This is a genomic window from Guopingia tenuis (assembly GCF_014384805.1).
GTDB classification, from domain to species: domain Bacteria; phylum Bacillota; class Clostridia; order Christensenellales; family Christensenellaceae; genus Guopingia; species Guopingia tenuis.
In genome coordinates, this window is the sequence record NZ_JACRSS010000002.1 from 115,344 (window position 1) to 230,686 (window position 115,343).

Annotated in this window: 94 protein-coding genes, 2 tRNA genes, 2 pseudogenes and 2 riboswitches; of the genes and pseudogenes, 62 read left to right on the top strand and 36 right to left on the bottom strand. The window is 53.8% G+C overall.

Annotation, left to right across the window (positions count from 1 at the left end; translation table 11 throughout):
- Positions 1 to 567: 567 nt before the first annotated feature.
- Positions 568 to 2,139: a TrpB-like pyridoxal phosphate-dependent enzyme gene (locus H8693_RS05700; protein WP_249280189.1), complete on the top strand. Its 1,572-nt coding sequence runs from the start codon at positions 568 to 570 to the stop codon at positions 2,137 to 2,139.
- Positions 2,140 to 2,195: 56 nt separating this feature from the next.
- Here H8693_RS05700 and H8693_RS05705 read toward each other — a convergent pair whose 3' ends face one another.
- Positions 2,196 to 3,590 carry an NAD(P)/FAD-dependent oxidoreductase gene (locus H8693_RS05705; protein ID WP_249280190.1) on the bottom strand — a complete coding sequence of 465 codons (1,395 nt, stop codon included), beginning with the start codon at positions 3,588 to 3,590 and terminating at the stop codon, positions 2,196 to 2,198.
- 41 nt (positions 3,591 to 3,631) lie between these two features.
- Positions 3,632 to 3,729, bottom strand: a riboswitch (purine riboswitch).
- 675 nt (positions 3,730 to 4,404) lie between these two features.
- Here H8693_RS05705 and H8693_RS05710 point away from each other — a divergent pair.
- Positions 4,405 to 4,764: an arsenate reductase family protein gene (locus H8693_RS05710; protein WP_249280191.1), complete on the top strand. Its 360-nt coding sequence runs from the start codon at positions 4,405 to 4,407 to the stop codon at positions 4,762 to 4,764.
- Between the two features lie 345 nt (positions 4,765 to 5,109).
- Here H8693_RS05710 and rsmG read toward each other — a convergent pair whose 3' ends face one another.
- From rsmG to rpmH, 9 genes are all read right to left on the bottom strand, one after another.
- The gene (gene rsmG, locus H8693_RS05715; protein ID WP_249280192.1) at positions 5,110 to 5,820 is read right to left on the bottom strand and encodes a 16S rRNA (guanine(527)-N(7))-methyltransferase RsmG; all 711 of its coding nucleotides are present in this window, start codon (positions 5,818 to 5,820) and stop codon (positions 5,110 to 5,112) included.
- Positions 5,813 to 7,690 (bottom strand): tRNA uridine-5-carboxymethylaminomethyl(34) synthesis enzyme MnmG, encoded by a 1,878-nt coding sequence (mnmG, locus tag H8693_RS05720; RefSeq protein WP_249280193.1) that lies wholly within the window; start codon positions 7,688 to 7,690, stop codon positions 5,813 to 5,815. The genes rsmG and mnmG overlap by 8 nt, the downstream gene beginning before the upstream one ends.
- Before the next feature lie 201 nt (positions 7,691 to 7,891).
- A complete protein-coding gene (locus H8693_RS05725) occupies positions 7,892 to 8,098 on the bottom strand; it encodes a hypothetical protein (RefSeq protein WP_249280194.1) in 207 nt (68 codons plus the stop codon).
- 105 nt (positions 8,099 to 8,203) lie between these two features.
- Complete coding sequence (gene mnmE / locus H8693_RS05730) at positions 8,204 to 9,565, bottom strand: tRNA uridine-5-carboxymethylaminomethyl(34) synthesis GTPase MnmE (RefSeq protein ID WP_249280195.1); 1,362 nt, start codon at positions 9,563 to 9,565, stop codon at positions 8,204 to 8,206.
- A gap of 72 nt (positions 9,566 to 9,637) precedes the next feature.
- Positions 9,638 to 10,267, bottom strand: coding sequence for an RNA-binding cell elongation regulator Jag/EloR (jag, locus tag H8693_RS05735; RefSeq protein WP_178620611.1), 630 nt, complete (start codon positions 10,265 to 10,267; stop codon positions 9,638 to 9,640).
- Between the two features lie 18 nt (positions 10,268 to 10,285).
- A complete protein-coding gene (locus H8693_RS05740) occupies positions 10,286 to 11,236 on the bottom strand; it encodes a YidC/Oxa1 family membrane protein insertase (protein WP_249280196.1) in 951 nt (316 codons plus the stop codon).
- 17 nt (positions 11,237 to 11,253) lie between these two features.
- Complete coding sequence (yidD, locus tag H8693_RS05745) at positions 11,254 to 11,463, bottom strand: membrane protein insertion efficiency factor YidD (protein ID WP_178620616.1); 210 nt, start codon at positions 11,461 to 11,463, stop codon at positions 11,254 to 11,256.
- Entirely contained in the window at positions 11,463 to 11,891 is a 429-nt protein-coding gene (gene rnpA / locus H8693_RS05750) for a ribonuclease P protein component (protein ID WP_178620605.1), read from the bottom strand. Before rnpA ends, yidD begins: the two co-directional genes overlap by 1 nt.
- Before the next feature lie 174 nt (positions 11,892 to 12,065).
- A complete protein-coding gene (gene rpmH / locus H8693_RS05755) occupies positions 12,066 to 12,200 on the bottom strand; it encodes a 50S ribosomal protein L34 (protein ID WP_178620602.1) in 135 nt (44 codons plus the stop codon).
- Between the two features lie 1,382 nt (positions 12,201 to 13,582).
- Here rpmH and dnaA point away from each other — a divergent pair.
- The 9 genes from dnaA (at position 13,583) to H8693_RS05800 (ending at position 24,435) form a co-directional block, all read left to right on the top strand.
- On the top strand, positions 13,583 to 14,965 hold the full coding sequence (dnaA, locus tag H8693_RS05760; protein WP_249280197.1) for a chromosomal replication initiator protein DnaA: 1,383 nt from the start codon (positions 13,583 to 13,585) through the stop codon (positions 14,963 to 14,965).
- Positions 14,966 to 15,258: 293 nt separating this feature from the next.
- The gene (gene dnaN, locus H8693_RS05765) at positions 15,259 to 16,353 is read left to right on the top strand and encodes a DNA polymerase III subunit beta (RefSeq protein ID WP_249280198.1); all 1,095 of its coding nucleotides are present in this window, start codon (positions 15,259 to 15,261) and stop codon (positions 16,351 to 16,353) included.
- Positions 16,354 to 16,383: 30 nt separating this feature from the next.
- Complete coding sequence (gene recF / locus H8693_RS05770) at positions 16,384 to 17,463, top strand: DNA replication/repair protein RecF (protein ID WP_249280199.1); 1,080 nt, start codon at positions 16,384 to 16,386, stop codon at positions 17,461 to 17,463.
- A gap of 89 nt (positions 17,464 to 17,552) precedes the next feature.
- Positions 17,553 to 17,813, top strand: coding sequence for an extracellular matrix regulator RemB (remB, locus tag H8693_RS05775; protein ID WP_249280200.1), 261 nt, complete (start codon positions 17,553 to 17,555; stop codon positions 17,811 to 17,813).
- A gap of 22 nt (positions 17,814 to 17,835) precedes the next feature.
- Complete coding sequence (gene gyrB / locus H8693_RS05780) at positions 17,836 to 19,737, top strand: DNA topoisomerase (ATP-hydrolyzing) subunit B (RefSeq protein ID WP_249280201.1); 1,902 nt, start codon at positions 17,836 to 17,838, stop codon at positions 19,735 to 19,737.
- A gap of 27 nt (positions 19,738 to 19,764) precedes the next feature.
- Positions 19,765 to 22,218 carry a DNA gyrase subunit A gene (gene gyrA / locus H8693_RS05785; RefSeq protein WP_249280202.1) on the top strand — a complete coding sequence of 818 codons (2,454 nt, stop codon included), beginning with the start codon at positions 19,765 to 19,767 and terminating at the stop codon, positions 22,216 to 22,218.
- Positions 22,219 to 22,474: 256 nt separating this feature from the next.
- Positions 22,475 to 23,059: a hypothetical protein gene (locus H8693_RS05790; RefSeq protein ID WP_249280203.1), complete on the top strand. Its 585-nt coding sequence runs from the start codon at positions 22,475 to 22,477 to the stop codon at positions 23,057 to 23,059.
- 27 nt (positions 23,060 to 23,086) lie between these two features.
- On the top strand, positions 23,087 to 24,202 hold the full coding sequence (locus tag H8693_RS05795; protein ID WP_249280204.1) for a hypothetical protein: 1,116 nt from the start codon (positions 23,087 to 23,089) through the stop codon (positions 24,200 to 24,202).
- A gap of 139 nt (positions 24,203 to 24,341) precedes the next feature.
- A tRNA-Ser gene (locus H8693_RS05800) sits at positions 24,342 to 24,435 on the top strand.
- Positions 24,436 to 25,160: 725 nt separating this feature from the next.
- Here H8693_RS05800 and H8693_RS05805 read toward each other — a convergent pair.
- A complete protein-coding gene (locus tag H8693_RS05805; RefSeq protein ID WP_249280205.1) occupies positions 25,161 to 25,646 on the bottom strand; it encodes an amidase domain-containing protein in 486 nt (161 codons plus the stop codon).
- 82 nt (positions 25,647 to 25,728) lie between these two features.
- Between H8693_RS05805 and H8693_RS05810 the strand changes: the two genes are divergently transcribed.
- The 21 genes and pseudogenes from H8693_RS05810 (at position 25,729) to H8693_RS05915 (ending at position 58,295) form a co-directional block, all read left to right on the top strand.
- On the top strand, positions 25,729 to 25,881 hold the full coding sequence (locus H8693_RS05810) for a hypothetical protein (protein ID WP_249280206.1): 153 nt from the start codon (positions 25,729 to 25,731) through the stop codon (positions 25,879 to 25,881).
- Between the two features lie 75 nt (positions 25,882 to 25,956).
- Positions 25,957 to 26,045: transfer RNA gene (locus H8693_RS05815), tRNA-Ser, on the top strand.
- Positions 26,046 to 26,665: 620 nt separating this feature from the next.
- Positions 26,666 to 35,800 carry a DNRLRE domain-containing protein gene (locus H8693_RS05820; protein WP_249280207.1) on the top strand — a complete coding sequence of 3,045 codons (9,135 nt, stop codon included), beginning with the start codon at positions 26,666 to 26,668 and terminating at the stop codon, positions 35,798 to 35,800.
- Between the two features lie 22 nt (positions 35,801 to 35,822).
- A complete protein-coding gene (locus tag H8693_RS05825; RefSeq protein WP_249280208.1) occupies positions 35,823 to 37,154 on the top strand; it encodes a hypothetical protein in 1,332 nt (443 codons plus the stop codon).
- Positions 37,155 to 37,243: 89 nt separating this feature from the next.
- Positions 37,244 to 37,900 (top strand): annotated as a pseudogene (locus tag H8693_RS05835) (RHS repeat-associated core domain-containing protein); the annotation flags it as partial.
- Between the two features lie 15 nt (positions 37,901 to 37,915).
- Entirely contained in the window at positions 37,916 to 38,164 is a 249-nt protein-coding gene (locus H8693_RS05840; protein ID WP_249280210.1) for a hypothetical protein, read from the top strand.
- Between the two features lie 81 nt (positions 38,165 to 38,245).
- A pseudogene (locus H8693_RS10730) lies at positions 38,246 to 38,362 on the top strand (RHS repeat-associated core domain-containing protein); the annotation flags it as partial.
- Positions 38,354 to 39,013 carry an AHH domain-containing protein gene (locus H8693_RS05850; RefSeq protein ID WP_249280211.1) on the top strand — a complete coding sequence of 220 codons (660 nt, stop codon included), beginning with the start codon at positions 38,354 to 38,356 and terminating at the stop codon, positions 39,011 to 39,013. The pseudogene H8693_RS10730 and the gene H8693_RS05850, both read left to right, overlap by 9 nt.
- A gap of 12 nt (positions 39,014 to 39,025) precedes the next feature.
- Positions 39,026 to 40,129, top strand: a complete 1,104-nt coding sequence (locus H8693_RS05855; protein WP_249280212.1) for a YncE family protein — start codon at positions 39,026 to 39,028, stop codon at positions 40,127 to 40,129.
- 33 nt (positions 40,130 to 40,162) lie between these two features.
- Entirely contained in the window at positions 40,163 to 41,965 is a 1,803-nt protein-coding gene (locus tag H8693_RS05860; protein ID WP_249280213.1) for an RHS repeat-associated core domain-containing protein, read from the top strand.
- 20 nt (positions 41,966 to 41,985) lie between these two features.
- On the top strand, positions 41,986 to 43,440 hold the full coding sequence (locus H8693_RS05865) for a hypothetical protein (RefSeq protein WP_249280214.1): 1,455 nt from the start codon (positions 41,986 to 41,988) through the stop codon (positions 43,438 to 43,440).
- 205 nt (positions 43,441 to 43,645) lie between these two features.
- Entirely contained in the window at positions 43,646 to 44,356 is a 711-nt protein-coding gene (locus H8693_RS05870) for a hypothetical protein (RefSeq protein ID WP_249280215.1), read from the top strand.
- Positions 44,353 to 44,838, top strand: a complete 486-nt coding sequence (locus H8693_RS05875) for a hypothetical protein (protein ID WP_249280216.1) — start codon at positions 44,353 to 44,355, stop codon at positions 44,836 to 44,838. The genes H8693_RS05870 and H8693_RS05875 overlap by 4 nt, the downstream gene beginning before the upstream one ends.
- A 27-nt stretch (positions 44,839 to 44,865) precedes the next feature.
- A complete protein-coding gene (locus H8693_RS05880; RefSeq protein WP_249280217.1) occupies positions 44,866 to 45,537 on the top strand; it encodes a hypothetical protein in 672 nt (223 codons plus the stop codon).
- Positions 45,538 to 45,892: 355 nt separating this feature from the next.
- Positions 45,893 to 46,117, top strand: a riboswitch (cobalamin riboswitch).
- A 146-nt stretch (positions 46,118 to 46,263) separates the two neighbouring features.
- The gene (locus tag H8693_RS05885; protein ID WP_249280218.1) at positions 46,264 to 47,592 is read left to right on the top strand and encodes a DUF4430 domain-containing protein; all 1,329 of its coding nucleotides are present in this window, start codon (positions 46,264 to 46,266) and stop codon (positions 47,590 to 47,592) included.
- A gap of 48 nt (positions 47,593 to 47,640) precedes the next feature.
- On the top strand, positions 47,641 to 51,213 hold the full coding sequence (locus H8693_RS05890; RefSeq protein WP_249280219.1) for a prenyltransferase/squalene oxidase repeat-containing protein: 3,573 nt from the start codon (positions 47,641 to 47,643) through the stop codon (positions 51,211 to 51,213).
- A gap of 77 nt (positions 51,214 to 51,290) precedes the next feature.
- Positions 51,291 to 52,169: an energy-coupling factor transporter transmembrane component T gene (locus H8693_RS05895; RefSeq protein WP_249280220.1), complete on the top strand. Its 879-nt coding sequence runs from the start codon at positions 51,291 to 51,293 to the stop codon at positions 52,167 to 52,169.
- A complete protein-coding gene (locus H8693_RS05900; protein ID WP_249280221.1) occupies positions 52,142 to 53,848 on the top strand; it encodes an ABC transporter ATP-binding protein in 1,707 nt (568 codons plus the stop codon). The genes H8693_RS05895 and H8693_RS05900 overlap by 28 nt, the downstream gene beginning before the upstream one ends.
- On the top strand, positions 53,845 to 54,582 hold the full coding sequence (locus tag H8693_RS05905) for an ECF transporter S component (RefSeq protein ID WP_249280222.1): 738 nt from the start codon (positions 53,845 to 53,847) through the stop codon (positions 54,580 to 54,582). The genes H8693_RS05900 and H8693_RS05905 overlap by 4 nt, the downstream gene beginning before the upstream one ends.
- Positions 54,572 to 55,471 carry an energy-coupling factor transporter transmembrane component T gene (locus tag H8693_RS05910; RefSeq protein WP_249280223.1) on the top strand — a complete coding sequence of 300 codons (900 nt, stop codon included), beginning with the start codon at positions 54,572 to 54,574 and terminating at the stop codon, positions 55,469 to 55,471. The genes H8693_RS05905 and H8693_RS05910 overlap by 11 nt, the downstream gene beginning before the upstream one ends.
- Before the next feature lie 760 nt (positions 55,472 to 56,231).
- Entirely contained in the window at positions 56,232 to 58,295 is a 2,064-nt protein-coding gene (locus H8693_RS05915) for a M13-type metalloendopeptidase (protein WP_249280224.1), read from the top strand.
- Positions 58,296 to 58,841: 546 nt separating this feature from the next.
- Here H8693_RS05915 and H8693_RS05920 read toward each other — a convergent pair.
- On the bottom strand, positions 58,842 to 59,729 hold the full coding sequence (locus H8693_RS05920; protein ID WP_249280225.1) for a MurR/RpiR family transcriptional regulator: 888 nt from the start codon (positions 59,727 to 59,729) through the stop codon (positions 58,842 to 58,844).
- Between the two features lie 199 nt (positions 59,730 to 59,928).
- On the opposite strand from H8693_RS05920, the gene H8693_RS05925 reads away from it, so the two are divergent.
- The gene (locus H8693_RS05925) at positions 59,929 to 60,639 is read left to right on the top strand and encodes a transaldolase family protein (protein ID WP_249280226.1); all 711 of its coding nucleotides are present in this window, start codon (positions 59,929 to 59,931) and stop codon (positions 60,637 to 60,639) included.
- 699 nt (positions 60,640 to 61,338) lie between these two features.
- On the opposite strand, the gene H8693_RS05930 is transcribed toward H8693_RS05925, so the two are convergent.
- From H8693_RS05930 to H8693_RS05940, 3 genes are all read right to left on the bottom strand, one after another.
- Complete coding sequence (locus tag H8693_RS05930; protein ID WP_249280227.1) at positions 61,339 to 62,052, bottom strand: DNA alkylation repair protein; 714 nt, start codon at positions 62,050 to 62,052, stop codon at positions 61,339 to 61,341.
- Between the two features lie 87 nt (positions 62,053 to 62,139).
- The gene (locus tag H8693_RS05935; RefSeq protein WP_249280228.1) at positions 62,140 to 62,703 is read right to left on the bottom strand and encodes a hypothetical protein; all 564 of its coding nucleotides are present in this window, start codon (positions 62,701 to 62,703) and stop codon (positions 62,140 to 62,142) included.
- Between the two features lie 12 nt (positions 62,704 to 62,715).
- Complete coding sequence (locus H8693_RS05940) at positions 62,716 to 63,762, bottom strand: inorganic phosphate transporter (protein WP_249280229.1); 1,047 nt, start codon at positions 63,760 to 63,762, stop codon at positions 62,716 to 62,718.
- 552 nt (positions 63,763 to 64,314) lie between these two features.
- Between H8693_RS05940 and H8693_RS05945 the strand changes: the two genes are divergently transcribed.
- Positions 64,315 to 64,902, top strand: coding sequence for a xanthine phosphoribosyltransferase (locus tag H8693_RS05945; protein WP_178620402.1), 588 nt, complete (start codon positions 64,315 to 64,317; stop codon positions 64,900 to 64,902).
- 192 nt (positions 64,903 to 65,094) lie between these two features.
- On the opposite strand, the gene H8693_RS05950 is transcribed toward H8693_RS05945, so the two are convergent.
- Positions 65,095 to 65,634 carry an ECF transporter S component gene (locus H8693_RS05950; protein ID WP_178620405.1) on the bottom strand — a complete coding sequence of 180 codons (540 nt, stop codon included), beginning with the start codon at positions 65,632 to 65,634 and terminating at the stop codon, positions 65,095 to 65,097.
- A gap of 28 nt (positions 65,635 to 65,662) precedes the next feature.
- On the bottom strand, positions 65,663 to 66,514 hold the full coding sequence (locus H8693_RS05955; protein WP_249280230.1) for a pyridoxamine kinase: 852 nt from the start codon (positions 66,512 to 66,514) through the stop codon (positions 65,663 to 65,665).
- A gap of 109 nt (positions 66,515 to 66,623) precedes the next feature.
- On the opposite strand from H8693_RS05955, the gene pdxR reads away from it, so the two are divergent.
- Positions 66,624 to 68,021, top strand: a complete 1,398-nt coding sequence (gene pdxR, locus H8693_RS05960; protein WP_249280231.1) for a MocR-like pyridoxine biosynthesis transcription factor PdxR — start codon at positions 66,624 to 66,626, stop codon at positions 68,019 to 68,021.
- 316 nt (positions 68,022 to 68,337) lie between these two features.
- Here the strand turns inward: pdxR and H8693_RS05965 are convergent, their stop codons facing one another.
- Positions 68,338 to 69,213: a LysR family transcriptional regulator gene (locus H8693_RS05965; RefSeq protein ID WP_178620414.1), complete on the bottom strand. Its 876-nt coding sequence runs from the start codon at positions 69,211 to 69,213 to the stop codon at positions 68,338 to 68,340.
- Between the two features lie 29 nt (positions 69,214 to 69,242).
- Positions 69,243 to 69,551, bottom strand: a complete 309-nt coding sequence (locus H8693_RS05970) for a GIY-YIG nuclease family protein (protein ID WP_249280232.1) — start codon at positions 69,549 to 69,551, stop codon at positions 69,243 to 69,245.
- Positions 69,552 to 69,664: 113 nt separating this feature from the next.
- Between H8693_RS05970 and H8693_RS05975 the strand changes: the two genes are divergently transcribed.
- On the top strand, positions 69,665 to 70,300 hold the full coding sequence (locus H8693_RS05975) for a flavin reductase (RefSeq protein WP_178620451.1): 636 nt from the start codon (positions 69,665 to 69,667) through the stop codon (positions 70,298 to 70,300).
- A 284-nt stretch (positions 70,301 to 70,584) separates the two neighbouring features.
- Here H8693_RS05975 and H8693_RS05980 read toward each other — a convergent pair whose 3' ends face one another.
- From H8693_RS05980 to H8693_RS05995, 4 genes are all read right to left on the bottom strand, one after another.
- The gene (locus H8693_RS05980; protein ID WP_249280233.1) at positions 70,585 to 71,064 is read right to left on the bottom strand and encodes a hypothetical protein; all 480 of its coding nucleotides are present in this window, start codon (positions 71,062 to 71,064) and stop codon (positions 70,585 to 70,587) included.
- A 22-nt stretch (positions 71,065 to 71,086) separates the two neighbouring features.
- A complete protein-coding gene (locus H8693_RS05985) occupies positions 71,087 to 71,797 on the bottom strand; it encodes a tRNA threonylcarbamoyladenosine dehydratase (RefSeq protein ID WP_249280234.1) in 711 nt (236 codons plus the stop codon).
- Positions 71,787 to 72,188, bottom strand: a complete 402-nt coding sequence (locus tag H8693_RS05990) for an arsenate-mycothiol transferase ArsC (RefSeq protein WP_249280235.1) — start codon at positions 72,186 to 72,188, stop codon at positions 71,787 to 71,789. Before H8693_RS05990 ends, H8693_RS05985 begins: the two co-directional genes overlap by 11 nt.
- Before the next feature lie 749 nt (positions 72,189 to 72,937).
- Positions 72,938 to 73,207, bottom strand: coding sequence for a hypothetical protein (locus H8693_RS05995; RefSeq protein WP_178620427.1), 270 nt, complete (start codon positions 73,205 to 73,207; stop codon positions 72,938 to 72,940).
- Positions 73,208 to 73,331: 124 nt separating this feature from the next.
- On the opposite strand from H8693_RS05995, the gene H8693_RS06000 reads away from it, so the two are divergent.
- From H8693_RS06000 to H8693_RS06015, 4 genes are all read left to right on the top strand, one after another.
- Entirely contained in the window at positions 73,332 to 74,159 is an 828-nt protein-coding gene (locus H8693_RS06000; protein WP_249280236.1) for a tRNA 2-thiocytidine biosynthesis TtcA family protein, read from the top strand.
- A 297-nt stretch (positions 74,160 to 74,456) separates the two neighbouring features.
- Positions 74,457 to 76,067, top strand: a complete 1,611-nt coding sequence (locus H8693_RS06005) for a gamma-glutamyltransferase family protein (protein ID WP_249280237.1) — start codon at positions 74,457 to 74,459, stop codon at positions 76,065 to 76,067.
- Between the two features lie 514 nt (positions 76,068 to 76,581).
- A complete protein-coding gene (locus H8693_RS06010; RefSeq protein WP_178620432.1) occupies positions 76,582 to 77,151 on the top strand; it encodes a chromate transporter in 570 nt (189 codons plus the stop codon).
- A complete protein-coding gene (locus H8693_RS06015; RefSeq protein WP_249280238.1) occupies positions 77,148 to 77,738 on the top strand; it encodes a chromate transporter in 591 nt (196 codons plus the stop codon). The genes H8693_RS06010 and H8693_RS06015 overlap by 4 nt, the downstream gene beginning before the upstream one ends.
- A 179-nt stretch (positions 77,739 to 77,917) precedes the next feature.
- Here the strand turns inward: H8693_RS06015 and nifU are convergent, their stop codons facing one another.
- Genes nifU through H8693_RS06030 form a run of 3 tightly spaced genes read right to left on the bottom strand, consistent with a single transcriptional unit; the run spans position 77,918 to position 80,036 of the window.
- Positions 77,918 to 78,358 (bottom strand): Fe-S cluster assembly scaffold protein NifU, encoded by a 441-nt coding sequence (gene nifU, locus H8693_RS06020; RefSeq protein WP_249280239.1) that lies wholly within the window; start codon positions 78,356 to 78,358, stop codon positions 77,918 to 77,920.
- 12 nt (positions 78,359 to 78,370) lie between these two features.
- Positions 78,371 to 79,552 (bottom strand): cysteine desulfurase NifS, encoded by a 1,182-nt coding sequence (gene nifS, locus H8693_RS06025; protein ID WP_249280240.1) that lies wholly within the window; start codon positions 79,550 to 79,552, stop codon positions 78,371 to 78,373.
- Positions 79,553 to 79,583: 31 nt separating this feature from the next.
- On the bottom strand, positions 79,584 to 80,036 hold the full coding sequence (locus H8693_RS06030) for an RrF2 family transcriptional regulator (RefSeq protein ID WP_249280241.1): 453 nt from the start codon (positions 80,034 to 80,036) through the stop codon (positions 79,584 to 79,586).
- A 249-nt stretch (positions 80,037 to 80,285) separates the two neighbouring features.
- Here H8693_RS06030 and H8693_RS06035 point away from each other — a divergent pair, with 249 nt between their 5' ends.
- Positions 80,286 to 81,596, top strand: a complete 1,311-nt coding sequence (locus tag H8693_RS06035; RefSeq protein WP_249280242.1) for an amidohydrolase — start codon at positions 80,286 to 80,288, stop codon at positions 81,594 to 81,596.
- A 277-nt stretch (positions 81,597 to 81,873) separates the two neighbouring features.
- Here H8693_RS06035 and H8693_RS06040 read toward each other — a convergent pair whose 3' ends face one another.
- Both H8693_RS06040 and H8693_RS06045 read right to left on the bottom strand, forming a co-directional pair.
- Entirely contained in the window at positions 81,874 to 82,245 is a 372-nt protein-coding gene (locus tag H8693_RS06040) for an HIRAN domain-containing protein (protein ID WP_249280243.1), read from the bottom strand.
- A gap of 212 nt (positions 82,246 to 82,457) precedes the next feature.
- Entirely contained in the window at positions 82,458 to 83,159 is a 702-nt protein-coding gene (locus tag H8693_RS06045; RefSeq protein ID WP_249280244.1) for an ATP-binding protein, read from the bottom strand.
- A gap of 103 nt (positions 83,160 to 83,262) precedes the next feature.
- On the opposite strand from H8693_RS06045, the gene H8693_RS06050 reads away from it, so the two are divergent.
- A complete protein-coding gene (locus H8693_RS06050) occupies positions 83,263 to 83,973 on the top strand; it encodes a Crp/Fnr family transcriptional regulator (protein ID WP_249280245.1) in 711 nt (236 codons plus the stop codon).
- A 348-nt stretch (positions 83,974 to 84,321) separates the two neighbouring features.
- On the opposite strand, the gene H8693_RS06055 is transcribed toward H8693_RS06050, so the two are convergent.
- Together H8693_RS06055 and H8693_RS06060 are read right to left on the bottom strand one after the other, a co-directional pair.
- Positions 84,322 to 84,876 (bottom strand): chromate transporter, encoded by a 555-nt coding sequence (locus H8693_RS06055; protein ID WP_249280246.1) that lies wholly within the window; start codon positions 84,874 to 84,876, stop codon positions 84,322 to 84,324.
- Entirely contained in the window at positions 84,873 to 85,466 is a 594-nt protein-coding gene (locus H8693_RS06060) for a chromate transporter (RefSeq protein WP_249280247.1), read from the bottom strand. Before H8693_RS06060 ends, H8693_RS06055 begins: the two co-directional genes overlap by 4 nt.
- Positions 85,467 to 85,609: 143 nt before the next feature.
- Here H8693_RS06060 and H8693_RS06065 point away from each other — a divergent pair, with 143 nt between their 5' ends.
- Complete coding sequence (locus H8693_RS06065; RefSeq protein ID WP_249280248.1) at positions 85,610 to 86,575, top strand: LysR family transcriptional regulator; 966 nt, start codon at positions 85,610 to 85,612, stop codon at positions 86,573 to 86,575.
- A gap of 485 nt (positions 86,576 to 87,060) precedes the next feature.
- Here the strand turns inward: H8693_RS06065 and H8693_RS06070 are convergent, their stop codons facing one another.
- Positions 87,061 to 87,855, bottom strand: coding sequence for a DUF134 domain-containing protein (locus H8693_RS06070; RefSeq protein WP_249280249.1), 795 nt, complete (start codon positions 87,853 to 87,855; stop codon positions 87,061 to 87,063).
- Positions 87,856 to 88,579: 724 nt separating this feature from the next.
- On the opposite strand from H8693_RS06070, the gene H8693_RS06075 reads away from it, so the two are divergent.
- The 3 genes from H8693_RS06075 to galE are packed head-to-tail and all read left to right on the top strand — an operon-like array spanning position 88,580 to position 90,683.
- Complete coding sequence (locus H8693_RS06075; protein WP_249280250.1) at positions 88,580 to 89,305, top strand: glycosyltransferase family 2 protein; 726 nt, start codon at positions 88,580 to 88,582, stop codon at positions 89,303 to 89,305.
- Positions 89,306 to 89,308: 3 nt separating this feature from the next.
- A complete protein-coding gene (locus tag H8693_RS06080; protein ID WP_249280251.1) occupies positions 89,309 to 89,680 on the top strand; it encodes a DUF2304 domain-containing protein in 372 nt (123 codons plus the stop codon).
- Complete coding sequence (gene galE / locus H8693_RS06085) at positions 89,667 to 90,683, top strand: UDP-glucose 4-epimerase GalE (protein WP_249280252.1); 1,017 nt, start codon at positions 89,667 to 89,669, stop codon at positions 90,681 to 90,683. The genes H8693_RS06080 and galE overlap by 14 nt, the downstream gene beginning before the upstream one ends.
- Before the next feature lie 651 nt (positions 90,684 to 91,334).
- Here galE and H8693_RS06090 read toward each other — a convergent pair.
- A complete protein-coding gene (locus tag H8693_RS06090; RefSeq protein WP_249280253.1) occupies positions 91,335 to 92,597 on the bottom strand; it encodes an MORN repeat-containing protein in 1,263 nt (420 codons plus the stop codon).
- A gap of 177 nt (positions 92,598 to 92,774) precedes the next feature.
- Between H8693_RS06090 and H8693_RS06095 the strand changes: the two genes are divergently transcribed.
- The 15 genes from H8693_RS06095 (at position 92,775) to H8693_RS06165 (ending at position 108,424) form a co-directional block, all read left to right on the top strand.
- A complete protein-coding gene (locus tag H8693_RS06095) occupies positions 92,775 to 93,578 on the top strand; it encodes a glycosyltransferase family 2 protein (protein WP_249280254.1) in 804 nt (267 codons plus the stop codon).
- A gap of 28 nt (positions 93,579 to 93,606) precedes the next feature.
- Positions 93,607 to 93,810 carry a hypothetical protein gene (locus tag H8693_RS06100; RefSeq protein WP_178619578.1) on the top strand — a complete coding sequence of 68 codons (204 nt, stop codon included), beginning with the start codon at positions 93,607 to 93,609 and terminating at the stop codon, positions 93,808 to 93,810.
- 376 nt (positions 93,811 to 94,186) lie between these two features.
- Positions 94,187 to 95,071 (top strand): glucose-1-phosphate thymidylyltransferase RfbA, encoded by an 885-nt coding sequence (gene rfbA, locus H8693_RS06105; protein ID WP_178619581.1) that lies wholly within the window; start codon positions 94,187 to 94,189, stop codon positions 95,069 to 95,071.
- Positions 95,072 to 95,084: 13 nt separating this feature from the next.
- On the top strand, positions 95,085 to 96,104 hold the full coding sequence (rfbB, locus tag H8693_RS06110; protein ID WP_249280255.1) for a dTDP-glucose 4,6-dehydratase: 1,020 nt from the start codon (positions 95,085 to 95,087) through the stop codon (positions 96,102 to 96,104).
- Entirely contained in the window at positions 96,105 to 96,944 is an 840-nt protein-coding gene (gene rfbD, locus H8693_RS06115) for a dTDP-4-dehydrorhamnose reductase (RefSeq protein WP_249280256.1), read from the top strand. It begins immediately after the preceding gene.
- A complete protein-coding gene (locus tag H8693_RS06120; protein WP_178619591.1) occupies positions 96,944 to 97,978 on the top strand; it encodes a glycosyltransferase family 2 protein in 1,035 nt (344 codons plus the stop codon). The genes rfbD and H8693_RS06120 overlap by 1 nt, the downstream gene beginning before the upstream one ends.
- A gap of 9 nt (positions 97,979 to 97,987) precedes the next feature.
- Positions 97,988 to 98,881 (top strand): glycosyltransferase, encoded by an 894-nt coding sequence (locus H8693_RS06125; RefSeq protein ID WP_249280257.1) that lies wholly within the window; start codon positions 97,988 to 97,990, stop codon positions 98,879 to 98,881.
- Positions 98,881 to 100,011 (top strand): glycosyltransferase family 4 protein, encoded by a 1,131-nt coding sequence (locus H8693_RS06130; protein WP_249280258.1) that lies wholly within the window; start codon positions 98,881 to 98,883, stop codon positions 100,009 to 100,011. Before H8693_RS06125 ends, H8693_RS06130 begins: the two co-directional genes overlap by 1 nt.
- A 46-nt stretch (positions 100,012 to 100,057) precedes the next feature.
- On the top strand, positions 100,058 to 101,374 hold the full coding sequence (locus H8693_RS06135; protein WP_249280259.1) for a nucleotide sugar dehydrogenase: 1,317 nt from the start codon (positions 100,058 to 100,060) through the stop codon (positions 101,372 to 101,374).
- Positions 101,375 to 101,388: 14 nt separating this feature from the next.
- On the top strand, positions 101,389 to 102,486 hold the full coding sequence (wecB, locus tag H8693_RS06140; RefSeq protein WP_249280260.1) for a non-hydrolyzing UDP-N-acetylglucosamine 2-epimerase: 1,098 nt from the start codon (positions 101,389 to 101,391) through the stop codon (positions 102,484 to 102,486).
- Positions 102,483 to 103,562 carry a Gfo/Idh/MocA family protein gene (locus tag H8693_RS06145; protein ID WP_249280261.1) on the top strand — a complete coding sequence of 360 codons (1,080 nt, stop codon included), beginning with the start codon at positions 102,483 to 102,485 and terminating at the stop codon, positions 103,560 to 103,562. Before wecB ends, H8693_RS06145 begins: the two co-directional genes overlap by 4 nt.
- Positions 103,559 to 104,125: an acyltransferase gene (locus tag H8693_RS06150; protein WP_249280262.1), complete on the top strand. Its 567-nt coding sequence runs from the start codon at positions 103,559 to 103,561 to the stop codon at positions 104,123 to 104,125. The genes H8693_RS06145 and H8693_RS06150 overlap by 4 nt, the downstream gene beginning before the upstream one ends.
- Positions 104,126 to 104,141: 16 nt before the next feature.
- Positions 104,142 to 105,266: a DegT/DnrJ/EryC1/StrS family aminotransferase gene (locus H8693_RS06155; protein WP_249280263.1), complete on the top strand. Its 1,125-nt coding sequence runs from the start codon at positions 104,142 to 104,144 to the stop codon at positions 105,264 to 105,266.
- Positions 105,267 to 105,281: 15 nt separating this feature from the next.
- The gene (locus H8693_RS06160) at positions 105,282 to 107,249 is read left to right on the top strand and encodes a hypothetical protein (protein ID WP_249280264.1); all 1,968 of its coding nucleotides are present in this window, start codon (positions 105,282 to 105,284) and stop codon (positions 107,247 to 107,249) included.
- Complete coding sequence (locus tag H8693_RS06165; protein ID WP_249280265.1) at positions 107,246 to 108,424, top strand: glycosyltransferase; 1,179 nt, start codon at positions 107,246 to 107,248, stop codon at positions 108,422 to 108,424. The genes H8693_RS06160 and H8693_RS06165 overlap by 4 nt, the downstream gene beginning before the upstream one ends.
- 89 nt (positions 108,425 to 108,513) lie before the next feature.
- On the opposite strand, the gene H8693_RS06170 is transcribed toward H8693_RS06165, so the two are convergent.
- From H8693_RS06170 to H8693_RS06185, 4 genes are read right to left on the bottom strand one after another with little or no spacing between them, the layout of a single operon-like run.
- Positions 108,514 to 110,043, bottom strand: a complete 1,530-nt coding sequence (locus H8693_RS06170; RefSeq protein ID WP_178620997.1) for a lipopolysaccharide biosynthesis protein — start codon at positions 110,041 to 110,043, stop codon at positions 108,514 to 108,516.
- On the bottom strand, positions 110,040 to 111,059 hold the full coding sequence (locus tag H8693_RS06175) for a glycosyltransferase family 2 protein (protein ID WP_178620995.1): 1,020 nt from the start codon (positions 111,057 to 111,059) through the stop codon (positions 110,040 to 110,042). The genes H8693_RS06170 and H8693_RS06175 overlap by 4 nt, the downstream gene beginning before the upstream one ends.
- Positions 111,060 to 111,075: 16 nt before the next feature.
- Complete coding sequence (gene rfbC / locus H8693_RS06180) at positions 111,076 to 111,621, bottom strand: dTDP-4-dehydrorhamnose 3,5-epimerase (RefSeq protein ID WP_249280266.1); 546 nt, start codon at positions 111,619 to 111,621, stop codon at positions 111,076 to 111,078.
- Between the two features lie 24 nt (positions 111,622 to 111,645).
- Positions 111,646 to 113,592: a hypothetical protein gene (locus H8693_RS06185; RefSeq protein ID WP_249280267.1), complete on the bottom strand. Its 1,947-nt coding sequence runs from the start codon at positions 113,590 to 113,592 to the stop codon at positions 111,646 to 111,648.
- Positions 113,593 to 114,153: 561 nt separating this feature from the next.
- Between H8693_RS06185 and H8693_RS06190 the strand changes: the two genes are divergently transcribed.
- A complete protein-coding gene (locus tag H8693_RS06190; RefSeq protein WP_249280268.1) occupies positions 114,154 to 115,092 on the top strand; it encodes an L-lactate dehydrogenase in 939 nt (312 codons plus the stop codon).
- Positions 115,093 to 115,343 lie beyond the last annotated feature (251 nt).

The following is a 115,343-nucleotide window of genomic DNA, read 5'->3' on the forward strand; positions in this document are numbered from 1 at the left end:
CCCCCCTTGTTCTCTTATAAACCCGGGCATGCGCCCGCCGGAGGAATTGCTTTTTATCTAATTCCATGGCAAATCCCATTGCTTTTAATTCGGGATAATCAATTTTCTGTAAGTGCGGCGGCGGAAGCGGCCAGAGGGCGGAAAGCGTTATAAAATTTTCTTGCGTTATGTTTTAAAAATACAGAAAATTTTTTCTTGACATGGTTCCCCATGCCTGCTATACTACATAACAATAAAAGAAAGCGCAAACCGACGAATCAGAGGAGTATCCAGGATACCCGCTTCAAGAGAGCCGCGGATGGTGGAAATGCGGCAGCAAGGGGTTTTGGTGAATGGACTGATGAGGGCAGGACGAACAGCAGAATTGCCCAGTAATGCCTGACGGGAGCTTCACCTGTTACAAAGGAAGCTCGGTTCAGAAGGGACCGTGACGACAAGAGGACGCATTGGCGTCAACTTGGGTGGTACCGCAGAAGCAAAGCTTTTGTCCCAAAGGAAGGGGCAAAGGCTTTTTTGTTTCCCCTCGAAAGATTTGCAGACAACACAAAACGAAAGGAGTGCAGTAAAATGACAAAGATTCCCCATCGACTCTATTTATCCGAAGACGAGATTCCCCGCCAGTGGTATAACCTGCGGGCCGATATGAAAGAACAGCCCGATCCCATGATCAACCCGGCCACGATGCAGCCAGCCACAGTGGAAGACCTCTATCCCGTCTTCTGCACCGAGCTGGCGCAGCAGGAAATGGATTCCACCACCCGGTATTTCGATATTCCGGAGGAAATCCTGGAGGTCTATAAGATGTATCGCCCTTCGCCCCTCATCCGGGCCTATAACCTGGAAAAGGCACTGGATACACCGGCAAAAATCTATTATAAATTTGAGGGAAACAACACCTCCGGCAGCCACAAGCTGAACTCCGCCGTCGCTCAGGCCTATTATGCAAAAAAGCAGGGGCTCAAAGGGCTTACCACCGAAACCGGCGCGGGCCAGTGGGGCACGGCACTCAGCGAGGCCTGCTCGTATTTCGGCCTTCCCCTCACGGTCTATATGGTGAAGGTGTCCTATGAGCAAAAGCCTTTCCGCAAGGCCGTCATGCAGGTCTTTGACGGTGAGGTAATCCCATCCCCCAGCAACACCACCAACGCCGGGCGCGAAATCCTGGAGGAACATCCCGGAACCACCGGCAGCCTGGGCTGCGCTATTTCCGAGGCTGTGGAAAAAGCCGTAACCACAGAAGGGTATCGATATGTTCTGGGAAGCGTTTTGAACCAGGTGTTGCTGCACCAGTCGGTCATCGGCCTGGAAAGCAAGCTGGCTATGGAGAAGCTGGACGAATATCCGGATATTATCGTGGGCTGCGCCGGCGGCGGCTCCAACCTGGGGGGCCTCATCGCACCCTTCATGCAGGATAAGCTTACGGGCAAGGCCAATCCCCGGATCATCGCCGTGGAACCGGCCTCCTGCCCTTCGCTCACCCGGGGCAGATACGCCTATGACTTCTGTGATACCGGGCGCATCACCCCCATGGCGCGGATGTATACACTGGGCTGCGGCTTCATTCCTTCCGCCAACCATGCGGGCGGCCTGCGGTACCACGGCATGTCCCCCATCCTTTCCAAGCTGTATCACGATGGCTACATGGAAGCGGTCAGCGTGGAGCAAAGCAAGGTGTTTGAGGCGGCCGTTCTGTTTGCCAAGAAGGAAACCATCCTGCCCGCCCCCGAGTCCGCCCATGCTATCCGCGCGGCAATCGACGAGGCCCTAAAATGCAAGGAATCCGGCGAGCAGAAGACCATCCTCTTCGGCCTCACAGGAACCGGATATTTTGATATGACGGCGTATTCCTCCTATCTCTCGGGCGCTATGACCGATGTGATCCCCTCGGATGAACAGCTGGAAAAGGGCTTCGCCTCCCTGCCCAAGGTTCCGGGATTCAGGAATAAACAACCTTTTCGCAAAAAGACCAAGATTATTGTTTCACATGAAACAATGCGGCAAACAAAAAGACCGGAATTATCCCGGTCTTTTTTTACTCCTTCGGCCCGGCGCGTGCGGCATAGACTTCCTTCCATCTGCACCGGACAAAATGTTTCATGTGAAACATTTTCTGTTCCGCACGTCCAAAATAATATATAACAGCTGAAAATCCCGGATGGAATCACAGCCGGAGTTGGCGCTCCCAGGAAACCCGCCTATGCCAAGCGCCGCCCCATGAGCACGCCCATAACCGAAGCCATCATCAGGCCGCGGGTCCATCCGCTGGAATCACCCAGGCAATACAGGCCGGCAATATTGGTTGTAAACTCCCTGTCCATGGCAATCCGGTTGGAATAAAATTTGATCTCCGGCGCGTAAAGCAGCGTTTCCTGGCTGGCAAACCCCGGAACCACCTGATCCGCCGCCTGAATAAAGTTCAGAATATTCACCATCGTCCGATATGGCAGGGCGCTGGAAATATCCCCCGCCACTGCATCCGGCAGGGTGGGCTGCACATTGCTCCGGGATAACTCCTCCGGCCAGGTGCGTTTTCCATCCAGGATATCGCCATACCGCTGCACCAGTATATGGCCGCCGCCCAGCATGTTCGCCAGTTCCCCCACCCGCCGGGCATAGTCGATGGGCTGGTCAAACGGAGCCGCAAAGTGATGCGAACATAGAATCGCCAGGTTTGTGTTGGCGCTCTTTTTATTCTTATAGGAATGGCCGTTGACGATAGCCAGCCCGTTATCATAATTCTCCTGGCTCACAAATCCTCCGGGATTTTGGCAAAACGTCCGCACTTTATTGCGGAACGGCTCGGGATAGCCGATGAGCTTGGATTCATAGAGAACATTGTTCACATCCTCCATCACCTCGTTGCGCACCTCAACCCGCACGCCAATATCCACCGTCCCGGGCATATGGGCGATCCCATGCTTTTGGCACATCTGCTCCAGCCAAGCCGCGCCCCGCCGGCCGCCCGCCGCCACAATGCTCTCTGCAGAAACCCGGCTTTTTTCTCCCGTCCGGGCATCTTCCAGCAAAGCGCCTTTGCAGACGCCGTTTTCAATGATAAGATCCGTGCAGTTCTGCCCAAAAAGAATCTCCACGCCGTTTTCCAGAAGATATGCCTGAATTTTTCCATAAATCTTCTGGGCCATTTCCGTTCCCAAGTGCCGGATGGGGCAGTCCACCAGCTTCAGCCCCGCCCGGATGGCGTTTTTGCGGATCTGCTTCACTGCCTCGGAATTGTCAATCCCCTCGATGCGCTGGTCTGCGCCAAATTCTAGATAAATGCCGTCCGTATAGGCGATGGTTTCCTGGGCTGCCTCGGCTCCAATCAGTTCCGGCAGATCGCCGCCCACTTCATGGCTCAGAGAAAGCTTTCCATCCGAAAACGCGCCGGCCCCGGAAAACCCCGTGGTAATATGGCAATAGGGCCTGCAGTTCACGCACTCCTTCGTCGTCTCCTTGGGGCAGCGCCGCTTCTCAATCGCCGCGCCCTTTTCCGCCATGACAATCTTCTTATGGCTCCCCCTCCGGAGCATCTCCATTGCTGTAAAAATCCCCGCCGGCCCCGCGCCGATAATCAAAACATCCGCCTGCATTTTTCCTTCCTTTCTCTGCCGCATGGTATAAAAAAACCACCGTACAGCAAAACCCCGCTTAAAGTCAACTATTATACGGTAGTTGGTAGAAACACCCATCCCATTATGGGTTTATATAAGCAACCAATCCAAATCTCTTCTCTTTTAGCCAGATTATAGTATACCGGGATTCCGAAAGATTGTCAAGACGTGCACAGGGGTTTACAAATTATGGATAACCCTGTATCATGGAATCGTCCCCTACTTTCTTTAAAAAGAAAGTAGGCAAAAAAATTTTATGATGGGTTTTTGCGGAATATCCTTTGTCCTCTGATATCGACAAAACTATTAGTCCCCATTATTTTCGGAGGCTCGCTTTCTTTAAAAAGCAAACAGGCAAAGATATTTTATGACGGATCTCTGCGGAATATGCTTTCTCTCCCGATCCCGGCAAAACTACTGGCGGCCATTATTTCCCAGATATTCGTTATCTATAAAAAGGCAACCGCACTTTGACGCTCTCAGGCCAGCGGTTTTCTGTTTTTTACATGGAAAGCACCCCTATTTTCCATAATTTTGAAAGCCCGTTTCCAAGGCCCCACATACGGCGGTTCTCTCTGCATCGGTTTCATCTGCGGTTTCTATCATCTTGGAAAACGCCACTTATCTAAAAAGAATCGTTGCCGCGCAAGGTATTGATATTTTGGCTCTGCCTTGTGTTTATTTGACAGACTGCCCGCGGTGACGTATCCACCGCAAAAGTTTTGGTTCTATAAAGGCAGTCCATGGCTGGCTTCAAAGAAAGATAAGTAAAATTTTACTGGAGGTAACACAAATGGTTCAATTTATTGAATATCCCCCCTGCTCCACCTGCCAAAAGGCAAAAAAGTGGCTCACCGAACATGAAATTTCCTTTACATCCCGGCATATCAAGGAACAGAATCCCTCTGCGCAGGAACTGGCTGCCTGGCAGAAAAAAAGCGGCCTGCCGCTGAAGCGTTTTTTTAACACCAGCGGCATTCTCTATCGCCAGCTGAATCTCAAGGATAAGCTCGCCTCTATGTCCGAGGAGGAGCAGCTCGCCCTCCTGGCCACCGACGGCATGCTGGTAAAGCGGCCGTTGGTCATCGGGGATACTTTCGTTCTCGTGGGATTTCGGGAAAAGGAATGGCTTTCTCTGCTTTCTTCAAAATAAAGCGGCAAGATCCATATTGGGCTTTTTCGTGGTTTTACCGATCCGTGTGGGCCCAAAACAGCAGCAAATATTTTGGTTTTCAAAACAAATCCTGAAAAAAGGAAAGGCGTTGCCTTTCCTTTTTTCATCCAAAACATATTTTGCTTTTTCCTATAAGGATATAGGATATATATAATTTTATCCCCATCCTTTTCCCGCCGCGTATATCGGCCGCATCCGGCCACAGCTTCCGGGTTTTCAAAGCCATAGCGCCGTTTTACTATACCCAAAAAAATATTTTTTCCAGAGTTATCCCCAAGTTATCCACATTCTTTCCCCAGCCTCCTGCGCTGCCCTTTTTTCGGCTCACTTTTTTCGCAGACCAATCGGGGCTGCTTTGATTTTCGCAAAAGCCCGGGGGTATTTTGCCGGAGCCTCTTTTATCTTTTCATAGGCGACAATCCAATGCGACTGCCCGGCAACCGCGGCATCGTAAATCCCCAGAAGCCGCATGCCAAGGGCTTTTGCAGCCTCTTTGGCCTCCTCGGTTTCTGCCTGCGTCTCAGCGCCTTTGTAAGCGAGGAATTTTCCGCCCAGCCGGCAAAACCCCGTGCACAGCTCCAATAAAACGCTTAGAGAGGCGACTGCACGCGACGCCACAATATCAAATTTTCCGTGAAAATCTTGGGTTCGGGAAAGCTCCTCCGCCCGTCCCTGCAAGGCCCGAACGTTAGTTATCCCCAATCTATCCACACACATCGTGATGAAATCCACTTTCTTCCGCTGGGCATCCAAAAGCGTCCATTCCAGCTCCGGCCGGAGAATGGCCAGCGGAATGCCCGGAAATCCTGCTCCCGAACCCACATCCAAAACAGCGCCTCTCTCCGGCAGCAGCCCCAGCCGGGCCGGAGCCAGACTGTCGAGAAAATGCTTATGCGCCATTTCCGCCGGTTCCGTGATCCGCGTCAGGTTCATCGTCTTGTTGGTTTCCAAAATGATTTTGGCATATTCTTCCATTTTTTGGACGGCTTCTGCCTCCACGTCCTCGGCCAGCAAAATCTCCCGCAGCTTATCCATGGCGTTTCTCCTTTTCAAAATAGACGAGCAAAACCGAAATATCCGATGGGGATACGCCGGAGATTCGGGCCGCCTGCCCAATATTCTCGGGTTTGCGCTCGTTAAGCTTCGCCCGGGCCTCCAGACGGATGCCGGAGATCTGGGAATAATCCAGATCCGCCGGCAGCTTCTTGTTTTCCAGACTGCGGAAATGCTCCACCTGCCGCTCCTGCTTTTCGATATACCCGGCGTATTTCACATCCGTTTCAATGCGCCGGCGGATATCGTCATCCAGATCGGGAAGCTCGGTTACCGCCGCCAGGTCATCATAGCGTATGGCAGGCCGCTTGAGCAAATCAGCCAGCCGGGCCGGGCCGCCAATCGCAGGCTCTCCCTTTTCAAGAAACAGCGGACGGACGGCCTCCGGGGATACCGAAGTGCTGTTCAGCCGGGCAATCTCCCTTTCCACCGCCTCTTTTTTGAACATATAACGGTCATAGCGTTCATCCGAAACCAGCCCCAGCCGGCGCCCGATCCCGGTCAGCCGCGCATCCGCATTATCCTGGCGCAGCAGCAGCCGATATTCCGCCCGGGATGTCATCATGCGATAAGGCTCCCGCGTCCCCTTGGTCACCAGATCGTCCACCAGCACGCCGGCGTATGCCTGATCCCGGCCCAGCACCAGCGGTTCTTCCTCCCGGAGATACTGCACGGCATTGATTCCCGCCAAAATCCCCTGGGCCGCCGCCTCCTCATATCCCGAAGAGCCGTTGATCTGTCCGGCGCAGAACAGGCCGGGGATACTCTTCAGCTCCAGGTTCAGCTTGAGCTGGGTAGGGTCGATGCAGTCATATTCAATGGCATAGGCTGTTCGGGTAAACTCCACATGCTCCAAGCCCGGAATTGTCCGGTAGAGCGCAATCTGCACTTCTTCGGGCAGGCTGGAGGACATCCCCTGAACATACATCTCATTGGTGTTCAGGCCTTCCGGCTCCAGAAACAGCTGATGCCGTTCCTTATCCGGAAATTTCACCACCTTATCCTCAATAGAAGGGCAGTAGCGCGGCCCGGTTCCCTGAATCTGCCCGCTGAACAGAGGGCTGCGGTGCAGATTCTCCCGGATGATGGCGTGGGTTTTCTCATTGGTATAGGTGAGGTAACAGGGAACCTGCTCCCGCTCGATCTTTCCGCTCAGGAAGGAAAAGGGGATGATTTCGGGATCCCCATATTGGGGCGTCATTTTGGAAAAATCGATGGAACGGCGATCCACCCGGGCCGGCGTCCCTGTCTTGAACCGCTGCAATGTGAGGCCCAGTTCATCCCGCAGCATAGGGCTCAGGCTGTTGGCCCCCTGCAGTCCCGAAGGGCCGGATTCCTGGAAAAATTCTCCGATAATGACGCGGCTTTTCAGATAAACGCCGGTCGCCAACACCAGCGCCCGGCAGGAAAGCTCCGCGCCGCAGGCTGTGCGGACACCGCAGACCCGCCCCTGCTCCGTAAGCACCGCCGTGATCTCCCCCTGGCGCACCAGCAGGTTTTCGGTGTTTTCCAGCGTCCATTTCATATGCGCCTGATATGCCTTCTTATCCGCCTGCGCCCGCAGGGAATGCACCGCCGGGCCTTTTCCGGTGTTGAGCATTTTAATTTGTATAAACGTATCGTCGATGGTGCGCCCCATCTGTCCGCCCAAGGCGTCCACCTCCCGGACCAGATGTCCTTTGGCCGTTCCGCCGATGGCTGGATTGCATGCCATCAGGGCAATGCCGTCCAGATTGAGGGTCATGAGCAGCGTCTTTCTGCCCATCCGCGCGCAGGCCAATGCCGCTTCGCATCCCGCATGTCCCGCACCTGCCACGATCACGTCATATGTTCCGCCATGATAATACTGCAATGTTTCTCCCTTCCCCCTACTTTCTTTAAAAAGAAAGTAGGCAAAGAAATTTTATGACTGGGTTATCTTTCTTTTCCTGTTTTCGTGCTTCACGTCGGTTCCTTCATTCCTGCACTTTTCGCAAGTCTCACGCTTTCTTTAAAAGAAAGCAGACAAAGAAATTTTATGACTGGGTTATCTTTCTTTTCCTGTTTCCGTGCTTCAAGCAGGCCAATTCTTTTCCGCACTTTTTTCAAGCCCCATGCTTTCTCTAAAAACAAAGCCGGCAATAAAATTTTTACCTCTGGTTTCTACTGCTTCGCCATCCCTCTCCGCTATGACATGTCTAAATTCTTCTGCCGGGAAATTCTCTTTTCTCCATTTTCCGGCAAGGCAGATTCCCCTTCGGAAGTTTCGCGGCGAATACATCAGGCTTTCCTGAAATATCTCTTTTCCGCCTCTTCACAGATGCGCCGGCATCCGTCTGAAAGATTTTGGGGTGTAGGGTCTTTTTTCACTCCATACTTTCCTCGCTCATTTTCCCAAACAGAATTTCGTGAATATCCGGTCGATGATTTCTTCGCCCAGCGTTTCTCCCGTGATTTCGCCCAGCTTATCCCAGCAGGCTTTCAGGTCGATGGAAGCGCAGTCCAAATCCATCCCCGCCTCCAGAGCACGAATCGCATCCCCAAGAGCATCTGATGCTGCCGCAAGCGCCGCCTGATGCCGCTTCTCCGTGATTACCACGCCTTCCAGCATCTCTTCATCCCGAATTGCCGCCCGGTATACTTCCTCCAAAAGCGCATCGATCCCTTCCCCCGTGGCCGCGGATATCTCCATCGGCGCTTTTCCAAACGCCTCAACTACATCCGCCGCCGTCGTTTTCCGATTCAGGTCAGTTTTATTCAAAACCAGAAGCACAGGCTTTTCCTGCCGGCTGATTTCCCGGAAAATATCGCTGTCCTCCGGGGTGAGAGTCTCCGCTCCATCCAGCAGGAACAGGATCAGCGAGCAATCCGCAAGCGCCGCCCGGGACCGCTCCACTCCGATTTTTTCCACGGCATCCTGAGTTTCCCGGATCCCTGCCGTATCCAGAAAAACCACGGGAACCGAATGGATTGTCCGATATTCCTTCACAACATCCCGGGTCGTCCCGGGAATGTCCGTAACAATCGCCTTTTCCTCCCCGAAAATCGCATTCAGCAGCGAGCTTTTCCCCACGTTGGGCCGGCCCGCAATGGCCACCTGGATTCCCTCCCGGAGCATCCGTCCCTCCCGGTAACTGGAAAGCAGCTTGTGAAGCTCCTTTTCTATTTTTTTCAGCCCCGGCATCTGTGCCTGCAAAATCGCCTCCTCCAAATCCTCTTCCGGATATTCAATGCCCGCTTCCAGAGCGGCGATGCAATCGGTAAGCCGATCCTGAAGCTCCCGGATCTTTTTCATCAGATCCCCCCGGAGCTGCCTGGCGGAAACCGCAGCCCCCTTTTTTGAGAGAGAACCGATCAGCTCGCCCACAGCCTCCGCCTGGGAAAGATCCATTTTTCCATGCAGAAAGGCCCGCTTGGTAAATTCCCCGGGCTGCGCCGGAACCGCTCCCTTTTCCATGAGCAGATCCAAAATCATCTGGGCCGCCATCATGCCGCCGTGGCAGTGGATTTCCACCACATCTTCCCCCGTATAGGAAGCCGGCGCGGCAAAATACACCAGAAGAACCTGGTCAATGGGCGTCTTTCCATCCCGGATATATCCCAAAACCATCTGCCGGGGCAAAATCTCTCCCCGACCGTCAAATATTTGCTTTGCAATAGGCAGGCTATCCTCACCGCTCATGCGGAGAATGGCAATGCCGCCGTTGCCCGCGGGCGTTGCCAGCGCGCAAATCGTCTGTTCTTTCATAGTTTTCCTTCAAAAAAGGAGCTGCAACATGGGGCAACCCCCAGTTCACAGCTCCATGCCTTTTCCTCGCTTTTATCTCTTTTTCTTAACAATTACCCGGCGATAGGGTTCCTCACCCTCGGAAACCGTCTCCACCTTGGGATTGCCCTGCAGCGCCGAATGGAGAATGCGCCGTTCATAGGGATTCATGGGTTCCATAACCACCTTCCGCCCAGTCTTGGCCACTTTTGCCGCAATGCGGTTGGCCAGGCGAATGAGCGTCTCTTCCCGCTTTTTCCGATAGTTCTCAGTATCCAGGGATACCCGGGTGTATTCCTCGCGGTCGCGGTTGACCACAAGGCTGGTCAGATACTGCAGCGCATCCAACGTCTCGCCCCGGCGGCCGATGAGGATTCCGGTAGAATCCCCTTCAATATTGATTTTGATGGCCTCTTCGCCTTCCGTGGCATTGGCTGTTGCGCCCACATGCATCTTTTCAAACAGCGTGTTCAGGAAATTTTCCGCGTCCTTTGCCGGAGAATCCTTTTCTGTCAGCCGCACCTGCGCGCTTTTGCCCAGGCCGAAAATGCCTTTGCTTCCCTCATGCAGAATTTCCACATTTACCTGATCGATGGAAAGCCCTAACTGATCCAATCCGTTGAAAATCGCCTCATCGACGGTTTTCCCCTTCACTTCGATGCTTCTTGCTTCGTGTATACTCATGATAACCGGTCCTTTCCGTTATTCGGTCTGCTTTCGTTCCACAATCCGCGATCTCTCCTCTGCCTTGCGCTCCCTGGCCTTATAAAACGCATCCAGGATCCAGTTTAAGATGATGGCATAGACGTTGGAAACAACCCAGTAAATGGAGAATGCCGTATTGCTGGTCGCGCAGATCCAAACCGAGAAGAGGGGGAAGATATAGAGCATCATCTTTCCCTGCTGCTGCATGGTCGGGTTTTGCTTCATGGACTGCCATTGCTGGAAGAACAGCGTAACACCCGCCAAAACCGGAAGGCCAAACCACCCGTTGTTGAGGCCCGTCAGGCCATTGGCCGCGATCAGGTTGGTCGTCAGGGTATTATAGGCTTCTGTCGCCACCTGCAGTGTTCCGCCCGAATAGGTGATCAGTCCATGATTTTGCAGCATAATCATCGTCTGGGGTGTGATGCTTCCGGCATTGGTCTGCAGGAAGGTCAAAAATTCTGCCGCCGAGGGCATGCAGCCCGCCAGCCCGGAATCCGGCTGCCAGAGGTTATGCACCCAAAGCCATTGGGGAAGCTGCACATTTTCCACGCCGTCGTGCGCCGCCCGCAGCACCAGCGAAACTGTCTGCTCGCTGACGATGTTGCGCAGAGCGCCGAAGAATGCAAAAAGCAGAAACAGCTGAAGAATCATGGGAAGGCAGCCCGCCATGGGTTTGACGTTGCGTTCCCGGTAAAGCTCCTGCATCTTGCGGTTCATCTGGTCGGGATTGTTGGCATAGCGTTTTTTCAGGCTTTCCATCTCCGGGCCCAGATTGGCCATCATCCGCGTATTCTTGCGCTGCTTGATATCCAGCGGCAAAACGACGATTCGGATGGCCAGCGTGATCAGCAGGATGACGATGGAATAGTCATGGATAAATTCAAACATCCACTTTATAACCACAAAAATTCCGTCGGCTATAAAGTTGTCACTCAGAAACCCCAAATTACTTTCCTCCTAATTTACGGCACCGGATCATATCCGCCCTTGTGAAACGGATTGCACCGCAAAATTCTCTTGAATGCCATCCATCCGCCTTTTGCCGCGCCGTATTTGGAAATGGCCTCCATGGCATATTCCGAACAGGTGGGCGTATACCGGCAGGCATCCGGCAGATATGGCGAGATTGCTTTTTTATAGAACTGAATCAATGCAATACAAATTTTCTTCATCATGGCTGGCTCTCCACACGATCCGCCCGCGCTTTTTTTCCGCCGGCCTTTTCCTTTGGGAGAAACCCCGCTTTTTTCAGCAGATACCGCATATCTCTGGAAATTTCCTGAAAACTGGCCGCCCCAATGGGAGCCCGGGCAATGAAAATCAGCTGAACGCTTCCCTCAATTTCCGGCAACAGCGCGCGGAAGCTCTCTTTCAGCCTCCGGCGGACGCGGTTTCGCTGCACACTGCACCCGATTTTTTTACTGACGGAAAACCCGGCACGCACGCCGCCGAATTTCCGGCGGACATAGACAAGGGCGATAAGCCGCGTGGCGCAGGACTTTCCACGGGAATAAACAAACGAAAATTCCCTGTTTTTTTTCAGTGTGACAAGTTGCACAGACGATGCTTCCTTTGCTTCCTGGGGACCTCTCTTTTTCATAAAAAAGCCCCCTCTCCCTTCCTTTTGGAAAAACTTCCTTTCCCATCAAAATTCCGATTTTGCTAAGAACTTCATAATGCAGAGAAAAGGCGTCTTTTCCATGGCGGGAAAGGCCCTGTGAAGAAAGGGCTGCAAGGAAAAGCCCTACAGCCCCTTATTTTGCTGTTTTGCTTTTTACGCGGTCAGCTTCTTTCTGCCCTTCGCCCGGCGGCGTTTCAAGACGTTGCGTCCGTTCTTGGTGGACATGCGCTTGCGGAATCCATGCACTTTGTTTCTCTGCCGCTTCTTTGGTTGATATGTTCTTTTCATTACTGCACCTCATTTAACTAATTATTCAAAAGCAAAAGCTCTTTTTGCCGATAAAAAGACGTTTATATTATATTGAAATTTCCCTGGCGTGTCAACAGCAAAAACGGGAGAGCCGCCGGAAAAAACCCATATTCTTCCCCTTTCATCCCCAATTCTTGTGATGCCTCCTCCCCTTCTCCACAGGATATGGGACAACCGGTACACAATTTTTTTATATTCTTTATCCCAAAAAAAGAAATCCATTGCTTTGGTTTATACAAACAGAAAATTTCTCATTTTGATGAAATAATTATAACTATCATTTCTATCTTAAACAGTGATTCAAAATTGAAATTGATTTTTTTATCCCGGCGGAAATGACGAAATAGTTTCTGTCCCGCACCTGCTATGTTTCCTGTTCCCCAGAAAAAGCATCACTTTTTTGTGAAAAAGACAAATTTATTTTTCTTTTCTGTTTGAAAGATATAGTATCATTTTCTGACAAAACAGCCGCGGTATTTTTTCATATTCTTTATAAAAAAACTCTTTTGTAAATTCTCAAATTATCCGGTTCTTTTGTATCTCGTCCCCTTTCTTCCAATATATTTATAATATATAATTAGGAAAGGAATATTTTTATATTATTTCACATAGTTATCCACATATAGGGGAAAAGTTATCCACATTTGTGGATAAAATCGTTTAGAAATGTGGACAAGTCGCTTCAGCCGCAGTAAAATAGAGAAGATGACAGAGGAAATATATCCACATTTCCTCAACTTTCGCTGATTTTTTCCACCAAAATTTTGGAAACGGCAAAAACCCAAAATTATTGCAACAGATTTTCCTGTTTTATGATATAATGAATGCGCGGCCCTCGCCGGGCAGGCGTAACCGTCCATAATAATCTGCGGAAACTGCCACTGGGCTGCCGCTTCTGCCTTTTCAGTGCAAAGTTGATTTTTTCCTTTGCCCTCGCCGGGCAGGCGTAACCGTCCACAATAATCTGTGGAAATTGCCGCCAGGCTGCCGCTTCTGCCTTTTCAGTGCAAAGTTGATTTTTTTCTTTGCCCTCGCCGGGCAGACACAACTGCCGGGGATAATCTATGGAAGCGTCAGCCTGGGTTTACTGCTTTTCCTTTCCATTGCAAGAGAATTATTTTTTCTTGCCGGATAAGCGCCGTCTGTCAGGAGATTTTCTTTGAGGCAGAACGGACGGAAAAACCGTATATTTTTGATGATCCGACGGACAGGCATTATTATACGGCATAAAAATCATTGAACTTTTTAACTGTTTCCTCTGCCCGGAAAGGCAGAGCACGATAAAAACCAAACGGAAATAAGAGGATTTGCGAGTTTTTTTGTCTCTTTTCGGAAATCCTCATATCTTTTGGGGAGGCATTATGAATTCTTTTACCATCCTTTGGGAATCCGTTTTGAAAAAGCTGGAGGCTTTTTATTCCCAAAATAACAACAGTTTCGGCTTTACCACCTATGTCCGGGTATTGTCTCCGGAATATGAGGAAAACGGAATTTTCTTTTTTAAGGTGCCCAACGAATACTATAAGGAGCAGATTCAGGAGCGGTTTCTCTGGAAGATTGCGGAAACGCTGAAAGAATCCGTCTTTGCGGAAACCGGGAAAAACCGTCCCATCGATGTGCGCGTGCTGACGCCAAAGGAGCTGGACGAACAGCTGATGCTTTCCAAAAGCACCTATACGCCTCTGGGCAGCAACACGATGATTTCGCTGAATCCCAACTATACCTTTGATACTTTCGTGGTGGGCAGTTCCAACAACCTGGCCCATGCGGCCTCTCTGGCCGTGGCCAACGCGCCGGGCTTTGCCTATAACCCGCTATTTATTTATGGCGGCGTCGGTCTTGGGAAAACCCACCTGATGCATGCCATCGGCAACCGCATTCTGGAGGGAAATCCCGGCGCAAAGATCATCTATATCACTTCGGAATCCTTCACCAATGAATTTATCGAATCCATCCAGCGCAACAGCCAGGAGGCCTTCCGCGCCAAGTTCCGCACGGCAGATGTGCTCATGATCGACGATATCCAGTTTATCGCCAAAGCCCAGCGCACCCAGGAGGAGTTATTCCATACCTTCAACACCCTCTATGAGAGCGACAAGCAGATCATCTTTTCTTCGGATAAGCCTCCTTCGGAGATTCCCAAGCTGGAGGAACGCCTGCTTTCCCGCTTTAATTCCGGCCTGCTGACGGATATCCGGCTGCCCGACTATGAAACCCGGGTGGCGATTTTGAAAAACAAAGTTCCCATGATTAAGGAAAAGATCCGCTGCAGCCTGGATATTGAAGAGGAAGTCCTTCACTATATCGCCTCAAAGGAAGACAGCAACATCCGGGATCTGGAAGGCGCCTTGAAAAAGGTAATCGCCAGCGCCCAGCTGGAAAATTCCCTTTCCTCCATCAATATGGAAATCGCCCGGCGGGCTCTCAAAGACTTTTTTGTGGAACCGGTGGTCAAAACCATCACGCCCAAACTGGTGATTCGCTGCGTCTGCGAATATTATGATATCTCCGAAGACGATATCTACAGCAAAAAGAAAAACCGGGAAATCGCCTTTCCCCGGCAGGTGGTCATGTATCTCTTAAAGCACCTGACGGACTTCACCAATAAAAAAATCTGCGAATGTGTCGGCCTGAAGGATCATTCTACGGCGATCTATGCCTATGACAAGGTCGCTTCCCTCATCAAAACAGATGCGGAAGTGCAAAGCGCCGTGAACGATATCATCAGCAAAATTAAGGAATAAATACAAAAGTTATCCACATCATGTGGATACTTTGGTGGATAGCCTATGGGAATCCCGGAGGACAACCCGGGGAAACCGCGTGGATCTTTCCGGCGGCGGGAGATTTTTTCCCGGCGGAAAGCCGTCATTTCTCCACAGTTTCCCTGTCTCTCTCCCCGCTTTCTCCCAAATCTATCCACAGGGGAAAATGCCGATTTTTGCCTTTGTGAAGGGCATATGGAAAGTATCCACGGTATCCACACCCCCTACTACTACGACAAATCTATATATTTTATATAATTGTGGAGGTACACATGAAGTTTGTATGCAATAAACAGGAACTTTTAAAGGGCATCAACACGGTCATCAAAGCCACCTATACCAAATTCCAGAAATCCATCCTGGAGTGCATCCATATTGTGGCCGGCAGCACTTTGACCCTGGACGCCTTCGATACAGTCACCGCCATTCGCACAAATATTTACGGCGACATTGAAGAACCCGGCCAGACCTGCATTCCCGCCCGGATTTTGCAGGAGATCGTCAGCAAATTCCCGGACAGCGAGGTGACCTTTGAAAGCCAGGAGCCTTCGGGCGTCCGCCTTTCCTGCCGTTCCAGCGCTGTGGTGCTTCAGGAGATGGATGCCAGCGAATTTCCCGCTTTCCCGGAAATGGAAGGGGATTCCTTTACGCTGAAACAGGGAGATTTCAAGCGGATGATCGATAAGACAGCCTTTTCCGCCTATATGGGCGAGGATAAGCCGGTTTTCACGGGCATCCTCTTTGAATCCGGGGAAGACACTTTGAGCACGGTTGCCATCGACGGCATCCGTCTGGCCAAGAACACCATTCATATGGAGGTTCCCGGCGCTATTCGGGCCATCGTTCCCGCAAAATCCCTGAAAGAAGTGGCGCGGCTCATGGGCGACGAGGAAGAAAGCGTGCAGGTCTCCTTTGGAGAAACCGCCTGCTATATCCGCATGGAAAACACGGATATCTATACCCGTCTGCTGGACGGCGAATTTATGAAATACGAGAGCATCATTCACAAGACCTATAAAACCCGGGTTAAGGTGGAGACGAAGCTCATCGAAAAGAGCCTGGAGATGGTTTCGGTTCTGGCCAAGGAGGATTCTTCCAACCTGGTGCGCCTGGAAATCGGGCAGAACAGCATTGAGCTTTGCTCCAATTCCGAATACGGCGCCGCGAAGGATGTAATTCCGGTGCTGGTAGAGGGGGAGGTTTTGAAAATCGCCTTCAACGCCAAATACCTGCTGGATGTGTTTAAGGTAGTGGAGGAAGAGAGCGTTTTCCTGGAATTTAACGACAGCCTGAAGCCCTGCGTCATCCGCCCGGCGGAAGGGGACGCTTATCTTTATATTGTGGTTCCGGTGAACGTGCGCAGCTAAACCGGCGGGCAGAGGAAAAGGCGGAACGGCATGATTATTGAAAAGCTGGTTTTGAAGGATTTTCGGAATTTTTCCAGCCTGGTGTTTGATGATTTGAGCCCGGCCGTCAATCTGCTGGTGGGGGAAAATGCCCAGGGGAAAACCAACCTCATTGAAGCGGTGAATTATCTGTCCTGCCTGAAATCCTTCCGGGGAGCGGGAGAAGCCCAGCTCATCCGGGAGGGAAAAAAAAGCGCCTATCTGGCGGTTTCCTATCGCATGGCCTCCCATGGGGGGAAGGTGGAAGCCGCCCTTTTTTCCGGGGAAAAGCGCAGTGTGAAGGTGGGCGGCGTTCCCATCCGCCGGGTGGGAGAACTGATGGGTGTCATCAACACGGTGGTTTTCGCTCCGGAGGATTTGAAAACCGTGAAGGAATCGCCCAGCCTGCGGCGGCGGCTTTTGGATATGGAAATTTCCAAAATCCGGCCGCTTTATTATGCCGATTTGCAGCGGTATGCCATTTGCATCAAGCAAAAAAACAGGCTTTTGAAGGAACAGAGGGTGGATGACGCCCTGCTGGATACATTTAATGAGACGGCGGCGGAGGCTGGAGCAAAGATCATCCGGCGGCGGGCTAAATTTGTGGAAATGCTGGCAAAGGAGGCCGCGGCCATCCATGCCCAGCTGACAGACGGCGGGGAACGGCTGGAAATTTCCTATAAAGCCTGCGTGGAAGGAGAAAATTTGCAGGAGGCTCTTATTCATAAGCTGGCGGAGAACCGGGAAAGGGAAAAGGAGCTGCGGGTTTCTCTCATAGGCCCGCATCGGGAGGATTTGTCGATTCAGGTGAACGGACGGGACAGCAAGCTTTATTCCTCGCAGGGGCAGCAGAGAACCGCCATGCTCTCCATCAAATTGGCCTGCGCCCAGATCGCCTGGCATTCCACGGGCGAGCGGCCGGTGATCCTCCTGGACGATGTGTTTTCAGAGCTGGATATTTCCCGGCGGGAACGGCTGTTGTCTATCATTAAGAAAAATCAGGTTTTTATCACTTCAACGGATATTTCGGGCATTAAAGACGTGAGAGGGGCAAAAATTTTCAAGGTGTCCGGCGGACAAATATTTTTATAGGAATTTGGCAAAAAAGCTTTTAACTTTCGGAAAAATATTATATAATATATAAGAAGAAAGTTGAGCTTTTTTTAGAAAGAGGGAAACAAATGATCTTGCATTTGGGCGGGGGAGAATGCGTCCCCTCCAGCAGTGTTTTGATGATCCTTGCATATAAAGAAGCGTCGGCGAATCCAACCACCGGCGCTTTTTTAAAGAAATTTGAAAAGGGAGCCCGCAAACGGGTGATTTTGGATAAGGAAATTAAATCCATCATCCTGACTGAGAAAAACGGGCTTCGGGAGATCTTCTATTCCCCCATTTCCAGCACGACGCTGGCAAAGCGCGCGGGGCGGATGGAACTGGAATAGAAAAGGAGGGAAGGCGGAACATATGGCACAAAGCAGCAATTCCTATGACGCGAATCAAATCCAGGTTCTGGAGGGCCTGGACCCGGTGCGCAAGCGTCCGGGCATGTATATCGGCTCCACGGATGCCCGGGGGCTGCACCATCTGGTATATGAGGTGGTGGATAACTGCATCGACGAGGCGATGGCAGGATACTGTGACAAGGTGGAAGTCGTGATTCAGGCGGACGGCGGCATCCGGGTGAAGGACAACGGCCGGGGCATCCCCACGGGAATTCAGGAAAAAACCGGGAAATCCGCCCTGGAGGTGGCGCTCACCATGCTTCATGCCGGCGGCAAGTTCGGCGGAAACGGATATAAGGTGTCCGGCGGGCTGCACGGCGTGGGCGTCAGCGTGGTCAACGCTCTTTCGACACATCTGACGGCTACGGTTGCCCGGGATGGACAGCGGGTGCGCCAGAGCTATGAGCGGGGCATTCCGACGACCGGCGTAGAGTTTGTGGAAAAGACAGACGAAACCGGAACCGAGATCCAGTTCTATCCGGACCCGGAAATTTTTGAAACGGTAAAATTTGATTATGATACCCTGCGGGTGCGTTTCCGGGAAATGGCCTTTTTGAATAAGGGCATTCATATCACCCTTGCCGACGAGCGGGGCGAAAAGGCCGTGAAGCATGAATACTGCTATGAGGGCGGCATTAAATCCTTTGTGGAATATTTGAACCGCAACAAGACCCCCCTCATTGAACAGACCATCTATATGGCCGCCGAAAAGGATTTCTATAAGGTCGAAGTGGCCATGCAGTATAACGAGAGCTATAACGAGAATATCCATTCCTTTGCCAACAACATCGGAACTCACGAGGGCGGCACGCATGAAACCGGCTTCCGCGCGGCGCTCACCAAGGTGGTGAACGACTATGCCCGGCGGATGAACATGCTGAAGGAAAAGGAAGAAAAGCTGGCGGGCGAGGATATCCGGGAAGGCCTGGTGGCCATCATCAGCGTCAAGCTCCCCAATCCCCAGTTCGAGGGACAGACAAAGACAAAGCTCGGGAACAGCAATATGCGCATGCTGGTGGAAAACTGCGTGACCAAGGGGCTTTCGGAATATCTGGAGGAAAATCCCCGGGAGGCCAAGCGCATTGTGGATAAATGCCTGATGGCCCGCAACGCCCGGGAGGCCGCCCGGAAGGCCCGGGATGTTTCCCGCAAAAAGGCTGGCCTGTTTTCCATGCCCCAAAAGCTGGCGGACTGCACCAGCAAGGACGTTTCCGAGCGGGAAATTTTCATTGTGGAGGGCGACAGCGCCGGCGGCAGCGCAAAAAAGGGCCGGGACCGCAGAACCCAGGCGATTCTTCCCCTGCGGGGCAAGATATTGAATGTGGAAAAAACCCGCTATGACCGGGCGCTGAGCAATGCGGAGATCCGCGCCATGATTACGGCCTTCGGCACGGGCATCGGCGAGGAATTTGATATCACCAAGCTCCGCTATGACAAAATTATCATCATGACGGATGCGGATGTGGACGGAAGCCATATCCGAACCCTGCTTCTCACGTTTATTTACCGCTATCTGCGGCCGATTCTGGAGGAGGGGCATGTCTATATCGCCCAGCCGCCGCTCTTTAAAATAACAAAGAATAAGAACGTGAAATATGTATATACCGACGAGCAGCTCCAGGAATATCTGGCAGAGATCGGGGATGGCTATGAGATCCAGCGGTATAAGGGCTTGGGCGAAATGAACGCCGACCAGCTGAAGGATACCACCATGGACGCCGAAAAGCGCACGCTCCTTCAGGTGGATTTGCAGAACGCCATCGAGGCGGATGAGCTGTTTACCATCCTCATGGGTGAAAATGTGGAGCCGCGGCGGGAGTTTATTGAGCAGAACTCCAAGCTGGTGGCAGATTTGGATATTTAAGGAACGGACAGGAAGCGAGGGAACCCTTTGGAAGAAAAGAATACGCAGAGAATCATTCCCGTAGACCTGGGCGGGGAGATGAAAAAATCCTTTATCTCCTATGCCATGGCGGTTATCATCAACCGGGCGCTGCCCGATGTGCGGGACGGCCTGAAGCCGGTGCATCGGCGGATCATCTATTCCATGATCGAGCTGGGCATTACGCCGGACAAGGCCCATAAGAAATGCGCCCGCATCGTGGGCGACGTTCTTGGTAAATACCATCCCCATGGAGACACGGCCATTTATGACAGCCTGGTGCGCATGGCTCAGGATTTTTCCATGCGCTATATGCTGGTGGACGGCCACGGAAACTTTGGTTCGGTGGACGGCGACTCGGCGGCGGCGATGCGGTATACCGAAGCGCGGCTGAGCAAAATTGCCATGGAGCTGGTGCGGGATATTGACAAGGATACCATCGACTATTATCCCAACTTCGACGATACGCTTCAGCAGCCCGTGACCCTGCCTTCCCGGTTCCCCCAGCTTTTGGTGAACGGGACCGGCGGCATTGCCGTGGGCATGGCGACCAACATTCCTCCCCATAACCTGGGGGAAGTGGTGGATTGCTGCGTGGCCCTCATCGAAAATCCGGAGTTGACCATTGAGGAAATGATGGACTATATTCCCGCGCCGGATTTCCCCACGGGCGGGGAGATCGTGGGCGTTTCGGGCATCCGGCAGGCCTATCGCACGGGGCGCGGCAAGCTGCGCATCCGGGCCCGGGCGGAGATCGAAACCGAAAAGGAACACGAGCGGATTGTCGTCACGGAAATCCCCTATCAGGTCAACAAGGAGCAGATGGTGGGAAATATCCGGGATTTGATGCACGAGAAGAAAATCGAGGGCATTTCCGAGGTCAACGATGAATCCGACCATGCGGGCATGCGGGTGGTCATCGACCTGAAAAAAGGAGCCAGCGCCCATGTGGTGCTGAATCAGCTCTATAAGCATACCCAGATGCAGACCACCTTCGGCGTTATTATGATCGCCCTGGTGGATAACGAGCCGCGGGTTCTGAATCTCAAGCAGATTCTCGTGGAATATTTGAAATACCAGCGGGAGATCATCGTCCGCCGGACGCGCTTTGACCTGGAAAAGGCGGAGAAGCGGGCGCATATTGTGGAAGGCCTTTTGAAAGCGCTGGATTCCATCGACGAGATCGTGGCCCTGATCCGGGGCAGCCAGGATGCGGCTTCCGCCCGGGCGGGGCTGATCCAGGAATTTGGGTTCACGGAAGTGCAGGCTCAGGCCATTCTGGATATGCGGCTGCAGCGCCTGACCGGCCTGGAGCGGGATAAGCTCACCGAGGAATTTAAAGCCCTGACGGAAAAAATCGCTTATTTAAAGAGCGTGCTCGGCGACCCCAAGCTGGTGGACGATATCATCCGGGAGGATCTTTTGGAGATCAAACGGAAATATGGCGATCCCCGCCGAACCACCATCACCTTTGACGAGGATGAGATCGATATGGACGAGCTCATCCAGGAGGAGGAGATGGTGGTCACGCTGACGCACCACGGCTATATCAAGCGCACCAGCAGCGATAACTACCGGGCCCAGAAGCGGGGAGGCAAGGGCGTCACCGGCCTGGCCACCAAGGAGGAGGATTTTGTGCAGGATGTGTTCGTCACGTCCACGCATAACTATCTGCTGTTCTTCACCACCAAGGGCAAGGTCTATATGAAGAAGTGCTATCAGCTCCCCGAAGCCGGGCGGGCTGCCAAGGGAACGGCGATTGTGAACCTCCTGCAGCTGGAAGGGGACGAGAAAGTTTCCGCTGTATTCCCGATTTCGGAATTTGAGGAGGAGGCCAATCTGCTCATGGTGACGCGGCAGGGCGTGGTGAAGAAAAGCTCGCTTTCCCTGTTCACCAACATCCGCCAGAACGGCCTGATCGCCATTGCTATCCGGGAGGGCGACGAACTCATAAGCGTCATCCGCACGCATGGGGACGACAGCATCATCATCGGCACCCGGGACGGCATGGCCATCAGCTTCCATGAAAAGGACGTCCGCCCCATGGGCCGTGTGGCCGTGGGTGTGCGGGGCATTAAGCTCCGGGAGGGCGACAGCGTTGTGGACGCCTGCAAGCTTAACAAGGATGAATATGTGCTGGTTATTTCTGAAAACGGCTATGGCAAGCGCACTCCCGAGAGCGAATACCGGGAACAGACCCGGGGCGGCATCGGCGCCCGGACGCTGCGCATCACCGAAAAGACGGGGGCCATGTGCGGCATGAAGGTGGTGAACGACCACGAGGATATCATCCTGGTGAACAGCGCCAATGTGCTGATCCGCATGAATACGGCTGAGATTTCCACTTTTGGCCGCTCGGCCCAGGGCGTCCGCCTCATGCGCATTGACGATGACACCAAGGTGGTCTGCGTCGCCAAACTGCCCCAGGATATTTCCGGGGAAGAGGAAGGCGCGGAAGAATAAGAGAATCTTTCTTTCAACAAATTGAGAAAAACGCCGCTTCCGGCTTTTGGGAGGCGGCGTTTTTTATTGAAGTCCAAAAAAAGTGCAGGGAAAGGAAAGAACGGAAACGAAAAAACCGCAGAGCTGGGAAAGCAGCAAAAAAAACCGGAAAAATGTCGCTTTTTGTGTTTGCTTTTCGGCTGTTTTCTGGTATGCTGATGGTATCCAATATATGAAAGTAAATAGGGGCTCGCCGGACTTTTGGGAGGAAAGGGAAATGAAGCAGCCGCGGCCGGACTGTCAGAGGAAAGCGAAGCGAAACACAGGGACAAACTGGCTCATCGCCGGCATTATTGCCATCGGTATTTTTGGATGTTCCCTGGGGTTCTTTTTTCCTTTCTGGGTAAATTTGGCATGGGAAATGCGGGGCGGACAGGAGAGGATGCAGAGCCGCGCCCAGTCCCTGCTGGACGCCTTTTCAGAAAAGTCGTATCATATGGACGATGAATCCCTGGAACAGCTCAGCGAAGCCAATGAAATTGCCCGCAGACTCGTAAAAAGAGGGGAAACAGGCGACCGGGAGATGGCGGAGAAAGTCTGGGAAACGACGTATGAAGCGGCGGAGGAGCTGGTGCAACAGGGCTGCCGGGATGCGAAAAACAGCTCATATTATTATGAACAGGCGCTGGAATTTTTCCGTCTGATAAAGGGGCTTGGCTACCGGGACACGGGGAAGTATATAAATATTTTGGAAATGGTGACGTCCAATGCGTCCCGGGAGGAGAAACGGGCGTTTTTGGAGCTGTATTCGGATTTTCCGCCCAGCCGGGATATTTTATATTCGGATGCGATGTGGTATTGAGGGAAAAACGGGAAAGGGGAAGGCAACATGAAAAGGGAAAAGGGAGAAAAGAAAAAACAGATTTCCGTGAAAAAGGCCGTGTGGCTGGGAATTGTACTTCCCTGTGTTCTGCTGCTGGGCCTGGGAACCTTCGGGCTGTGGACAGCGGTGGAAGGGCGCTATACGTTTATGCAGGAGGCGGCGGAAGCCGGGGATTTTCAGGCGGCAGAGCGTGCGGCTTCGGTTATGCCGGATTTTTACCGGGATACTGCGACTCTCCGGAAATATATTCAAGCGGGGCGTTTCTTTGAAAACGGCGACTATGAGAGAGCAGACGCGGGCTTTTCCGAGCTGGGCGACGACTATTTGGATGCAAAAGAGAGGCGTATAGAAAGCAAATTTGCCTGGGGCGATCAACAGCTTAAAGAAAAGGAATTTGAGAAAGCGGAGGAAATCTTTCGGGAACTGATAATAGAGGGCGCAGCGGGAGCAGAAGAAAAAATCGGGGAGGTATACTATAGCCAGGCAAAATATCTTTTGGAGATCTATGATATGAGCAGCGGGGATTGCGATCCCGAAATGGTTTCCTATTTGGAAGATGCCTATGACTGCGCCATGAAAGCGGAAATCAACGGCCATCCGGAGGGCGCAGCTCTGGAGAGTGCGCTGGAAGAGCGTTTTTATGCCGAAGGGATAAAATATTTTGAAGAGGCTCTTCAATGGGATGGGGAGGATATGGCGCTATGGGAAGCCGCCTGTTCCTGTTTTGTCCATGTTCCGGAGGAAAGGGAAAACGCAGGCGATTACTTTATGCTGACCTGCATCATCGTGGAGAATTCCGATGATGAAAAAATTGTGGAAGAGCTGATGGAGCGGATGGATTTTGAACCAGTGCGGCGAACCATGGCCTGCTGGCGGTTTCTCCCCATATATATGGAGGGAGATTGGGAGAGCGGCCGCCATGTCTTTACCTATGACTGGGAGGATGGCATTGCTACTTCTTTAGAGATTGGAAATGCACAGACTTATTACATTCAAAACGGCGTGTGCTATGGACAGGCGGGAAGCAGTGAGTTCCGGCTATATGAATTCCGGCCGGTATCCGCCGATACCATGGAGATCTATAGCTTTTTGGAAGAAAAGAGCTATACACTGAAACGATAACCATTCGGAAAAATCCCCATCTTGTAAAAATATTGGGTTTACCTGTTGCAAATCTTAGGAAAATGGGGTATAATAATTCACGCTGACAACTGTTCACAGAAATATGCCGGCGATAAAAAGGAAAAAGAAAACTTCAGCTGGAGAAGTACCCAAGTATGGCTGAAGGGGCTCCCCTGCTAAGGGAGTAGAGCGTGCGAAGCGCTGCGAGGGTTCGAATCCCTCCTTCTCCGCCACGCCGCCGCAAGCGATATGTAGCTTGCGGCGGCTTTTTTACTAAAATCACCGGCGCACTCATTTCGCAGCATCTCCTTTCCCAAAAAAGGGCACACTGCTCGCTTGTAGACGCGTTTGTGACGCTTCGGCTTTCTGCCAACCTTTTTCAGGAACAAATTCTCCCTCCGAAAACGCAGAAATATCTTTTTTATGTGCTTTTCATATATTAACTTCTCTTTCCATAAAAAAGGCACACCTGCATCGCCGCTAGTATAAACGCGCCCGCAACGGCTCCGCTGCGCTGCCGCTTTTTTGCGTGCGGGGAAATTCAAATTTGGCAGGGTATTCCAAAGGAAAAAGACCGGAAACACCATGGTTTCGGGCTTTTTTATATGTTTATTTTTTCAAATGCGGATGCCGTTTGATTTGCCGCGGTATTCCTATCTCCGCTCATGAGATGCTCATGGACGCCCCGCTTCATTTTTCAAGTGGAATTTTGCTCTGCCGCCATTTTTGCCGCAGATTTATCGGGTGAAAATCACATTCCGGCAGTTTCTGCCATGCCAAAGCACGCGAATATCATATTTTTACGGGGAACATTTGCCGGCCTGCCGAGAAAACATCTGCGCTTTTTCGGGCAAAAGCAAAATCCGGCGGCAGCCGAACTGGCATATTGCCATATATAAAAATCTTTTTCTATCTGCTTTATCCGGCATTGCTGCATGCACTAAACTAGAGACCGCTCTCACCAGTCACGGACGCCAAGAATATGGATGAAACGCACCTGGTCGTATACATAACTGGAAAGTGGGCGCATATAGGCGTCAAAGGTATGGGCCGCAACGAAGATTTCTCCATCCTCCACGGCGACCACCACGGGACTGTGATAAAATTGCCCGTTGGCATGCCCCAGCTGCACGAGATCCCCCACCTCCATGGCTGCGGCGTCTGCGTCTGCGCCATAGGGGCCGACGCCCTTGTTGCCGGTAAGAAAGTTATAGAGATAGGGCACCCCTGTCCAGGAGGCGGTGCGGTTGGAGGAGGAATAGTAATACCAGCCATAAATCTTTTTGGGATTCATGATCCGGCTCCCGGCATAGAGGCATTGCGATGCAAAATTGGTGCAGTCGCCGCCCAGGTTGTCAAAATTCAGATAGGCCGGGTTACGCTTCATAGCCCATTCCCTGGCATAAGCTCCAGCAGCATCCCGGTCATAGCCGCGTTCCCGCATACAAATCCTCCTTAAAAATGGCTTTTTATCAGCATATGCGGAAAAGGGAAAAGCGGTTCACGATTGGCGGGGGACGGGAGGAATGCGGACAGAGCTGCAGGCTGCAGAGCTGGACGCGGCCCAGGAAATTCAAACGACCATTACCCATGGGAAATATCCGGAAAGTCTGTATGAAATTCTGCGGAGCGGCGATGTTGGGATGCGGTTTTCCGGCAGAAGGACAGGGCAGGTTTGATGAACCATCCCCTCTCACGGGAATATAGACCGGCGGCTTGAATTTGCGCCTGTTTTATGCTATACTGAGCCCGTTGGAGGGGTGTCCGAGTGGTTTAAGGAGCTGGTCTTGAAAACCAGTGATACCGCAAGGTACCGTGGGTTCGAATCCCACCTCCTCCGCCACGTCGCGGCAAACAATGCTGCATACAAACGCCCTCGGCATATTGCCGAGGGCGTTTACGTTCGCTTGGTGGCTGTCCCTTCTCCGCAAAAAGTCACGGCTGCGCTCCCAAAGAAAAAATTCGCTCGTCCCTCATTCAGTTTAATGCTTCGTCTGCCGACTGCTTTCTTGCGGATGGATCGCCTCTGCCGCGTCCAGGGAAAATTCAAATTTAATAAGTTACCCCACGTCGGAACGAGTTGCGCTCGCTCCAATTATTTATTCTATAAAAAATCAGTTACCCGCTCCATGGTTCTTAATCGCTGCCGCAGGCATTTTGCGGGATCGAATATTACCAAAAGTGTTATTGGGTTAAAAATTATGGAAACATCGGCGTTTTTTGTTTATATGGTAAATAAGCAGGAAAGGCTATGCCGCGGTGATTTCCATAGGAGGCGGGAGCATGGAAGGGGGAATATTGAAAAAATAAAGGAAAAAATCTTACAAAAATAGTTGTAACAATTTTGCAAACAGACTATAAATTTCCAAATATATCCTATATACTATAAAATATCCAAGAATTAACAAATCAATATAGGAATATGTTCTGTCTCATGACTCAAAACTTCCAGGAGGAACGGCCATGCTGCAACATCGCTCATTCAAGGCTCTTTGTTTTTTGATCGTGTTCTTTTTTGTATTTGCGTTTTTTGGAGGAGAATATGGACGGGCGAAATATATAAGCGGCGTGCATATTGCCTATGCGGCGGGGACAGAGGAGGAAGACGTCTCCGAAAATAAGGATGAAGAGGAAGCCGTGCCCTCTGCATCTCCCAGCCCCAGTCCGGCGCAGAGCGACGGAGAAACGCAGACGCCGCCCGCTTCTGCGGCGCCGGAAGAAACGGCGGAACCGCCGGCGGAAGAAAAGCCCGCGGCACCGGAGAATACCGAAGAGACAGAGGACCCGCTGGAAGCGGAAGAGGCGGCCCGGCGGGTGGAGGAAAGCCTTTCGGGCTTCCGGGAATTGGAGGCAGGCGCTCCTTTGCCCCAAATGCCGCTGGAGAATTTTGGGGATGTAATGGATGCCCAGCCGGAGCCGGAGAAGGAAGATCCGCAGGCATATACCGAAATTACGGACAACCCGGATGGGAGCCACACGGCAGAGATTTACTTTGCGCCCATCAAATATAAGGATGATGCGGGCAATTGGCAGGAGATCAACCCGGCCCTGGAAAAACAGGTGCGGCAGGGAAAGACGATATTTGAAACCGTCTCTTCTCCGGTGGAAATCGCATTTGCGGCAAACGCGGCGGACAAGCTGGCAACCATTTCCAAGGATGGATATCACATCTCCTTCCTGCCGTCGGCGGGATCGGCGGATATGGTAAAACGGGCGGCAGCGGCCAACGCCCTGGCGGAACAGGCGCCGGAACAGATCGTGAAGAAGGATGCGGCTGTCAAGCTGGAACCTGTGGAAAATCCGGCAGAGAAGGTGACGGCGGCGCAGGCCGAGGCGGGCATGGAATACCAGGCAGTCACCTTTGAAAAGATCCTCAACAACAAGCAGGATATCGTCCTGGAGGCCACGGCAAACGGGGTAAAAGAGGACATCGTCCTGGCGGCGCTGCCAGAAGAACGGAATTTTACCTTCACTTTTCACTTCACCAATCTCTATCCCGTGCTGCTGGAGGATGGAAACGTATGGCTTCTGGATCGGGAGACGGATGAGATTATCGCGGCGATTCCCGCGCCCAATATGATCGACTCTTCTCCGGAGGAGCGGGAGAGCTATGACATCGCAGTATCGATGGAAAAGGTGAGCGAAACCGAATACCGCTATACCCTGACGCCCAGCCGGGAATGGCTGGAGGATGAAAGCCGGGTATATCCCGTGCGCATCGACCCTACGGTGACGTATACCTATTTAACGATGTTCGATACTTTCGTTACGAGTGCGTACTATAATAACAATTATGGCAATGATGCGAATGTGAAAATCGGAAATTCCGGCGACCTGGGAATTTCCCGCGGATATTACCGTCTGACCAGCTTCCCTTCGGCAATCGGGACGAATAAGAGCATCACGAGCGCAACTCTTACCCTGTATCAAAATTATTCTGGTGCATCTACTGTGGATATCGGGGTATATCCGCTGACATCCACTTCCTATGACAACGCCACGATTACATGGAATAAGCAGCCAAACTTCGGGGCTCTTTCGTCTAAAACTTCAGTGAGCGCCGTAAAGAGTTATAACTGGGACGTGACGGCAATGGTGAAGGGATGGTATACGAACAACACATTGCCCGGCTTCTGCCTGAAAAACGTGGACGAAGGACCCAACAAATACAAGCGGTTTTCCTCGGCGCAGCATGGAACGGCCAGCCAGCGGCCCAAGCTGACGGTGAACTATGTGGACCCGCCGGTGGTGGAATATGTCACGATTTCCAACGACCCCAACACCTGGACATCCGATTATATTATCACCAGCATGAAGGTGACGCAGCCGGCGGGCGCGTTGCTGTCGGAAATTCAGTGGGCCACCAGCACAGACGCCAACCAGCCCGCAGACAGCGCCTTTACAGCGCTTTGGAATGGAGTTCCAACACCCACGCAATCTACTACAAAGACAAATACTGAACTGGGGCTGCCCGATGGGCAGCGGTATCTATGGGTGCGGGGCAAAAATACCGTGGGCGGCATTGGCGCGGCTGTGCGCTCCAATGTGATGTATAAACGGGATCTCTCTGCCCCGACAGTTCCCAATACTCTCACGGCAACGCCCTCCTTCACGCCTTCGGCCACTGGCAAGGGGAGTATCACCATAAACTGGAGCGCCGCCACCGATGCGGGCAGCGGCATCGACCGATATATAGTGGGTTTGCGGAAAGATCCGGCGCAGACCTGGATTTATGCCCAGCCTGGGACGGCGCTTTCCTATACCTTTACAGATCTTGCGGACTCCTCTTCTTATCAATTTGCAGTAATGGCCTATGATAAGCTGAACCATGCTTCCGCATGGAAATATTCCAGTCTGGTCACGGTTGGCGATTATACTGCGCCGACGTCTCCCACCAGCGTGAGCGTCTCCCCGGAGAGCTGGACCAACAACACCTCCCCGACGGTTTCCTGGGAGGGAATTACGGACGCAAATCTGGCAAAGGCAAAATACTGCATCGACTGGACATCTTCGGCAACACCCTGGTTTGACATTCCCACATCCAGCGGCGTTGCCTCAGGCAGCCATACCATCGACTGCTCGGGTCTGGCGGACGGCGTGCACAAAATCGGCATCCGGGGAGTGGATGCCATGGGATATCAGAGCGCCGGTGTGGACGGAATGTATTACAAGGATACGACGCCGCCGGTTGCCAGCATCGCCATCCCGGATACGACGCCCGTGGCCGGAAAGCTCCGGGTCAACGCCACGATTACAAACGAAGAAAATCGGGCATTATTTGACCGCTGGGAGCTGAGATATGGCCTGGGAACGGCTCCGGCCGCCGCCAATCTCGTCACAGCCAATACGGGACGGAATACCTTAAACAATTCATATCTATGCAGCTTCGATACGTCAGCTCTGGAGGACAACCAGGTGTATTCCCTCTATCTCTATTGCTGGGACCAGGCGGGGAATCTGGGCATATCCAACCGCATCGAACTTTTAAAATCGCCGGGAAGCGAAAATCTTCCTGCACAGCTCACTATTACTTCGCCTCCGGCAGACGCCGTCATTTCTGAAGCCGGGGAAGAGATCCAGTTTAATTATGCCGATGCGGATGCGCAGAACACCGCAGTGTCCAATGCACGGCTCATTGTGAACGGCATCCAGACGGCGCTGGCCGAGAATAACGCCAAAACCATTGCCTTTGACGCGGCAAAATGGGATGAGGAGAAAAACGACTGGGCCTATCCCGAGGGACAAAACGTGTTCCTCTATGTGCAGGGCAAAAATCCGCAGGGAGAGGATGTATACAGCCATGCCTCGTATCGCTCCCTGACCTTCCATGAAGAATTTGCGGCTATGGACGGCCTGGCGGAAGCCAGCGCAGTTGCCGTGAGCGAGGGGCGGGCAGTTCTTCAAAAGAGCGGCAGTGCCTATGCGGCTTCGGGCAGCTTTATCCTGGAAGGGGAGGCGGTCGCCGGGCAAGTGAATTCACTGGCCCTGATTGTAGACGAGAACAATCCCGCCGGGACGAGCATTTCCTATGAGGCGTCTACGGACGGCGGGACCACATGGACGAGCGTGATCCCCGTCTCCCGAGACGGCGGAAAGACCCTGGAGATGGCCAACCGGCGCTATTTCCTCACGGGCAATGCCGGCAGCAGCATTCAGCTGCGGGTGACGCTTCAGACGACGGATTCCTCCAAGACGCCGGCCCTGGAAAGCATAAGCGGCGAGACGCGCTTTACCCTCTATTCCACGGCTGTCCTGGTAGACAACGATTTTTCCGCAGGCGCCCGGGGTTTCACGGGGCTGTATCAGACGGAACATGACGCGGCGGGCGGCCGCATTGTTCTGGAAAGCGGAAAAACTGAGGGAACCGTATATTCCACGCCGCGGCAGATTTCAGGAGAAGTGACGGAAGTGGCGCTTAAGGTGGAAGAAGAACTTCCGGCAGGGACCTCCATCCAATATGCGGTTTCGGCGGACGGCGGCGCGAACTATACGAACATCACGCCCGGCGATCCCAACACGGCGGCCGCCTGGAAGGCGCTGACGGCGCCGGGCAGCGAAGTGATCGTGAAGGCGGTTTTGAACGCGCCGGACGGCGCAGCCCTGCCTGCGCTCAAGAGCTGGCAGCTCTCCGTTAAAACCCTGTCCTCCGGCCAGCCCTATGTGGTCAAGCTGGTGGATGAACCCGAAAACCTGTCCACGCTTCCCGGCGCGAACTACCAGACGCTGCTGCGCTGGCAGGCATCGGAAACCCAGGGAGTGACGTATAATATCTACCGCAGCGAAACGCCATACTTCATTGCATCCGAAGATACGCTTATTGCCTCGGGCATCGAGGAGACGAGCTGGAGCGACTATAACTTAAATTATGGAAAGACTTTCCATTACCAGGTGACGGCCTGCAAGACGCTTGGCGGCCATGTTCGGGAAAGCCTGCCATCGGGCCAGGCGTGGGCCACGGTTGTGGACGAGGATGAACTGCAAAAGCGCCTGGGTCTGCAGGACTATTGGAGCTATGTGGGCTTCAAAACCGGCGGCGGAGACGGCTATGTGAACGTAAGCAACGGCAACCTGGCATATATCTCCACGGATATGATGGTTTCCGACCCCTTCTTCGCCATGGTGATGCGGCGGACATATAACAGCCTGGCCACCACCAAGACGCCTCTGGGATATGGCTGGGACTTCTCCTTCAACACCTGCCTTCTCAGGGAATTTGACGCCAGCGGCGGAAACGAAGTGGGCATGGTTCTGAAGGACGGCGACGGCTCCTTCCATCGGTTCCCGCGAAACGCCGACGGAACCTATGCGTCCGCCAAGGGAACCTTTATGAAGCTCGCCTATGACGAGGCGGCGGGAGAATACACCATCACCCGCAAGGACAACATCGTCTATCACTTTGACGCCCAGAGCATGAAGCTTTTGTCCTTCACCAACCCCAACGGCAACGCACTGGCGTTTGCCTATGACAGCCGGGGCAATTTGCAAAGCATTGAAAATACCGTGGGCGAAAAGATCGAGATCACCTATCACGTTTCGGGCGCAAACCCCGGGGACGCGGATTACACTTACGTCAACGAGCATGTGGATATGGTGGAAACCGTATCCTGGACCCAGGCAGGCGCTTCTTCGCCGGAGAGCATCGTTTACCACTATGTCTACGGCGACGACGACAAGCTGGACCAGGCCTATACGCTGATTGAGGGAAACAATACCTATGGCGAGAGCTTCTCTTATGGGGCGGATGGAAAGCTCGCGGCGATCACCAATCCGGAGGGAAATGATTATACCCTTTCCTTTGGAAGCGGCGGGAAGCTGACGGGGATTGAGGACCCCATCGGCGAGACCTTTGCCTTCACCTATGGCAGCGGCACGACGACCGTAGCCGATAAATACGGGGTTACCAACAGCTATACCTTCGACAGCGAAGGCCGGGTGACGAAGAAGACGGATGCCCTGGGGCATGCGGTAAACTACACCTTCAACAGCAATTTCCAGGTCACGGGGATGAACTATCAGGGCACCGTGGAGGGGAGCAGCGCCGCCATATCCTATACCTACGGCTATGACGCGGATGGGAACCTTCTGAGCGTTTCCGGGCCGAACGGCAGCCAGACTCTTTATGAGGCGTATAATGAATGGAACAAGCCGGCGCGGATGAAGGTGAAGCAAAACGGCTCCACCTGGCTCACTACCAGCTATACTTATGACGGCGCGGGCAATCTTCTGACAGAAACCGATCCGTCGGGCAAGGTGATTACCAACGTATATGCGGCCCGCAACGGGGAAAACGGCTATCTCATCTCCAATACCGACCGGCTGGGCAAAAAGACGGTCTACACATATAATGATAAGGGGCAGGTCACCGAGATTAACGAGCAAAAGGCAGACGGCACACAGCTCCGCCGGGCGGCTAAATACACCTATGACGCCCTGGGGCGGACGAAAACCAGCGTCGACGGCCTGAACCAGACGACGACATATGATTACAACAAGCTGGGCTTCCCCATCAAAACGACCTATGCCGACGGTACGTCCGTGCAAAGCACCTATTCGCTGATCGCCAATCTGGAAACGCAGACGGATGCCCGGGGGAATACGACGACGCATACCTACGATATCGTGGGGCGGCCGATCAAAACCACCTATGCCGACGGCACGGAGACGACGGTTTTCTATGGGCGGTGGGACAGCGACGGCAACGGCACAAACGAGGCCAACAAGGTCACAACCGAGGACGGCCTGGGCAGGCAGACCATCCAGTATTACGATAAGCAGGGCCGGCTCGTAAAGGAGACAGGCGGCGGCGTCACGGTGCAGTATGAATACGACCAGATCGGCAACATGACCAAGGTGACAGACGGTGCGGGCCGGGTCACGACGGCGCAGTATAACGCACTTTCCCAGCAGACGAAGGTGACCCGGGACCCGGGCGGGAAGAACATAGTGCAGAGCTTCACATATGACCTGTTGGGGAACCAGCTGAGCGCAACGGACGGGAACGGGGCCGTGACGAGCTATACCTACGACACGCTGAACCGGCTAAAGAGCGTAACCCAGGGCGGGAACACGACGACTTATGCCTATGACATCGTGAGCGGGGATACCATCAAAAACACCGTGACGGACGCCCGGGGCAACGTGAGCGAAACCGTGTTTGACCTGGCAGGGCGCAAGACGGCAGACCGCGCGGGCGTATCCGGCGCAGGCGCGGCAATGACCACCAGCTATCAGTATAACGCCAACAACCAGGTGACGCTGGTAACGCGAAACGACGGCAGCAAGGAAAAGGTTACTTACGACAGCGTGGGGCAGACGACGCGGATCGATTACTATGCCGCGGGGGCGGATACCTCGGCCGCATCGGGATATTATCTGACCTATGCCTATGACGACAATGGCAATGTGACGCGGGAGACGGTGACGAAGGATGGAGCGACGGAGATCACGGCCTATGCCTACGATGCGCTGAACCGGGTATCCCAGCAGACCCAGGGGGCGGAAAAGGTGGGAGCGCTTCCCATCGACTACGCCTACAACGCAGCAGGGCAGCTGTCCGGGGTGAGCTATCCCAGGGAAAACAGCCAGACGGGCGTGGCGGCGACGGGAACCGGGAAGCAGACGCTGAGCTTCACCTATGACAGCTATGGGAGACAGAGCGAGGTGCGGCTGAACGGGCAGCTTGTGGAGAGCTATTCGTATACGGCGGGGGGCGACCTGGAGGCAACGCAGGTATACGGGAAGTTCGACGCGGGGAATACGGCGGACTATCTGCGGACGGCGTATACCTACAACAGCCTGGGGCTGGTGACAAAGACGGAAACTCAGGGCTATGGGAGCGTCACGGGGAAAAAGGAACAGATCGACCTGACGTATGACAACGTGGGGAACATCCTGACGGAGCAGACGTATACCAACTACGGAACGGCCAAAACGGTCAACAAAGCGTATGAATACGACACGGTGGGGCGGCTGACAAAATCCACCATCGACGGAAAGGCGACGAGCTACACCTACGACGCAGTGGGGAACCGGCTGACGCAGACGAGCGAAGGGAAAACGCTCTCCTACAGCTACAATAACTTAAACCAGCTCACGAGCATCAAGGAAGGGAACACGACGGTCGCCAGCTATACCTACGACGCCAATGGGAACCAGAAAAAGGAAACGCGGCAGCATGTGAGCGTGACGGTGGGCGGGAACACGCAGGTATACAACAAGGAGACGGACTATACCTACGACCTGCGGGGGCTGCTCACGGGAGTGAGCGTAAAGACGCCCAGCGCCAACGAGATCACGGGAGAAGTGACATATGACACGCAGACGACCACAAACACCTACAACGCGGCAGGAAAACGGCTGAAGCGCGTCGAAGAAGACAAGACCACGAGATTTTACTACATGGGCGAAGCGCTGCTGTTCACAACCAACCAGGATCTGGTGATGACCAGCGAAAACGTACTGAACACGGGGGGGCAGATCATCGCCAGCAAGCGGTTTGCAGTGCCGGGGGTAGAGGTGACGGACCCGTTTGCGGGGCAGTACTACTTCTATCGATACGACGTGCGCGGGAGCGTGACGGACATCCTGGACAAAAACGCGGGGTTAGTGAAGGGCTACGACTACGACGAGTTCGGGAACACGGAGGAGAAGGGGAACGAGAGCTTCTTAAACGACGTGACGTTCACGGGGAGCGTGAGCGACGCAAGCAGTGGACTGCAGTACATGAACGCGCGGTTCTATCAGCCCAGCACGGGGCGGTTCCTCTCGCAAGACAGCTACAGTGGGAACCCGTATGACCCGTGGACGCAGCACCTGTACAGCTATTGCGGGAACAACCCCGTTAATATGGTGGACCCGACGGGGTTCGCGGCCTCCCGATTCGCTGGGTTTGGGAACGATCCCACGACAACATCTGGACTACGGACGGGAAAAATAGATGGCCGTGGAAATGAAGCATTTATATCACATAGTTATACTTCAAAGCAAGAAAAAGTAAGTACAGGTAAAAGCGGACAAGAGATAGGTACTTATGCAACGGGAGCAACAGGGTCGTATAATGGAGGCTCTCTCATGAAACACAACGCAGTTGTGGCCGCTTTAGCAGCAAAAACGGGTGGTTATCCCGAAGTGTATGTTTTAGGTGGTGCCGCAAGTGGAAGAGTCGACACATATGGACGTATTGATGTGGCTACTAAGGTGGATGCAAATTATTGCGTAGCTGATGGGGCGATCATCTATGAGGTTAAACCTGCGTCGAGCTACGGGTTTCGTACTGGACGAAAACAACTTGTTCGATACCAGAAGGCTGCAGCTAAAAATGGTATTATGGTTGAAATTGCTGATACAGATCCAGCTTTAGGTATAGTGGCTGCTCCCGATGGTTCGCTATTATATACAACTTTTAGTGGAGGGGTAATATATTATTGCGATATTTCATATGATCCACAACCAATTCTTGCTTCTGAACCAAAAGCTGTAACAGAAGAAGATTATGCACCGGTTCCAGTAAAAGATGTGGTTGCCGGAGTTGTTACGGCCACTGCTTTAATCGTCATTGCCTATTTTACTGGTGGTTTAGGGGCAATGGCAGTTGCATGATTTTTTTATGAGGAGAGAAAGTATGACAGAAAAGGAAAGAAAAGATAGAGAGATGGTAGTGCAATTTTCTATTATTACAAAAACGGATTGGTATGAAAATGCAGAAAAAGCAATCGAAATAATGGAAAAAAGTCAACGGACATTTCCCCTAACACAAAATCATGAGTTTGTGTACCAAATAGGAGTTAGTTATAAGAACGGAAAAGAAAAAATTCTTACGATTACACCAAAGAAATGGGAGAATGTCAAAGAAGAAATACGGCAAGGGAACATACAATCTATTTCATTGTTTATTTGGCCAAAAAATGGTTTTACTCTTCATCCTCCCATGTGTATACAGTTTATAAAACCATCGCAATTTTTTGAGGGTATATCTAAGGAGATGAATGATATACAACATTTTGTGATCCCGTGGAAAAAAGATGATGCCTGTACAAATAGAATGGTAGCATTATTTAAAGAATTGTTTGTCTCTTTTGATGGAATATATGGATATTTAGATTATATATATGGAGTATCCATAGCTGCAATCATAAATCCTACAGAATATGAGGTTGTAAACAAAATAAACTATGCTAATCAGAATTCTCAGAAATACGACCATCTGGCCCGAGGGTACTATTGGGGCAACATTCTGACGGAAAAACATATCGAGGCGCTGGGTGGGGAGGAGGCCTTTGCTGCCAATGTTCCACATCATATTCTGGAAAAACTTCCCATGAAAGATGGGCGGCTGGCGTATTATATCCAGCTGACGCCGAATGTATTTTTCTTTGAACCGGAGAAATATCTGGCTTTGAAAGACTATTTGAAACCCATTTTACCGCCGGAAAATATAGGGTATACCTTATTTGTTGATCCAGATGGGGAACGTCGGAAACGCAATCGGCTGGTATACCATCCCGGGGAATTGGAAGCAGCGCAACCGGAAGCGGACAAACTCTTTGCTGCGGAGGAAGAACGCCGCCGCAAATGGAAGGAGGCCGGAGGAATGGCACAATTTGCAAAGCCGCCGTATGTCCGCTTCAAGCGTCAACGGGAGGCAGATCCGTCCTATTTGGAAATTACGGTAAAATTTGAAACGTTGAGCGAGGAGCAGGGCGAACAGCTGAAAAAACTGATAGATGACTGGTATGCGATTGGCTCCTTCAATGGATTTGACGGGCCCTTTCATATGCAGTTCTCACTATGGCAGGATGGAACCAGCATAGGGACAGCCATAGATGCTGCTTCGGTGAATGGACTTAACCAAGCATTAAAGGTTTTGGAACGGGTAATTAACGATTTCGCTAACAGTGAGGGTCTGCGGATTAAAAAGGCAGAGGTAGGCTCTTTTGAGGACAAAGAAACATGAATAACGAGAAAACAGTCAGGCACGCATTTGCGTGCCTACTCATTTTCTGGACAACCAATAAAATATAATGAAAATCAAACGCGCGGTTCTATCAGCCCAACACGGGGCGGTTCCTCTCGCAGGACAGCTACAGCGGGAACCCGTATGACCCGTGGACGCAGCACCTGTACAGCTATTGCGGGAACAACCCCGTTAATATGGTGGACCCGACGGGGCATAGTGCGGGGGCGATAGGTGCTTTAAAGGGGATATGGGGAGCAGCCCTGGCGGAGCCTACTCCATATGGAGAAATTATTGCGGCTATAGCGACTATCTTTCTTGGTGGTGTCATAATTGGTGAGGCTATTTCTAATTCTAATAGTGTGAGGGATGACTCTGAAACTAAAGAAAAAATAAAGGATGTTCCTAAGCCGCAGCCAAGTCCAATACCTAAAAAGAATAATAAAAAGAACAAAAATGATAACGATAGGACTCCACCACCGCCTCGGCCGGAAAATAGGGAAAAAGAGAAACCCAAAATTGAGTTTCCGGGATATGATGCATCAAAGCCTCCAGGAAAAGATTTTGAGTGGAGGGGTTCCGGAGAGCCAGGAAGCCCAAGAGGCTCTTGGTATAATCCTAAAACAGGAGAATCATTACATCCGGATTTAAATCATCCTCATGGTATTGAGTTGCATTGGGATTATAAAAGCCCCGAAGGAATAAATTATCGCATATTTGCCGATGGAAGTGTAGTACCTAAATAAGGAGGTAAATGGAGAATGAAGATAGATTGGAGAAGAATGGGGCAAGAAAAGTTTTTGCTAAATAAAAAACTAAAATATAAAAAATATGATGGTGATATTTCTAAAGGTGCCCACGAACATTGTTCTTTTTGCTATGAACTAATATCATCAAAAGGCCCAATAACAGAAGCATATTGTACTTTAGATGAGGAAAATTGGATATGCAAAAAATGCTATGATGATTTTAAAGATGAATTCCATTGGATAATTATAAAGGAAGAGTAACAAAGAGTCAGGCACGCATTTGCGTGCCTACTCATTTTTGGGACAAACAATAAAAAATAATGAAAATCAAACGCACGGTTCTATCAGCCCAGCACGGGGCGGTTCCTGAGCCAGGACAGCTACAGTGGGAACCCGTATGACCCGTGGACGCAGCACCTGTACAGCTATTGCGGGAACAACCCCGTCAATATGGTGGACCCGACGGGGCATGGCGCTATAGAGGTGATAAATGGGGCCTTATTTGGTATTACTATAGGAATATTTGCTGTAGCTACAGGTATTGCTATATCCGCAAACGGAGGGAGTTTTGCGGAGGGTGTTCAAAAAGGTTGGGAAACAGGCACCCGAAACTTAAAAAAAGGGATAGAAAATGTCGCAAAATTGATAACAACGGGTGTTATTTCCGGAGCTATTACTAGAGCGTTGGATAAAGTAAAGGAAGGCGAGAGACATCCTGAGAAAGATAAGGAAAGACACCATATTGTACCTAAAGCACAGAAAGGTTTTGAGCCAGCGCGTGACATTTTGGAGGAAGCGGGGATAGGATTGGACAGTAAAATAAATATAGAGCCTATAAATTATGATTTACATAGGCACCTACATACAACAAAAGACGGTATGTTAGAAAGCTATAAAACAATGATAAACACTAAAATGGCATTGGCTAAGAAAAAAGCTGATGTTGCGTTTGAAGAGGCTAAGGCACATATGGAAAGCGCAGGATATACTAAAGATCAAATGGATGCAACTTATAAAGCATTTTTGGCTTCGAGTGTGACGTTAACTCTGGGTTCAATTAAAGCGGAACTTAAAAGAGCAAGTGACATTGCCGATAAGTTAACATATTAAGGGGGGATAAAAGTGAAACTCACTAATTTTATAAAAAAAGAGTGTTATCAGATGATAACTTCAATGAAGAACACTTATCTAGCGATTGGATTAGACGGAGGAATAGCGATATATAAATTTTTAACAGCAGAAGAAATTGTCAATATAAAGTTACCCTACGGGCCACAAAATATATGTTTTTCTTCAAATGAAGAATACGTTGCTTTTGTATGGAATGGTGGGAAAATTTGTGTTTGTGATTGCGCAACGGGAAAAGAAGTTTCGAGAGGAAATGTAACAAAAGAAAAATCTAAATATTTATTCTTCTCTGAGGATGGGAAATATATTTATAACATGGACAGTGGGGGGGTCTTTTCAAGATTTGATTGGAATGTTTGTAAAAATTATATATTATTAGATTTAAAAAAAATTGCACCATGGAATAAGCAACATTTGGCAGAACAAGATTTTGAACGTTTTTGGAGTGTATTACCAGAAACAGTAAAGAAAGGTGATAAAAATCCACTTGGTTTAGATAAGAATATAGCAAGGAAAAACTATTTAAAACCTGAATGCAGGATTAGATTTGCATATAAAACGCATAACCAGGAATATGTTTTTGATGCTGTAAAAAAAATATTGAGATGGAAATACCCTTTTAATTTAAATGATTATATAATTCAAGACCCTAACTGGCCAACAGTGGGGGATATAATGGTATTGTTTTGTGAAAGCAAAGGATATTATGCAATTTTAATTGATTATATTACTTCAAAGATTGAAATTTATGATCAAGGTGAAAATCTTTTGTATACTCTGCCAGAACTTTCTGGAACACCAATAAAGAAGACTAATCTTCATTATGGAATGCTTGTCCAATATGATAAATATGCGATAGCATGGGCACCAAATGGTGAATATTTAGCTGTAACAATTGTGGAAAGCGATTTGAAAATGGATAAGGAAAAACGAACCTTAAAAATTTATCAAAGCAAAGATTGGACGATTGTAAAAGAATATATTTTGCCAGGAATCCATTTTGTCGGATTTAGTGGAGACAGTAAGTATTTATTGTTGGGGACCTCATTAGGAGGATATTGCATCGAAATTGCAGATTTTCTATCTTTATTTTGCTAATCAAGAATTGAAATAGAGAACAGCCTGGGGCTGGTGACAAAGACGGAAACCCAGGGCTATGGAGGCGTGAGCGGGAAAAAGGAACAGATCGACCTGACGTATGACAACGTGGGGAACATCCTGACGGAGCAGACGTATACCAACTACGGAACGGCCAAAACGGTCAACAAAGCGTATGAATACGACACGGTGGGGCGGCTGACAAAATCCACCATCGACGGAAAGGCGACGAGCTACACCTACGACGCAGTGGGGAACCGGCTGACGCAGACGAGCGAAGGGAAAACGCTCTCCTACAGCTACAATAACTTAAACCAGCTCACGAGCATCAAGGAAGGGAACACGACGGTCGCCAGCTATACCTACGACGCCAATGGGAACCAGAAAAAGGAAACGCGGCAGCATGTGAGCGTGACGGTGGGCGGGAACACGCAGGTATACAACAAGGAGACGGACTATACCTACGACCTGCGGGGGCTGCTCACGGGAGTGAGCGTAAAGACGCCCAGCGCCAACGAGATCACGGGAGAAGTGACATATGACACGCAGACGACCACAAACACCTACAACGCGGCAGGAAAACGGCTGAAGCGCGTCGAAGAAGACAAGACCACGAGATTTTACTACATGGGCGAAGCGCTGCTGTTCACAACCAACCAGGATCTGGTGATGACCAGCGAAAACGTACTGAACACGGGGGGGCAGATCATCGCCAGCAAGCGGTTTGCAGTGCCGGGGGTAGAGGTGACGGACCCGTTTGCGGGGCAGTACTACTTCTATCGATACGACGTGCGCGGGAGCGTGACGGACATCCTGGACAAAAACGCGGGGTTAGTGAAGGGCTACGACTACGACGAGTTCGGGAACACGGAGGAGAAGGGGAACGAGAACTTCTTAAACGACGTGACGTTCACGGGGAGCGTGAGCGACGCAAGCAGTGGACTGCAGTACATGAACGCGCGGTTCTATCAGCCCAGCACGGGGCGGTTCCTCTCGCAAGACAGCTACAGTGGGAACCCGTATGACCCGTGGACGCAGCACCTGTACAGCTATTGCGGGAACAACCCCGTTAATATGGTGGACCCGACGGGGCATAGTATGAAAGAACTGGAATTAAAATTACGCCTGCTAAAGTCCCAGAGAAATAATGCATATAGTCAAATAGATAGACTACGCCCACTAGTTACAACGAGTTATAACGAGAAAAACTATACTATGTATAACCTTTATGCAGATTCGTTATATTACTATAAAAAATTGGTAAAGTCTACAGAAGTTGCGATCTCTTTATTCGAGATGACTTATTACAATCAATACAAAGCACTTCAAAATGATGTTACAAATGGTGGGACAAATTTACATCAGCGTAAAAATGCATATAAAAACTTGCGTTTTAATAATTCCACTGTAGGGGCCGATGGATGTGGATTTATTGCAGCAGTTAAAGTGGACAGCCTTTTGGGTGGAGAGGCAGATGTTCATGATGCTTTAGCATATTTCAATGAACCGGGAAGAAACTTTCCACTCACAAATGCAGCGAGTGAAGGTGCAGTAAGGGGATATTTGACGGAAAAAGGATATAAACAGCATTCGGCAGCAGGTGCGGAATCCTTGCCAAACACTATTCATATTATTTCCTATAGATGGTCGTTTACTGAAGAAGAACGAGGCGAGGCTAGTTGGGGAAGACATTTCGCCTGCTATGTTGTCAATCCAAACGGATCAATAACGGTATATAATGGAAGTGCGTTAGAAAAAGAGTTTAATGATTATGATTCTTTTTATGAAGACTCCGGGATTGATAGAGTTTATTACAACAATTATTATACCCGTTAAACGTAGGGGAGGAAAAGACAGTGAAGAAGAAACTATATATAACCATTATTCTGTGTATAGTTGCGGTGTTGGGTATAGGAGTGGGACTGAGTTTTATATTGCCATTTCAGTCTTCTAAAATTGCCCGGGGTCCTCTGCGTATTCGTTTTAAGGCTGATACTTTTTCAAACATGGGATACGCGTCTGCTGTTGGAGACGACCGAATATACTATATCTCCAATGAAGACGGAACAACAGGTATATATAGTATGGAAATGGACGGCCAAGATATTCAGTTGGAGGTAGCGAATCCTAGTGTAAGCCGTTTACAATGGAGGGAGGGACAGTTATATTTTACGGGCCTTGATCGAATAGAAGATAATCGATCGACAGTACCCTGGACGGATCATATCTATGCGGCACTATTTATTGATGATGAGCATGCGCAGCCCACAAAATTGCCTTGTACAAAAGATAAATATTCCACTAATGTCCGTGGGTTCCATATTATTTCCGATAAGTATACGGCAGTGGAATATGGACCGCAGGGAGACTATATTTGCCTATATCAGCCGTATCGATGGAATAAAGTTCTTTATACAACTCCTGAACTTGAAAAGGTGGGTTCCGTAGTCTTTAATGCTTTGGTGACGGAACAGGAACCTATTGAAAACAATAGATCTCCCCGAAAGGAAATTTCTATCTACTCGCTGGGGGATACCTATATTACTATTACTTTGGTAAATGAATGGAGTGATATCGGGGATGAATTGTCGGCTGAGCCCCAGATTATTGATCCAAAAACTGGAGAAGTAGTATTGTCGCAAGATATAATGTATAAACCGTTTAATGACTTTCAAGTTCTTTACTTGGACGACAATTATCTTTATAGCTTCTATAAAGATCCATATTTTTCCCAAACCGGGCAAATGGTGATTGTGAACCGGGAAAACTGGGAAGTAGAGAAAATGTTTCCCCTAGGCGATATAGCCGAAACTCACCGGGTTTCCTATGCCATGAAGCGGGACGGGAAGATATATATGCTGGCAGAGCAGTGGTCGTCGGATGATGCACCGATTTTACCCCTGAAAAATCAGAAGCTGCTGGTGATGGATCCCGAAACCTTCGAGTGGGAAGTCGTCCGGGATATGAAGGAGGGCGAGCGCATTGTTGGGCTGGATGAACGGGGGATTGTGTATCTGGCCGATGGTGGGATATGGAAAGCCGAATGGGAAGGAGAAGCCCTTGGCGGGGAAACGCGGCTCTGCGATGCCCCCAAAGATATCGATAAAGAGAAATATACCATCGATTATGCGGGGGACTGGATGTTTGTGTATAAAGTCTATGGAGGGTTCACGACGGGGAATATTGATGATGATCCCGGGCAGCAGTTGGTGTATAAGATCAACCTGAAGACGGGCGAGGTCGTTGAAAATACCGTTCCGTTGGATTTCTCCCAGGTGGACCCCTATCGCCGGGATTCGAAAACAAAATAATGGTGTGAATGGAGCAAACACCCCTAAGAGGGGTGTTTTTTTGAAAAAGAATGGAAGGAAAAGAGAGGAAGCGTGCCGAAATTTAATACATCAGTTTTACAATAAGATAAAACGACTCGCACGATCATACAGATAATCTCTTATGGCATCTATATAGCAAACATACAAATGGCGGGCATAAGCAGAAGTATGGGGAATCTTTGCCATGAATATGAAAATGATGACAAAAATAATTGAAATACTGGGAACTGTAGTGATCATAGTGGGATGGATCTTAATAGCGAAGCTTCTGCGAAAGGCTCCCCAAAAACGGAAATATTTATGGATTATTGTTTGTGTTGTTCTGGTTGCCGGAATTGTATATTTTGCATATAACAGCATTTTACAGATAGGCAACTTATATGCTCAGGATCAACGATATGCAACAGTAGAAGAAATGGCTTTAGAGAGTTTCCCTGAATGTGAAATTCAAGATATTTTGCATATAGATGATAATCATGCGGTTGTCTATATTCATGATGGGAAGAACGGAGTATGGCGCAGGGGATATGTAATAAAAGATAAAAAAGGGTGGAAAAAATCCAGCTTTAACTGGAGAATGGTAATATCTGCTTTTGGAGGCTTTGACCGGGATATAGCTATATATTATGCGGATGATGGGTCGGACTTAGAATGTGTAACATATGAAAAAAACAGCGATGCGATTAACGAACCAGAAATCATTCATGATTCTAAAGGAACAGTTTTCCATCGAGAGGAGTTGCCTGGCGGAAAGATTGTGGAATATGCCTTTGTAGATATAGATCAAAATGGGTATACGTTAATGGCAGGAGAGGAAAAGATCGTTTTAAATGAACAAATGCTGCAAAGCGATGGGGAAATTATCATTTATCCTCTATTAAAAAGAAAACAATGAAAATTGGAAAAGATGTACGAAAATTTAGTGTGGAACATTGCAACATATCCCGGGAAGATTATGAAAAGTTTCTCTTTCCCCAGAAAATGCAGAAGGTGATTCGCATACAAAAGGTGAATGGGGAGGAAGCATTGGATTATACGGATAAATATTTCGCAGATCAATACAAAGGATATACGGCAGTCGCAACGGCAAAGCCGGAAGATCGGATCTATATTGAATTTGTTTCGGGAGAATATCCGAATATAAAGTGCTTGCTGCGTATCGAGGATATTGAAACATATTATTGTACAATTTATGATGCGAATGATCATAAAAATAAAGATGATATGCAAATGGAAACAACATTAGATGGGTTTCGTCTTAGAATATTGAAAGATATAGAAAATAATTATCCATTCTATTTTGTAAATGCGAATACCGATTTTCTTGGAATATTTGCGAACAAAGTAGTAATTGAAAGCCTGGATTATGTAGAATGAAAAAGATAAGGACAGATAGGCACGCTTATGAAACGAAAAAAGTTTTTTCTGATAATTCTTTTTCTAATGTTCATAATGGGATTAGCAGGAACAATCATATTAGGAGAAACTTTTGGGGGGTATCACGGCAAAGTAGAAGGGACTAACTTTGTGTTAGAAGAATGGGTAGGCGCTGGCTCAAAACGTTATGATGCCGATGATGAGGGAAACCTGTATTTCCTAGTTCAAGGGGGAATGTTTGAGAAACAATCGTATGCAGTCGTAATATATGGGCCAACAGGACAATATAAATATACCCTTTATCCTGAGGTTTCCGTGGGGACAGCAATAAGAATTAGATCGGGTGATAATCATATTCTTGTATATGACAGTAAAGCAGAGGAACTAATAGAGTTTGATGATAAAGGGTTCTTAGTTACTAAGAAAGCAATAACAGAAAACGATATTAAAAATTATGATCTTACAAATTTTGGGAGTGACTATACTGAAACTATTCGAAACCGAGGGGAATTTGTATATAAAAATGATTTTGGAACCATTCGAAGAAGTATAAATGGAAAAGAAATAGTAGTTTTTACAGTTCCAACTTGGCAAGTTTTGTATAAGATTTTTGATATAATAAAATACATTTCACTAGCAGGGTTATTTGTATTTGGATTTGTCATACCGGTAATTAGAAAAACCAATGGATATAAATAATAATTAGACAGGCACGCATTTGCGTGCCTACCAATTTTTTGGATAAGCAAGAAAGTATGATAAATCTGTGGACGCAGCACCTGTACAGCTATTGCGGGAATAATCCCTATAAAAAAGATAAGAGGAGGTTGTTTATCAGGATCTATATAATAATCATATATTGAAATAGAATCGTGATAAGCAAATAAAACAAGAGAAGGGGAAGAGATGCATCTACTTCCTTTTTCTCTTTGAGAAAATAAGGAAAAAGACAATCTGGCTGGGACTGAAAAGAAAAAACGGGAAAAACAGGAGAAATTTCTCTGTACAACGCCGAAAATTATGATAAGATAGACGTGGGCGGCTTATCCGCCCAGACAATCAGAGCTTTTTGTGGCCCTGGGGCGCATGCCAAGTCCTCAGGGATGAACAAGAGAACCGGGTGAAAATCCCGGACGGAATCCGCCGCTGTAAGCGCAGAGTCCATGGTCCGTCGATGAAAATCGGTCACTGGGAAACTGGGAAGGCAGGGCCTTGGGCGCAGAAACCGATTTGTTTTATATGCGTAAGTCAGAAGAACTACAAAGAGCGCAAACACGAACCTTGCCCGGAGCTTTCGGCAGGCGCGGACGGCACAGGAAAACGGCTGTGGCATGTATTTGCCATAGCTTTTTTTATTGGAATCCGGCTTTTTTGGCGGCGGTTTCACCGGCTGCGGGGAGAAGGACGAAAAGGAGAGAACGAAGGATGAAAACGAAAACACCTTCTAAAAAAAGGGCGCTGTATAATGGCCTGATGGCGGCTGCTATTGTGGTGATTCTGTCGGCCGCGGTTCTGGCCGTGGGAAGCATACAGGGATGGTTTGCCGGGCCGCCGTCTGCGGGCGGTCCCGGGGCGGCTCAAACCGCAGAGGCCGCGCTTACTGCCCAAAACAAGGTGGGCGGCGCCAATATCGAGCGGGCCGGAATCGCCTATTCCCTTTCGGAAGGGACACAGCTTCGGGATGGGGATACCGTGGAGACGCTGAACGGATCATCCATCGAACTGAAATCCGGAGAGGATTGGATTTTCGTCAGCGAAAATTCCGAGCTTACCCTGCATATGGAGGGAGATGGCATGGCGCTGTCCCTCTCCCGGGGCGAGATTTTTGCTGTGGTCGGAGATTCCCTGGAAATCCGGGCGATGGATGCCAGGGGACGGCTGGAGGCCGGGGCGGCATCGGTGAGCGCGCCCTCCGGCAGCGCGAATTTCTGCTGTTTTGCCGGAGAGATCGCCTTAGCGGACAGTAGGATTGCGGCGGGAGAAATGGCAAGTGTCCTGGCGGACGGCGTGCATTCCGGGCAGCTTTCCCTGAATACCCTGAACGATTTTCAAATGGAGAGCGTGCGCCGGGCGGGAGAGAAAACCCAGCTTTGCTTTACGGCAGCGCAGATAGACGAGATGCAGGCTGAGCGGGAGGAGGAACTCCGCGCGGCCGAGGAGGCGCAGCGCCAGGAGGAGGAAAAGGCTGCCCAGATCGAAAAAGAGCAGCAGGAAAATAAGGAAAACCCGGGAAACGCCGGCGGAGGAAACAGTACGGCGGGGGATTCGCCCGCGGCCGCAAAGCCTGCTTCCTCCGGCGGGAGCGGCGCGGCGGGAACCGGCGGCGCCGGACAGACGGCGGAGAAAAAGCAGAAATGCACCATCGAGATCCGCTGCGACGCTATTTTGGAGAATATGGGGGATCTGGAAGAGGGCAAGAACAAATATGTTCCATCCAACGGGAAGATTCTGGCCCGCTCCACCCTGGAATTTGAAGAGGGCGAGACAGCCTTTGATGTTCTCAAGCGGGCCTGCTCCCGGGCGGGGATCCAGCTGGAATATTCCTGGACGCCGGTCTACAACAGCTACTATGTCGAGGGGATCAACCATCTCTATGAATTTGACTGCGGGAACCAGTCGGGATGGATGTATCAGGTGAACGGCTGGTATCCCAACTATGGATGCTCGGCCTACACTCTGAAGGACGGCGACGCCATCGTCTGGCGCTATACCTGCAAGGGATATGGGGCGGATCTGGGCGCTCCCATGGCATAAACAGAGAAACAGCAAAAGAAAAATATATAAGGAGGAAGAAAGCAGAACATGAAACAGGGGATGAGAAAGCATCGGTTTTGGACAAAGCTGGCGGCATTTATCCTGGCGGCGGCCATGGTTTTGGGCGCGCTGCCCATGGGCGCGCTGGCGGAAGCGGCGCCGGAACCGGCAGAGACCGTCCAAATAGAGGAGACGGCAGCGCCGGAGGCCGAGCCGTCTGCCGCGCCGGAGCAAAGCCCGGAGGCGGAACCGGCAGAGGAAGGCGAAGCAAGCGGTCCCGTGCAGACGCCGCCGGCAGAGGAGCCTGCGGAAGCGACGCCGGCGGAGGCTCCCGCAGCCTCTCCCAGCCCCAGCCCGTCGGCAGCCGCTGCGCCCCAAACGGCCCGAAAGGCGGCGGCACGGACGGGCAGCGGCCAGGGAAGCGTGCGGGTGATCGTCCGCAACGACACCCTGAAAAGCGGAGCATGGACGGGTACGATTCTGGATACGACAGTGCCCGTAACCGACGACCTGACCATGATGACCGCCGTGCTGCGCGCCCTTGCGGCGGATGGATTCTCCTGGGCGGGCTATGGCACAAGCCCGGGAAACGACATGTCCATCACCTATATTGAGAGCATTGCACGGGACGGGAAGCTCCTGGGCCCATCGGATGACGTGCCCTATGGCGGATGGATGTGCTCGCTGAACGACTGGTTTACCTCCGAGGGTGCGGACCAGTATACCATCGCCAACGGAAGGCTGGCGGCGGGGGATGTGATCCGCATGGAATACAGCTGCAACATGGGCGCGGATATCGGCAGCGTCTGGGGAGACAGCGATACTTCCCTGGCGTCGCTCAAAATCGCGGGAGTGGAGCTTTCCCCGGCCTTTTCCGGCGCGGAAACAGCCTATACGCTGGTTTTGGAGCCGGGAGAGACGGCAGTGACCATCACCTATCGGGCGACTAACCGGAATTTCCAGGCCCGGGCCTATAAAAACAGTTATGCGCCAACGGCGGAAAGCTGGATCAAGAGCGGCCAGACGGTTTCCCTATCTTCGGGAGATGTGCTCTATGTGGGCGTAGGCAACAGCGCATGGCCCTCTATGAACACCGGGGCGAGCGAAACGCGCTATACTCTTGCGGTCAAGAGCAGCGCCGAGAGCCTGAACGAGCGGATTTTGGCGCTTCCCGCGCCGGAAGCGGCGACGCTGAAGGACAAGGATGAGATCCAGACCTGCCAGGCGCTTTATGAGAGCCTGTCTGCGCAAGAGCAGGCCCAGATTGTCCAATATGACAAGGTGGAGGCGCTCCTGGAGCGGCTGGCCGAGCTCGAGCGGATCGAGGCCGTGCGGGCGCAGATTGAGGCGCTTCCCGCGCCGGAGGATCTCACGGCGGCGGACGAAGCCCAGGTGACGGCGGCAAAGCAGGCATTTGACGCCCTGGGAACCCTGCAGGGAGAAATATCCGGGGCGCTTCAGGAAAAGCTGGAAGAAGCTGTCCAGCGGATGGCCGGACTTATAGGGCCGGAGTTTACAGAGATCTATCAGGCCACGGGGGCCTATCTCTATCGCACGGTGACAAATCCGGTGATTGCATCGGCAGGCGGCGAGTGGGCGGTGATCGGCCTGGCCCGGAGCGGCTATCCCGTGAGCGAGGAGTATTTCGCCCGCTATATCGCCAACGTCTGCCAGGAGGTGGCGGAGAAGGAGGGCGTTCTGGATTCCCGCAAATACACGGAATATTCCCGGGTGGTGCTGGGCCTGACCGCCGTGGGCTATGACGTGACGGATGTGGCGGGCTATAACCTGCTGGAGCCTCTTGCGGACTATGACCAGGTGATCTGGCAGGGCATCAACGGGCCGGTATATGCGCTTCTCGCCCTGGATTCCCGGGAATATGAAATTCCCGCCGCCCCGGAGGGCAAGACGCAGACGACGCGGGAAAAGCTCATCGATTATATTTTGGAGAAAGAAATTGCCTCCGGCGGCTGGGCGCTCTTTGGCTCCAGCGCCGACCCGGATATCACGGCCATGGCCATTCAGGCGCTGGCGGCGTATTATGGGACGGACAGCCGGGTGACGGCGGCTGTGGACCGGGCCGTTGCCCGCCTTTCCGCCATGCAGAAGGAGGACGGCGGCTTTGCCAGCTGGGGATCGGTCAACAGCGAATCCTGCGCTCAGGTCGTGGTGGCGCTGACGGCCCTGGGGATTGACCCGGCGGCAGACGCGCGGTTCATCAAAAACGGAAACAGCGTGATGGATGCCCTGCTGAGCTTTGCCGTGGCGGGCGGCGGCTTCCGGCATGTGGAGGGCGGCGGCGTCAACGGCATGGCGACCGAGCAGGGATATTGCGCCCTCGCGGCCTATGACCGGCTGCGCAGCGGCAGGACATTCCTCTATGACATGACGGATGTAATTCCCTTAAACGCCTATGAAAGCGTGGAACAGCTCATCGCGGGAATCGGCGAAGTGGGCGTTGGAAGCGGGAGCGGAATCGCTGCGGCGCGGGCCGCCTTTGACGCGCTGCCGGCAGCTCAGCAGGCCAAGGTGAAAAACGCAGATGTCCTGGCGGCGGCGGAAGCGCGGCTGGCCGGGCTTTTGCAGGAAATAAGCGAGACGATCCAAAAAATTGGAGCTATCGGCCAGGTCACGCTGGAGAGCGGATCTGCGATCCGGGCGGCGCGGGCGGCCTATGACGCCCTTACGGCGGAGCAGCAGGCGCTGGTGGAAAACTATGGAACGCTGACGGCGGCGGAAGCGGCGTTTGCCGCCTTGAATGAGAAAAACGAGACATCCGGGCTGGGAGACGCGGAAACCGATGAAACGGAAACAAATGTGAGCGCCGGCGGAGAGACCAAAACGCTGGGTGACGGAGAGACGGAAATTACCATCGGCGACGTGACCTATCGGGTGAGCGAGGATACGGCGGCGGCCATGCGGCGCATTGACGGCTTGCGGGCAGACGGCAGTGACGCGCTGGAGGACGTGCTGGCGGCCTATCGCCTCTATGCGGCTCTGAGCGATGCAGAGAAGGCGCAGGTGGTCAATTATTCCCGGCTGGACGGCATTTTGGAGGGGATCGGCGCAGAGAATCACAAAGACGGGAAAACCGGCCTTTCAGCTGAGGGCCTGCCCTGGTATATTCAGATGACGGTGCGCCGCGCGGCGGCAGGAGAGGACGCATATGACGCGCTTTTGGAGAGCATGGGCAGCAACACGCTGCTTATGGCGCTGGAGGTGGCGTTTACGGATATCCGGACCGGGGAACCGGCGGAGCTGACCGGGACGGCGACGCTGCGGCTTCCCGCCCCGGATGCGGAGGGATATGCGGGCCTATGGATTGCGCGGATGCTGGCGGATGGACGGATGGAGTCCATGGAATGCCGCGAGGAGAACGGGGAGCTTGTCTTTGCCGTTTCGGCGGCGGCGGTCTACGGCATCGTAGGCGGCGCGGCGGAAGCGGAGGCAGTGCTGGAGGAAAACGGCGCAGTTCCGGCGGATGGAGCGATGCAGGCGACAGGCGCGCCGGCGCCGGCAGCCTCCCTTCTCTGGCTCTGGATCCTGCTCGGCTGTCTGGGCGTGGGCGTGCTGGTGCTGGTGATCCTGGCGAAAAACGGCAAGTTGAAAAAGCGGGACTGATATGAGAGAATAAGAAAAGCGAGAAGGGCCGGAGAGGGCAGATCTCCGGCCCTTTGCAAATCAGGAGGGCAGTTTTCATGGCGCGGGGCTTGGCCGGGGTGCATCCGGCGGTTGGTTTTTTGTTTTTTTTCGGGGCGGCGGCGCTCACCATGTTTTTTGCGCACCCTGCCTATCTCCTCGCTTCGCTGGCGCTGGCCTGCTGCTATTATTTCCTCCTGAAAGGAAGAGCCGGCCTGCGGTTTTTTTTCGGCATGCTGGCCTTCTGCCTTTTGGTTGGCCTTATAAATCCCCTGTTTAGTCCCCGGGGAGAGCGGGTGCTGTTCACCTGGCTGGGCGGGCGGCCCTATACCGGGGAGGCGCTTTTCTACGGCATGACCCTTGGGGGGATGTTTCTGGCGGTGAGCCTCTGGTTTGCCTGCTATAATCAGGTGATGTCCGGGGATAAATTTACCTATCTGTTTGGGAGCCGCGCTCCCGCCCTCTCTCTCGTGCTCTGCATGGCGCTGCGGCTTGTTCCCCATTTCAGGGGAAAGGCCCGGCGGATCCGGGAGGGAAGGCGGTGCATCGGGAAGGACCCGGCGGGCCGCCGGAGGGGAGAGCGAATGCAGGCCGCCATGGAGATCCTCTCGGCGCTTATGTCTTGTGCCCTGGAGGACGCGGCGCTCACGGCGGACTCCATGAACAGCCGGGGATATGGAAGCGGCCCGCGGACACGGTTTCCCCGGTATGCGGCAAAGGCCCGGGACGGCTTTCTTGGCGGGTGGCTGCTCGTCTGCCTGGCGGGCGCGGCAGTCTGCGGCGCGATAGGCGGCGCGGGAACCTTTGGGGCAGAGCTGCCGCCGTTTGGTGCGGCGGCGGCTCTGGGGCTGGTTTTCGAGGGAGGCTTTTTGGCAGTCCCCGTGATTTTGCATGGCAAGGAGGCCTGGACATGGCGCATTTTACAATCGAGAATCTGACATTTGCATATCCGGAGGCCGGGAAAAATGCCTTGCAGGACGTGAGCCTTCAAATCCAGGAGGGAGAATATCTGGTGCTCATCGGGAAAAGCGGGAGCGGGAAATCCACGCTTCTGCGCCACCTGAAAACCGCACTCACGCCCCACGGAGTGCGCAGCGGACGGGTGCTTTTTTCCGGAAAACCGCTGGAGGAAGCCGGGCTTCGGGAGCAGAGCGCCAAGATCGGCTATGTGATGCAGGACCCGGATAGCCAGATCGTCACGGACAAGGTCTGGCATGAGCTGGCCTTTGGCCTGGAGAGCCTGGGCTGCGACCAGCGGACCATGCGCCTGCGTGTGGCGGAGATGGCCAGCTATTTTGGCATTCAGGACTGGTTTCACCGGGATGTTGCCGAGTTGTCCGGCGGGCAGAAGCAGCTTCTCAACCTGGCTTCCATCATGGCCATGCAGCCGGAGGTTTTGATTCTAGACGAGCCCACCAGCCAGCTGGACCCCATTGCGGCGGCAGATTTTTTGAACACCGTGCGCAAGATCAACCTCGAGCTGGGGACGACGGTCATCCTCTCCGAGCACCGGCTGGAGGAGGTATTTCCGGCGGCCGACCGGGTGGCGGTTCTGGAAGAAGGCCGGCTCATGGCCCTGGATACCCCCCGGGGCATTGGGCGCAGGCTCCGCGCAGAGGGGAGCGATATGGTGGCGGCCCTGCCCGCTCCCATGCGGATTTTTTACGGCGCGGAGGGCGGCGGAGAATGCCCCCTCACTGTGCGGGAGGGGCGGAGCTGGCTTTCCCGGGAGATGGAGGGCCGCCCGGTTTGCCGGGAAACGCCGCCCGCGCCGTTGGAGGAGATCCCGGCAGCGGATGCCGCAGTGGTGTTAAAAGAGGTGTGGTTCCGCTATGAAAAGGACGCGCCGGACGTGCTTCGCGGGGTGAACCTGCAGGTGCCCCGGGGCAGCCTGTTTGCCGTGGTGGGCGGAAACGGCGCGGGGAAGTCCACGATGCTCAAAGCCATCTGCCATATCTGCCGTCCCTATCGGGGCAAGGTGCTTTTGGAGGGGCGGAAGGTGGAAAAATACCGCCCGGACGAGCTGTTTCAGGGCATGCTGGCCATGCTGCCCCAGGACCCCAAAACGCTGTTTGTCAAAAAGACCGTCCGGGAGGAGCTTTTGGAGATGCTTCCCGGCCGCGGCGGGGAAGAGCGGGAGGAACGGGTTTTGAAGATCGCCGCCGAGCTGCAGGTGGCGGATCTTCTCGCTCAGCATCCCTATGACCTGTCGGGCGGGGAGCAGCAGCGGGCGGCGCTGGCGAAGGTGCTGCTGCTGGAGCCAAAGATTCTTTTGCTGGACGAGCCCACCAAGGGCATCGACAGCTTTTATAAAAAAACGCTGGCGGAGATCCTGGCCGGGCTGAAACGAAAGGGCGTCACCATCCTGCTGGTGTCCCATGATATCGAGTTCTGCGCCCAATATGCCGATGCCGTCGCTATGTTTTTTGACGGCGGGGTGGTCACTGCCAACACGCCGGGCCGCTTTTTTGCGGAAAACAGCTTTTATACCACGGCAGCCAACCGGATGAGCCGCCATCTCTTCCCCTATGCTGTGACGGCGGACGACGTGATCCGCCGGGTCTGCGAAAGCCGGGGAGAGGGAAAGGAAAGGATCAGGAGGGGAGAACGGCAATGAACATTGGCGGGGAAAAACACGGAAAGAAAGCCCGGCGGCGGGTTCTATCCTATCTGATTTTGCTGGTGCTGGCTCCGGCGACCGTCTGGCTCGCCTGGAGGTTTGGCGACCGCAAATTCTATATCACCAGCGTCCTTCTCATCGTCTATGCCATGCTCCCTTTCTTTTTTGTGTTTGAGCACAAGCGGCCCCAGGCCCGGGAGCTGGTGGTGCTGGCGGTGCTTTGCGCAATCGCTGTGGCGTCGCGGGGCGCCTTTGTTTGGGCGGCGAATTTCAAGCCCATGGCCGCCATTATTATGATTGCCGGAATGGCCTTTGGCGCGGAAGCTGGCTTTTTGGTGGGCGCAGTGAGCGCCTTTGTCTCCAATTTCTTTTTCGGCCAGGGGATCTGGACACCCTGGCAGATGTTTGCTTTCGCCATGGCCGGGTTTTTGGCGGGGGCGCTGTTCCGCCGCAGCGCATGGCAGGAGAACCGAGTGCTGCTGGCGGTGTTTGGGGGCGCGGCCATCCTGCTGGTGGTGGGGCCGCTTTTGGATACCTGCACGCTGTTTACCATGACAACCGAGATCACCCCGGCTTCGGCGGCGGCCATCTATCTCTCCGGCCTGCCGGTGAACGCCGTGCATGCCCTGGCCACCGTGCTCACGCTGCTGCTGGCTGCCCATCCCATGCTGGAGAAGCTCCGCCGGATCCAGACAAAATATGGCCTGCTGGAGGAGCGCCATGAGGTTTGATTCCTATCATCCCGCCATCAACCTTTTCTTTTTTGCTGCGGTCATCGCCGGGACGGTCCTGTTTAACCATCCAGTGTTTTTGGGGCTGAGCTTTCTTTGCTCCTTTGCCTATGCGGCCAAGCTCCGGGGGAGGCGGGCGGCCGGGTTTGGCCTGGCGCTGGCACCCTGCATTCTGCTCTTTGCGCTGTTCTATGCGGGATATACCCACTTTGGCGTGACCGTGCTGGCAAAGAATTTCATCGGGAATAATCTGACGCTGGAATCCTTTGTTTATGGGATGGTTCTGGGAACTATGGCGGCCAGCGTGCTCTTATGGCTAAGCTGCATGAACGCGATTTTCACCGGCGACAAGGTGGTCTATCTCTTTGGCCGGGTTTCGCCGCGTCTTTCGCTTTTTCTCTCCCTTTGCCTGCGGATGGTTCCCCGGCTGGGAGAACGGGCACGGGAAACCGGCGCCGCCCAGCGGGGTATTGGGCGGGGGCTGAACCAGGGCGGACTTTTCCGGCGGATCGGCAATTTTTTCCGTATGGCTTCCATCCTCGTCACCTGGACAATAGAAAACCGCATGGAGGCCGCCGCGTCCATGCGCTGCCGGGGCGTTACACTGCGGGGGCGCAGCGCCCTGTCCATCTATCGCTTTGACTACCGCGACCGGAGCCTGGTGATCGCTTTTTCCGGCCTGGCGGCCGTGCTGCTCACCGGCTTTTTTTTCGACCAGATGAGGATTCTCTATAATCCGGAAATAATTTTCAATCGGATCACGCCCGCGTCTTATATCTTTTATCTGGCCTATGGGATCTTCTGCCTGCTCCCCCTGGCATTGCAGATGTGCGGGGAGTGGCGCTGGAAGCGCCGCGCCCGCCAGACGGCAGACGAAATGGGGGCATGAATCCCCGGCAAGTTTTTGGAGAAACAAAGGCTTTTGGGAAGCCTTTATTTTTTTGCGGAGTTTGCGTTTGCAGGCGGGAATTCTCCTTATGGGATTGCCTGAAACAGAGGACGGCGGCTATGGGAAAATGCCGCAAATGAAAGAAAACGATTCCTGCCGCCTACCTTTAGAAAAACAGGCGAGGCGAGGGCCGCAACAGATGCTTTTTTGAAATTTTATATGGTTTTATATAGAGGCCGGAAACCGTTTCGCCGTGTTAGATCGTTCAGGAAAAGGGAGATGGCGGGGAATATAAAAAGCAGCGTTTGCACGGCGCGACATCGAAACATCTTTGTCTGATTTTTTATGGGGACGAAAATTTCATTAAAAATATGAGGAACAGAATGAAAGCAGAAGAGAAATGGCCCGTAAGTGACGCAGTCAAGAAATTTCTTTGGCTGTTTTTTTATGAAAGAAGGGGTTTATTAAAAAAACGAGGGGAAGAATGAAAGAGGGAAGAAGAAGAAAAGCGGCCCTTATGTGAACCAGTTATAGAGTTTTTTTGGCTGTTTTTTAGAAAGAAGGAATTTCCTAAAAGACAAGGAGCAGAATAAAAGCAGGGAGCGAAAGGATAAACAGCCCTTATGTGAACCAGTCATAAAGTTTCTTTGCCTACTTTCTTTTTAAAGAAAGTAGGTGAGCTGTCTTGCCGTAGGAATCGTATATATAATATAATAGCACTGTAAAAGTGAAATAACATAAAGGAGAGAAAGAAATCGAAATGAAAAAGGTATTGGCATTTCTGTTGGCGATCCTGTTGTTTTTGGTTTCTGCCTGTGGCACGAAGCCCCAGGAGACAGCCACTCCGGAGCAGACATCATCCGCAGAAACATCCAAGGACTGGATTGTGGCAGATATTGCAGGAAACGTGACGGCCCAGACCTCAGTCAAGGAAACGGATGATTTTCATGTAGCAGTCAACAAGGACTGGCTGACGAGCGTGGATATGTCGGGAGGAACGATGCAGGTTTCGTCTTTTACGGAACGTGCGGAAGAGGTAAAGGAAGAAATCCTCGCCCTTCTGAGAGATTCCTCGCAGACCAGTATGGAAGCGAAGCTGACGCAGCAGTTCTATAACACATATCTGGATATGAAAACACGCAATGCGCAGGGAATGGAGCCGGTGAAGCCTCTGATTGAGGATATTGAGAATATCAAGACCTTGGAGGATCTGACGGATTATCTGGTGAACAACAAGGATAAGATGGCCAGCGCCCCCATGAGCATCACGGTGATGGCAGATCTGAAGGATAGCAGGCACAACGCCGTCTATATTGACGCGCCGGATTTTGCCTTGGGGGATGCGGACGAATATGCTCAGCTGACAGCTGTTGGGGAACGGAAAAAGGCGGCGGAAAGCACGCTGTTCCAAAAGCTGCTGCAAAGAGTGGGCTACACGCAGGAAGAAGCGCAGAAGATCGATGAACTGGCCTTTTCGCTGGAAACCAGTCTGGCGTCGGTCTGCGACGGGCAGACCGAGCAAAACGAGCCGGGATATAACGAGAAGATCTATCACCCGGTTACGCTCAAGGAGATGGAGGATATGTCCCCCGCATTCCCCATAGCCGGGCTGCTTAAAGATTTTACCGAAGCAGGAGTGGATCGATTTATCCTCTGCCAGCCAGACTGGCTCAGCAAAGTCAACGAGTTGTATACAGAGGAGAATCTGGAGGCGCTGAAGGCATATATGCTGAAAGGAACGCTAGAGCCTTTGGGGGCATTTTTGGATCAGGAGTGCCTGAACCTGTATAATGAATACACCAGCGCCATTGCCGGCACGGAAGTCGCGGAAACGGTGGAGGACATGGCCTACACTTATACCAACTCCCTGCTGGATATGGCCGTGGGAAAAATGTATGCCGAGGCCTATGTTTCTCCCGAGACAAAGAAGAATGTGGAGAATATGATTGCGGACGTGGTTGCGGTATACCGCAAACGCCTGGAGAATACCGAATGGCTGAGTGAAGCCACGCGGCAGAAGGCTATTGAAAAGCTGGATAACCTGACGGTCCGGGTGGGGTATCCGGAGGATTGGTCGCTCTATGATTATTCGGATATTTCCTTCGTGCCCAAAGAAGAGGGAGGAAGTCTGCTCACATATCTTGTGAGTATCCGGGATCATTCTGCCAAACGCAAGGTGGCTCAGGCCGCCAGCGAGGTGGACAGCAACCTCTGGTCGGTCTCGCCCCAGACAGTGAATGCGTTTTATCGGGCCACGGATAATTCCATCAATGTGCCGGCGGCTATTCTGGGCGGCGTATTCTATGACCCAGAGGCATCCGAGGCGGAACAAATGGGCAGCTTGGGCATGATTATCGGCCATGAAATCACCCATGGCTTTGATTCCAACGGGAGCCAATACGATAAAGACGGGAATCTATCCAACTGGTGGACAGAAGAAGACCGCGCCGCCTTTAATGAACGCACCCAAAAGGTCGCGGATTACTTCAGCCAGTTTGAAGTGGTAAACGGGGCGAAAGTAAACGGACAGATGACCATTGGAGAGACAGTGGCCGATCTGGGCGGAGTCTCCTGCATGATGGAAATTGCCAGGGGAATAGAGAATTTTGACTATGCAGCTTTCTTTAAGAGCTATGCACACCTATGGAGAACGCAGACGCTGGCGCAGATCGAGGAGATGATTTTGCAGAGCGATGTGCATCCTCCGGGCTATCTGCGGACGAATGCCATTGTGCAGCAGTTCCAGGAGTTCTATGATACCTTTGGCGTAAAGGAGGGCGACGGGATGTATCTCGCACCCGAGGAACGGCTTTCGGTCTGGTAAAAAGAAAAAGGAAATGCCCGGTGCAAAGACATGCGCCGGGCATTTTTTTATATAAAGCGTTAGCTTCCGAAGGAATCGTCCGATTATTAAGGATAAAAAATTTTTATTGGCGTGGCTGCGGAGGCGGATTTTTCTCAGGGGATAGAGAAGCGGGAGTGAGAAAAAACTTTTTTTTGCATTGCTGCCGTTGAAGGCGGTGAATTCTGGTTGGAAATGGGGGATAATCCTGGAGTAGGATTAAAACAGAGCTGTTTTTATTTGCACAGGGCACATCATGCGGCAGGAGCTGTATAGGCGCGCCCGGGGAATATGCTCCGCTGGAAGCGGTCTTGAGTTCCCGGGAGATCAAGCAAAAATGAGAGACAAAGGCAAGACTGGGGGACGTGCGGCAGACAATGCCTTTTTCCTGCAAGATTTTTTATTCCTCATTTTGTTAGTGCAGAAGGATACGCGGCTTCCCGCCTGCGGGGGGGGGATCCCGAAGCCGGGAGAAACGCCTACAAAAAACAGCCGGAAATACCGGCTGCGGCGGGGAGGGGGAGACGGTCAGGATTTCTCGGGATGGAGGGTCTGGCGGATTTTGGTCAGGTTTTTAAGGGTGCGTTTTTTCGTTTTGGCGGCTACGCAGACATAGAGGGCGTCCAAAAGGGCAATCATTGCCAACGGCGAGGAGGCATCCTCCACAAACTCAAGGTCGTTGGTGGCGATAAGCAGTGTGCGGTCCGCGGCGGCGGCCACGGGGGAACCATCCGCCCGGGTGATGGCGATGGTATAGGCGCCGGATTCCCGGGCCGAAGCCAGAGCAGCAACAACCTCCCGGGAGCGGCCGGAATTGCTGACGCCGATAGCGATGTCGCCTTCCTCCAGGAGAGCGGCGGAGGAAATCTGCATATGCGGATCGTCAAATACCATGGCCCGGATGCCGATGCGTTGCAGACGATTGACCACCAGGCGCGCCACGATGGCCGATGCGCTCTGGCCATAGAAATCCACCCGGCGGGCCTTGATGATCCTCTGGGCCGTATCCTCCACCAGGCCGGGGTCCAGGATATGCAGCGTGTTGTTCAGCGAATCGATATTGGAATGGAACACCTTTTTGCAGAGCAGGTCCGTGGGATCATTCAGGAGGATCTGCCCATAAATGACGTTTTCCTCCGGCTCTTCCTGCGCGCCGCGGGCCATACAGATCTTAAATTCCTGAAAGCTCCTGAGGCCGATGGCCTTGACGAAGTTGGTCACCGTTGCTTCGCTCACCTGGCAATGGGCGGCAATCTGGCGGATGTTAAGATAAATGGCTTCGTCGTAATGGGCCAGGATAAAATCGGCGATGGTTTTTGAGGCCCGGGAGAGGGCGCCATATTTGTTTTTGATGGTGAGAAGGAGCTGGCGGCGGTCTGCCGGGCCCTCCTGGATGGGCGCTTTGGATGGCGGCATGGGATATTTCCCCCTTATAATTCTTTAGGATTACTATAGCACAAATCCGCCGGACATACAATAAAATAATTTTGAAAATATAAAAATACATCTAAAATTATTTCAAAAAAGTATTGACTTTCCCCCGCCGCATGCTATACTAAAACTGAGCTGGAAGAAGGCTCAATGAAATTAGAAACTTTTTGATGAGGTGGAAAACATGAACAAAATTTTGGGTTACTGCCTGGATACGGCGAATATCGATTGGATCAAAGAGGGCATGGAAATGTATCCCCTGCGTGCCTTCAGCATGAACCCCGGCATCGCCCGGCGCGACCTGATGGGCAAGGATCAGTCCTTCTTCGATGCCCTGAAGGAGATCCGCGAGACCATCGGCGAAAACACGGAGTTTCACGTTCAGACCATTGGACCTACCGCGGAAGAGATCATCAAGGACGCGGAGGCGATTCGCGCGCATGTCAAGGGCGATAACCTTTATGTGAAGATCGACGCCTATCCGGAGGGCTATAAGGCCATGAAGAAGCTCCATGCCATGGGCTATAAGATCACGGCGACAGCCATCGTCACTGTGAACCAGGCGCTTCTGTCCATCGAAGCGGGCGCGGACTGCGTTGCCGTATATGTGGGCCGGGCCGACAATATCTCGGGCAACGGCATCAAGGTCGTGGAAGAGATCGGCAAGGTTATGAAAATGAAGGGCATCAATAACGTCATTCTGGCGGCGGCTTCGATGCGCACGGCGCATCAGGTGGAGCAGGCAGCCTTGGCCGGCGCAGATAATGTGGCCGTGAGCCTGGATCTCCTGAAGGCCTGCGCCAGCCATCCTCTCACCAACAGCAGCGTAGACGCGTTTGTGAAGGATTGGGAAACTCTCTATGGCGAGGGCAAGCGGATATATAATCTGGAATAAAATCCGTTTTCCGCAGATTTGCGGGAGTATGAGGGGCAGCGGCGAATATTTGATTCGCCGCTGTTTTTTCGTATGCAGAGCGCAAAAGGAGAAGGCATAGAGCCGGTAAGACACCAGGCATACGGACAGTCCATAAATTCTCCTGTCATGGGGGCGCCGGCCTGCATAGAAAAAGCAGGATGTTTGGGAAACAACGTATGGATAGGGTAACACACGATCTCAGCGACGCAAATTTTAGTTTATTGTCCTGCGGAGAGAACGTGTGAGTGCCGGGAGATATTTTCGAGGGTGGGAAATGAGCGGCTACGGAATAAAAAGGAAGAATCATACAAACCCGGTCTCAAAATTTCATTGCCCGCTGTCTTATGGAAAGAAGGTGTGACCACAGAGGTGAACAATGGCGGAAGAAGCCCATGCGGCGGCGAAAAACAAGAGGAATTATACAATCCCAGTCACAAAATTTCATTGCCCGCTGTCTTATGGAAAGAAGGTGTGAGCACGGAGGTGAACAATGGCGGAAGAAGCCCATGCGGCGGCGGAATAAAGAAGAGGGAAACATACAAACCCAGTCGCAAAATTTCATTGCCTGCTGTCTTATGGAAAGAAGGTGTGAGCACAGAGGTGAACCATGGCGGAAGAAGCCCATGCGGCGGCGAAAAAAAGAGGAATCATACAAACCCAGTCGCAAAATTTCTTTGCCTACTTTCTTTTTAAAGAAAGTAGGGGGCGTCGGAGAGTCCGGAGCATTGCCTTATCCTGGGGAGCAACCCGGAACGACTCGCAGATCTTCTGAATGGTTTTGTTGTGAGTGAAGGGGTCGAGCTGCCCTTCCTGAAGGAGCGGAAGCGTCTCGGCGGGAAATTTGACATAACAGATGGAAAGCGCCCAGGCCACCGCCATTTTGGCATAATACCCCGGATGTGTGACGGCTGCCAAAAGGGAAAGGGTGGTTGAAATGTGGGCGGCGTCAATATAGAACTCCAGCAGCATCACCGCGGCGAACCGGACGGAAAATTCCTCCGGCGCGGAAAGATAGGGGCGCAGAAAAGCCAGCATGGCCTCGGGGTCCTCCTGAGTGACCTTCAGAGCGCCGCAAAAGCAGTCGCAGACTGCCCAGTTGGTGATTTTGGGCACAAAGGCCGCGATATGGGGGAGCTTGTCCGCAAGACTGCCCTTGGCATAGCCCAGCACCATGGCCTTCAGCAGGAGTTCCTCATAGTAGTCCTCCGGCCCCTCCTGAAAATAGAGCAGGCCGCTCTCCCGGGCGAGCTTTCGAGCCAGGGGGCGAAGCGCCGGCATGCGGACTCCGATGATGTTGTCCACACCCGGACAAAGCTTGCTCTGAAAGGCCTGATAGGCCGGGTCCTGCAGGGAAAAGAGCGTTTCCCGGACACTGGCGGTGGATGATGCCATATCTCCCTCATTTCTCCCCGGAACGGGGCCTGAATTTTTCTGCTTTTATTCTATCATAGAGGGAGCCGGGGGGAAAGCCCGGGGCCCCTATTCTTTCAGGCAGATGCGCTCCATGGCCTGGGCAGCCTGCGCAAGGGAATGAAGGCATCGGCGCAGATGTCCGGCGGCCTCCAGGGAGAGGAGCAGCTCGGGAGTGCGTCGGCAGAGGCCGGGCAGGGAGAGAATGGACTGCTCGGCATTTTTGGTTGTTTGAAGAAGGAGGGTTTGCAGACGGAGAATATGTTCTTCCGCCTGTTTTTTATTGCCGCAGAGCCCTGCGGCGGCGGTTTCCAGCCGGACGGCCAGGCCGGAAGCACCGGCAAGCGGAATGTTTCCTTCAGGTGGGCAAAGGGTCTGCCAGCGCGCCCAAAGCAGAGCGGCAGAAGCGGCGCTTTCCAGCGACGCCGCCAGTGATGCGGCGTCCTCCGGGTCCAGGGGACTCAAAAATTCCTTTTGCAGGTTTTCCAAAAGATGTTCCTGTGTGCTCCGGAATCGGGCCAGGGACTGCCCGGCCCCCGGGGCATCCCCCTGGGCGGCGAGGACAAGGGCCTTTCCCGCTTCCCCTGCCAGGCGGGAAAGAAGCTGGATATCCAGATGCGTCTGCTTTGCCATGGCGATCCCTCCCTAAAACATGAGAAGCAGCTTTGCCATAAGATAACCGATGAGAGCGCAGCCGGGAAAGGTCAGAAGCCAGGCAAGGGCCATTTCCCCCACGACTCCCCAATGGACAGAGGACAGCTTCCGGGCCGCGCCGACTCCCATCATGGCGGTGGTTTTAGTGTGGGTGGTGCTCACGGGAAATCCGGCAAGGGTGGAGACAAGAAGGCTGACCGCCCCGGCCAGATCGGCGGAGAATCCCTGATAGGGCGAGAGGCGAACCATATCCATGCCCATGGTTTTGACGATGCGCAGGCCGCCCATGGAGGTTCCCAGCGCCATGAACGCCGAACAGAGAAGCATAAGCCAGAGGGGAATGGTGAAGGCGGAGGAAGCCTGCCCCGCCGAAAGCGAAACCCCCAGGAGGAATACGCCGATGAATTTCTGCCCATCCTGGGCGCCATGCATAAAGGCCATGGCCGCTCCCGCAAAGATCTGGGCCCGGCGGAAAAAAGCGGCGGAGTCCCGGCGGTCCCGGCGGCGAAACAGCCAGGCCGTGAGGCGGGCGGAACAATATCCCAGAAGAAAGCCCAGAGCCACGGAAAAAAAGAGGCCCAGGAGGACCTTTGCCCATTCCCCGCCGTGGATTCCCGAGAAACCGCCATGAAGGGCGACGGCTGCTCCCGAGATGCCGGCCACCAAGGCATGGCTCTCGCTGGTGGGGATTCCGAAAAGCCAGGCGGCGGTGGCCCAGACGATGATGGCGACCATGGCTGCCAGGAGGGCCACCAGAGCGGAGCGCGAATCGCCGCCGAAGTCTGCAATATGATAGATGGTCATGGCGACAGAGGCGTGGAAAGTACTCATGACCACAACCCCCAGAAGATTGCAGACGGCGGCCATGGCGATGGCTGGACGGGGACGCATGGCCCGGGTGGAAATACAGGTGGCGATAGCGCCCGGGGCATCTGTCCAGCCGTTGACGAGAACGACGCCCAGGATGAGAAGCGCAGCCCCCAAAAGGACAGGCTGTTCCTGCAAACGCCCGAAAAATTCCGCAAGCGAAATGGTCATGCCGTCCCCCTTTCCTTGATTTTTTATTTTTATGACAAAATTCTGCGAATTAGCACTTTCCCTGGCGAAGCAGGAAAGCCGGTTTTGGGAAAAAGGCGGGGAGACAGGATCTGGCGGGGGCCGGGAAATCTGCTTGCCGGCCGAAGTGCGGGGCAGATGACGGCGGAATCAAAGCGGGCCAGAAACCATATGGCATCAGGACGGTATAGCATTTTGAGCTTTGGCACAGCCTATGGGTATTAGAGGGTCACATTATGGAATTTATCGGAAGAGGCGCAGGAACGCGAACGCGCGAATAAAGAGGGAAAGGATATTTTTTATAACCGGAACAAAGTGAAGGTTTCAAAAAATAGACCAAAGAGAAGGTGAGCGCAAAAGCGCGAATAAAGAGAAATCGGGTATTTTTTATAACTGGAGCGAAACAAAAGTTTCCATATGCAAACCCGAAGGAAGGACTTTTTCCCGGCGAAATCTGCGGGATTCCGTTGCGGCCTGGGAGAAATTGCGCTACAATAAATAAGAACAGAAGGAACGCTTGCAGGGAGAAGGACTATGAAGGAATTAGAAGAACGGATTATTGCCCAGGCCCGGGTATATCCGGATCATATTATCCGCATGGACAGCTTTTTGGATCATCAGCTGGATATTGGCCTGCTGGACCGCATCGGCGCGGAGTTCTTCCGGATTTTTTCCGGACGCGGGATCAACAAAATCGTGACTGTGGAGGCATCCGGCATTGCGTATGCCTGCATGACGGCGCGGTATTTCGATGTTCCCGTGGTCTTTGCCAAAAAGGCGAAAGGGGATTCCATCGAGGGCGGCCTTTATCAGGCCGAAACGTATTCGTACTCCTATAACGGAGGGCCAACGCTGCTCATTGCCAAGGAGCGGCTGACGGCGCGGGATACGGTGCTGGTTATCGACGATCTTCTGGCCAAGGGGGATACGCTTCACTCCCTTTTGGAGATCCTCTCCTATGCCGGCGCAAAGGTGGCCGGCGTGGGCGTCGTCGTGGAAAAGGGATTCCAGGAGGGCGGACGATTGCTCCGCCAAGAGGGCGTGGACCTGCATTCCCTGGCGATTATTGACCAGGCGGAGGAGCGCAATATCCGTTTCCGGCATACGTCTGAGGGGCAATAGGATTAAAACAGAATGCAAAAAGCAGGTTTTCTGCCTGCTTTTTTTGTTTGGAGAATAAAAGGGAGAACACAACAGCCCGTTTCCGGCACATGCGGCGGGGAAGCGGGCTGTTTTCCATTTTAAAAAAGTAATAGCGGCAGCCTGCGAAGGATTTCCTGGCTTGCGGGAACCGTCTGCCCGGAAAAACACAAATCAGGCGCGCCGGGTGCGGCGCAGAGCGGCCTTGAGAACCGGAACCAGCGGCAGGGCGATGACGGCGGCAACCCCCATCTGCACAAGTCCACCCGGGAAGGAAGCGAAGGGCGCGAGCCAGTTGCCATAGATAATCAGCTCGGTCACATAATATCCCGCCAGCTTGATAGCCGTGGCGGCGATAACAGCCAGCGTGTTCAGCCAAAAGCTCTCTCCGTTCCGCTTCCCGGCAATGACGCCCATGACATAGCCCATGATGCCCACGGTGATAAACGTCCCCGGAGCCCAGGCCGCCCATCCGGCCATGAGGTCGAAAAGCCCCATGCCGAAGGCGCCGGCGATTGCCCCGGTCCGCTTGCCCAAAAGAATGGAGGCGAGAATCAGAGGAACATTGCCCAGATGAATCAGCCCGCCGTTGGAGGCGATGGGCAGACGCAGGTTGACAAACATGGTGGCAGCCAGAGTGAGGGCGATCATCATGGCGTCGACGGCGACTTCTCGGACGCCGATGGATGGTTTTGAAACGGCGGCAGCTTTCATAGAAAAATTCCTTTCGCTTGGTTTGGGATTACCGGATTCCCAGGCGTTCCATCAAATAGGGCAGGGCGCGCTCGAAGCAGACGCCATAACGAGCTTCCTGGGAAGCCTCCGCGGTGAGAACAATGCAGCGCTGGGTGTAGTCGACGGCGATTCCCATGGCCTCCTCCAGCGGCTTATCGTTTAACAGAGCGGCCAGCAGCGCGCTTCCAAACACATCGCCTGTGCCGTGGAAATAGCCGTCGACCGTATCCTGGAAGGCATAGCGGATCTCCCCGCTGGCCGTATCCAGGCTGGCGGCGCCCAGCCGCTTCTCATCAAAATATACGCCTGTCAAAACCACCTGCCTGGCCCCGATTTCTCCCAGGCGGCGGAGCAGGCCCTCGATATATTCCCGGGTATAGGGGCCCTCCTGATACGGTTCCTCCAGCATAAGGGCGGCCTCTGTGATGTTGGGAACGATGATATCCGCCTCTGCGCAGAGGGTTTTCATCTCCAGGGGAAATTCCGGCGCAAAGCCGCCATAGAGCACACCATTATCCGCCATAGCCGGGTCCACCAGAGCCAGGGTATCCTTCTTTTTGAAACGGCGGAACAGCTCGCGGACCAGGCGAACCTGTTCAAAGGAACCCAGATAGCCGGTATAGATGGCGTCGAAATGCAGGCCCAGGCTCTCCCAATGATCGGCAATGGGGAGGATATCCTCGGTCAGATCCCGATAGGTATAGCCGGTGAATCCTCCGGTATGGGTGGACAGCACGGCGGTGGGCAGGATGGATGTATCCACGCCCGCGGCGGAAATGATGGGCAGGGCCACAGTCAGGGAACAGCGCCCCACGCAGGAAATATCATGCACGGCTAACGCGCGTTTTTGTTTGTTCATTTGCCTTTCCTCCTTGACGGTCGGTTTCTTTTGTCTTATAATATCCCAAAACTGAACTCAATAAAAACGCCAGTTTTTGAAAATTTTATCATATCAGTTTGGAGGAAATATGATTACACTGGAGCATAAAACGCCGGGACATCCCCTGTATTGGCAGATTTATGAACAGATCAAACGGGACATCCATGGAGGCGTGCTGGCGGCGGAGGAAAAGCTGCCCTCCAAGCGCAAGCTGGCGGCCTCCCTCGGGGTGAGCGTGACGACGGTGGATGCGGCTTATGCCCAGCTGGTAAGCGAGGGATTTTTGTCTGCCCGGCCGCAGCGGGGCTTTTTTGTCTGCCCGCTGGAGGAGCTGAAAAAAAGCCAGCCCCGCCCCGCGGAAACCGAGAAGGCGCCGGGAGAGAAGAAGGCGGAGGTGGATTTTTCTTCCGGGGCTGTGGACCCGGAGCATTTCCCGTATAACACATGGCGGAGGCTTCTGAAAAATACTTTTAATGAATATGACGAGGGCCTTCTCAGGCGCACACCGCCCCAGGGGGACTGGGAGCTGCGCCGGGCCATTGCTGCCTATCTCTATGACGCCCGGGGCGTGCACTGCACGGCGGACAGCATCATCATCGGCGCAGGCGCCGAGCATCTGCTGCAGGTTCTGAGCTATATTTTGGAAAATTCCTGCACCATCGCCATGGAAAACCCGGTATATAACAGGGCCTATCAGATTTTTCAGCGCATGGGGCATGGGGTGCTGCCGGTGGATATCGACGGCGCGGGCATGCCCGTGGAGCCGCTTGCGGATAAGCAGAACATCGCCGTCTATGTGACTCCGTCCCATCAGTTTCCCCTGGGCGTGAGCATGCCGATCTCCCGGCGCATCAAGCTGCTGCGCTGGGCGGAGGCGGGGAAAAATCGCTATATCATCGAGGACGATTACGACAGCGAATTTCGCTATCTCACCCGGCCGCTTCCCTCCCTGCAAAGCATCGACGACGGCGGGAAGGTCATCTATCTGGGGACGTTTACCAAATCCATTGCGCCCTCCTTGCGCATTGGCTTTCTCGTCCTGCCTCCGGCGCTGCTGTCAGCTTATAAGGAAGAATACGCCGGATTTGGCTCTTTGGTATCCCGGCTGGAGCAGCGGGTGCTCTGCGAATTTATCCGGGGCGGGCATTTTGAGCGTCATCTCAACAAGATGCGGACGGTCTACCGCGGCAAGCGGGCGCTTCTGGAAAGAGCGCTGCGGGAGGCCTTTGGCCCTTCTCTTGGAATGCAGGGGGAAAACGCCGGACACCATCTGCTGGTGTCGCCAGGCAATGGAATGAGCGAGAGTGAACTATGCGCGGCGGCCATGAAGCAGGGTGTGCGGGTCTATCCGATTTCGCCGTATTTTATCCGGGAGATCCCGGCGGAGCACCGGGGCCAGGTGCTGCTGGGATATGGCGGCCTTTCCGGGGAAGAGATCGAAAAGGGCGTGGCGCTTCTCAAAAAGGCGTGGGGGATGCAGCGGTAGACGGAGAAAATTCTTTTTATATGGAGCAGCTATTTTGATGAGGGAAACACGCAAATGGATTTGTTCTGCGTGCGGCTCTTTTCTTTCTAAATTCGAGCGGACCGTATCTTTGGGCGTTGAAGCATGGGACGAAACGACATTTTTTAAATGGCAGAGACCAATACCTGGATAGACGTTAGGGAATATATCTGGTATAAAATGTGCCGGGATAATTCCCATTTTATTTTTGCGCAAAATTGTTCTTTTCGGCCTGACCGGCGGTTCCGAACAATCAAAAACGGCATAACTAAGTTATGCCGTTTCATGGGAAAAATCTTTATTCCTCCTCCCCGCAGAAGAATTGCAGAAAGCTCCGGGCCGCCGCCGAGAGCGGCGCATGCTTGCGGTGAATCACCGAAACCCGGCTATACAGCTCTTTTTCCGCAAGGCTGCGGGTTAAAAGCTCTGCCCCGGGAATCATCCGGGCGGAGCTTTTGGGAACAATCGCAATGCCCAGGCCTGCCCGGGCCCAGAGCAGGCTGGTGCGGGCGTCGTCGTTTTTGCAGAACACATCCGGTTCTATACCCTCATCCCGAAAGGCCGCCATCACAAGGGATTCATAGCGGCGGTAAAAAATAATGGGTTTGTCCTTCAGATCCCGCAGATGCAGCGGGCCATCCGGCAGGTCCGAGAAAAAGGAACGGCAGGCCACCGCCGCCATAGGCTCCTCTTCGAGATCGTGGCAGACGATCTCATCGGCCAGGAAGGGCGTGCGCACCACGGCCATTTCGATGACGTTGGCGTGCAGCATATCCAGAAGCTGAAAGGTGTTTCCCTCGTGAATTTCAAAACGGATATTGGGGGCGGCTTGGTGGAACAGCCGCATGCGCTCTCCCAAAAGGATGGTGCCGGAGGAGGAAATGGTTCCCAGGCGCAGGGTGCCCTGGATGCCGTTGCCGAAATCCTGTATCTCCCTTTCCGCGTTTTCCACAAGCTGCAGAATATAGCGGGCGTGTTTATAGAGCAGCCGGCCGGCGTCTGTCAGCGTGGATTTGCGCGCGCCCCGCTCCAAGAGGACGACGCCCAGTTCCTCTTCCAGGAGCTTGAGCTGCAGGGAGAGGGGCGGCTGGGAGATATGCAGCTTTTTAGCCGCCGCGCTGATGTTGCCTTCTTCGGCAATGGCGAGAAAATAGGTGAGTTGCTTGATATCCATAAAGCTGCGCCGCCTCCTTATTGTCGGGTTCACTGGTTTTTATCGATTGTAGCCCATTTTTCGGGAAAAAGAAAGGGGAGAGCGTTGGATGGCCCAAAAATGAGCGCCTGCTTTTGCGCCCGGGGGAGACGCTTGATGGCGGCTTCCCGGCGGAGGGCGGCGGAACGGCTGGGCTGGGGCTCAAAATAGACGAGCTGCACGGGCTGGTGCGAGGCCGTATACTTGCAGCCGTGGCCGGACATATGCGCCGATAGCCGCCGCTCCAGGTCGTTTGTCCATCCGGTATAGAGCGTTCCTCCGCCGCAGAGCAGCATATAGACCCCCATCTGTCGTTCCATATCCTTCTCCTCTCTTTTTCTATTTTACCAGAAAAAGAGGAGGGTGGGCTAGACCAAAGGATAGAAAATGGGTATAATGGAAAATATAAACTGCGGCAAAGGGGGAGAACAGCATGATCGATGAAAAAGCACTTTTTAAATTGAGCTATGGGCTCTATATTGCCGGCGTGGAATGGGGCGGAAAGAAGAACGCCTGCATCATCAACACGGCGGCCCAGGCGACGGCAGAACCCAACCAGATGCTGGTTACAATGCTGAAAAGCAATTATACAACCGAACTGATCCAGAAGAAGGGGAGCTTCACGGTGAGCGTCCTTTCCTTGGCGACTCCGCTTTCCCGGGTGGCGGATTTTGGATTCCGCAGCGGAAGGGAATGCGAGAAATTTGAAGGAATCGCCCATGGCGTTGACGGACAGGGAAATCCCTATCTAGCCGAGGATATGGCGGCGCGCATGAGCGTTTCCATCTCCCAGACAGTAGATCTGGGGACGCATCTGCTCTTCATCGGGCCGGTGACCGAGGCGGAGGAGCTTTCGGCGCAGCGCCCCATGACCTATGCGGATTACCGCGTGCTTAAGGCGGGCGGCAAAGTGGGTGCTCCGGAAGAGAAAGCGGAGAAAAAAGAGGCGAAATATGTATGTTCGGTCTGCCATTATGTCTATGACGGGGAGATTCCTTTTGAGGAATTGCCGGATGACTATGTCTGCCCCATCTGCAAACGGCCCAAGTCCGTATTTGTAAAGGAATAAGTAGCGCAAAAAAGCGTCTGTGCACTGCGCAGGCGCTTTTTTATTTTCCCTCTGCATAGCCCCGAGGGGATAGACGAAACAGAAAAGTAAAAACACCGGAAATAAGGAGGCAGCGCCGAAGCGCAAGAAAACCGGGCAAAGGACGAGGATGCAAAAAGGAAAAATACAAGCGATAGGGACAGAGCCAATACAAGGGCTGCTGTGGCATTTCGCTGCATCCCCCGGGAAATGCCGCTGCGGCTTTTGCGGGGCTCTGGCTGTCCGGAAAAAACGGAAGTCCGGCATCAGCGGGAGAACAGATCCTGCCCTTCCAAAGAAAAGATATACTGGGAAAGAGCACTGCTCTTCAGCGTATAGGTATAAGTGCGGAAAACACCATGTCCCCTGCGCCGGACTTTGATGGAATGATGCACAAAGACGGTGTCCTCCCCGGCATAGCCCCAGAGGACGACGGAGGCGCCGTCCTGCTTCATGAGGGTAACCGTGCGGGCCGCTTCGCCCGGCGGCTGCGAACCGGCGCTTTTTTCAGCATTTTCCATGAGGGGAATCAACACGTCCAGCTGGGCATCCGTCAAAAGCGAGGGAACCCCTGTTGAGATATCCAGCATTCCCGAAACGACCTCTTCCCGGGAGATTGAGGGAAGGGCACCGGGAAAGAGATGCGGCCAGAGGATGGCAAGGGCGATGGCCGCGGCGGCCAAAAGCCAGGTGAACGGGCTTTTCAGGGCTTTGTATCTCCGCGATGTTTTGAACGATGGTTCCATGGAAAAGGCTCCTTTTGCAAAGCTAGCCGGCCTCCAGGCCGCAAAGCTCCCGGACGACGGCTCCGGCGAGCATAAGGCCGGCAACGGATGGGACAAAGGCGACGCTGCCGGGAACCCGTCCCCCGTCTTCGGATATCCGGGGCGGCTCGGTGGAATAAACCACCTTCATGTGCGTAATCCCCCGGCGGCGCAGCTCCCGACGCATGACCCGGGCCAGGGGGCAGACCGAAGTCTCATAAAGATCCGCCACCCGGAAGGCGGCCGGATCCAGCTTGTTGCCTGCGCCCATGGAGCTGATGATGGGGACTCCCGCCGCCTGCGCGCGGACAGCCAGCTCAATTTTGGCGCTGACGGTGTCCACGGCGTCGATGATATAGCTATACTGGGAAAAATCCCAGTCTTGGGATTGGGGGAGAAAGAACTCCCGGCGGGGATAGACCTGCACATCCGCCCGGATCTCCCGGGCGCGCTCGGCCATGACCTCCACCTTGGGGCGGCCGACTGTCTTTTGGGTGGCAATGAGCTGCCGGTTGCAGTTGGAAAGGCTGACGGTGTCCTTATCCACCAGCGTGACAGCACCAATGCCGCTGCGAATCAGGGCCTCTGCGGCAAAGGAGCCGACGCCGCCGATGCCGAACACGGCCACATGGGCCTGGGCGAGTTTTTGCATTCCTTCCCGGCCCAGAAGCATCTCCGTGCGGCAGAGCAGGGTTTCTTTCTGTTCATTTGGCATAGCGTCCCTCCAAAAATTCCTGGCGCAGCCGCCAGATTTCCTTTTCAATGGTTTCGATAACCATGCCATAGGCCTCTTCTTCCTGCCCGTCCGGCTGGGGAAGGGGAAGGCGGATGACAGGGCAGGGCAGAGACAGGCCAATGGCCTCTTTGCCCAGCAGAACCGCCAGATCCGCCGGGGGAAGGGGTTCCAGCCCCCGGGGCGTCCAGCCGCTGACATCCAATTGGTATACCCGGGAGAGGAGGGCGGCCGCCATGGGATCGGCTTCTTTGGCAGGCGACAGCCCTGCGGAAAGGCTCAAAAAGGCATCGGCGGCAAACCGCTGGCCCAGGGCATGGGCGATGAGGGAGAGGCAGGCGTTATCCCGGCAGATAAACAAAACACGTTTCATAAAGACCCCCGTGACTGGAAAGGATTTCTTTCCTATAGTATACTTAGAATCTTTCCTTCTGTCACCCCCCTCGCCGGGGAGGCATAACCGCCGATAGAATGTCTGCGCGGCGCAACGGATGTCTCCGCTTCGGGGAAAAGATAGGATGTGTTGGGGCGGGTACCTCGCCGGGGAGGCATAACCGCCGGGAGAATTTCCATGCGGCGCAATGAATGTTTTCGCTTCGGGGGAATATGGGAAGTGTATGGAGAGATAACTCGCCGTGGAGGCATAGCCGCTGAAAGAATGTCCGCGCGGCGCAACGGATGTCTCCGCTTCAGGGAAAACATGGGAAGCGTGGAGATGGTTACCCGCCGGAGAGACGCACGCACCAGGAGGGAAAGGATCACACGGCGCTGGCAATGTCCCCTTGATACCTCTGGAAAGCATAATGCGGATTCCCAGCCGGGAGTTTTATTTTATAGTACAACCGGGTATGGCAGTGAAAATGCTGGCGGCAGAAGAAGGAGTTTCTCCCGGGAGGCGTTTCGGCAAGAGAGGTGGATTCTTGGGGGGATTTTTCCGCTGAAAAGGGCTCTGCCGAGTGAAGGGATTTTCCAACCGCAGGGCCGGCGGGCTGTTCTGTCCTTTTTTCAGGAGAAACTGGCGGAAAGAAAGCGCCGGTGAGGCGGCCCTATACTCTTCTATCCGCCGGAAATCTGCAAAATACAAAAAGACGATGGCTGTTCTGGCCTCTATTCCGGCAGCCGTTACGGCTCCCCGTCCAGGCCGGCATAGAGATGAATGCGGTCCAGCTCCTGGATGAGTGTGAGCCGCCGGGCCAAAAGCTGATGGAAGGTGGCGGTTTTTTCTTTGCCGGCGGCGCGCATCTCTGCCAGGTTTTTTTCCACACTCTCCCGCTGGGCGGCGAGGGCCTCCTGCATATCCTCAAAGGCGGCCAGGCGCTCAAGCGCCTGCGCAATGGTATAGGGCGGGTGCAGTACGACGCCCGCCGGTGTTTTTTGGGTCATCCGTTTCATAAAAGAAGCCTCCTTTTTGTTTATATCAGTATAGCGGCCCGGAAGCCCTCTTGTCCAGAGCGGCGGTTTTGTTGTAGAATACAAAAAGGACGCCGCATGCGGCAAAAAGCGGGAAGGAGACGTTATGCTCACAAGGCAGCAGGAGATTGAACGCAGCATCATCAAAAAATTCCGGCGCAGCATCTGGAGCCGGTTCACCCGGGGCGTGAAGGAATATGCCATGATCCGGGAGGGAGATAAAATCGCCGTATGCCTGTCGGGCGGGAAGGATTCCATGCTTCTGGCAAAATGTATGCAGGAGCTGCAAAAACACAGCGACGTGCCCTTCGGCCTTGCTTTTCTCGTGATGGACCCGGGCTATGCGCCGAAAAACCGGGCGCTGATCGAAAAAAATGCGGCGGAGCTGGGCGTTCCCGTGCATATCTTTTCGTCGGATATCTTTGAAGCCGTCACGCATATTGAGGATTCCCCCTGCTATCTTTGCGCACGTATGCGGCGGGGATATCTCTATCGAAATGCACAGGCTCTGGGCTGCAACAAAATCGCCCTGGGGCATCACTTTGACGATGTGATTGAAACCATTTTGATGAGCATGCTCTATGCGGGGGAGATCCGCACCATGATGCCTAAGCTCCACAGCACAAACTTTCCCGGTATGGAGCTCATCCGGCCGCTCTATCTGGTCAAAGAGGCGGATATTCTGGCATGGAAGCGGTATAACGGCCTGGAATTTCTCCAATGCGCCTGTCGGTTCACCGAGCATACGGCGACGGATATCGGGGCCTCCAAGCGGCTGGAGATGAAGGCGCTGATCCGGAAATTCCGCGAAACCAATCCGCAGATTGAGTCGAATATTTTCCGAAGCGTGGAAAACGTCAATCTGGAGAAGGTCATCAGCTATTGTCTGGGAGGCGAGACACATTCCTTTATGGATGGTTACGACAGGGAATGATGGAGCGCCCTGCGCCGATGCGCTGTTCCAGGCGGCCGGCTCTTTAAAAACTATATAAAATACATATAGAATTGCCATAAAATTAGTATGGCGGATAAAAAGCTGTAAAAACCCCGGTATTCCGGGGCTTTTTCTGTTTTCCGGCGGGAGGGAAAGGGGCCGGCCGCTTTTTGCGGTTGACACACAGTTTCCCCCTTTCTATAATAGAAAATATGCCGAAAAAGGCGGATTTTTGGTTAAAAGCCTCACAAAAGATCGCAAGAAATCCATATAAAAAAAGTATAGGGGGACAAAAACGTGAAATATGACTCGGCGCAGTACCGCTATCCTTCCAAGCGGATCGTGGTATATGGCAAAAAGGGCATGGTCTGCACGTCTCAGCCTTTGGCGGCGCAGGCAGGGCTGGAGATTTTGAAAAAGGGCGGCAATGCCGTGGATGCGGCGATTACGGCGGCGGCATGCCTGCCGGTGGTGGAGCCTACCTGCAACGGTCTGGGGGGCGATGCCTTTGCCATCCTCTGGACAAAGGACAATCAAATTTTCGGTTTGAATGCCAGCGGCCCGGCACCCATGGGAATAAGCGCCAAGGCCGTCCGGGAGCGGGGCTTTTCAGAGATGCCCCGGTTTGGCTGGATTCCCGTCAATGTTCCCGGGCTGGTGGCGGGCTGGGCGGCGCTGTCGGAGCGGTTTGGGCGGCTGCCTTTCCGGGAGCTGGTGGAACCGGCGGCTTTATATGCAGAGGAGGGATATCCCATTCCGCCCACTGTGGCGCAGATGTGGGCGGGAGACTACGCCCTGCATAAAAAGGAGCTGACGGCGCCGGAGTTTCAGCACTGGTTTTCCACCTTTGCTCCCCAAGGGCGCGCACCCCGCACGGGAGAGCTTTTTGCCTGCCCGGAAATGGCGGCGACACTGCGGGAAATTGGGGAGACACACGGCGAGACGGTATACCGTGGTGCGCTGGCCGAGAAGATTGACGCCTTTTCCCGGGCTACTGGGGGATATCTGCGCAGAGAGGACCTGGCGGCATACCGGCCCCAGTGGGTGGAGCCGGTCTCTGTCAACTACCGGGGCTATGATGTCTGGGAAATTCCGCCCAACGGGTCGGGCATCGTGGCGCAGATGGCCCTGAATATTTTAAAAGGGTTCAGCTTTGCCGACCGGGAGGACGTGGAGACATATCATAAGCAGATTGAGGCCATGAAGCTCGCCTTTGCCGATGGAATGCGCTATATTGCCGATCCGGCCCACATGAAGGCATCGGTGAAAACACTGCTCTCGGATGAGTTTGCGGCTCTGCGCCGCGGAGAAGTCGGGGAAAGGGCGCGCCGGCCCGAGCCCGCGGACCCCAACTGCTGCGGCACGGTCTATCTCTGCGCGGCGGACGAGGAGGGCAATATGATCTCCTATATCCAGAGCAACTATATGGGCTTTGGCAGCGGCCTGGTGGTTCCGGGCACGGGATTTGCCCTGCATAACCGGGGCAAGAACTTCTCTCTGGATGAGGCGATGGAAAACTGCCTGGGGCCGGGCAAGCGCCCCTATCACACGATTCTGCCCGCCTTCCTCTCCAAAGACGGAAGGCCGGTGGGGCCGTTTGGGGTCATGGGCGCGTTTATGCAGCCCCAGGGGCATGTGCAGGTGGTCATGAACACGGTTGATTTTGCCATGAACCCTCAGGATGCGCTGAACGCGCCCCGCTGGCAGTGGACGGGCGGCATGACCATCGAGGTGGAACCCGAGTTCCCCCGGGATAAGGCGGAGGCGCTCCGGGAACTGGGCCACGATATTGTCTATGCCCGGGATTCCATGACCTTTGGCCGGGGGCAGATCATCTGGCGGGAAGAAAACGGCGTATATGCCGGGGCGACGGAGCCACGCACGGACGGCACGGTTGCCGTCTGGTAGGGCGCTGCCCACACGACCGGGACCACAAAGGCAGCTTAGCCGGCGGCGGGCCAGCTGTTCTCCCGATCTCCTACAATGCCGGAGATGCAGGGAAATATGACGGATACAGTGATAGGATGGTTTTGCCCGGGAGTGTGTGGCTGCTTTCAGCTGACTGGCCGGAAACCAGCAACGCCCCGTCGGCGAGAAACGGTGCCGCGGACATAGCGGCCGGGGGAAAGAGCGGAAAGCGGCGGAATGATTTTCGGCCTTGAGGGAAACCAGCCACGCCCCGCCGGCGAGGAATGGTGCTGCGGGCATAGTGGTCGGAGGAAAGAGTGGAAAGCGGCGGAATGATTTCCGGCCTTGAAGGAAACCAGCCACGCCCCGCCGGTGAGAAACGGTGCTGCGGGCATAGCGGCCGGAGAAAAGCGCGGAAAACGGCGGAATGATTTTCGGCCTTGAGAAAAACCAGTCATGCCTCGCCGGCGAGGCGGGTTAAAAAATACTAAAATAATAAAAAGAAAGGAAAGCCATGAAAATACTTTGGGAATTATTTTTGATCTTTGCGCGCATCGGCGGCCTGACCTTTGGCGGCGGCTATGCCATGCTGCCCATGCTGCAAAAGGAAATCGTGGAGAATAAAAGCTGGGCCACGGAAGAGGAGCTGATGGATTATTTCGCCATCGGCCAATGCACGCCGGGGATTATCGCCGTCAATACGGCCACCTTTGTCGGCTATAAGGTGAAGGGAATCCTGGGCGGGATTGTGGCCACGCTGGGCGTCATTGCCCCTTCGATTGTCATTATCACGATCATTGCGGCTTTTATCACCAACTTCATGGACATTGCGGCAGTAACCTATGCCTTTGCGGGCATCCGGGTCTGTGTCTGCGTTCTGATTTTCAATTCGGTGCTCAAGCTCTGGAAAAACGCCGTGAAGGATATCCCGGCGCTCGTCATCTTTTTGGCGATTTTCTTCCTCTCCCTGCTGACGGATGTATCCACCATCCTCTTTGTGGTGTGCTCGGGCGCTATCGGCTTTGCCGTGAAGGCCATTTCCCGCCGGATGCAGGCGAAGAAAGAGGGAGGTGAGGCAAAATGATTCTGCTGCTGTTGATGTGGGAGTTTTTCAAGACCGGCCTGTTTGCCATCGGAGGCGGCCTGGCGACGCTGCCCTTTCTCTATGAAATGTCGGTGAAAACCGGATGGTTTACTGCGACAGATATCGCCAACATGATCGCCATTTCCGAATCCACCCCCGGGCCGCTGGGGATCAACATGGCGACCTATGTGGGATATAACACGGCGGGGGTGGCCGGAGCTATTCTCGCCCCCATCGGCGAGGTTCTGCCCTCCATTATCATCATTCTCATCATCGCCAAGGTGCTGGAGAAATTCAAGGAAAACCAGATTGTTCAGGATGTGTTCTATGGCCTGCGTCCAGCTTCCGTGGGCCTGATCGCCGCGGCAGGCGTGGAGGTTGTGAAGGTGGCGCTTCTGAATACCGCCAACTGGACGGGGTTCACCTTGGCAAGCATCATGGCCACGGTCAACTGGCCCTGCCTGGGGCTGGCAGCGTTGCTGCTGGTGCTGACCCGGTTGCCCAAAATTAAGAAGGCCCATCCCCTGTATTTTATTTTGGGATCTGCCTGCGTGGGCATTGCCTTTGGCTATCTGGGATGGAGCTGACAAGACAAAAGCGCCGGATATCGCCGAGGCTCAAAAGGAGGACGCGGCATAAGCGTCCTCCTTTTTGCAATGAGGCGGGAACCTGTAAAAAGACGAAACAGGCGGAAGAAAATACTCCGCCTGTTTCCATTCACTCATTCTATTTTGCAGGAGGGGGCGCTTTTGCAAAAAACGCCGCCTCAATAATCCTCTTCTTCGTCCTCGCCCTCATGGATATCGTTCTTGGGCTTCTTCAGACCTTCGATGACAATGCCGTTTTTCTCTGCATAATCCCAAAGAGCGGCATGAATGGCCTCCTCAGCCAGAAGAGAGCAGTGCACCTTCACCGGCGGCAGCCCATCCAGGGCCTCCATCACGGCTTTATTGGTGATTTTCAGGGCCTCCTGAATGGATTTGCCCTTGACCATCTCAGTAGCCATGGAGCTGGTGGCAACGGCGGCGCCGCAGCCAAAGGTTTTGAACTTCACATCCCGGATGATGCCGTTGTCATCAATATCCAGGAAGATCCGCATAATATCACCGCATTTGGCGTTGCCCACAGTGCCGACGCCGCTGGCGTTTTCAATCTCTCCCATATTCCGCGGATGCTGGAAATGGTCCATTACTTTTTCGCTGTACATAGGTAACCCCCCTTATTTGTTCTTTTTCACAAAATCCGCATACAGCGGAGACATTTCCCGGAGCTGGGCCACGATTTCCTTGATGGAATCCACGACGTAGTCCATCTCTTCCATAGTGTTGCTTTCATTCAGCGTCAGCCGCAGAGAGCCATGGGCAATCTCATGGGGCAGGCCGATGGCCAGCAGAACATGGGACGGATCGAGCGATCCCGATGTGCAGGCCGAGCCGCTGGATCCGCAGATCCCCTTCATATCCAGCATCATCAGGAGAGATTCCCCCTCGATGAACCGGAAGCAGAAGTTGGCGTTGGCCGGAAGCCGGTCGGAGGGATGCCCGTTCAGGCGGCTGTGGGGAACCTCGCTCAAAACGCGCTGGATGAGATGATCCCGCAGCCTGCGCTCATAGGATGTCCGCTCCTCCATAGTGGAAACGGCGATTTCTACGGCTTTGCCGAAGCCGACGATGCCGGTCACATTTTCCGTTCCCGCCCGGCGCTTGCGTTCCTGAGCGCCGCCATGGATAAAGGACTTGATCTTGATTCCCCTGCGGATATAGAGGAAACCGATCCCCTTGGGACCGTTGAGCTTGTGGCCGCTGGCGCTCAGCATATCGATGCCCAGGGCGTCCACGTCGATGGGAACCTGGCCAAAGGCCTGTACCGCATCCGTGTGGAAGGGAATGCCGTGCGCTTTGGCAATTTTTCCGATTTCTTCCACCGGCTCTATGGTTCCGATCTCGTTATTGGCAAACATGATGGAGATGAGAATGGTATCCGGGCGGATCGCCTGTTTCAACTCCTCCAGGTCTACAACGCCGTTTTCGTCCACGTCCAGATACGTCACTTCAAAGCCCCGGGATTCCAGGTATTGGCAGGTATGCAGAACGGCATGATGCTCGATCTTGGTGGTGATGATGTGCCTGCCCTTTTTCTCATAGGCTTCTGCCGAGGCGACCAGCGCCCAGTTATCCGCCTCGCTGCCGCCGGCTGTGAAATAGATCTCCTCCGGCTTGGCATGGAGGGCTTCTGCGATGGCGGCCCGGGCGGCGTCCACCGCCTCTTTGCTCTCCTGGGCCAGGCTATAGACGCTGGAAGGGTTGCCGTATTTTTCCGAAAAATAGGGGAGCATTGCCTCGACTACTTCCGGCCGTGCCGCGGTGGTTGCCGCGTTGTCCAAATAAATCAACTGTTTCATAAAACCGCTCCTATTCTTTTGGGGTAAACCATTATAAATCACATGTGCCCTGGCGGCAGCCGGCCTTTTGCCGGCTCTCCTCCAGCAGAGTGGAGAGCAGAATGCCGTCTACCGTCTCATTGATGCTGTCGGAAATCTTCTGCCAGACATAGCGGGTGACGCAGGCGTCCTGGCCGACGCATCCGCCCTCCTTATGCTTGAGGGCCATGCAGTCCACCGGGTCCAGATCTCCCTCCAGCGCCCGCAGAATATCTCCCACGGAAATTTCCTCCGGCGGCCGCCCCAGACGGTATCCGCCCTGAGCGCCCCGGATGCTTTTGACGATGCCTGCCTTGCGGAGCTTGCCCATGAGCTGCTCCAGATAGCTTTCCGAGAGGGACTGGCGGGCAGCGATGCTGCTGATGGAGACGGCCTCGTTTTCGCTGGTCAGCGCCAGATCAATCACAGCCCGCAGGCCATAGCGTCCTTTTGTGGATAATTTCATCGGCTGCCTCCTTTCCCATGAGAATTCCGACTATTTTAATTCCCATTACTTTACTCTGATATAATCATACCGCGTTTTTTTCAAATGTCAATACTAATTTGCACTATTTTAGTGGGAATTATGTGGCCGTGTCCGGAATCTGTTGGAAAGTGCGGGAACATATGGCGCAAAATGCGGCTTATATGCTATAATAAAAGCACAAATGCAACATATATTTGGCATGCAAATGCGCGTCAAAGGAGGAACAGGATGAATAAGACCATCGATACATGGATCAAGGAGCATGCGGAGGTGTCTGCCAAGCTGGCGGAGGACATTTTCAACCATCCCGAGCTGGCAGAAGAAGAGGTGAACTCGGCAGGATACCTGCGCAAATATATGGAGGATCTGGGATTCTCCATTGAGGAAAATGCCGGAGGCATGCCCACCGCGTTCACGGCGGCCTGGGGCAGCGGAAAGCCGGTCATCGGGTTTTTGGCGGAATACGACGCCCTGCCCGGACTGGGGCAGGATCCCGTGCCCTATCGCTCTGAGCGCAAGGGCCCGGGCCATGGCTGCGGCCATAACCTTTTGGGCGCGGGCTGCGCTGCTGCCGCGGGGGCGCTGAAGGCCGCCATGGAAAAAGAAAACCTTCCGGGAACCATCATTTTCTTCGGATGCCCGGCGGAGGAAACGCTGGTGGGTAAGGTGCGAATGGGAAAGGCCGGCTGCTTTGACGATGTGGATATCGCCATCGCCTGGCATCCCGTGGGCGTGAACAAGGTCAGCGAGGAACGCCAGCAGGCCATGGATTCCAAAATCTATCGCTTCTATGGAAAAACCGCCCATGCCGCCGCCAGCCCGGAAATGGGCCGGAGCGCCCTGGACGCCGCCGAGCTGATGAACGTGGGCGTCAACTATCTCCGGGAACACGTTCCGGATCATGTCCGGATGCACTACAGCTATGACAGCGCCGGGGAAAAGCCGAACATTGTTCCGGATTTTGCCCAGCTTTCCTATTTCATCCGCGCCCGGGACCGGGCCACTGTGGATGACGTTTCCGCCCGCGTGGATAAGATTGCCGAGGGCGCGGCTCTCATGACGGGAACCCGCATGGAAATGGAGCTGCTCACCGGCTGCGACGACACGCTGGTAAACGAGACGCTCTGCCGGTTTATGATGGAGGCGTTCCAGGATGTGCCTGCGCCGGTATATACCGAAGAGGAAAAAGCGTTTGCCGCCGAGCTGCGCAAAAATGTGGAGGGAGACGCCCATGCAGGGGAGCCGCCGCTCCGGGAATGGATTGAACCCTTAAACGGCCATCCCGACCCGGCCTTCGGCTCCACGGATGTGGCAAACGTGAGCCGGATCGTGCCCACGGTGACGCTGAACGCCGTGGCGACATTCAACGGTTCTCCCGGGCACCACTGGGCGGTGACGGCGGTTTCCGGCATGTCCATCGGCTTCAAGGGGATGCTCTATGGCGCCCAAGCCATGGCGGAAGGGGCCTATCGTCTGCTCCTGCATCCCGAAGTAGTGGAAGCGGCGAAGAAGGATTTTGCTGAAAATTCCGGGAAATAAACACTCGAAAAGGCGTTTTGCAGGGATAAAAGAGCCGGCGGATTTTCCGCCGGCTCTTTGCCGTCTGCGAAAAGGAATCCCCCGCACTGGGGATGGGAGCTGCCGGGCAGGAAGATATGGCATCCGCGGAAAAAATTGCGGAAAACCCCGTTCCCCAGCCTGTCTCTGCAACAAAAATCCGCGTGAAAATTGTTATTTAAAAAACAAAAGAAAAAAGGGGCTGTTGGCAAAAGAGCCTCTGCGCTGCGGGGCCGGAGGCGGCGGAGCGAACTGCGGCTCAGTCTTCCGCGTCCCATTCGTCTTCGGATCTGCGGCCGAGCAGGGGAAGCGTCGCGTCGGCTTTTGGAACATCAAAATCCGTGATTTGGCAGATGATTTTGGACTGCGTGGAAAAACAAACCTCCACCCAGAAGAGATCCCCCACCCGGTCATACACGCGGGCGGCTGACATGGTTCCATTGGCCTTGGTATGCACGCTGTTGGCGACATATCCGACGGTATGGCCGTTGGGAGCAAAAACCCGAATGGCCTCCGTATCATAGGCATTGCCCGGTTCCTTGGCGCATAAAAACCTTGCGCCAATGGAAAAGGGGATTTTGTCATAATAATTTCTGAAACCTGTTATCGTAACAAAAACGCCTTCCAGCAAAAGAATTCCTCCCCTTTCCAATGATATATTTCCTATATAAAAAGTATAGCATAGGGCGGGGAGCAAAAACAGGATTATTTTCCGAAAAAACAAAACGGCATAGGATCTATGCCGTTTTGCTGCGCTTATCCACGGGTTTTCCACCTTTTATCCACAAAATGTGTGGATAAAAGAGAGAGATTCGGAAAACCAGCTGTTTTTTTCACGCTCTGTCATGATTCGAGAATCTGTCCGTCCGTGCTGATGGTTACCACCTGCCAGGGGATGAATTTGCCGCTGTTTTTCAGCGCCTGTTTGGCGGCGTTTTCCAGGCCGCCGCAGCAGGGAACCTCCATGCGGACGATGGTCAGGCTTTTGATATCGTTGCCGGAGAGAATTTCCGTCAGCTTTTCGGCATAATCTCCCTCGTCCAGTTTGGGGCATCCGATGAGAGTGATGCGGTTCCGGATAAACCGGGCGTGAAAATTGCCATAGGCATAGGCCGTGCAGTCGGCGGCAATAAGCAGGTTGGCCTGGTCAAAATATGGCGCATGCACGGGAACCAGCTTGATCTGCACCGGCCATTGGGAAAGCTGGCTGGGCGTCTCCTGGGACGGAATGCCGGCCGGCGCGGGCTGGTGATGCAGAAGATGGGCGCGGCTGCCCGGGCAGCCGCCGGGATGGGGAGCACCGGCTTTTTTTGCCTTTGCCGCCTCCACGGCTGCCGCATCATAGGCAGGGGCTTCGCGTTCTTCAAAGGAGATAGCTCCTGTGGGGCAGGCGGGCAGGCAGTCTCCCAGACCGTCGCAGTAGTCTTCCCGCAGCAGCCTGGCCTTGCCGTTTACCATGCCGATAGCGCCCTCATGGCAGGCCGCCGCACACAGGCCGCAGCCATTGCACTTTTCTTCGTCTATTTTGATGATTTTGCGTTTCATAATAAAAACCTCCTTTTTTGCATGCCGCTCTTGTCTTTCTGGGCATAGTATACTATACTGAACCGGGAAAGAATGTTGTAATTCCAACAAAAAGGAAAAATTTATGGAGCTTTTGCAGACAGATGAGAAAAAATTGATTTTGAAATCGCCGCTTTTCCGGGGAATATCCGAGGCGGAGCTTTCGGGCGTCCTGAAAGGGCTTTCGGCGCAGCGAAGGACGTTCCGGCGGGAGGCTCCGGTGTTTCTCTGGGGGGAGACTACGGGAATGATGGGAATTGTGCTGAAGGGAAGCGTACGCATCCTCCAAGAGGATTTTTGGGGCAACAGCACGATTCTTGCCCAGATCCGGCCGGGGGATCTGTTTGGAGAGGCCTTTGCTTTGGCGGAAGCGCCGCTGACCGTGACGGCCCGGGCTGCGGAAGCTGCCGAGGTTCTGCTAATTGAGGGGAGACGCCTGCTGGGAGATACGCCGGGGGGAAGCCCGCCCCATTCTGTGCTGGTCCGGAATATGCTGCGGGTTCTGGCACGGAAAAATGTATTTTTGACGGAGCGCATCGGGCATATTGCCCAGCGTTCCACCCGGGAGAAAGTACTCTCCTATCTTTCGGAACAGGCGGTAAAAACAGGAAGGAAAAGATTTCGGATTCCATTGAACCGGCAGGAAATGGCAGATTATCTGGCTGTGGACCGCAGCGCTCTTTCCGCGGTTTTGAGCGGACTGCAAAGCGAAGGAGTCCTGCGGTTCCGGAAAAATGACTTTACTCTTTTTTCAGAGAAGTCCCTAAAAGTCAAAGAAAAAATTGGCAAAAAATAGTAAATCAACGCAAATATGGTTTACATGTCCCGGGGGTTATGTTATACTATATAACAGATAGTGATTGTTTGCCGCGGATTTGCGGTCTCATAAACACATGGAGCAAGTCCCATTCCATATATTTATGATAGATTTTAGGGAGAGGAACGCCGGAAAACCGGGGTTCCTCTTTCGTTTTGTTGGAAAAGCAGGAAAGCATCGGCAAAGGAGGAGAGCCGGGAAATGTGCAGCTCTGCCGAGCTGCGCTGCAAAGGGGATCTCCGGAACGGAGAGGGAAGGCCAAAAAAAAGACAAGGAAACGGGAGGCTTCCTTGTCCGGAATAAAATTCTTTAACGAAGGGATGCGTCTTAGGGCAGCAGGAGATAGCATCCCATCCCCAAAAGCCCGGAACCCAGCATGACATAGATGGGATTGGGCTTCCATATGCGCATGACGATAAAGCTCAATACAAACAGGCAGCAGCCGATATAGTCAATGGACGTTCCGGCGCCGGCTGGGAAGAGAACCAGCACCAGAATCCCCAGCCCCGCCGACGTAATGAGGGAGACGACCGCCGGGCGGAGCCCGCCCAGGACTCCCTGCATCAGGGGATGGTCCTTGAGCTTTTTATAGAAATAGGCCAGCGTCAAAACGATGATGCAGGATGGCAGAATACAGCCCAGCGTGGCGACAATGGCGCCCGGAAGCCCGGCAATTTTGGTTCCGACAAAGGTGGCGCTGTTGATGCCGATGGGCCCGGGGGTGATTTCCGCGATGGCGACGATGTCGGCGAACTCCGTCATCGAGAGCCATCCATGCAGTTCGACAATCTGCGCCTGAATGAGAGGGAGAGAGGCGTTCCCGCCGCCAATGCTGAATAATCCGATTTGAAAGAAACTCCAGAATAATTCGAGAAACGTCATGCTTTTTTCACCATTCCTTTCTGGCCGAACCATGCGATGATCAGGCTCAAAAGAGCGGTTCCCAAAATAATAAATGCGGCGTTTATTTTCACAAAATATGTGAGCACGAAGGCCACGACCATAATGGCGATGGGCAGCCATTGCTTTTGCTTCAGGATGTTCCAGCCCAGGCTCACAACCACATCAAAGATGACGGCGGCAACGCCGGCCCGCATGCCCTGCAGGAGCGCTGCTACATAAATGCTGTCCCGGATCGCTGCATAGACAATGGAGACCAGGGAGATAATAATGAGCGGCGGGAGCACAGTACCCAAAATGGTCATGAGAGCGCCCTTGAAGCCGGCCATCCGGTTTCCGATGAGGATGGATGCGTTGACGGCGATAGGCCCGGGAGAGGATTGGGCAATAGCCGTCATATCCATCATCTCCTGTTCATCAATCCAGCCCAGATCGGCGACAAATTTTTTCCGCAGCAGCGGGATAATAACAAAACCGCCGCCGAAGGTGAAGGCGCTGATCATGAAGGTGGAAGAAAACAATGTCCAGTATAAATTTTTTTTCTTTTCATTCTTTTTCTTTTCTTTTTTCATGGTACCCTCCTGTTTTTTCCTCATTTATAGTATAATCCTTGTGCGTCGATAAGGGAAATAGTATAATTATATAAAAAACATTAGAAAAAATTATGAAGGGGTTTCCCCAAGGTGCAGCCCGGAAGGAAAGGAAGGGAAATGCGATGACACTGCGCCATTTGAAAATATTTGTTGCGGTCTGCGAGGAGGAGAGCATTACCGCCGCCGCCCGCAAGCTCTATATTGCCCAGCCCTCCGTCAGCTTCGCCATCGGCGAGCTGGAGGAGCACTATGGCGTCAAGCTGTTTGACAGGATCTCCCGGCGGCTCTATATCACCGAGCCGGGCAAGCAGCTTCTCTCCCGGGCCCGGGAAATTCTCGCCATCTTTTCCGAGATGGAGCAGGGGATCCGGGACTGGGATTCCATCGGGACGCTGCGTATCGGAACCAGCATCACGGCCGGCACCTGCTTCCTGCCGGAAGTGGCAAAGAAATTCTATGCCCTCCGGCCTCAGATCCAGCTGCAGGTGAGTATTGAGAATTCGCGGACGCTGGAGGAAAGGGTTTTGAGCAACCAGGTGGACTTTGCCATCATTGAGGGGCTTTGCCACTCGGATAAGCTGGTAGCCGAACCGCTGATGAAAGACCGGCTGGTATTTGTCTGCGGCAAGGACCATCCGCTTTATGAGACGGCCTCCATCTCTCCGGACCGTCTGCGGGAATTCCGCTTTCTTCTCCGGGATAAGGGCAGCGGGACGCGGGAGCTGGTGGACAGCATTTTGACGGCCCATGGCCTGAGCATCCTCCCGGCATGGGAAAGCATCAGCACCGGGGCGCTGGTGAGCGCAGTGGTGGAGGGGATCGGCGTATCCATTCTCCCAGAACGCCTGGTGCGCCGGGCGCTCAAGCAGGGAACGATTCACGCCGTTGAGATTGAGGGGATCTCTTTCCCACGGAATTTCTTCCTGATCTATCACGAAGGGAAATACCTTTCGGCCTCGGCCCGGGAATTCATGGAGCTGTGCCGCCAGGCAGAGCAAGAGGAAAAGGACCTACCTTTGATCCCGCCGCAGAAGGGGGAATGGGAGGAGAGCGAACGGGAGAGGCTTCTCTCTTTGAAGAAGAAATAAAGTACCCTGTTTGTTTTCAAAAAAACGTTTGCGGTTTTGTTATTCTGCATTTACAAATGCCGAATTGAAATTTTGGAACAACAAAACCTCACGGAGCGTTGCTCTATTATGTGTGATATAAGCGGGCAAAGTGAGGGCCTTGATATTTTTGTTTATATGGCCGAATTAAGGGCCGGGGCTTGGAGACAGGCGCATCTCCCTGCAAGGCAGAATCCGTGATAACCCGCTTCTGTCTGCGGTCTGTCATCCCCAAAGCGAATAGCTGCATGGTGCGGCAAAAACAGCTATGTTGCTCTGTATTGTGAATCCCCAAGAAAGCCGGCGGGAGCCGGAGTCCAATGCGCATGCCTGTCTGTTTAGAGCGGAAATAGGCGCGGAGGAGCGGCAGGATCTTATAGGGAAGGAAAAAACAGCGAAAGCCCTCTCTGGGATTCGGAAAAAGCATAAAAAAACAGCGGCTTCCCGCTGTTTTTTTGCGTCTCTTATCAGCCGTGGCAATGGCCGCCGCAATGGTGGTCTTGCCCATGCTCATGTCCATGCCCGCCGCAGGTATGCCCTTCGCCGTGGTCATGATGGTGGCATTGGAAGGTGTCGTCATGGACGAGAGAGCCTTCCAAGAAGGCTTTAGCCGCCGCGTCCACATCTCCCGAAGCTCCGGCGACCAGCTGAATCCCGCAGCTTTTCAGGGCCTCCTTCGCGCCTGCGCCGATTCCGCCGCAGATGAGGACATCTACGCTGTTTTCCGCCAGCAGTGTGGCCAGAGCCGAATGGCCGGCTTCCCCTGCATCCAACAGGGCCTTTTCCGTGATGGCGCCGTCCTGCGCGGTATAGAGGGTAAAGGCTTTTGTCTTTCCAAAATGCTGGAATACCGTTCCGTTTTCTGTAGTGACTGCAATCTTCATAAATAATCTTCCTTTCTCTGGCGGTTCCGCAAGGGAATCGTGATATTTTATTTGATGTTCCCGGCAGGAATGGCAGCGTTTCCAGCCGCATTCCCCGGGAGTGACTTCATAATGGCCGCCGCCGACGGAGAGTCCATGGCCGCGCACCAAGGCAGAGGCGGTTTTCTGCCGGGCAGAGTAGAGGATACGCTGGAGCGTACCCCGGGAGACATTCATCTGCGCCGCAGCCTCATCCTGAGAAAAACCCTCCATATCACAGAGGCGCAGGGACTCCACTTCCTCCATGGAAATGGGAATCCGGCGCTGGCTTCCCTCGGCGAAAAACTCGCGGCAGGCAGGCTCCATGCAGATGCGCCGGCATTTTGGGTTTCTGGGCATAAGCAGCTCCTTTGTCAAAAGAATTTGTGCATATGCACGATTTAATCTATCCATATTATAGTGTGCATATGCACAAATGTCAAGCACATTTGCGAAAAAATGAGGATTTCATATTCCTGCGTGGTGAAATGAGAAATCGCTCCATCTTCCATTTCCACATACGGAGGTTTTTCTACGCGGGGTTTAAAAGGCGGAAAATTCGCCCATATTCAAAAAAGAAGCAGTCGGCGTGGCGGTTTTTGGAGAGTTTTGCAGTTTATTGCCGGGTATGCTATAATACTGGTGTCCTCGCCGGACGGGCATGACTCCCTTGTATGGCGAAGGCCTGCATGCTGCTGAGACACGCGAAAACGACTGCAAAGCAAAAAGGTGATATTCTCGCCGAATGGGCATGACCAAAGCCGGAAAGGCGAATCCCCGCAGGCAGGCAGGACACAGAAAAACAGCAGTATTGCGACAGAGAGAGCCGCAACAGACGGACATAGGCAGCGCTCGGGCGGAGAAAATCCATCCGCTGCTGGAATATGGGAAAATAGGTGGCCTGGCCCGCAGAGCAGACGAACAAAAAAGGGCCTGCGGCATGCGCTCTGCGGATCCTCAAGGGCATTCCGCCCAGGTGCAGAGGAAAAAAAGTCGTCAGGGAAGATGCAAAAGGGCGTACTGGCTCAAATCCGGGCGCCGTAGAATACAGAATCTCACAGGATAAAAATAGGAAGGGCGTCCGATGAAATGTTTGGTTATAATTCCCGCCTATAATGAGGCGGAAAATATTGCCGCGACGGTGGACGAGCTGCTCGCCAAAACACGCTCGTTTCCCATGGAGCTGGATTACCTGGTCGTCAACGACGGGTCTTCGGATAACACGGAGGCGGTTCTTCGGGAACACGGATTTCACTTTATCACGCTGCCCGTGAATCTGGGAATAGGAGGCGCGGTGCAGAGCGGCTATCTCTATGCGCAAAAAAACAATTTTGATATTGCCGTGCAGATGGATGGGGATGGGCAGCATATGCCCGAATATCTTCTGGATTTGATTCAGCCGATCCTGGAGGGCAAGGCGGCCTGCACCATCGGTTCGCGGTTTTTGGGGCTGGAGAGCTTCCGGACCTCCTTCATGCGCCGGCTGGGCATCCGGTTTTTGAATTTCGTCATCCGTTGCTGCACGGGCAAAAAATTTACCGACGCCACATCGGGCTTCCGGGCGGCCAACCGGCAGGGGATCGATCTGTTCGTCCGGCATTATGCCAAGGACTTTCCCGAGCCGGAGAGCATCGTCCGCGTCTGCCGAAACGGCCTCTCCATTCAGGAAGTGCCCGTCAAAATGCGGGAACGTGCGGCGGGAAACAGCTCCATCCGCTTCTTCCAGTCGGTCTATTATATGATTAAAGTCACGCTGGCGGTCTGCCTGGCCCGGTGCGAGAGCAAGACCCTGATGGATAAGGGGGAATAAAAAATGGCGCTTGTTTTGCAGATTTTTGCCATTGTCATCAGCGTCCTGTTTAACATTATCATTTTTCAAATGCTGAGAAAGGGCCGGCTGGAGCTGCAATATACGCTGCTCTGGATTTTCGCCGGGCTGGCGATTCTCATTATGTCTATCTGGCCCCAGGTTCTCATCGGCCTGGCGTCGCTTCTGGGGATTCAGGTTCCCATGAACGCCGCCTTCTTCCTGGGGATTATATTCATCCTCTGCATGCTCATCGGCATGACCATCATCGTTTCAGGGCTGAAAAACAAAATTTACCGTTTGACCCAGGTGATTGCGCTGCTGGAAAAGCGCATCGAGGGGCTGGAAAACAAGGAGAAAACGCATGAAGAAGAATAGGATGGTTCTCGTCACCGGAGGGACGGGCTATATCGGCTCGCACACCTGCGTTGTGCTTTTGCAGGCGGGATATCAGGTGGTGATCCTGGATAACCTGTCCAACTCCAAACGCGAGGTTGCCGGCGCGGTCGGCGATGTCGCCGGTGCGGCCCCGGTATTCTATGAGGGGGATCTGCGGGACGGCGCGGTTCTGGAACGGGTATTTTCCGAAAACGACATTTTTGCCGTGATCCATTTTGCGGGAATGAAGGCAGTGGGGGAGAGCGTTCGCCAGCCTCTGGCCTATTATGAAAACAACGTCACCGGCACTATCCGGCTTTTGGAGGCGATAACCCGGCATGAAGTGAAGAATATCGTGTTCAGCTCTTCGGCTACGGTTTACGGCGACCGCAATCCCATTCCCTATGTGGAAGGGATGCCGGTTTCGGCCACCAGCCCCTATGGCTATACAAAGGTGATGATCGAACAGATTCTGACGGATCTGCACACGGCATGCCCGGATCTGGGCGTGAGCATTCTGCGGTATTTCAATCCCATCGGCGCACACGAGAGCGGGCGGATCGGCGAGAATCCCAACGGAATTCCCAATAACCTGATGCCGTATATCACCCAGGTGGGCATTGGCAGGCTGCCTTTTCTTGGTGTGTTTGGAGATGATTACAACACGCCGGACGGCACGGGCGTGCGGGACTATATCCATGTGATGGATCTGGCGGAGGGGCACGAAAAGGCGCTTGGCTATCTGGAAGCGCATCCCGGCAGCCTGGAAATTTTCAATTTGGGGACGGGAAAGGGAACCAGTGTTTTGGAGCTGGTGCATGCCTTTTCCGAGGCGACCGGGGTGGAAATTCCCTATCGGATTCAGCCCCGCCGGCCGGGAGATATTGACGCCTTTTATGCGGATGCATCCCGGGCAAAGGCTATGCTGGGCTGGCAGGCCACGCGGGGATTGGAGGAGATGTGCAAAAGCTCCTGGAATTTCACCTGTCAGGCCATGAAATAAGAAAGAATGTGAGAAAGGGGTTCCTCAGAGAGGAGTCCCTTCTTTCTTTGAAAAGAAAGAAGCAAAGAAACTTTCGCGACGGGGGAATACAAAGCCGGGCAGTACGGAGAGGAAAGGAAACAATGGAGCACACCGGGGGCGGTTGAAAAGAAAAAAGCAAAGAAACTTTCGCGACGGGGGAATACAAAGCCGGGCAGTACGGAGAGGAAAGGAAACAATGGAGCACACCGGGGGCGGTTGAAAAGAAAAAAGCCAAGAAACTTTCGTGACGGGGGAATGCAAGGCCGGCCCCGGAGGAGAAGAAGTGAAGTATGCTGAGGAGGGACAAAAGCCGCGGCATATGCCAATAAGATGGAAAAATATAAAAGATACAGCGAAGCCGGAACGGCCAGGATGGAAATCGGGGAAGGAGGAGGGAGTGTCGTTTTGGGATCGGGATGAAACAGCAACGCGGGCATTATATAGCTTGGGGGAGATGGCATTTCTGGTTCTCCGCATGAAACTGCCCCTTACGATGGCCTGCCCGGTATTTTCCCATGCTTTTTGGGAGAGACACGGTTTTCATGGAGCCCTGGAAATAGGAGAAGCCCCCGCCGGGGCAAAGAAAAAAGCGGCGAAAACGCCGCTCTGCCTTCATAAAGACAAGATGGTTCATGGAGAAACAACGATCCGGCTGGCGGCAAGCTGGGGATAATAGCTGGCGGCAAGCTGCCCCTGGGCATCGGTAGAAAGCACCTGCTTGCTGCCTTGGAAAACCCCCTCGATTTCCACACGCTGCCCCCGCAGGGGAAGAGATTCTCCCGTAGCATAGGAATAGGTCACATAAAAGACGGAGTTTTGGCTCCCATCTTCCAAAACCATCAGTTCCAGAGAGTGGGTTTTGCTGTCCAGATAGATTTCCCGCACGGTTCCTGCAAATTGATAGGACGTATTTTTATAGTAGCTGCCATAGCGCAGGAACAGGGAATAGTCCATGGCTGGGGCGGCGGGATCGAAGGGGGCCAGTCCCTCAACCTCGGCGCTCACCACCCGAAGAGAGGGGTAGGAAAACTCCATGGCCTGGGGTGAAGCGGAGGGAGAAGCGGCATTGGGGACGGAATTTTCCGGGTCGGCCTCCAGGGCCGTGTTCGTAAAGTCATAATTATAAAGCCCGGTGGAGATCCCGCAGATGTTCACTTTGTCCCCCACCAGGAGAAGCGGGGAATCCGGAGTCAGAAAGCGCGTGTCGCCGTCCGGCTTTATGGACGTTACGGCATAGTCATTTCCGGCGGAATCCCGGATGAGAAAGAGGGAGCTGTTCTCCCGCTCCAGTTTTTTCACGATTGTTCCCTGAAGCTGGATGGCTTTTCCGGCATAGTCGTCCGCCTCATAGAAGAGGCTGTAGTAGTCCGCCGTCTTTGCCGATTCCTTGATGGGGGCGATGGATTCCCCGTTGATATAATAATCGCTGGCGAGCAGCGCACCGGATGCGCTGTAGCGCCGAACCAGGCCATAGAGCACGCCATGGGCATAGTGGGCGAGCTCATATTCTGAATCAGTGGTGATAGTGGTCATCAGGCCGTCATATTCCCCCGAGAGGAACTCCCCCGAGACGACGCTTCCATCGGCATAGGTGAGGGTTCCCTCGCCTTCAAAGGTGCCGTCGCTCCAGCTCCCGGTATATTCGGAAAAAACGCCGTTTTTCCGGGATTCCTCACTGTCCGGAACGGCAGAAGAAACGATAAAGCGGCCTTCGCCCTGGGGTTCGCCCTTATCCATCTGCCCGCTGTATAATCCTGTATAGGAGATGTTCTGCCGTTTGAAAGAATAGGGCTGATTTTCTACCTGCCCGCTGGGATCGCTCTGCAGAATGGAACAGGAGGAAAAGAGGAGCAGTGCCACAAGAATGTATATAATACATGAACGTTTTTTCATATCGGCGTTCCCTTCACAAAAAGTTGTCCTTATTGTAGCGAATTATGGGGATAAAGTCAAATGCAGGCCGGGCTGCGCCGGGCCTGGCTTTGCTTGCCAATGCGGGGCGGATGTGCTACAATGCAACATAGATATTTGTGCGGTTTTTTGGAAAAACCGCCCGGAGGAGGGAGAATTATGGAGCAGAAGCTCTGCCATACCTTTGCCATTCTGGCCTATAAAGAGAGCCCATATCTGGAGGAATGTATTCAGTCGGTTTTGGGCCAGAGTGTAAAGAGCGCGGTTTATATCTCTACCTCCACCCCGTCGTCCTATATCTCCGGCCTGGCGGAGAAATACGGCCTGCCTCTATATATCAATGAAAAAGAGCCGGGGATCGCTTCGGACTGGCAGTTTGCCGCCGATCAGTGTGAAACGCCCTATTTGACGCTGGCCCACCAGGACGACGTCTATTATAAAACGTATACGGAAAAGCTGCTTCCCTATATGAAGAATTCGATTATTGGATTCTGCGATTATGAAGAGCTGGTGAACGGAAAGCCACGGCGAAAGACGAAGATGCTCAGGATCAAACGGCTTCTGCTATGGCCTTTTTATATCAAGAAAAGCATCAAAAGCAAATTTTTTAAAAAGGCCGTGCTGCGGCTGGGCTCGCCCATCTGCTGCCCGGCGGTGACATATAACCGGGAGCTCTGCGGAGGGCCGGTGTTTAATCCGGAATACAAAAACGATCTGGACTGGGACGCCTGGCTCACCTTTGCCGGAAAGCCGGGCCGGTTTACCTATGAAAAGCAGGTCTGCATGGCCCACCGCATCCATGAGGATTCCGAAACCACCAAGCAGATTGAGAGCAGCGGCCGGGCGGCGGAGGATCTCAAAATGTTTTCCCGGATGTGGCCGGGCTGGATTGCCCGCCGGCTGGCAAAGATGTATGCGGGAAGCTACGCCTCCAATGATATTGCGGAAGAGAAAAAGCCCTGACCCTCGCGGGGCAGGCAGGACGGGAGGCGTGGAGATACTGGGTATCGGCGCCTGTACAATGGAATTCTGTTTCTTTGAAGAAATGCGGAAAAGCGGATGTTTTTGCCGGACGGGCACAGCCGAATGGATGGAGCCGGTGGACGAAACGTTGCTACTATGGTATGTTGTTATCCGGGAAGGGCGCGAAAAGAAAGTTGTCTTTGCCGCCCGGGTTCTTGCCGGGCAGGCGTGAACGAATTGTTCTCTGGACAGGAATGGAAATGAGCTGGGCGTGAACGCGAATCCCACCGTTGCAGAATAAACCGGGCGAATGAGGCCCCCCGCCGAGGGCTGGCCAATGGGATATGACAAAAAAAGCGGGCGGGAATGAGAATCCCGCCGTTGCAGAATAAACCGGGCGAATGAGGCCCCCCGCCGAGGGCTGGCCAGTGGGATATGACAAAAAAGCGGGCGGGAATGAGAATCCCGCCGTGGTAGAATAAACCGAGCGAATATGGCTCCCCGCCGAGGGGCCAGGAATAAAAGCAAACGGGCGGGAACAAAAAAACGCCGCGGACAAATAAGTTGAGCGAAAAGGGCCGCGCCGCTGAGGCGCCAGGGAGGCATGTATGGCAGTAAAAAAGGGAATTATATTGGCAGGAGGCTCCGGAACGAGACTGTATCCGATGACTATGGTGACCAGCAAGCAGCTTCTGCCGGTCTATGATAAGCCCATGATTTTCTATCCTCTTTCCACGCTGATGCTGGCGGGAATCCGGGATATTCTTATCATCTCTACCCCCAGCGACCTGCCCAACTTTGAGCGATTGCTGGGCGACGGCAGCCAATATGGCATCCGCCTTTCCTATAAAGTGCAGCCTTCGCCGGACGGCCTGGCTCAGGCGTTCCTGATTGGGGAAGAGTTCATCGCCGGCGACGCCTGCGCCATGATCCTTGGGGATAACATCTTCTATGGCGCGGGAATGCGCTCGATTCTCCGTTCGGCGGCAGAGGCCCCCGGGGCCACGATTTTCGGCTATCATGTGGAGGATCCCGAGCGGTTCGGGATCGTTGAATTTGACAAAGAGGGCAAGGTGCTTTCCGTGGAGGAAAAGCCGGCCCATCCCAAGAGCAACTACTGCATTACCGGCCTGTATTTCTATGACGAGCGGGTGGTGGAATTCGCCAAGCAGGTGCGCCCCAGCGCCCGGGGGGAGCTGGAGATCACCGACTTAAACCGGCTCTATCTGGAGGCCGGAGACCTGAACGTCAAGCTGCTGGGCCGGGGCTTTGCCTGGCTGGATACCGGCACCATGGACAGCCTCCTGGAGGCGGGAGACTTTGTGGGCATTGTGGAAAAGCGGCAGGGCATCAAAATTTCCGTGCCCGAAGAGATCGGCTATATCAACGGCTGGATCAGCGGAGAAGAGCTGGCCCGGGCGGCGGAGAAATATGGAAAGTCCCCCTATGGCGCGTATCTGAAAAAGATCGCGGAGGGAAAAATACAGTATTAGAGGTAAGCGGAATATGAAAATTTTAGTGACCGGCGGAGCCGGCTTTATCGGCTCCAACTTTGTCTACTATATGCTGGAAGCGCATCCGGACTATGACATTCTCTGCGTGGATCTTCTGACCTATGCGGGGAATATGGAGACGCTGGCGGAGGCCATGAAGAACCCGCGCTTTTCCTTTGTCCGGGCGGATATCGCGGACGCGGCGGCCATGGACGGGCTGTTTCAAAGGGAACAGCCGGATATGGTGGTCAATTTCGCGGCGGAAAGCCATGTGGACCGCTCCATCGTGGACCCGGGCATTTTCCTAAAGACCAACATTCTGGGCACCCAGGTTTTGATGGACGCCTGCCGAAAATATGGCGTGAAGCGGTTTCACCAGGTTTCTACCGACGAGGTCTACGGCGACCTGCCCCTGGACCGGCCGGATCTGTTTTTCCATGAGGACAGCCCCATTCACGCCTCCAGCCCCTATTCGGCTTCCAAGGCGTCGGCCGACCTGCTGGCCCAGGCATACAGCCGGACGTATCACCAGCCCATCACCATCTCCCGGTGCTCGAATAACTATGGCCCCTATCACTTCCCCGAGAAGCTGATTCCCCTCATCATCACCCGGGCTCTCCATGACGAGAGCCTGCCCGTCTATGGCAAGGGAGAAAACGTCCGGGACTGGCTGCATGTCTATGACCACTGCGCCGCCATCGACCTCATTCTGCATAAGGGCAAGGCGGGGGAGATCTATAACATCGGCGGCCATAACGAGAGGACGAATCTGGACGTCGTCAAGACGGTTTTGCAGATTTTGGGCAAGCCGGAGAGCCTGATTACCTTTGTTACCGACCGCCCGGGCCACGACCGGCGCTATGCCATCGATCCGGCCAAGCTCACGGGCGAGCTGGGATGGAAGCCCAAATATAATTTCGACACGGGCATCCGGCAGACGGTGGAATGGTATCTTTCCCATGAGGACTGGTGGCAGCGGATCATCAGCGGGGAATACCAGGATTACTATGAAAAGATGTATGGAGACCGATAGATGAGAGTATTAGTGACAGGCGGCAACGGCCAGCTGGGCCACGACGTGGCAAACCGGCTCGCTGCGCGCGGCATGGAATATAAGAGCGTGGATATCGCAGACTTTGACCTGACGGACGAGGGCCAGGTGATGGAGGCGGTGCGGGAATACCAGCCGGACGCCATCATCCACTGCGCTGCGTTTACGGCGGTGGACAGGGCCGAGGAGGAGCAGGCGCTCTGCCGGGCAGTCAACGCCGGAGGCACGGCGCATATCCGAAAGGCCGCCGAGGCCGTGGGCGCCAAGCTCATGTATATCAGCACGGACTATGTCTTCCCCGGGACGGGCACGCAGTTTTATAAGCCGGACGACCCGGCTTCTCCCTGCAATTTCTATGGACAGAGCAAGTGGGAAGGGGAGCAGGCGCTTTCCGGCTATCCCAAGCTGTTCATTGTGCGCATCTCCTGGGTGTTTGGAAAAAACGGCGGCAACTTCGTGAAAACCATGCTGCGGCTGGCGGAAACCCGGGAGGAGGTTTCGGTGGTGGACGATCAGATCGGCTCGCCCACCTATACCTTTGACCTGGCGCGGCTGCTCTGCGATATGATTGTGACGGAGAAATATGGCGTTTACCACGCCACCAACGAGGGAATCTGCTCCTGGGCGGATTTTGCCGAGGCCATCTTTGCGGGCGCGGGATGCAAAACCCGGGTGAAGCGCATCGCATCGGCGGAATATCCCGCCAAGGCTGCGCGGCCCATGAACTCCCGCCTGGATAAGGAAAAGCTCACGGAAAATGGTTTTGAGCGCCTGCCGGACTGGCAGGACGCCCTCAAACGGTATTTGAAGGAGATTTTGTGATGCAGCCGGCCATCAGCGTCATCGTCCCGGCATATCATGCGGCGGCGACCCTGCCGCGCTGTCTGGACAGCCTTCTGGGGCAGACGCTTCGGGAAATGGAAATTCTTGTGATTGACGACGGCTCGCCGGACGCCAGCGCGGCCATCGCGGAGGAATACGCAAAGAAAGACCCGCGGGTGCGGGTGGTTCACCAGCAGAATGCCGGACAGGGCGCGGCCCGCAACCACGGCATCCGGGAGGCCCGGGGCGAATACATCGGCTTTATGGACAGCGACGACTATGCCGCGCCGGAGATGTATGAAACACTCTATCGTGCCGTTCAGGAAACCGGGGCGAAAATCGCCATCTGCCAGGAGATCAACGTGGAGATCGGCTCGGACGGCGCCGCCCGGGAGCTGGGAGGGACGCAGTTTCCCGGCCCGGATGTTGCGGTCTATGGCGCGGCGCAGATCCGGGACTGGTTTTTGAACTATACCTATGTGTTTTTCAACAACGTCTGGAACAAGCTCATCCACAGGAGCATACTCGCGGGAGAGGGGATTTTCCCCGAGGAACACCGCTATGCCGAGGATATGGTGGCCAGTGCGCGGATGTTTGCGCGGACGGAGGAAGTGGCTCTGGTGAGCCGGGGACTCTACTATTATGTCCGGGATACCGGGTCGTTTACCTATGACTATTCCGTTCGGGCAGCCCGGGATATTTACCTGGACTTACAGGATATTCTGGATTTGCAGAAGCAGTCCGGCCGGCCGATGGCCGAATGCCGAAATTTCTGCCTGGGGAGCATGTTTTCCTCCCTCAAGCAGGTCTATTGGGCCAAGGACAAGGCCGCCCGCAAGGGAGAAGAAGCCCGGGAGCTGATCCGGCAATGGAAGCAGGCCAAACGGGAGGGACAATGGAAGCCGGATTTTTCCGGAAAGAGCGTCCCGCTGATGCATAAGATCAAGATCTGGACGGCGTATCTGGGCTGGACGCGGTTTGTCTGCTTTCTGATTGGGCACATGCGCTGGATTCCCGCCCTGCGCTATGTATGAGGAGGCGCTATGACAAAGCCGGTAAACGTATTGCTCTCCGCCTATAACGGAGAAGCCTATATCAAAGAGCAGATCGAAAGCATCCTTGCCCAGACCGTGCCGGTTCATCTCTATGTCCGCGACGATGGCTCGACAGACGGAACCCTCTCGATGCTCGCGCCCTATGAAGCGGCGGGCCGACTGACGCTGCTGCGGGGAGAGAACGCCGGATTCGGCCAGAGCTTTATGATGCTGCTTGCGGCAGCGGAGGATGGGGACTATTGGGCCTTTTCCGACCAGGACGACGTCTGGGAGCCGCATAAGCTGGAATGGGCTCTCCAATGGATGGAGGAACAGGACGGTTCGTCGCCGCTCCTGTTTCACAGCGCCTATGCTCTCTATAACGCGGATATGAGCGAAAAGACCGGCGAGATCGGCCCGCCGCCCTATCCCATCACCTTTCAGAAAACGCTGACGGACTGCGTGTTCCAGGGCTTTTCCATCGTGTTAAACCGGCCGCTCCGGGAGCTGATGCTGAAAGCTGAAATTTCGCATATCACCTCCCACGACTGGTGGGCCTGCCTGCTGGCGGTCAAATTCGGCAAAACCTTTTATGACCCGCGCATTGCCAGCGCTCACCGCCGCCTGGATACCAGCATTTCTGGCATGAGCCTCAAAAATCGCTGGAAATGGTTTAAGAACACCTTCCGCGGGAACAGCGATATCCGCACCACCTGCCAGGAGTTCGACCGGCTGTTCGGGCGGGAGCTGAACGACCGGGACTGCAAAATGGCCCGCTGGTTTACCCACGAGCGGTATCATTTCCCGGACGCCATGAAAAAGGCGTTTTATGGGAAACGCTGGCGGCGCACGCTTTCCAGCGAGCTGGCCGTGCGCCTTTTGATGTTTTTGGGGAAGATTTAATGAAACGGATTTTATTTATTACCTATTGGCCGTTTGAAAACGAGGCCAGCAACGGAATCTGCAAGAAGATCCGCGCCCAGGCGGAGGCGCTTTCCTCCTTTGGGATGCAGGTGGATTTGACATATATGAAAAACGGAAATATGATGGTGCTGGCGGATGGGAAGGAACTCCAGGCAGGCAAGGCCCGCCCTGTCATCGGCAAAATGCTGGCCAGCCGCCAGATTAAACGGTATTTGAAGAAGAGCGGAACGCACTATGACGGCGTCTATATCCGCTATGCCCTTTCGGACCCCTGGTTTCTGGGGCTGCTGCGGTATCTGAAAAAGCAGAGGGCTCGGGTGTTGCTGGAAATTCCCACCTATCCGTATGACGGCGAGTTTACTCCGGATCTGCGGGGACGGCTGGCGGCCTTTCTGGACCGCCGCTGCCGGAAGAAGCTGAAAGGCCTGGCGGACCGCGTTGTTACCTTCACGGAGGACGAGGAGATTTTCGGCATTCCCACCATTCGGACGGTCAACGGCGTGGATTTTTCCAAAGTGCCGCTGCAGTATCGCCAGGAACCTGATGGCGCTCTGCATTTGATCGCCGTGGCGGGCCTGGCGCCCTGGCATGGCTATGACCGCCTGCTCACGGGCATGGGAGAATACTACAAAAATGGGGGGACGCGGGAGGCCGTGTTTCATCTGGTGGGGGACGGCAGCGAGCTGCCCCTCTATAAAAAGCTGGTGGAAGAATATGGCTTGGAACGCCGGGTCCGGTTTTACGGCTTTTTGAGCGGGGAACCGCTTTCCCAAGTATATAACCGGGCGGATATTGCGGTATCGTCGCTGGGCATGCACCGGATCGGACTTTTCAAGGGGAGCGTCCTCAAGAGCCGGGAATATGCGGCGCGGGGCATCCCCATGATTACCTCCTGTAAGCTGGATATTTTCCCGGAAGATTGGAAATATCAGCTGGTGGTGCCGGGAGACGACAGCCCCGTCGCCATGGAGCGGGTATTCGCCTTTGGCGACGCGCTGCAGGAAGAGCGGGATGCCGGTGTGGCGGTGGAAAAAGAGATCCGGGAAAGGGCCCGGGACAAAATAGAGATGAAAAACACCTTCCGGGAGATCGCGGAGGAATTTCAATAGAGGACCGGATGGAGCAAAACTGAAAAAAGGAAAGGGAGCGAAAAGGATGCAAAAAGAGCTGCTGCTGAAGAAAATCGAAAATAGAGAGATCCGCGTAGGCGTGGTGGGCCTGGGATATGTGGGCCTGCCGCTGGCCGTAGAGAAGGCCAAGGCGGGATTTGAAACAATGGGCTTTGACGTGCAGGAAAAAAAGGTCGCCATGGTCAATGCGGGAGAAAACTATATCGGCGACGTGGTGGACAGCGATCTGAAGAAGCTGGTGGGGGAAGGAAAGCTCCGGGCGACCAGCGACTTTTCCTTTATCGGGGATGTGGATTTTATCGCCATCTGCGTGCCCACGCCGCTCGATGCGCACCAGCAGCCGGATATCCGCTATGTCCGGGATTCGGCGGAGGCAATTTCCAAGCATCTGAAAAAGGATACCATGGTGGTGCTGGAATCCACCACCTATCCGGGCACAACCGAGGAGCTGATCCGGCCGATTCTGGAAAAGGGTTCCGGCCTCACCTGCGGAGAGGATTTCTATCTTGGGTTCTCGCCCGAGCGGGTGGACCCGGGCAACCTCATCTATAAGACCAAGAACACCCCCAAGGTGGTGGGGGCCATCGGCAGAGACGCCACCGAGGTGATTGCGGCGATGTACCGCGCTGTGCTGGCCGGGGATGTGAAAGAGGTTTCCAGCCCGGCGGTGGCAGAAATGGAAAAGATTCTCGAAAACACCTATCGGAATGTAAACATTGGCCTGGTGAACGAGCTGGCCATGCTCTGCGACAAAATGGGCATCGACATCTGGGAAGTTATCGATGCGGCAAAGACAAAGCCCTATGGATTCCAGGCGTTCTATCCCGGCCCGGGGCTGGGGGGGCATTGCATTCCGCTGGACCCGTATTATCTCTCCTGGAAGGCCCGGGAATACGGGTTCCATACGTCCATGATCGAAAGCTCCATGATGATCAACGACCGCATGCCTGAATACTGCGTAGACCGGGGCGCGAAGATCCTGAACCGATTCAAAAAGGCTATGAACGGCGCCAGGGTGCTGGTGCTGGGCGTCGCCTATAAGCAGGATATCGACGATTACCGGGAAAGCCCGGCTATCGATGTAATCAAGGTGCTCAAGCGGGAAGGCGCGGAAGTGGTCTATTACGACCCGTGGGTCAAGAGTTTTTCCTCCAAGGGAATCTCCATGGAGAGCGAGCCGGCTCTCACAAAGGAGCTGTTGGAGAGCGCGGATCTCGTCATGGTGACGGCGGCCCACACCAACGTGGATTATCAGCTGGTGGCGGATACGGCAAAGGCCGTTTTTGATACGAAAAACGCCATGAAGGATATTGAAAACAGAGAGAATATAGAGCTGCTGTAAAAGGAACATTGCGCATGAAAAAAATTGTAACGGTTGTTGGCGCGCGGCCCCAGTTTATCAAGGCCGCAGCGGTGTCGCGGGTGCTGCGGAAGAGCTTCCGGGAAGTGCTGGTACACACGGGACAGCATTATGACTATAATATGTCGGATCTGTTTTTTCAGGAAATGGATATTCCGAAGCCGGATTACAATCTGCATGTGGGCTCCGGGAGCCATGCTGTGCAGACGGCGGATATGATGGTGGGGATTGAAAAGGTGCTTTTAGACGAAGCGCCGGATTATCTCATGATCTATGGCGACACGAATTCGACGCTGGCCGGGGCGCTGGCGGCGGTCAAGCTGCATATTCCCATCATCCATGTGGAGGCGGGGCTGCGCTCCTTTAATATGCAGATGCCCGAAGAGATCAACCGGATTCTGTCAGACAGGATATCGGCGCTGCTGTTCTGCCCCACGGATGCGGCTGTGGAAAACCTGAACAAAGAAGGCATTACCCAGGGCGTACACCAGGTGGGCGATGTAATGTGCGACGCGGTGTTGTATTATGCAAAAAAGCTGGAACAAAAGCCCAAAGAGGCATATCTGGAAAAATTAAAGGGGCTTTACCGCCCGGCCGGAACGCCGGACAGCTGGTATCTGGCCACGATTCACCGGGCGGAGAATACGGACGACCCGGAAAAAATCCGCGGGATTTTGAACGGCCTGGAGGCGCTGGATGCGGCGGTGGTCTTTCCCGTCCATCCGCGGATCCGCGGCCTTGTGGACCAGGCCGTCCGGGAGGGAGATTACCGGAACATTCTGTTTGTGGAGCCGGTGGGATATCAGGATATGCTGTATTTTGCAAAACATGCAAAAAAGATCATTACGGATTCCGGCGGCCTGCAAAAGGAGGCCTATATTCTGGATACTCCCTGTGTCACTGTGCGAAACGAAACTGAGTGGGTGGAAACGCTGCGGGGAAACCACAATATACTGGCCAGCCCGGAGGCGGAGGATATTCTGCAGAAAGTAATGCAGACAAAAATTGAGAGCGGAAGCAAAAAAGCCTATTATGGCAATGGCGATGCCGCTGAAAAAATCACGAAATGGATAGAGCAGGAGAGCAGAAAATGAAATATGCACTCATCGGCTGTGGGCGGATCGCCACCAACCACATCAAAGCCGTTTTGAACAATGGACTCGAGCTGGCGGCGGTTTGTGACATTATCCCGGAGCAGATGGAATCTCTCCTGGCCAAGCACGGCCTGGAGGCGCGCGGGGATATCAGGCGATATACGGACTATAAAAAGATGCTGGAGGAAAATGCGCTGGATCTTGTGGCCATCGCCACCCAGAGCGGCCCCCATGCCCCGATTGCCCTTGATTGCATCGACCGGGGGATCAACGTTATTATTGAGAAGCCCATGGCCATGAACATGGCGGATGCGGAGGAGATCATTGCCCGTTCCCGGGAAAAGGGAGTAAAGGTTTCGGCCTGCCACCAGAACCGTTTCAACGTAGCCGTGCAGGAGATGCGCCGGGCGCTGGAAAACGGCCGTTTCGGGAAAATTTCCCATGGCTCCATCCATGTGCGCTGGAACCGCAACCGGAATTATTACGATCAGGCGCCCTGGCGGGGAACCTGGGCGGAGGATGGCGGCGCGCTCATGAACCAATGCATCCATGGCATCGACCTTCTGCGCTGGATGCTGGGGGATGAGATAGAAGAGGTCTATGGCGCGACGCGCCAGCAGTTCCATGACTATCTCGAGGCGGAGGATATCGGGATGGCTGTGGTGAAAAGCAAAAACGGCGCCATCGCCACCATTGAGGGAACGACCAACGTATACCCCAAAAATCTGGAGGAAACCCTCTATCTCTTTGGAGAGAAGGGCACCTGCAAGCTGGGCGGAACTTCAACCAACAACATTGACGTTTGGGAGTTTGCCGATGAAACCGGCGCAGACGAGAAAAATAAGGGCCTCAAGGAGGCCACCAGCAACGTCTATGGCAACGGGCATACCAGCCTCTATGCCGATATGATCGACGCGATCCAAAACGACCGGGCGCCTTATGTAGACGCCGTGGCCGGACGCAACGCGCTGGAGATGGTGCTGGCTATCTATAAGAGCCAGAAGGAGGGCAGGCCGGTCAAGCTGCCCCTCCGGGATTTTGGCACCGAGGATATGCGGGGCGAATTTGGAAAATGAAAGACGATTTTTTTGTTCACGAAAGCTCCTATATAGATGAGGGCGCGCAGATCGGCGCAGGAACGAAAATATGGCATTTCTGCCATGTGCAGGCCGGCGCGTGCATGGGAGAAAACTGTTCCCTCGGGCAGAATGTCAACATAGGAGCCAACGTCCGGATGGGAAAAGGCGTGAAAGTGCAAAACAACGTTTCCGTCTATGAGGGAGTGGAGATAGAAGACTATGTGTTCTGCGGGCCTTCCTGTGTGTTCACCAACGATCTCACCCCCCGGAGCAAATATCCCAAAGGACGGGCGGGATATAAAAAGACGCTGGTGCGGGAAGGCGCCAGTATCGGAGCCAACGCAACCATCGTCTGCGGACATACCATCGGGCGCTGGGCCATGATTGCGTCCGGGGCTGTGGTGACAAAAGACGTCCCGGATCACGCCCTGATGGCGGGAGTCCCTGCGCGGCAGCGGGGCTGGGTATGCGAATGCGGGGCGGTTTTGGAAGATGACCTTTGCTGCCGCGCCTGCGGGCGGAAATACCGGCAGGCGGACAGGGGATTAGAGGAGATTTAGACGAGGAGGAATGGCTATGCAGTTTAGCGATTTACATGCACAATACCGGGCGCTGCAACAGGAAATTGATGAAAATATCCGCCGGGTTCTGGAGCACGGCAAATATATTATGGGCCCGGAGGTGGGCGAGCTGGAGGAAAAGCTGGCGGCCTATGTGGGCCGCAAACACTGCATCACCTGCGCCAACGGAACGGATGCCCTTTCCCTGGTGCTGATGGCCTGGGGCATAGGGCCGGGGGATGCGGTGTTCGTGCCTTCCTTCACGTTTATGTCCACAGCGGAGGTTGTGAGCCTGGCGGGAGCGGAGCCGGTGTTTGTGGATGTGGAGGAGGATACCTTCAACATGGACCCGGAGAGCCTCTTGGAAGCCATTGCCCGGGTGGACCGGGAGGGACGGCTCAGGAAAAGGGCCGTGATCCCCGTGGACCTGTTCGGTCTGCCGGCGGATTACCGCCGCATTCTGCCCATCGCAGAGGCCCATGGCCTGAAAGTGCTGGAGGATGGGGCCCAGGGCTTCGGCGGCACGCTCGATGGAAAAACGGCCTGCGCCTTTGGCGACGCCTCCACCACGTCCTTTTTCCCGGCAAAGCCGCTGGGATGCTATGGGGACGGCGGCGCAGTGTTCACGGATGACGATACCCTGGCCGGGCTTTTGCAGTCCATCCGCATCCATGGCAAGGGAAGCGAGAAATACGATAACGTCCGGGTGGGATTGAATTCCCGGCTGGATACGCTCCAGGCGGCGATCCTTCAGCCTAAGCTGGCGGCGTTTTCCGCATATGAGCTGGCGGCGCGTCAGAAATGGGCGGAGGCCTATTCCGAGCGCTTGAGCGGCGCGGTAAAGACGCCCGCCGTGCCCGAGGGATTCTCCTCCAGCTGGGCGCAGTATACGCTGCTTTTGGAAAGCCATGCGAAGCGGGAAAGCCTGAAGGCCGCGCTGGCGGCGGCCGGAGTTCCCAGCATGGTCTATTATCCCCGCCCGCTCCACCGGCAGACGGTCTATCTGCCGCTGGGATATGAGGCGGGCAGCCTGCCGGTTTCCGAAAGGCTGGCGGAACGCGTGCTGAGCCTTCCCATGCATCCCTATCTCACGGAAGAGACTGTGGAAGCCGTCTGCGCGGCTGTGTTGAAAAATCTGTAACCAAGGGGGATTCCATTGGCAAATTTTGTGTATCTGACGGCGGTTTTTATCATACTCCTCGCCCTGGGCATGTTCTGGCATAAGCTGCTGCGGCTCACGCCGGAGGAAGGCGTGGCTCTTGGGATCATGAGCGTTATGCTGGTGATCTTCTTTGTGGGCCTGCTGGGCAGCACGCGCCCGGCAGTCTATCTTCTCTATGCCATGGCGGCGGCGGGGCTTCTGCTCTATGCGCTGGATTTTCCCAAGAGCCGGGAAATCGCAAAGCCGAGGCGCTCGTTTTTCACGCCCGGCATTCTGCTTTTTGCCGCGGCCTTTGTATACGCCATGGTGGCCTTCCGCAATGGAAAGATACTGCATATCGATGAGATCAAGCAGTGGGTGCCCAGCGTGCAGTATATGTTTGCCCACAATACGCTTCCCTATGGCCCGGACCTGATCGGCCAGGCCTCCACCTTTGCCATCACCGCGCCCTTCCATTATTTCTTCGTGCAGCTGACGGGATTTGTGGAGGGGAACCTCTTTGTTTCGAATTTCCTGTTGACGGCGGGAGCCGTTATCCTTCCCCTTTCGGGAAATACATGGAAGGACTGGAAGCGCAGCCTCTGCTATGGCGGCATTGTGTTTTTATCCTTCTCCTTCCTCTATACTGAGCCGTATTGGAGCATGATGGTGGATCAGGCTGTGGCGCTTTGGGCGGGAGCTCTCATCGCCTGGGGGCTTTTTCACCGGATCGAGGGAGGGCGCTGGGCGCTTCTCGCGGCCTGCCTGCTGACCATCGGCATGATGAAGTCCCTGGTGGGGGCGTTGTTCGCTCTGATTGCGCTTTTGGGATTGGCGATCCAGTGGCTGTTCTCGGGCGAAGAAGGCTGGAAAGCCCAGCTGAAAAGCCTGGGACAGAAAATAAAAAAGCCGAAAAACTGGCTGGTGATTTTGCTGATAGCGGCGCCGTTCCTGCTGAGCTTTATCTGGGGACGTTATATCAGCAGCGGGGCGGCCGCAGGCGGCGGCGCTGCTGTGGCCCGGGCGGCATCTTCCATGCGCGCAACCCTCAAGTCCATGCTGCGCTATCTCTTTGAACCCGTTCAGGGCATGCACTATACGGGATTTCACCTCAACGTGAGCTATGTGACCTTTATGGCGGCGGGGGGGATCCTGTTCTGGGCGGTCTGGCGCTCGTTGAAAAAAGGCGCGCTCCGGCGGGAATACGGCGCATTGGCTGTTGTCTATGAACTTGGATATATTGCCTATTTCGGCATTATCTTTTATGCCTACAGCACGATTTTCGCGGCCTATGAGGGAGAAACCGCGGCCAGCGTCGTGCGGTATTTCAGCATGTATATGATGCTGGGGTGGCTGCCCATGCTGATTCCGCTGTTCCATGGCGGGGCGGAGCGGCAGGTTCGTGAGTCCAGCAGGGCAGGCAACCGGATCATTGCTGTGGTGCTCTGCTTAAGCCTGGTGCTGGGCCTGCAGGGAGATTTTTCCACGAGAGCCATTGTGGGCTATCAGAAATCCGACGAGATCTATAAGCTGCGGGAGGATCTGGAGATCAAGGAACCAAAAGTTCGGGAGCTGGTGGGTGACGAAGGCAATATCTATATGATTCATCAGCAGAGCTATTTCCGAACCACCGGCTATGCCCGCTATCTTTTTGGGAAACGGCTGCTTGCGGCGGCTCCCATGGCATTCTCGCCCGACGAGATCAATCGGATCCGCGAACCGCTCTCGGTGAATCAGGATCATAATATCAACTATTCGGTATATGAAGTGCCAAAGGCGCTGGAGCAGCTGGAGGCAGAGTATCTCTGGGTATATTCCACGGATGAATTCGTCACCCGGAGCTTCCGGCAGATGTTTGGCGTCACCATCGAGGATGGGGAGATATACCGCATTCATCAGGAAAACGGGAACATTACCCTGGAGCTTCTGGGTTCCACAAATGAGACATCTTCTGACGAAGAGGAAGGGGAAGAATTGGTATGAAAATTCTCTATATAAACGCGATGGGACCATATGAAGCGTGGCCGCAGGCGGGAGTGTTTGTCTCGGAGCGGGTGGCCGCGCTCCGGAAAAACGGCGTGGATGTGACTGCGTGTTCCTATTATCAGATCAATTCTCCGGCGGTGCAGCGGGTTGTGACCCGCAACGGCGGACCGGATCTGGGTACCCCCATCGCCCAGCAGGCGGGAGTGACCTATGGTATCCGGAAAATTCCCAACGGTTTCTTTTCCGCAGCAATGCAGCGTTTCCGCCCGAATTTCTGGGAAAAACGCATTGCCCGGCAGGTGCGCAGGGATATGGAGGAGTCCAAGGCCGACCTCATCCATCTGCATTGGATCTGGCCCATGGGGCTGGGCGTGATGCGCTATTGCCGGGAAACCGGCGTGCCCTATGTGCTGACCTGCCATGGCGGCGATATCTATTCGGATATGAAAGATATGAGAAAGCGTCCCTATATCCTGAAGATGCTGGAGGGTGCGGCGGCGGTGGAGTTTGTCAGCAAAGCGCTTCTGGAATCTGCCAAAGAGCTGGGGTATTCGGGGAAAAATGCGGCTGTCGTATATAACGGTATCCGGACCTCGGTTTTTTATCCGGCCCGTCAGGAGCACCCGGGAAAAACAGTTGTGGGTTTTGCCGGGGTGATGATCTTGCGCAAGGGGATCGACTATCTTCCCGAAATTTTCCGGAGGATTCAGGAGTTGATTCCCGGGGAAATCCATTTCTATATGATTGGCTCCGGCGTGCTGCGGGAAGAGATCGAAAAGAAGATGGCGGGACTGCCGGTAGACTTTTTGGGAACCATTCCCTCCGAAAAGCTGGCGGAACGCTTCAACGAAATGGATATTCTCCTTTTGCCCAGCCGGCAGGAGGGATATGGATGCGTCATTAAAGAGGCTCAGGCCTGCGGCGCGGTGCCCATTGGCCGGGATGTAGACGGGATCCGGGAGGCGGTAGACGGGTTCGGCAGCCTGATCGCCTACACGGGCGACGATGACGCCTTTATTTCGGCGTTTGCTGAAGAAACAGCCGCTTATGTTTCCGGGGAAAAGCCCATCGACCGGGCAGCGATGGAGGCCCAGGCGGCGCGGTGTTCCTGGGAGGAACGGCAGAAGGACAGCATTGCCATCTATCAAAGGATTCTTGGAAAAGCAGATTGATAAAAAAGGTAATAGAAAAATAGAACGGAAAGAAAAGCGAACCTGTCCTGGACAGGCTCGCTTTGTTTTGCATGGAAACAGGATTTCTCTCATTTTCCCCGGCGGAAAAGCTTCTGCCGAAGAGGCCGGAAAAGCCCGCCGATCATCTTTGCGGATTCCCGCTCTGTGAGAGATGTAACGCCAAAGAAGATTCCGGCGATCACCACCAAATAGACCACGGCCCAGAGGATGATCTGGCCATAAGTATTGAGAGTAAGCGTGATATACGAGGAACCCCAAAGGATCAGCAGCAGCAGGATCAGGTTTGTAATCCATCGCCGGTAGGTCTTGAGAGGGCTGCGCTTTAAGATGACCCGGTTGGAATAGAGGATCATATCGTTGGCACGATAGAGCAGGGCGGCGATGGTTCCAAACAGAACGCCGTATATGCCAAAGAAATAGACACACACCAGGGATACCGAAACGTTGATGGCGGTTTCCAGAATCGAGCGCCATTGCGTCTGTTTGAAATGTCCGGCAATGTTGATGGTGTTGTTGGAAGGCCCGCGCCCGGCGGATAACAGGTTCATGGCGATAAACAGCATGGGCAGGTACTGGTCGATATAGTTAATGTCGGTGATGCCCGCTGTATAGAGCTTCATAAAGGGCAGAATAAAAATATAGGTCACGGTAAACAACGTAAACACCAGGGAAAGATAATAGGATTCATAACAGTCAAACAGCTTTGTATATCCTTCCCGATCCACGTTGAACCGCTGGCCCAGGGTAAAGACGACGCCGCTGGAGGCAGTGGAGAGCATGGTATTGATCATATTAAAGAACAGGGTATACATGGAATACACGCTGGCCACCTTGAGGCCACAAACCACCGTCAAAATAAGGACGTCGGTATTGTTAAAAATCAGGTTGGAAAACTGGTGGATCAGGGCATTGTTCTTTTGGGAAATGGCGCCGTAATTGGGCTGGACCTTGAGGTTCAGCCATTTATAGCGGCGATGGATATACAACCCGATAAACAGCATTTGCAGCAGGTTAAACACCATATAGCTGGCCTGCACGATGACGATATCCGCGCCCAGAAGCAGAAGAATGATTTTGGCGACGTTGGTCAGAATCGTCACCATGGTGGTCAGGTTGGTGATGATATAGTTCTTGCCCTCCGCTTCCAGCAGATAGCGGAATTTGCCCTGGAAGAAATAGTTGGCGACGCCCACCATGCCCTGAAGCAGAATGACGAGGATGATGGTCATGGGCGGAATATCCGTGGATACGACCAGAGGATATACGACCGCCAGGCCGAGGACGGCAAAGAAATACACAATGCCCGTCTTTTTATAATACCGGCTGGTGGCGGCTAAAATCTCGTTGATGGAGGCCTTGTCATCCCGGGCGACAGGGCCATAGAGCGCCTGAAGGGTAGCCGCGCCCACGCCCGCCTCCAAAAGAGAGAAATAGACGAAAATCTGGGTGATGGAGTTGACCAGGCCGTTGACTTCGCTGCCGAAGCTCACCAAAACCAGCCGCGGGACAAGAATCCCAAGGGCGATGGTGATGATCTGGTTTAAAAAGCCCGCCAGAACGTTATAAATCCCCCGTTTCATTCCATAATTGCCGCTCATGCGCCTGCGCCTCCTGTTCTGCCCCGCAGCCGGTTCATGATGCGCGCTCCCAAAAGAAGAAGACGCGGGCTTTTCAGGGAAACCAGCCATTGGACGGGCTTGGGCTGGGAGGAATAGAGGCGGCGCTTTTTCCAAAGAGAGCGGAACCGGGGATCCCGGAAGACCTCCCGCAAAAAGGAAACCTGCTCCTCCCGGGAAAGAGAATTCCCATAGAGAGCGCAGGAGAGGATGTGCATTTCATACATAAAGAAATAGCGCGGGGCCAGGAGTTCATCCACTGGAAGCGAAGGATACGCCTCTTTGAAAACGGCCTCGATCCGTTGGCTGGATTCGATGCCGTCGCGGAATTTTTTTATGGAAAAAGAGGTGGAAAGCGTCGTCCCAATGCCGTATTTTTTATATTCGTAATCCAGATCGCCGCTGCCGTGGATGCTTTTGGCGTGCGGGAGAAATTCCACAACAAACACGGTATCCTCCGCAAAGGCGATGGATTCCTGAAAACGGATGCGGTTTTCTTCCAAAACTGAGCGGCGGAAGAGCTTGGCATAGACATTATTTAAAAACAGGCCGGATAAAAGCCGCGCCGAAGTCTCGGCCCCTGCGGGCAAATCCCCTTCCGGCGGGCAGAGGGCAGTGAGCTGCCTGCCCGAAGGGACGTCCCAGGTGGCAATACCGCTCAGAGTAAAATCAAATTCCGGATGATAGAGATGGGCGAGATAGCCGGGCCGAACGGTATCGTCTCCATCCACAAAACAGATATATTCTCCCCTGGCCTGGGAGAGCCCCTGGTTGCGGGCGGCGGAAACGCCGCCGTTCTCTATATGCAGGGGGATAAACCGCGCATCTGCGGCGCAAAACTCGTCCAAAACTTCCGCCGTGCCGTCGGTGGAGCCGTCGTCCACCACGATGCACTCGAAATCCCGGAAGGTCTGGGCGGCGATGGAAGCCAGGCAGGCGGGAAGAAGGTCTTTTCCGTTATAAATAGGAACGATCAGGCTGATGGCCGGCTGCTTCATGAAGATAAGCTCCCTCCTAAAAATCGATGTCCTGTTCCCCATAGGGCCTGGCGGCCGCATCTTTGGCGGAGAGCACCGGGTTTTCCACTCCCCATTCCACGCCGATCTGCGGATCGTTGTAGGCAATGGCGCCGTCGGCTTCGGGAGCATAATAATTGTCGGCCTTATACTGCAGCTCGCAGTTATCTGTCAGAGTGACAAATCCATGGGCAAAGCCCCGGGGGATGAAGAGCTGGCGCTTGTTTTCCTCGCTCAGTTCCACGGAGATCCACTGCAGAAAAGTGGGGGAGCTTTTGCGCAGGTCAACGGCAACATCCATCACACGCCCCCGGGTGCAGCGCACCAGCTTGGCCTGGGCATAGGGAGGGTGCTGGAAGTGCAGTCCGCGGATGATGCCCTTTTTGGCGGAAAAGGACTGGTTGTCCTGGACAAAGGTGCAGCCGATGCCGGCTGCCTCATATTTTTTAAAGGAATAGGATTCAAAGAAATAACCCCGGTGGTCGCCGAACACATCCGGCTCCACGAGAATAAGCCCCTCGATGGGGAAAGTGGAAGTTTTCATAGCAATCTCCTTTAAAGCGATGGTTTAAAACTGCCCGACGAGGGTGAGGCGAACCCCATCTCCCTCGGGGGTAACGCGGTATAGACCGCCGTCCACTATGCTATCACACACAACCGCCTTTGGCAAATTTTCGTTCAGATAGGCGTCGGTGGAATAGATCCAGACATAGCCGTAGCCGCCTTGCAGCAGATAGGCGGGAAGGTCATAAATCGTGGGGGAGGAATACTGCTGGTTGCCCATCTGGCAGCCCTTTTCATTGAACTGCCAGGGCGTGCTGCCCCGCTGGTTCACCTGATGCTGGAAATAATAGAGGGCGATGCTTAAGGGCTTGTTGGTATCTCCCTGGCGGATCATATAGACCTTCTCTCCCTGAACGATGTCAAGGATCTCCGGGCTGGCTTCGGCGATGCGCTCGATATGGTTATAATCCAGAATCTGGTCGTTGTTTAAATGGCTGGCGCAGTAGATAAAGCTTCCGTTCAGGTTGCAGAGCAGAAACACCAGCATGGCCAGAGCCGTGCGCTTGATCCATTTTCCTTTTTTCACATCCTCCTGGGTCTCGGCCGGGAGAATCTCCTCCCGGGGCCGGACATAGGGCATGAGGAAAATCGGCAGGGTAAAGGCGGCATAGATGGAATAATAGCGGAACATGGAGGCCGCCCGGACACTCTCGTCATAGGGGAAGGTGGTGACATAGGAATAGACGATGCAGAGGAAATAGACGCCGAAGCCGATCATCACCCAGGTGAGAACCCAGCGATAGAGACGGCGGAATTTTTCCTCCCGCATATTCTTATGCAGGAACCAGCCCACCAGGGAAACCAGAGCGAGAAACAGGGAAATGGACATGGGAATGGTCGCTTCCCGGCTCAGTTTGGAGATGGCGAAGGAGCGCAGGCAGGCCAGGATTGTCCGGGGAATCCGGTCGGGCTCGGCAACCGGCTGAATGGGCGTGATGGCGCCGGCCGTGTAGGGATTTTCCGCAACCAGCCGGATGAGCAGTGTCCAGATATACATCCCAAGAAGGCTGATGAGGAAGAAAAGGATAAAGGCAGTAATATGCCCGGCCTTGGCATGGCGTTTCAGAGAAGCCCGGGTGAAATGCTCCTTCCAGGGCCGGTTTTCCTGAATGAGCAGGATGATGGCCATGAAGAAGAGGCAGGCAAAACTGAACAGCGCTCCCACCTGCCATTTGATGAGGGGCAGGAGGAAGAGAACGATGCCCGGGAGCAAAAGCGCGTGCCGCCGGTCCCTGCGGAGGCACCACCAGGCGCATAAACCGCCGGCCCAGGCGCCCAGGGGCATATCCGTATACAGGTTGGTATAGGGATAGTAATAGAGAACAAAATAGGAGAAATAGACGATGACGGCATAGAGCAGGGCCCGCTTCCAGTCCTTCCAGGTGAGGCGGAAGGTGGGAAGCATCATGCCGCCCCAGACCAACAGGAAGCTGGAGGCGTGCATATTGCCGATATTGAGGCCGCTGAAAAGCTGGAAAAACAGATGAAACAAGCCGGTGCCGGCAGGATTATGAGGCCCGCCCAGAAAATCATTGTAAATCGGGAGCTTTCCGGTTTCCAGCATATAGCGCACGGCCAGCCCCCATTGGTGAAATTCATCCCAATGGCGCAGGAAATTGCCCGCGAAGGCGATTACTGCATAGAGAAATCCGGCAAGAATGAGGACATAGCCCGGAGAGAAAAAATCCCGCCGGCGGAAGCTGCGCCGGGAGAGAAGCGGTTGCTTTTTGCCCAACAGGAAGGAGAGCAGGCCATATCCGCCAAGAACCAGAAGCACAATGAAGCCGATGGGAAAGGCCTGGGCCGCTCCCGCTGCCAGCAGCACCAGGATCACCGTCCCCATGGCCAGCAAAAGCCCCTCTACGCTGGAATACCGCCCGTGGGTATAAAAGACCATGGCGATGCCCGTGAGCACGGCGAAAGCCAGGAGCATCCAAAGAAAATTCAGCATACGTTCCTCCCCTGCGCAGCAGCGCGGTACATTTAAAACATAGTATAGCACATTTTTTTCCATAAAAAAACCGGGAAGGAAAAAGACGAAAGAGGAGAGGGACGGAAATGATGGGAAAAAAGAATCCTGGAAATGAAGCCGTGAAGTTTCCTGGCCTTTTTTGACAGGGGGGGACGGCGAAGGGATGTGAAGGGAATAGGGAAGCGCGGGAAGCCAGATCATGAAATTTTTTTGCCTTTTAGGTGGAGGAGAAATGGCGAAGGGGAATGAAGAGAATAAAAGAGTGCGGGAACCCAGGTCATAAGATTTCTTTGCCTTTTTGGTAGAGGAGAAATGGCGAAAGGGAATGAAGAGAATAAAAGAATGCGGAAACCCAGGTCATAAGATTTCTTTGCCTTTTTGGTAGAGGAGAAATGGCGAAAGGGAATGAAGAGAATAAAAGAATGCGGAAAACCAAGTCATAAAATTTCTTTGCCTACTTTCTTTTTAAAGAAAGTAGGTGATTAGAAGGCGCGGAAGATTGGTATACTACAAATAGAAGAGAAAAAGGAGGATTTTTCTATGACGGATATGCATAAATGCGCGGTGGTGGGCTGCGGCTTTGTGGGAGCCAGCTGTGCGTTTTCTCTCGTGGAGAGCGGATTGTTCAGCGAAATGGTGCTCATCGATGTAAATAAGGAGAAGGCAGAGGGCGAAGCCATGGATCTGAGCCATGGCGTTCCCTTTACCCGGCCGATTGAGGTATATGCCGGGGACTATCCGGATCTGGAGGGCGCAGGGATCATCATTATCGCGGCGGGAGCGAACCAAAAACCGGGCGAAACCCGCATTGATCTGGTGCATAAAAATATCAAAATTTTTCAGCAGATTGTGCCCCAGATCACAAAATATAACAGCGAGGGCATTCTCCTGGTGGTTACCAACCCGGTGGATATCCTCACCTATGCCACGCTGCAAATCTCCGGACTGCCCCGTGCGCGGGTGATCGGAAGCGGCACGGTTCTGGATACGGCGCGGCTCAAATACCTGCTGGGCCGCCGGCTGGGTGTGGATCCCCGGGGTGTGCATGCCTTCATCATCGGAGAGCATGGCGACAGCGAGCTGGCCGTCTGGTCGAGCGCCAATATTTCCGGCGTGGACCTGAGCGAGTTCTGCTCGGCGGGCGGCATGAAGCTCACGGCGGAAGAGCTGGATACCCTATACCGGGAGGTGCGGGACAGCGCCTATGAGATCATCGATAAAAAGGGGGCCACATACTATGGCATCGCCATGAGCGTGCGGCGGATCTGCGAGAGCATCGTCCGGGACGAACGCAGCATTTTGCCGGTGAGTTCGCTGATCACCGGGCACTATGGCCTGACGGATATCTGCATGGGCGTTCCTTCCATTTTGGGGCGGGAAGGCGTGGAACGGGTGCTGGATATCCCGCTGAACGCGGAAGAGAATGCGCGGCTTTTGAAGTCTGCCGCTTCTCTTAGAGAAGTGCTGAAAAGCATCTGATCCGCTTGCGCGGAGAAGGGGCAGGTGCTTTGCTTTGAGGGGTGCCAAGAACCGGGGATGTGTTTTCGTAAAAAATGTGTTTTCCATATTCCGGCGCAAAAGGAAGAAATGCGGCGGAGGGAAAAGAAAAACCCCATGCGGGCCGGCTGGTCTTTGGCATGGGGTTTTCTTTGTCTTTTTTTGAGAGGGAGAAAGCGGCAAACGCTGCTTTTCTGCTCCGGCAATCTTTCTGAAAGACAGAAATTTTTTAT

Excerpts from the sequence above, each read along its gene's own strand:
- H8693_RS05700 (WP_249280189.1), top strand. The coding sequence starts at position 568 with ATGACAAAGATTCCCCATCGACTCTATTTATCCGAAGACGAGATTCCC.
- H8693_RS05705 (WP_249280190.1), bottom strand. The coding sequence starts at position 3,590 with ATGCAGGCGGATGTTTTGATTATCGGCGCGGGGCCGGCGGGGATTTTT.
- H8693_RS05710 (WP_249280191.1), top strand. The coding sequence starts at position 4,405 with ATGGTTCAATTTATTGAATATCCCCCCTGCTCCACCTGCCAAAAGGCA.
- rsmG (WP_249280192.1), bottom strand. The coding sequence starts at position 5,820 with ATGGATAAGCTGCGGGAGATTTTGCTGGCCGAGGACGTGGAGGCAGAA.
- H8693_RS05725 (WP_249280194.1), bottom strand. The coding sequence starts at position 8,098 with ATGTATTCGCCGCGAAACTTCCGAAGGGGAATCTGCCTTGCCGGAAAA.
- mnmE (WP_249280195.1), bottom strand. The coding sequence starts at position 9,565 with ATGAAAGAACAGACGATTTGCGCGCTGGCAACGCCCGCGGGCAACGGC.
- jag (WP_178620611.1), bottom strand. The coding sequence starts at position 10,267 with ATGAGTATACACGAAGCAAGAAGCATCGAAGTGAAGGGGAAAACCGTC.
- yidD (WP_178620616.1), bottom strand. The coding sequence starts at position 11,463 with ATGAAGAAAATTTGTATTGCATTGATTCAGTTCTATAAAAAAGCAATC.
- rnpA (WP_178620605.1), bottom strand. The coding sequence starts at position 11,891 with ATGAAAAAGAGAGGTCCCCAGGAAGCAAAGGAAGCATCGTCTGTGCAA.
- rpmH (WP_178620602.1), bottom strand. The coding sequence starts at position 12,200 with ATGAAAAGAACATATCAACCAAAGAAGCGGCAGAGAAACAAAGTGCAT.
- dnaA (WP_249280197.1), top strand. The coding sequence starts at position 13,583 with ATGAATTCTTTTACCATCCTTTGGGAATCCGTTTTGAAAAAGCTGGAG.
- dnaN (WP_249280198.1), top strand. The coding sequence starts at position 15,259 with ATGAAGTTTGTATGCAATAAACAGGAACTTTTAAAGGGCATCAACACG.
- recF (WP_249280199.1), top strand. The coding sequence starts at position 16,384 with ATGATTATTGAAAAGCTGGTTTTGAAGGATTTTCGGAATTTTTCCAGC.
- remB (WP_249280200.1), top strand. The coding sequence starts at position 17,553 with ATGATCTTGCATTTGGGCGGGGGAGAATGCGTCCCCTCCAGCAGTGTT.
- gyrB (WP_249280201.1), top strand. The coding sequence starts at position 17,836 with ATGGCACAAAGCAGCAATTCCTATGACGCGAATCAAATCCAGGTTCTG.
- H8693_RS05790 (WP_249280203.1), top strand. The coding sequence starts at position 22,475 with ATGAAGCAGCCGCGGCCGGACTGTCAGAGGAAAGCGAAGCGAAACACA.
- H8693_RS05795 (WP_249280204.1), top strand. The coding sequence starts at position 23,087 with ATGAAAAGGGAAAAGGGAGAAAAGAAAAAACAGATTTCCGTGAAAAAG.
- H8693_RS05805 (WP_249280205.1), bottom strand. The coding sequence starts at position 25,646 with ATGCGGGAACGCGGCTATGACCGGGATGCTGCTGGAGCTTATGCCAGG.
- H8693_RS05810 (WP_249280206.1), top strand. The coding sequence starts at position 25,729 with ATGCGGACAGAGCTGCAGGCTGCAGAGCTGGACGCGGCCCAGGAAATT.
- H8693_RS05820 (WP_249280207.1), top strand. The coding sequence starts at position 26,666 with ATGCTGCAACATCGCTCATTCAAGGCTCTTTGTTTTTTGATCGTGTTC.
- H8693_RS05825 (WP_249280208.1), top strand. The coding sequence starts at position 35,823 with ATGACAGAAAAGGAAAGAAAAGATAGAGAGATGGTAGTGCAATTTTCT.
- H8693_RS05840 (WP_249280210.1), top strand. The coding sequence starts at position 37,916 with ATGAAGATAGATTGGAGAAGAATGGGGCAAGAAAAGTTTTTGCTAAAT.
- H8693_RS05850 (WP_249280211.1), top strand. The coding sequence starts at position 38,354 with ATGGTGGACCCGACGGGGCATGGCGCTATAGAGGTGATAAATGGGGCC.
- H8693_RS05870 (WP_249280215.1), top strand. The coding sequence starts at position 43,646 with ATGAATATGAAAATGATGACAAAAATAATTGAAATACTGGGAACTGTA.
- H8693_RS05875 (WP_249280216.1), top strand. The coding sequence starts at position 44,353 with ATGAAAATTGGAAAAGATGTACGAAAATTTAGTGTGGAACATTGCAAC.
- H8693_RS05880 (WP_249280217.1), top strand. The coding sequence starts at position 44,866 with ATGAAACGAAAAAAGTTTTTTCTGATAATTCTTTTTCTAATGTTCATA.
- H8693_RS05885 (WP_249280218.1), top strand. The coding sequence starts at position 46,264 with ATGAAAACGAAAACACCTTCTAAAAAAAGGGCGCTGTATAATGGCCTG.
- H8693_RS05890 (WP_249280219.1), top strand. The coding sequence starts at position 47,641 with ATGAAACAGGGGATGAGAAAGCATCGGTTTTGGACAAAGCTGGCGGCA.
- H8693_RS05895 (WP_249280220.1), top strand. The coding sequence starts at position 51,291 with ATGGCGCGGGGCTTGGCCGGGGTGCATCCGGCGGTTGGTTTTTTGTTT.
- H8693_RS05900 (WP_249280221.1), top strand. The coding sequence starts at position 52,142 with ATGGCGCATTTTACAATCGAGAATCTGACATTTGCATATCCGGAGGCC.
- H8693_RS05905 (WP_249280222.1), top strand. The coding sequence starts at position 53,845 with ATGAACATTGGCGGGGAAAAACACGGAAAGAAAGCCCGGCGGCGGGTT.
- H8693_RS05910 (WP_249280223.1), top strand. The coding sequence starts at position 54,572 with ATGAGGTTTGATTCCTATCATCCCGCCATCAACCTTTTCTTTTTTGCT.
- H8693_RS05915 (WP_249280224.1), top strand. The coding sequence starts at position 56,232 with ATGAAAAAGGTATTGGCATTTCTGTTGGCGATCCTGTTGTTTTTGGTT.
- H8693_RS05920 (WP_249280225.1), bottom strand. The coding sequence starts at position 59,729 with ATGCCGCCATCCAAAGCGCCCATCCAGGAGGGCCCGGCAGACCGCCGC.
- H8693_RS05925 (WP_249280226.1), top strand. The coding sequence starts at position 59,929 with ATGAACAAAATTTTGGGTTACTGCCTGGATACGGCGAATATCGATTGG.
- H8693_RS05930 (WP_249280227.1), bottom strand. The coding sequence starts at position 62,052 with ATGGCATCATCCACCGCCAGTGTCCGGGAAACGCTCTTTTCCCTGCAG.
- H8693_RS05935 (WP_249280228.1), bottom strand. The coding sequence starts at position 62,703 with ATGGCAAAGCAGACGCATCTGGATATCCAGCTTCTTTCCCGCCTGGCA.
- H8693_RS05940 (WP_249280229.1), bottom strand. The coding sequence starts at position 63,762 with ATGACCATTTCGCTTGCGGAATTTTTCGGGCGTTTGCAGGAACAGCCT.
- H8693_RS05945 (WP_178620402.1), top strand. The coding sequence starts at position 64,315 with ATGAAGGAATTAGAAGAACGGATTATTGCCCAGGCCCGGGTATATCCG.
- H8693_RS05950 (WP_178620405.1), bottom strand. The coding sequence starts at position 65,634 with ATGAAAGCTGCCGCCGTTTCAAAACCATCCATCGGCGTCCGAGAAGTC.
- H8693_RS05955 (WP_249280230.1), bottom strand. The coding sequence starts at position 66,514 with ATGAACAAACAAAAACGCGCGTTAGCCGTGCATGATATTTCCTGCGTG.
- pdxR (WP_249280231.1), top strand. The coding sequence starts at position 66,624 with ATGATTACACTGGAGCATAAAACGCCGGGACATCCCCTGTATTGGCAG.
- H8693_RS05965 (WP_178620414.1), bottom strand. The coding sequence starts at position 69,213 with ATGGATATCAAGCAACTCACCTATTTTCTCGCCATTGCCGAAGAAGGC.
- H8693_RS05970 (WP_249280232.1), bottom strand. The coding sequence starts at position 69,551 with ATGGAACGACAGATGGGGGTCTATATGCTGCTCTGCGGCGGAGGAACG.
- H8693_RS05975 (WP_178620451.1), top strand. The coding sequence starts at position 69,665 with ATGATCGATGAAAAAGCACTTTTTAAATTGAGCTATGGGCTCTATATT.
- H8693_RS05980 (WP_249280233.1), bottom strand. The coding sequence starts at position 71,064 with ATGGAACCATCGTTCAAAACATCGCGGAGATACAAAGCCCTGAAAAGC.
- H8693_RS05985 (WP_249280234.1), bottom strand. The coding sequence starts at position 71,797 with ATGCCAAATGAACAGAAAGAAACCCTGCTCTGCCGCACGGAGATGCTT.
- H8693_RS05990 (WP_249280235.1), bottom strand. The coding sequence starts at position 72,188 with ATGAAACGTGTTTTGTTTATCTGCCGGGATAACGCCTGCCTCTCCCTC.
- H8693_RS05995 (WP_178620427.1), bottom strand. The coding sequence starts at position 73,207 with ATGAAACGGATGACCCAAAAAACACCGGCGGGCGTCGTACTGCACCCG.
- H8693_RS06000 (WP_249280236.1), top strand. The coding sequence starts at position 73,332 with ATGCTCACAAGGCAGCAGGAGATTGAACGCAGCATCATCAAAAAATTC.
- H8693_RS06010 (WP_178620432.1), top strand. The coding sequence starts at position 76,582 with ATGAAAATACTTTGGGAATTATTTTTGATCTTTGCGCGCATCGGCGGC.
- H8693_RS06015 (WP_249280238.1), top strand. The coding sequence starts at position 77,148 with ATGATTCTGCTGCTGTTGATGTGGGAGTTTTTCAAGACCGGCCTGTTT.
- nifU (WP_249280239.1), bottom strand. The coding sequence starts at position 78,358 with ATGTACAGCGAAAAAGTAATGGACCATTTCCAGCATCCGCGGAATATG.
- nifS (WP_249280240.1), bottom strand. The coding sequence starts at position 79,552 with ATGAAACAGTTGATTTATTTGGACAACGCGGCAACCACCGCGGCACGG.
- H8693_RS06030 (WP_249280241.1), bottom strand. The coding sequence starts at position 80,036 with ATGAAATTATCCACAAAAGGACGCTATGGCCTGCGGGCTGTGATTGAT.
- H8693_RS06035 (WP_249280242.1), top strand. The coding sequence starts at position 80,286 with ATGAATAAGACCATCGATACATGGATCAAGGAGCATGCGGAGGTGTCT.
- H8693_RS06045 (WP_249280244.1), bottom strand. The coding sequence starts at position 83,159 with ATGAAACGCAAAATCATCAAAATAGACGAAGAAAAGTGCAATGGCTGC.
- H8693_RS06050 (WP_249280245.1), top strand. The coding sequence starts at position 83,263 with ATGGAGCTTTTGCAGACAGATGAGAAAAAATTGATTTTGAAATCGCCG.
- H8693_RS06055 (WP_249280246.1), bottom strand. The coding sequence starts at position 84,876 with ATGACGTTTCTCGAATTATTCTGGAGTTTCTTTCAAATCGGATTATTC.
- H8693_RS06060 (WP_249280247.1), bottom strand. The coding sequence starts at position 85,466 with ATGAAAAAAGAAAAGAAAAAGAATGAAAAGAAAAAAAATTTATACTGG.
- H8693_RS06065 (WP_249280248.1), top strand. The coding sequence starts at position 85,610 with ATGACACTGCGCCATTTGAAAATATTTGTTGCGGTCTGCGAGGAGGAG.
- H8693_RS06070 (WP_249280249.1), bottom strand. The coding sequence starts at position 87,855 with ATGCCCAGAAACCCAAAATGCCGGCGCATCTGCATGGAGCCTGCCTGC.
- H8693_RS06075 (WP_249280250.1), top strand. The coding sequence starts at position 88,580 with ATGAAATGTTTGGTTATAATTCCCGCCTATAATGAGGCGGAAAATATT.
- H8693_RS06080 (WP_249280251.1), top strand. The coding sequence starts at position 89,309 with ATGGCGCTTGTTTTGCAGATTTTTGCCATTGTCATCAGCGTCCTGTTT.
- galE (WP_249280252.1), top strand. The coding sequence starts at position 89,667 with ATGAAGAAGAATAGGATGGTTCTCGTCACCGGAGGGACGGGCTATATC.
- H8693_RS06090 (WP_249280253.1), bottom strand. The coding sequence starts at position 92,597 with ATGAAAAAACGTTCATGTATTATATACATTCTTGTGGCACTGCTCCTC.
- H8693_RS06095 (WP_249280254.1), top strand. The coding sequence starts at position 92,775 with ATGGAGCAGAAGCTCTGCCATACCTTTGCCATTCTGGCCTATAAAGAG.
- rfbA (WP_178619581.1), top strand. The coding sequence starts at position 94,187 with ATGGCAGTAAAAAAGGGAATTATATTGGCAGGAGGCTCCGGAACGAGA.
- rfbB (WP_249280255.1), top strand. The coding sequence starts at position 95,085 with ATGAAAATTTTAGTGACCGGCGGAGCCGGCTTTATCGGCTCCAACTTT.
- rfbD (WP_249280256.1), top strand. The coding sequence starts at position 96,105 with ATGAGAGTATTAGTGACAGGCGGCAACGGCCAGCTGGGCCACGACGTG.
- H8693_RS06120 (WP_178619591.1), top strand. The coding sequence starts at position 96,944 with ATGCAGCCGGCCATCAGCGTCATCGTCCCGGCATATCATGCGGCGGCG.
- H8693_RS06125 (WP_249280257.1), top strand. The coding sequence starts at position 97,988 with ATGACAAAGCCGGTAAACGTATTGCTCTCCGCCTATAACGGAGAAGCC.
- H8693_RS06130 (WP_249280258.1), top strand. The coding sequence starts at position 98,881 with ATGAAACGGATTTTATTTATTACCTATTGGCCGTTTGAAAACGAGGCC.
- H8693_RS06135 (WP_249280259.1), top strand. The coding sequence starts at position 100,058 with ATGCAAAAAGAGCTGCTGCTGAAGAAAATCGAAAATAGAGAGATCCGC.
- wecB (WP_249280260.1), top strand. The coding sequence starts at position 101,389 with ATGAAAAAAATTGTAACGGTTGTTGGCGCGCGGCCCCAGTTTATCAAG.
- H8693_RS06145 (WP_249280261.1), top strand. The coding sequence starts at position 102,483 with ATGAAATATGCACTCATCGGCTGTGGGCGGATCGCCACCAACCACATC.
- H8693_RS06150 (WP_249280262.1), top strand. The coding sequence starts at position 103,559 with ATGAAAGACGATTTTTTTGTTCACGAAAGCTCCTATATAGATGAGGGC.
- H8693_RS06155 (WP_249280263.1), top strand. The coding sequence starts at position 104,142 with ATGCAGTTTAGCGATTTACATGCACAATACCGGGCGCTGCAACAGGAA.
- H8693_RS06165 (WP_249280265.1), top strand. The coding sequence starts at position 107,246 with ATGAAAATTCTCTATATAAACGCGATGGGACCATATGAAGCGTGGCCG.
- H8693_RS06170 (WP_178620997.1), bottom strand. The coding sequence starts at position 110,043 with ATGAGCGGCAATTATGGAATGAAACGGGGGATTTATAACGTTCTGGCG.
- H8693_RS06175 (WP_178620995.1), bottom strand. The coding sequence starts at position 111,059 with ATGAAGCAGCCGGCCATCAGCCTGATCGTTCCTATTTATAACGGAAAA.
- rfbC (WP_249280266.1), bottom strand. The coding sequence starts at position 111,621 with ATGAAAACTTCCACTTTCCCCATCGAGGGGCTTATTCTCGTGGAGCCG.
- H8693_RS06185 (WP_249280267.1), bottom strand. The coding sequence starts at position 113,592 with ATGCTGAATTTTCTTTGGATGCTCCTGGCTTTCGCCGTGCTCACGGGC.
- H8693_RS06190 (WP_249280268.1), top strand. The coding sequence starts at position 114,154 with ATGACGGATATGCATAAATGCGCGGTGGTGGGCTGCGGCTTTGTGGGA.